The sequence below is a fragment of the Stappia sp. G46H5W genome (assembly GCF_058448995.1).
Genome location: NZ_JBZFLL010000005.1, coordinates 338,494 through 449,170, shown reverse-complemented (window position 1 = coordinate 449,170; position 110,677 = coordinate 338,494). Strand labels below are relative to the sequence as shown.

Below are 110,677 nucleotides of genomic sequence, written 5' to 3'. Positions count from 1 at the left end.
TCGGAAACGGATGCGCTGACGGGCCTGGCCAATCGCCGCGCCTTCGCGGCGCGCGCGGACCAGCTGCAGCAGCAGGCGGACACCCGTCCCTGGTGCCTGATCCTGATCGACCTCAACGACTTCAAGCCGCTCAACGACCGCTTCGGCCATCTTGCCGGCGACGGCGCGCTGAAGCATTTCGGTCAGGTCCTGGTGTCCTGCGCGCGGCCCGGCGATCTGGTGGCACGCCTTGGCGGCGACGAGTTCGCCCTGCTGCTCCCCGACACCGCCCTTGCACAGGCCGCCGCTCTGGCGCAGACGATCCGCCGCAAGGTGGCCTCCTCTCCCTTCTCACTCGGCAAGGACAGCGTACCGATGTCGGCCGCGATCGGCGTTGCAGGGTCGCAAGAGGAAACGGCGGGCCACGACCGGCTGTTCTCTCTCGCCGACGCGCGCCTTTACCAGGACAAGACGGCCTCGAAGGGCGACCAGCGCCCGCGTTCCGGGCAACTGTGGCTGCAGCTGGCCACGCAAGGCTAGAGCCATCATTCCGGTTCGTGTCGGGCGAGGCGGAGATCGCCCTGCTTCAGCATCAGATAGCGGTACATGACCGAGGAGAAATTCTGGTTGTCCGCGCCCGATGTCATCACGCCGGCGAGCAGGTCGAGATAGTCCTGCGCCCAGCGCGCGGACCATGTCGCGGTATCCTCTTCCGGCAAGGGGCCGGCCATGCGCCGCACGTCGACCCGGATCTCCGTGCCCGAGCGCAGGGCCTGCAGCCAGTAGATCGGCACCCCCAGCGCCTGGGCGACCTTCGGGACCGTATCGAGCAAGGTGCAGCGCACGCCGAACAGGGTGCCGACCGCCTCGCTCCTGAAACCGACCTTCGTGTTGGCCTCGGCGGGAAAATCGGGGATGGAGAAGACGCTCATCCCCCCTTTCAGGAATTTGACGATCCGTGCCGCAGCCAGGCGGTCTGTCATCTGAATGACCTGGTAGCGGCTGTTCAGCTCCTCGTGACGGGTCGCCGAGCTCAACAGGAACGCGGTATTCCGGAAATAGCTCTCGCGAAGAACCACGTTGCCCTGTCCCTGATGCGTTCCGACGATCAGCGTGGGAACGCGCGACCGCATGCGGTCTTCGAGCTCGGCATAGGTGTCGGTCCGCTCGAATGCCAGTTCGATCTCGGGATGCACATTGCGCAAGCCTATGACCCGCTGGACGTAGGTCGCGCGCTGCGCGCGGGCGAGCCACGCTTGCCTGTCGCCATCGCCCTTGCCCTGCAGCTGCCATGCGATCTGCCCGGCGGTCGACGGCAGTGCTGGTTCGGCCAGCCCCTGCTCCGCAGCCTCGATCAGGTCGCAGACATCCTCGCCGCTCATCGGTCGATAAAGGGGATAGGCCGGGATAGTCAGCTGGCCCAGATCGTCGTGATGGCCCAGGAAATGCCTCAAAAGCGCGATGGCATTGGAAGAACCTGGCGCGCGACCGTCCGCCCGGCTGGCGATCAGCGCGGGGAGCACCTCCGGACAGTTCATCATCCGCAAGTCGCACAGCATCCAGGATTCGAGAGTCAGGGCGCCGGAGCAGACCTGCTCGACAAGAAACGCCGCCCCGCCCTTTGTATCGCCGAGCGCGAGGAACAGGGCATAACGCAGCTTCAATCCCGCCTCATGGACAGGATGGTGCGCCAGCACGGCCTCGGTCGTCGCCAGCGCCCTGTCGAGCCGGCCCGTTTCGAATTCTGCCCGCGCCTTCAGCACCGACAGCTGGATATCGCGGGGCGACTGGCCACAGGCGCGCCCGGTGCGCTCCGCCAGCTCTGCCCACGCGCAGGTTCCCATGGCGACCTGCGCCCGCAACACGTCGAGCGTGAAGTCGGGAAACCGGCTCTCGGACTCGGCCAACAGGTGCTCGAGCCTTGCCATGACCGCCCGCGACGGCGCCGTCCCGAAGCCCCACCGCCCCGCGGCCGAGACCAGCTTCCTGACATGTTCCAGAAGCGAGGGGGCGTGCCTTGCATCCTCGATCAGGAGATCGGCGAACGCCTCGATCTCCCCGAGCGTCAGATGCAGATGAGCCAGCGCCCGCCTGACGGCTGTGTGGCCCTTCAACTCGTCGGAAAGTCCGGCGACAAAGGCTTCCGCCTCCCCGATGCGCTCGGCATTGACCAGTTCGTTCAGGACCAGTGCCGCTCCCTCCGGCGATGCCGGGTCGTCCTTCCAGAGCCCAAGCATCCTTGCATGGGCGACCTCGTGACGGCCCTCGCTGCGCAGCAGGCGGATCTCCAGCCGCTGCAGCGCCGGGGTGAGCTCGCCCCTCGCGATCTGCTCGTCCAGCCGGTTCCGCGCGCGTTCGAAGCGGCGCAGGTCGAGATCCAGCCCGATCCGCAGGTCGGCGTGTTGGTGACGCGAGGCGGACAACACCGCCTCCATATCCGTCATGTCGCCCGCCGGCCATAACGTCAGCACCTTTTGCCGGACGAGCCCCTCGTCGTCCGGCCAGCGGGCCAGCGCCTCGTCGCACAGCCGGAGCGCCGCCGTATGGTCGAGGGCGAGGCGCTCCAGCCCTATCGCCTGGAACACGGCATCGCGATTGTCGGGCGCCTCCTTCAGCGCCGCCCGCGCGGCCTCGAGCGCGGCCCGCGTCGCCCCCGTGTCGGCGAGACAGCGGGACGCCTCCACCTGCAACCTCGCCCGGTCCTGCGGCTTGAGCCCATCCGGCCTTGCCAGGATCCGCTCGACGATGGCCAGCGCCTGCAAGGGATCTGCGGCCCGGCGCAGCGCCACCGCATGGCGCAGCTCTGCCTGCCACTCGGCCGGGTGCTTTTGCGCGAGCACGGCACCGGCCCTGGCGGCCGCCGCGAAATCCTTCATCTGCGTCAGGATTTCGACCCGGGCATAGAGGGCCGGCTTGTGCGCCGGATCGACCGCGAGGATCTCCTCGGCCAGCGCCAGGCTTTGCGCATGCGCGCCGTGCCACAGCAGCGACAGGGAGAGCTCATGCTTGATCGAAAGGTGGTCCGGATGGCGCCGCAAGGCCTCGCTCAGCTGGCGAATGCTCTCCTCGACGCGCCGGCTCTGGCGCAAGGCCGCGCCCTGCTTGGCAAGCACGGCCGGATCGCCGGGAAAGCGCGCCAGCATCTGTCCGGCCGCCTCCAGCGCCGCATCGAACTCCCGCGCCTGCATGAAGGTGTCGATCCTGGCATGAAGCGCCGGCCGATGGGCAGGATCGGCCGCAAGAATCTCCTCCACCAGCGCCAGGCTTTGCGCATGCTTGCCCTGCCAGCGCAGGGACAGCGCCAGCTCGTACCTGATCGCGAGATTGTCTGGATGGCGTCCCAGGGCATCGGACAGATACCGGACGCTCTCCTCCACGCGCCGGCTCTGCCGCAGCGCGATCCCGTGCCCGATGACCGTCGCCGGGTCGTCGTGCTCCGGTCCTGTGGCCTCTGACGTGTCTGCCATGAACAACTTCTTGGTTTGGCCGCTACCGCCTTGGCATCGCGAGGCTGAGGTGCCGATGCGCGCCGGGTGTCAGGCCGCAGCCGTTTTCTCGACCAGTGTATTCTCGATCAGCACCGCATCGATCCCCGAGGTCACGAAGACCGCCAGCGCATCCTCGACCGAGTGGACGATGGGCTTGCCCATGATGTTGAAGCTCGTGTTGAGGACGACGGGAACGCCGGTCCGTTCGCCGAAGCGCCGCACCAGTGTGTGCATCCACGGCGTGCTCCGGGCAGAGACCGTCTGCAGGCGGCCGGTGCCGTCCGCATGCACCACCGCCGGCACCTGCCGGGCCTTCGCCTCATGCCAGCGCAGGGTGATCGACATGTATGGCGAGGGTTGGGCGCTCTCGAACCACTCCGCGACATCCTCCTCGCACAACACCGGAGCGAAGGGCCGATAGGGCTCGCGGCCCTTCACCAGCCGGTTGATGCGGTCTTTCATGTCGGCGGGGCGGGGATCTGCCAGTATCGACCGGTTGCCGAGCGCGCGCGGACCGAACTCCGCCCGCCCGCGCATGACGCCGACGATCTTTCCCTCGGCCAGCAGCTCCGCGACCCGGTCCTCGCTGTTTGCCGAAACATCGCTGACCCGGGCAATGCCGCGAAGGTTCTCCAGTCTGGACACTGCGTCCGGCGTTGCGGCCGATCCCAGATAGGGCGTGGCCGGCAGGACGGGCACCCGGCTCGTCTGCGCCGTGTCCATCCAGCTCAAAAGCGCCGCACCGACGGCGTTGCCGTCGTCCGCCGGCGCCGGTGGCACGAACAGGCGGTCGAACGGCATGCGCCCGGCGATCGTGCCGTTGTAGGAGGAGTTCAGCGCGCATCCGCCGCCGAGGACGAGGTTTCCGTCGGCCCCCTCAGCCACCGCCGACAGGATCTGGTCGGCAAGGGCCGCATAGGCGGCCTGCCCGCTGGCGGCAAGGTCGGCCGCGCTCATCAACGGCGCGTCCGCCGGACGGGCGAACTGCCGGATGCTGCCTGCAAGCGCGGCGAGCGCTTCCTTGTCCGCAAAGCGCAGGCGCCCCCGATCCACTTCCAGGAGCGCGACCATCGCATCGCGGATCTCGGGCCTGACCGTCCCGTAGGCCGCCAGCCCCATCACCTTCCACTCTTCCCCCAGCCGCCAGTCGAACCCGCACAGCTGCGTCAGCCAGGCATACAGCGTGCCCAGGCTCCCCGGCCCCCACGAGCGCCACCGGCGCTTGAGCACCCGACCGCGAAGATCGAACATCGAAACCGCGCCGGCCTCGCCCTCCCCGTCGACGATCAGGCAGGATGCGGTGTCGACCGGTGCGAAGGCGCTGGCCGTCACCGCGTGGCACAGGTGGTGATCGTAGCGCCGCACCTCGGGCATCTGCCGCGCGATCCCCAGCCTCAGCAGCGAGGCCCCCGCATGGGTGTTGATGCCGGCATGCAGTTCCCGCAGCCAGAGGGCATCCGTCACGGGCAGCAACTCGCCCATCAGCTCGACCGGCAGGTCCGCCTTGATCCGTTGCCAGGACGTGGCCACGGCCAGGCTGTCTGAGCCGAAATCGAAACCGACCTGGGTCAGGGCGGATTCAAGGTGCGGCACATGATCGGGCGTGATGCCCCAGGCCCGTTTGTCCTGTACGAAACGTTCCGTTGCCTCGGCGAAGAGAAGATTTCCATCGGCATCGACGATCGCCAGCGCCGGGTCATGCCCGGATGTCGAAAGCCCGAGGTGGAACAGCGCCATCAGGAACCCGCGCGCTTCAGGATGGAGCGTGCGAACTCGCCGAGCGTGTCGTGCTGGAAGATATCGGCCGGGTCCACCTCCACGTCGAAGCGATCTTCCACCTCGCCGCAGACCAGCACGGCATCGATCGACTGCAGCCCCAGATCCGCGAGCGACATCTCCATCCGGATATCGTCTACCGAGGTCTTGGTGCGCTGCGCGACCCTCTCGCGAAGAAACGAGAAAAACTGGGACTCGTCTATTTCAGTCATCTTGATGCTCTGTTCTTCTGAAAACGCACGGAAGCGTGCTGAGGGCGACGGTTTCCGACATGGGGTGGTAACGATGCGCCTGCGTAACCAGCGCCATGTCGGGAAAGGTCTGGAGGAGTGAGGGAATGGCGCGCTTGAGGACCATCACCGAAAGGGCCGCGCCGACGCAGCGATGCAGCCCCTTGCCGAACGAGACATGCCCGTTGCCGCCCGGGGTCTGCCGGTTCAGCACGCGGATGTTCAGCCGCGCCGTGTCGCCGGCCTTCATTTCCATCTCGCTGAGCGTCAGGTCGGCGCGGGCAACGCGGTAGATGAACTTCGGCCCGCTGCAACGCGCGACCAGCTCGTCGATATTCGCCTCGACCCACGCCGGATCGCCTGCCGCCGCCCGTTCCTCGTGAGGGAGCGAGAGGATCCACAGCAAGGCATTGGACAGCGTGTGGGACAGGTTGAAGCTCGCGCCGTAGAGCACCAGCACCACGGCCTTGAGATCCGCTTCGTCGAACCCGTCCGGCGCCTCGGCGACCAGCGCCTCCAGCAGCGAGGGCGGACCGTCGGAGGCGACGGGCACCTCCATCAGCGACAGCGCCTCGGCGAAGACCGCCTGGACGCGCCGCAGGTTCCGCATCGAAAGCCAGGGCTCCAGCACGTCCTGCAGGTGCGGCGCGATGGCGTCGAACCTGTGCGGGTCGCGGCAGGAGATTCCGAGAATGCGCGTCATGATGCTCTTGCGCAGCGGATCGGAATAGCCCGAGACCAGGTCCGGCGACGCCATCGCCGACAGGGCGCGCAGCGTCTCGTCCAGCGCGGTATCGACGACACCCTGCCAGAGGGGCAACTGCGCGGTGCCGAGGAAGCGCATCAGCGCCTGTTTCAGCGCTTCGTGCCGCGGCCCGTCCATGAAGAACAGCGCGTTGCGCGCGATCCTCGTCGCATCCCCCAGATCCTCGCCGCTCGCCTGCGACAGCAGCGCGAGGTGGCTTTCCATCGGCGGCGGGGCAAAGGCCTCGTTGTCCCGCAAGACCCGGTGCGCGCTGGCCATGTCCCTGATGTCGCAAAGACGCGCGCTCACCCGCCGGGACCGCTTGTCGATGTCGCACGGCAGGGCCGTCGGGGCCTGCATCATCGGCGTGACCACGAACCGGCACTCGTCGGTCTTCAGGACGATATCGGGAAAGGACCGCGCCAGGGCGGGCAAGGCGGTTTCGATCAGCATCTCGCTGAGAAACACTCCTGGACACTTGTGCGCGCCGCTGCCGAAGCTCATGTGGCTTTGGCGCGTGCCCTGGCTGGCCCGCAACCGGCTGTTGGCCGCCACGATATCGACCACGGCGGACTCGCCCTGATGATAGGGACAGCCGGCGACTTCGGTCGCCTCGCTCGCGACGCGCACCAGCGTGCGGGTGGACTGGTAGAGCCCCAGGATCTCCTGGGTCTGCCGTGCGCCCCATCCGGGCTTGCCGGCCTCGGCCCACAGATCAGCCGGACCGCTCAGCAATCCGTAAAGCGCGAAAGCCAGCGACTGGGTCGCCGAATTCGAGCCGACCAGCAGGCCGACGACGAAGTACTCCGGCTCCAGAAAGTCCGGCAGATCGCCCCGGCGGCGGCGCAGATAGCCGAGCAGGGTTTCGGGCTCCGCACCCTCGCCGTCCCCGCCCGCAGGACACGTTGCGACCAGCAGGCTCGCCGCCGTGTTCAGGGCCTTCAGCGTCGGCACCGACAGATAGGGCTCCGTCAGGCGCTGCGCGGTTTCGGCCGCGCGAAAATAGGCGTAGTCAGGCGGCAGGTCGAGGCCGAGGATCCTCGGCATGACCTTGAGAAACAGCGGGATCGTGAAATCGCGGACGAGGTCGGGATCACCCGCATGTCTCAGCTCGGTGCAGGCGCTGTCGCAGGCCTGCTCCATCAACGCCCGCCACGGCGAAAGCCCGGACTGGCTGAAGAACGGCGCGATGACCCGGCGGGTCTGCAGATGAGCCGGCCCGCTCATCGCCACCAGCGTGTTGGCCGACAGGCGTCGCAACGCATCGAGGTCGACGCCCCCGCGCCCGGCGATCTCGTCGAGATACCGGTCGATCCGCGGCAGGTCGAGGCTCCGCAGCACCGCGGCCGCCATGGCCGGCGCCTTCACGAAACTGTCGGGATCCGACCAGACGTGGCGGGTCACGCGGCGCCCCCTGCCATCTGCGCCTCGTCGAGGCAGATCGCCTGATCGTGCAGGCGGGACAGTTCGAGCGCTGCCTCTTGCCGCCTGATCTTGCCGCTGCTCGTGCGAGGAAGCGTCCCGCGCGGCAGAAAGGCGATACGTTCGAGCCGGACGCCGGTGCCGGCGGCAACCGCCTTGCGGATCCGCGCGGCAACCGTGTGGGGCTCGTCGATCGGGGCGCAGCCGGCACGCAGCTCGATCAGGAGATCCGCCCGGCCGGGCAAGGCTTGCAGACTGTCGAATGCCGCCGCTGCCGAGGCGCTGAGATCGCCATGTTCGCGCGCCGCGAGCCATTCGACCTCCGCGGCGGCCACATTGCGGCCGTTGACGATGATGAGGTCCTTCGCGCGCCCGGCAATGTAGAGCCGGTCGCCCGCAATGCCGCCCAGATCGCCCGTCCGCAACCACCGCACCCCATCGGCAGCGTCGAAGAAGCCGTCCTCGTCGTCGCCCGCCTCGCCGAGATACCGGCGGCAGACGGACGGCCCGCTCAGCCAGATCTCGCCCGTCGCCCCCTCGGGCAGCGCCCGGCCGGTCTCCGGCTCGGCGATCCGGATATGCCTGCGCGTCTCGGCGGAGAGCAGGCAGCCCTCGAACCGGGCCCACGCCTCGGGTGTCGCCGCAGCCTGCCCTGCGTCTCCCGCTTCGCCGGCCGCGAACAGCGTGCATTCCGCCATCCCGTAGCAGGCGAACACCGCATCCCTGGCAAGCCCGTTCGCCGCAAAGCGCTGGTGGAACCTGTCCAGCAAGCCGCTCGGCACCGGCTCCGCCCCGCAGAACGCCCTCTCCCACGAGCCGAGGTCGAGCCCCTCCGCCTCCTCTTCGGAGATCCGGTTCAGGCACTCGAGAAAGGCGAAGGTCGGCCCGCCGCTGATCGTGCCGCGCCACTCGGAGACCGCCTCCAGCCAGACGGCCGGCCGGCGGATCATGTCGAACGGGCTCATCTGCACCGAATGCGCGCCGGAAAGCAGCGGATAGAGGATGCAGCCCATCAGCCCCATGTCATGATAGTGCGGCAGCCAGTTGATCATCACGCTGTCGCGGTTCATGCCCCAGAGCGACTGGATCAGCCCGCAATTGTGGCGGATCTGGTCGGCCGTCACCGGCACCGCCTTGGGAAAGTGGGTCGAGCCGGACGTGTGCTGGATCACCGGGAAGGCGCAAGGCGCCGCCCAGCCGGATGCCACCTCCGGCACCGGGGCAGGATCGTCGACGGCCAGCACCGGACAGGCCGGCGCCCCGCCCTCGCCGGTCAGCTGCTGTTCCACGGCACCGCGGTTGTTCGAGGTGCACAGCACCGCTCTTGCGCCGCAGGTCCGTGCCATGCGCCCCAGCCGTCCCGGCGGATCCGAGGCGCGGGGCGGGGCGACCGGCACCAGCGTACCGCCGCCGAGCAGCGTCGCCACAAGCGCGATCAGGAACTCCTCGCCGGCCGGCAGCGCCGCCATCAGCACGTGCGGCCCCTCGCCGAGGCAGCGATCCCAGAGCGCCTGCATCTCCGTAGCACGCGCGCCCAGCTCCGCCCCGGTCATCGTGCGATACCGGCCGCGGCGCCCCAGCACGGTGATCAGCGGCGCGTCATGGCGCTGCTCGAGCGCTGACGCGATCTCGAACTGAAGGCTGGTTTCGGTCGCACGCCTGGTCATCGGGTTGCTTGATCTGGTCGTCGGTCAGGCCGGTTGCGCGATGGGTTTTTCACGGCTCAGGTGGACCTGCCGGCTGCCCTGCTGCGACAGCCGGTGCAGCGACGTGAAGGAGTTTAGAAAGATGGAGAGGGCGAACGACAGGTCCCGCGCGATCTCGGGGCGCTGGTGCGACATCTCGTTGACGGCGTCGATGACGCGGCGCGCCTGCCGGTCGCTTGCCGCCTGCCGGAAAAGCTTGAAGATTCCGAAAGCGCCCTTGCCCGGCGTCACCTTCCGGTCGCTCGCCCGCAGATGCTCCGGCGGCGGGCCGAGGATCGCGGCAAGGTGCTCGAAACGCCTGATCGCATTGTCCGGCTCGTGCAGCGCCTCGACCAGCCAGATGGCACCTTCGGCCAACTGGCGGCGCGTCATCTGCCGCGGCTCGATATTGGTCCACAGGTCGCCGCCCGGAAAGCTCGTTTCCGTCCCGTCGATGAACAGCCGGCCTTCGGCCGCCATCTGCTCGTAAAGCGGCGTGGCGATCGGCGCGACCAGCACCGACACCCGCAGGTTCACCACCGGCAGGGCCATGCCGAATTCGAACTGGCGCTCGAAACATCCCAGGTCGTCATGGTCGAAGCCGACCATCATGCCGCCGGTGACCGTCAGCCCGCCGGCGACGATCCGGCTGATCTCGGTCACGAGGTCCCGGCGCATGTTCTGGCGCTTCTTGACCTCCTTGAGCGCCTCTTCGTTGCTGGTCTCGATGCCGACGAAGATGTCGCGCACCCCCGCCTGGTTGCACAGCTCGATCAGCTCCGCATCCCGCGACAGGTCGATCGAGGCCTGGGTCGCGAACTGGACCGGCTCGCGGCCCTCGCGCCCGTTCCAGCCGGCAAGGCCCTCCAGCAGGACGCGGGACTTCTTGCGGTGGACGGTGAAGTTGTCGTCGGACAGGTTGATGCTGCGATAGCCGAGATCGTAGAGCACCTGCGCTTCGGCCAGCACGTTCTCGATCGGCTTGTGCCGCTGCACCCGGCCCAGATACTGGATCACGTCGCAGAAGCTGCATTCGAACGGGCAGCCGCGGCTGGTCTGGATCACGCCGCTGATCGCCCGGTCGTTGTTGTAGAGGTCCCAGCGCGGCACCGGCGCGCTTGCGAGATCGGCCTGACCGCACAGGTATCGCGACTGCAGGGTATCGGCCAGCAGGTCGCGGCTCAGCGCGCTCGCGACGGTCTCGAACTCGCCGATGATCAGGCTGTCCGCCTCGCCGTCGAAATCGCCGGGCGCCAGCGACACATGCGGGCCGCCCATGATCACCCGCCGCCCCATGGCGCGGAACCGGCGGGCGATCTCGATGCCGCGGGAGGCCTGGGCAACGTTCATGCTGATGGCGATGACGTCGGACGGATCGTCGAAATCGACATCCTCGGTCATCTCGTCGCACAGCCGGATGTTGAAATCGCCCTCCAGCAGCGCGGCAACGGTGGTGATCCCCGCCGATGCCATCAGGGCATAGCGCTCGTCGATGTTCAAAATCTTGTCGGCAATGAGGGCTTCGCTGCCGAAATTCGGCAATGGCGCGATAAGATATATGTCCACCGGTATTCCGATCCTTGCCGCCCCCCTCGAGTGGCAGCGCGCATTATACACAACCCGTCCGGATTTCGTTACCGGTTTCAACAGGTTTCTCGGGCCTGCCCGCCCCCCCCTTTGCACCCCTCACGAAGCGGAGAGCAGGATCACGCCCGCGATCAGCACCGCACAGCCGGCCAGCCGCCACGGGCCGACTCTTTCGCGCAGGATTACCATGCCCATCAGGGCGCCGACCATCATCGACATCTCCCGCATGGGCGCGACGAGGCTCAGCGGCGCGCCGTCGCTCAGGGCCGCGAGCACCAGGATGTAGGACGCCGGCGCCAGCAGCCCAACCCCGACCGCCGTCCACCAGTGGCCGCGCATCGCCGCCATCGCCTGGCGCGGGCGCGCCAGCACCACCGGCAGCAGCATCAGGAAGCGCAACAGGTTCGAGACCCACTCCAGCACCACCGGCGCGATGCCGAGCGATTTCACCGCCACCGCGTCGACCACCGTGTAGCCGGCTATGAACCCGCCGGTCGCCGTCCCCCAGCGCAGGCCCGCCTGGCCGCCGGGACGGGTGAAGGCGGCGATCTTTCCTTGCGTCGAGATCAGCAGGATGCCGGCAACCACCAGCACCAGGCCGACGACGCCGGTGCCGGTCGGCACCTCGCCCAGCAGCACGAAGGCCCCGAGGCTGGAGAGCATCGGCCCGGTCCCGCGCGCCACCGGATAGACGACCGACAGGTCGGCCACCTGGTAGCCGCGCTGCAGGCAGAGGCTATAGGCCAGATGGATCAGGCTGCTCAGCACGATGAAGGCGGCGCCCATCGCCGTCCAGGCGATGCCGCCCTTGGCCAGCAGATAGATCACCCAGGGCGCATAGGCGATGCAGGCGACGACGTTGTAGGCGAAGACGAAGGTCGCGCCGGCATGGGCCGCCCGTTTCGCCAGCAAGTTCCACGTGGCATGGATGAAGGATGCGAGAACGACGAGAAGCAGAGAGGCAAGCGTCACTGAGACCCCCTTGCGCGGTGCGCGGTTGATCTCGACGTCTCCTCCCCTGGGCTTTTGTCCCTTGGGTGCAGCCGGGGAACTCCCCCGGTTTCTGCAACGCTCGGTCCTGCGGCGATGTGCCCGGATCCCTAGTTGCCACTCGGTCGATGGCCCATCCTAGCCCCGGCCCGCCCGCCATCGCAACCCGGCTAAGCAGTTTGCCACCGGAAGATGCGCCCCCCTTGCGGGAAGATTCCGACTGGTTGCACCGACGGCCTCTCGTATATGAAGACGGGAAATCTTGCGAACAACTGAAGCGGGAGAGACCTATTGGGCGCGGACGGCGGACACCCAAGTGAGCCGTGCATCTGGCTCGTTCAGGGGCATGATCTCAGCGAAAATGGTCGGGCGTGGAGATCTGCCGAAAGTTTCGAGCATGGTGGCATTGAGCCTGAGCCGGTTCTGAAGTCGATGCGGCAGACAAAGGTCGGATGGTTCCTGCCGCAGGACCGCTTTCCAGCCGACAACTATCCGCGTCCCGAGCACTACCCACCGGCGCACGAACAGCCGGCACCGCAGATCTTCTCCAACGGATTCATCTTCCTGGCGGGCGAAAGCGCCGAGGTGGTGCGGCGCTTCGACATGGGCGAAGGCGCGCTCTATCCCGTGCGCCTGTGGCATCCGGACGGCAAGACGCCCATGCCGGGCGCGTTCTTCTATCTCAGCCAGGGCAACAGGAAGGACGCCTTTCTGCAGGAGCGATCCGACAAAGAGGGCATCGATGCGATGTCGCAAGGGAGATGGCGCATTGATATCGTTCATTCACGGCCGCCACTGCTATTCTTCTCGGAAAGCGCGCTCCACGGGCCGGACATCTGGTGGGACAAGTCGATTTACAAGCACTTCTTCATCAGCGACCGGTTGAAGCGCGCCCTCGATCAGCGACGCCTGTCGGAAGACTGGCACCTCACGCGCTGCCCGGTCGTCTTGGACTGAGACTGCGCCGCTCGGGCGTCGGTGCCCCCCAAAAAAACGCGCGCAAGCCCCAGTGTGGTGAATTTGACATACGCCTCAGTCAGGCAGCGCCCACAGAGCGTATGTCAAATTCGAAAACCACACTGGAAACATATGCTTGCCAGTCATCCTGTCGAATCTGAAGTTCGTACGGCGCATGCCGTGAAACTTGACGAACTTCAGATTCGGATGACTGCCAGCTTGCGCGCGCCAGTCGCCATCCCCGCCGGAAGGGCCGGCGGAAGCTGCTTACATCTTGCAGTCCTGGGCCAGGCTGTCCTTGTAGTCCGAGACGACCTTGCGCACGAAGGACGTGGCGTACTTGCCGTCGTCCCGCTTCACCACCGTCAGCATGTGGAAGTCCTGGATCGGATAGTGATTGGTGTTGAAGGAGAACTTGCCGCGCACCGAGGCGAATTCGGCCGCCTCCAGCGCCTTGCGCATGGCCTCCTTGTCGTCCGTATTGCCGCCGGTCTTCTCCAGCGCGCTGGCGATCAAGAGCGCCGCGTCATAGGACTGGGCGGCATAGGAGCCCGGCACATAGCCGTATTTCTCCTCGAAGGCAGTGACGAAGGCCTTGTTGGTCTCGTTGTCGAGATCCGGCGCCCAGGACCCGGCGGACAGGAAGCCGACAGCGGCGTCCTGCTGGCCCGGCAGCGTGGATTCGTCCGTGGTGAAGACCGAGAGGAACTTCATCTTGCCGGACAGGCCGGCCGCGTCGAATTGCTTGACCAGCCGCACGCCCATGCCGCCCGGCATGAAGGTGAACAGCGCGTCGGCGCCCGAAGTGGAGATGCGGGCGATCTCGGCCGAGAAGTCCTGATGGCCGAGCGGGGTGTAGACCTCGTCCGCCAGCGTGCCGTCAAAGCCCTGCTTGAAGCCCGCGATATTGTCCTTGCCGGCCTGGTAGTTCGGCACCATGGCGAAGACGTTCTTGAAGCCCTCCTCCGTCGCGATCATGCCGCTGACTTCGGCCGGCTGGTTGTTCTGGTAGGAGGTGACGAAGAAATACGGGTTGCAGTTGCGCCCGGCGAAGGTCGAGGGGCCGGCATTCGGGCTGATCAGGAAGGTCTCGGCCTCGACCACCGGCTTGAAGATCGCCTGCAGCATGTTCGAGAACACGGTGCCGACGACGAAGTCGACCTGCTCGCGCTCGATCAGCGAGCGCGCCTTGAGCAGCGCAACGTCCGGCTTCAGCTCGTCGTCCTCGACGACCAGGCTGATCGACTGGCCGCCGAGCTTGCCGCCGTTCTGCTCCAGCGCCAGCTGGAAGCCGTCGACGATCTGCTGGCCGAGCGCGGCCGGCGGGCCCGACAGCGTCACCACCATGCCGATCTTGATATCCTCGGCCAGCGCCGCCGAGCTCATCAAGGCGCCCAGCGCGACGCCCGCGGCAAGGCCGGTCAGTTTACGCGTCCACGTGCAAGTCATGGTCATTCCCCTCTTCTCGCCCCTTTGCCGGGGTCGATTTGCCTCTGGCGGCATCAAGGCGCCCTGCGCCCCTGCCTGCCGTATCGTCCTGCCGGCCTCCCGTCCGCCGGTCTTCTTCTGTCGTCTCTTCTCGTCTCGTGTCTTCTTGTCGGTTCTGTCTCGTGCCTCAGCCCGCCTTGCGCGCGGCAAAGCCAGCCATCTTGGCATATCCTTCGACGATTGCCTTGCGGTCCTCGTAAGACAGCACATCGTCGATATGGTCGAAGCGACGCGGGCTCAGCCGCTCCACCTCGTCGATCACGCGCTCCGGTCCGCCGCGCCGGTTGGTGCGCACCACCTCCGCCGTCTTCGGCAGCCGCTCTTCCTCGTAGCGGTACAGCGCCTCGCGCGGATGCTCGGCCGCCGCCATATGGTCGGCCAGGCACCGGGCATCGAGGATCGCCTGCGCCGCCCCGTTGGAGCCGACCGGATACATCGGGTGCGCGGCATCGCCGAGCAGCGTCACCCGGCCATGGGTCCAGCGCGGCAGCGGGTCGCGGTCCGCCATCGGATATTCGAAGATCGTGCCGCTGGCGCGCACCAGGGCCTCCACGTCGAAACCGCGAACCGTGAAGCGCCGCGCATAGGGCAGCACCCGCGACAGCGGCGCCTGGCGCGACCAGCTCTCGGGCGGCGGCGGCGACACCGAGCCGTCGGCAACGCGCACATTGACCACCCAGTTCATCAGCTGCCGGCCGTCCTTGGCCGGGGCGATAGGATAGAGCACCAGCTTGGCGCCGAGACCGCCGGCGATCGCCATGGTCTCGCCGTCCTCCCAGACCGGCCATTCGGCCGCCCCGCGCCACATCACGACGCCGGCCCAGCTCGGCGGGCCCTCGTTGGGATAGAAGCGCTTGCGCCCCATGCTGTGGATGCCGTCGGCGCAGATCAGCACCTCGCCGCGCAGCGTGCGCGAGGTCACGCCCTCGGCCGCATCGGTGAAATGCGCCGTGACGCCGGCCTCGTCCTGCACGAAGCCGGACAGCCGCAACCCGGTCAGCACCGCGTCCTTGCCCATCCGCTCGACGGCCGCGTCGTAGAGCACCTTCTGCAGCCGGCCGCGATGGATAGAAAATTGCGGGAACTTGTGGCCGGCATGCAGGCCGCGCAGCTCGCGCCACACTTCCTGGCCCTGCCGGGTCAGGTAACGCAGCTCGCGGGTCCTCAGGCCCACCTCGTCCAGCCGGTCCAGCAGTCCCAGCCCCGCCAGCTCGGCGATGGAATGCGGCAGCGTGTTGATGCCGACGCCCACCTCGCGCACCTGCGGCGCCTGCTCCACCACCGTGGCCTTGATGCCGCGCTCGTGCAGCATCAACGCGGTGGTGAGCCCGCCGATGCCTGCGCCCGCGATGAGGACGGTCATTGTCCCGCCCCGCTGTCTTCCGGCGGCAGGAAATCGATGGCATGGGCGGCGGAGACCGCGACGATCTCGGCCGGATCCGCACCCGGGCCCATGTTGTGCAGCGCCCAGAACAGGTCGTAGAGCTGCAAGGTCGGCGTCACCCAGAACAGCGTCTTGATGGTGCTTTCGGACTTGTTGAAGATCCCGTGGGGCACGCCGCGCGGCAGCTTGACGAGGTCGCCCGGCTCGCCGATCACCTCCTGCCCGTCGAGCAGGAAGGTGAAGCGCCCTTCCAGGATGTAGAGGAACTCGTCCTGGTCCGGGTGGATATGCGGCGGCACGAAAGTGCCGGGCGGCAGCGAGGCATGCCAGGAAAAGCACTCCTCGGTCATCTGCTTGGGCACGTAGGTCTGGCCCAGGATGTTCCAGCGGATCTGGTCCAGGCTCTCGCGGGACTTGACGATTCCGGGCTCCATCGCGGTCTTTCTCCGTTCTGTCTTGCGCGCCCCCGCAGCCCCCGCCGGGGAGCCGACAAAGGCGTCGGTGATCGGCGATGCCGGGTCCTTCAGGGCCTCCAGCACCGTGAAATGATTGTGCTCGCCGTCGATATGGGCGCGCGCCGGCACGTCCAGCCCGCCCCAGATGTCGGCGAGCAGCTTCGCCTGGCGGATGAATTCGGGCCGCTCGCCGCCGCCCACCCAGCAGGTCAGCGGCGCCGCCAGCCCCGGCTCGCCCAGGACGGCGCTTTCGGCCCGCGCCTCGGCAAGGTCGAGATGCAGCGTGTCGTTCATGCCCGTGTGCAGCAGCGGACGCAGGTCGTGCAGGCCGCTGATCGACAGCGTGTGCTCGATGCGATTGCGCACGCCCTTCTCCAGCGGGCTGTCGGCGCAGACCATGCGGGTGACCAGATGGCCGCCGGCCGAGTGGCCCGACAGGCGGATCGGCCCGTCGACACGCGCCGCCGCATGGGCGATCGCCCGGGCGATCTGTCCGGTGATCTGCGAGATGCGCGCCTCCGGGGTCAGCGTGTAGCTCGGCAGGCACACGGCCCAGCCGCGCGCCCGCGCCCCTTCGGCAAAGTCCGTCCAGTAGGACTTGTCGAGCCGCATCCAGTATCCGCCATGCACGAAGACGGCGAGGCCGCGCGGCGTCCCTTCCGGCCAGACGATGTCGTAGGTCTCGCGCGGATGCGCGCCATAGGCGATGTCGAGGTCGAGCCGGTGGCCGGCCGCCTGCATGGCGGCACGGTACTCGGCCGCACGCGCGGACCAGAAGCCGGGCAGCTCGTGCGAATTCGCCACATGGGCCATGTTGGCGAAGGCGTCGTCCCAGTCTCGGGCGGGGGGCAGCAGGGGCATGGGTCTCGCGTCTTGGATCTCGGGTGAAGACTGCGGCGGGCGCGGCGGCACGGCCTCGGGCGAACCGCCCGCCGCCGGGCCAATCAGCCGGGCGATAAGGCGGCGCAGCACGCCGCCCGCTTCCCGGCCCGGCGCGTCTGTGGTCACGCCAGCGGCCGGGCCTGTGATCAGGCACCCTCCGGCGGCGGCAGGAAGTCGACCTCGTGCAGGGCCGACAGGCGCACCAGCTCGGCCGGGTCCTTCACCCCGTCCAGCACGGTGAACAGCTCGTAGAGCTTGCGCGCCGGCGACACGCCGAAGACGCAACGTGCGGTCTTGCCCGAGCGGTTGAAGATGCCGTGGGCGATGCCCATCGGCATGCGCACCGTGTCGCCCGGCCCGGCACGCACCACGTCCGCGCCGAACTCGACCTCCAGGTTGCCCTCGATCAGGTAGATCCACTCGTCCTGGGTCGGATGGATGTGCGGCGGAACGAAAGTCCCGTCCGGGATCGTCGCATGCCAGATGAAGGCGTCGTCGCTCTTCAGCTTGGGCACATAGGTGTGCCCCACCACGTTCCAGGAATGTCCGTTGAGGCCGGTCTCGGCCTTTGTCACGCCAGGTTGCATCGTCGAGGCTCCGTCTGGACAGGGGTTTTTGCGTTTTTGTTCAGCCGAGCCTGCACCGGAACCGCAAAATCCCTTATCCAGAAAACGAACGCGTGTTGCGGCGAAATATTTTAGACTTGAAATATCAGAGGGAACTTGCGTTGATCATGTCCTGAGAGGCTAAAGCCCCGGGGAACGCCATGACCGCCGAACGGACACTGCCGACGAGGGAGTACTTCGCGAGCCATCCGGTGCTGCGCACCAGCGACCTCGACGAGGCCCGCCATCGGGTCGGCCAGAAATTCTGCGACCACCGGCTGGAGATCGGCAACCGCCGCTCCAACCTGTCCGTCCGCCACAATGCGGTGCGCGGGCTGAACCTGTCGGTCAACTATCTCTCCTACGGCGCCGAGGTCAGCATCGATCCGGGCCTGCTCGGCTCCTTCTATCTCTTCCACCTTCCGCTGTCGGGCCGCACTCGCGTCCAGCATCGCGGCGAGGAGATGACGGCGACGCCCCAGGCGGCGGCGATCCTCAACCCGGACCGCACCGCGCGGCTGGACTGGGGCGAGGGCTGCAGCAAGGTGCTGGTGCAGATCGACCGCACCCATCTGGAGAACGTGGCGCGCGATCTCGTCGGCGCACCGCTGCCCGGCCCCATCCGCTTCGACATGAAGGTCGACCTGACCTCGCCGCAGGGCCGACAGCTGCACCGTATGGTCACCGCCTGCGTCGAGGCGGTGGAGGGCGGCCGCCTGTTCCATCGCCCGCTCGGCGGCGGCGACCTGCGTGCCGAGCACGACCTCGCCCATGCCCTCTTGATGCTCCAGCGCAGCAACATCACCCACATCATCGAGCGCGCCGACAGCCAGGCGCGGCCCCGGGCGATCCGCCTAGCGCTCGACTACATCCACGCCAATCTCGCCGAGCCGATCACGCTGGCCGACATCGCCCGCGCCGCCGGCATCAATGTCCGCACCCTCCAGAAGGGCTTCCAGCGGGTCTTCGGCCTGTCGCCGATGCAGGTCCTGCGCAACGCCCGGCTGGACACCGCCCATTACCAGCTGCTCGCCCATCGCGACGCGCCCAGCGTCACCGAGGCGGCCTTCTCATGCGGCTTCTCCCACCTCGGCCGCTTCTCGCGCGACTACAAGGAGCGGTTCGGCCACTCTCCGAGCGATCGGCAGGGCCTGCGCACCGCCGGCAGCTGAGACCGGCCGGTTCGAGAGGCAAAAATCGAAATTTCGCGAGATTGAGACGGGATTTCGCAAAATCCTGCGCAAAATTCGAGACGGCTTCGATGCGTCCCGGCGCGGGGAGAGGCCCTGCACTGTCCCCGCCCCCACCGAAAACGCCCCGCACCAAGGAAATTGATTTTTCACGCCAGTTTGCTATCAAGCCCGGCAGGATGGCGCAGCTGTCCCCGCCGCATAGGCAGCATGGTCCCGTAGCTCAGCAGGATAGAGCATCAGATTCCTAATCTGAGGGTCACAGGTTCGAATCCTGTCGGGATCACCACCTATCCCCGCGCCGCCGTTTCGGCCGCCTGCGGGGCCAGGGCCTCGGCCGGGCCGACACGACGGGCGATCTCCAGGAAGCCCTGCAGGTAGTCGGTCGCAAGTTCTGCCCGCCGCACGCCGATATTGATGCTCTTGCCGAGCCCCTCCCGTCCGACCCCGATCCGGGCAAGGTCCAGCCCCGCCGCGCTCTCGGCCAGCAGCCAGTCCGGCAGCACCGTTACTCCCCGCCCCGCCATCACCATCTGCAAGGTCAGCTCCACGCTTTCCACCGTCACCCGCCGCCGCGGGCGATAGCCGGCCGGAATGAGAAAACGGGTAAACAGATCAAGGCGTTCGGCCGAAACCGGTACGGTCAGGAGGTCCTCGTCCAACAGGTCCGCCGGCTCGATGAAGGCGCGCCGGGCCAGCCGGTGATCGGCCCGCACCGCCAGCTTCAGCTCGTAGTCGAAGACCGGTTCGAACTCCAGGTCCGGCACGTTCACCGGATCGGGCGTCACCAGGACGTCGATCTCGTGCGCCGCCAGCGCCGCGATGCCGTCGAAGCGGAAGGCGGTGCGGATCTCGATATCCACGTCCGGCCAGGACACAAGGAACGGCCCCGTCACCCGCATCAGCCATTTTTCGCAAGGATGGCACTCCATTCCGATGCGCATCGCCCCGCGCCGGCCTTGCGCGATGTCCGCCAGAACCTGCTCGGCGTGGTCGAGCTCGGGCACCAGGCGGTCCGCCAGCCGCAGCAGATATTCCCCCGCACGGGTCAGCTGCAGGCTGCGCCCCTTTCGGTGCCAGACCTTGATTCCGTAGCGGCTTTCCAGCTTGGAGACCGCATGGCTGATCGCCGACTGGCTGAGGTTCATCCTCGCCGCCGCGGCGGTCACACTGCCCGCCCGCACGACCTCGCGGATGAAGACGAGATGTTGCCGGTCGAGCATTTATGCGAGCCCTTCATCCATGTGTGAATTATCATCATTTCTGCTCATATTCCCGATCTGCTATGCGATGGTCAACGCCCGGCGCATCCATTTTGCGTGCCGGATTTTGCCCACCAGTCAGGTTCAAGCCCTCATGTCCGACGCCGCGGCGGCCCAGCCCGCTCCTTCCGAGCACTCGTCCCTCTACCCGTACGCCCGCAGCAACGTCGTTCGCCTCGCCATCGTTCAGGCGCTGGCTGGTGCGAACTCCGTCGTGGTCTTCGCCACCGGCGCGATCGTCGGGCATACGTTGGCACCGACCCCGGCACTGGCGACGCTGCCGATCACGATTTTCGTCGTCGGTATGGCCGCCTGCACCCTGCCCTCCGGCGCCATCGCCCAGCGCTACGGCCGGCGCGCGGCCTTCCTTGCCGGTACGGTTTGCGGTGTCCTGGTCGGCCTGCTGGCAGCGCTCGCCGTCATCATCGGCTCGTTCTGGCTGTTCTGCGCGGCGACGTTCTTCGGCGGCGCCTATGCGGCGGTTGTCCTCTCCTTCCGCTTCGCCGCCGCCGATTGCGTGCCGGCCGACAAGCGGCCCCGCGCCCTGTCGCTGGTCATGGCCGGCGGTGTCTTCGCTGGCGTCATCGGCCCGCAGCTGGTCACCCACACCATGTATCTGTGGATGCCCTACATGTTCGCCGCCACCTTCCTGGCGCAGGCGGGCGTGGCAGCGCTTTCCGCACTTATCCTCGCCGGCATCCGCCTGCCCAAGCCGACCGCCGCGGAACGCGCTGGCGGCCGGCCGCTCGGCCTGATCGCCCGCCAGCCGCGCTTCATCGTGGCGGTGGCCTGCGGCGTCGTCTCCTATCTCTTGATGAACTTCCTGATGACCGCCGCCCCGCTCGCCATGCAGCTCTGCGGCCTGTCGCAGGAATCCGCCAATCTCGGCCTGCAATGGCACGTCATCGCCATGTATGCGCCGAGCTTCTTCACCGGCAGCCTGATCACCCGCTACGGCGCGACCACCATCGTCGTCACCGGCCTTGCGCTGATCGGCGCCTCGGCCGTCGTCGGGCTGACCGGCGTCGAGGTGACCCAGTTCTGGGTGACGCTTGTCCTCCTGGGCCTTGGCTGGAACTTCGGCTTCATCGGCGCCTCCGCCATGGTGCTGGAATGCCACCGGCCGGAAGAGAAGACCCGCGTCCAGTCGCTGAACGACTTCGTCGTGTTCGGCACAATGGCCTTCGGCTCGCTGCTCTCCGGCGGCCTGCTCACGGCCTATGGCTGGAGCACGGTTCTGTGGTTATCCTTCGTGCCGCTGACCCTTGCCTTCATCGCCATCGCCGTCTCGCGCAGCTTTTCCCCCGCGCGCGGCTGACCGGAAGGCAAGCCGCCTACGGACAGGAACGACGCGATGCGCATCAACGACGATCTCGACCGACCGGTAACGGTCCATTCGGCTGAGCTCGACTGGATCGCCAGTCCCGCCGCCGGCGTCGAGCGCAAGATGCTCTACCGGGTGGGCGGGGAAATCGCCCGCGCCACCTCCCTCGTGCGCTACGCGCCCGGCAGCGCCTTTCCCGCGCACACCCATGACGGCGGCGAAGAGATCCTCGTGCTGGAGGGAACCTTCCAGGACGAGCACGGCGACTATCCGGCCGGCAGCTACTTCCGCAATCCCCCGGGCACCGCGCACAGCCCCGCCTCGGCCGAAGGCTGCGTCATCTTCGTTCGGCTCTGGCAGTTTCGCGGGTCCGACACCGCCCAGATCGTCCACCGCCCCGGCGAGGGCGATCCCGCCCCGCTGCGCAAAGGGGCCGCCGCCGCCCGCCTGCTGTTTGCCGATGCGGCCGAGCGGGTTGCGATCGAGGGCTGGCTGGGCGACACGGCCGTTGCGGTCGAGAACCCGCAAGGCCTTGAGATTCTCGTCATTTCCGGAAACCTTCAGGCCGATGGCGAGCCGCTTTCCGCCGGCAGTTGGTGCCGCCTGCCGGCGGGCATCGACTTCGCGGCGACGACCGGCCCGGATGGCGCATGCCTGTGGCTGAAGCACGCCCCGCTGCAGCACCCGGACGTGCTGGCGATGCCCGGCTGAGCGGCGATACGCTCGCCCGCACGACCGATCACCGGATTGTGATCCTGCACGCCTCGCGCACCGCGCGCCATGTGCCCATACCCTTGCTCCCGCACGCGAACCGCACGGAAAATTAAGCCCCTCGGGCTAGATTCTCGCGGTTGACCCGAGAAGGAGCTCCCGGCGTTGCGCCTGTCACCTGTGACATGGGCCGAAAGGATCCTGCCCGCCGCCCTTTTCGCGCGCGTGCAGCCTGTGCTTGCCCGCTGCGAGCGTATCCTCAACGGCGAACCGGACACTTCGCGCGCCCAGCGCATGGCGCTGTCGGTGTTCGCGATCCGCGTGCTCGGCGCCGTGCTCGCCTATGTCATGCAGGTCATCCTCGCCCGGCTGATGGGCGGCCACGAATACGGAATCTACGTCGTTGTCTGGACGCTGGTCGTGGTGCTGGGCATCTTCGCACCGCTCGGCTTCTCGTCCTCGGTGCTGCGGCTGATACCCGAATACCGGGCGCAGGGACACCACGGCCGCCTCCGCGCGCTGCTTGTCGGCAGCCGGCTGGCGGGCGGCCTTGCCGCCACCGGGATCGCCCTTGCGGGCATCCTGGCCGTGTGGCTCGCCGGCGACCTGATCGCCTCCCACTACGTACTGCCGCTGGCGCTGGGCGCCGTCTGCCTGCCGCTTTTCACCATCGGCAGCATCCAGGACGGCATCGCCCGCGCCCACGACTGGCCGCTTCTGGCCATGCTTCCGACCTTCATCTGGCGCCCGCTGGCGATCCTCGCCGGCATGGCCATTGCCATCTGGGCCGGCGTTCCCGCCACTGCGACCAATGCCTGCATCATCACGATCCTCGCCACCTGGGGCGTGGCGCTGGTGCAGATGCTGGTTCTCTCCCGCTCCCTGCCGCCCGCCCCGGCAGGCCGCCTGCTGCGCGGCGACTGGACCTTTCGCGACTGGCTGCGGATCTCGCTGCCGATCCTGCTGGTGGAGGGTTTCTTCCAGCTGATCACCAGCGCCGACGTGGTGATGGTCAGCCTGTGGGAGGACCCGCATCAGGTGGCGATCTACTTCGCCGCGTCCAAGACGCCGGCGCTTGCCCATTTCGTCTATTTCGCGGTGCGCTCGGCCACCGCCCATCGCTACTCGCACCTGTATCACGGCGGCGCGCGCGCGGAGCTCGGCGCCTTCGTCGCCGACACCGCCCGCTGGACCTTCTGGCCGACGCTGGCCATGTGCGTGCTGCTGGTGCCCGTCGGCCCGCTGCTGCTGTCGCTGTTCGGTCCGGACTTCATCAGCGGCTATCCGGCCATGCTGATCCTGCTGGCCGGCGTGCTCGCCCGTGCCTGCGTCGGTCCGGCCGACGCGCTTTTGACCATGGCGGACCAGCAGGGACGCTGCGCCCGGATCTATGCCCTCGCCTTCGTCCTGAACCTTGCGCTCAACATGACCCTGATCCCGCTGCTCGGCATCAACGGCGCGGCCATCGCCACCGCCGGCGCGATGATCTTCGAGGCCTGCGCCCTGCGCCACCAGGCGCGCCGCCATCTCGGCGTCGACCCGTTTATCCTCGCCCCGCGCGCCCCGCAGGCTGCACCGTGACACGGGGTGCCCGGCCCGCCCACGTCCCGGCAGGGTTAACCAAGGCTGAACGAAGCAGCTTCAATTGTCCCCGCTCTGTGGCATCTTCTGCCTCTGAAACCGACGGTTGCCCCCGACAGGGATCGGGACCGGCAGGCCGGCGGGCAAAGGAGCCGCAATGGCAATCGCCGAAGACGACAGGGCCGACGGCACGCGCACGACGGGATCCGGCGCCGAGCAGGCAGCACGCCCATCCGCTGCACGCGCCCGCCGTCGCAAGGACCCGCGCCAGCCGGCCTCGGCGGCATCCAGGGGCCAGCACCAGGAGCGGACGATGAACGCCCTCGTCTTTCGCGCCAGCGAGGCCGAAGCCCATCTGCCGCAGTGGCGCGCGCTCGCCGAGACCACGCTGGAGCCGAACCCCTTCTTCGGGCCCGATTTCCTGCTGCCCTATCTGGCGCATATGGAAACCGGCGACGTGCGCATCCTCGCCGTGCGCGATGCCGGCGACGGCAGCTTTCTTGCCCTTGCGCCCTTTCTGCGCCGCCGCGCCGGTCTTTTCGTTCCGGTGGCCAGCGCCTGCGCCAGCGACTACGGTCCGCTCGGCACTCCCCTGCTTGCCCCCTCCGCCGACAGCGCCACCTTGTCGCTGCTGCTGGACAAGGCGGCACTGGAGTTCGGCACCCAGACCTTCCTTGTCCCCTATCTGCGCACCGACGGGCCGGTCAGCGAGCTGTTCGACGACCTCGCCCGGCAAGCGGGCTGGCGCGTGGCCCGCACCGCCAGGGCCGTGCGCGCCGGTCACTCCGCGGGGCCGGCCGGCGAAGAGCAGTTCCGCCAGATCGGAACCCGCCGCCGCAGGGAGTTGGATCGCCAGTTGCGCCGGCTGGAGGAGGCGAATGCCACGGCCCGGTTCGACAGCCTGACGGATCCCGCCAGCGTCGGGGAAGCCTTCGAGAGATTTCTGGCTCTGGAAGCCTCGGGATGGAAGGGACGGCGCGGAACCGCGCTCGCGAGCACCCCGGAGCGCGCGGCCTTTGCCCGCGCCTTCATTTCCTCGCTGGCCGCAAGGGGACAGGTGCGCATCGACACGCTGGACGCAGGGAACGCGCCGGCCGCCATGCTGGTGACGGTGCGCGACCGTGACCGGACGTTTTCCTGGAAGATCGCCTATGACGAGCAGCTTGCGCGTTTCTCGCCGGGTGCGCAGCTGACCCGCCGGGCGATGCGTCGCAATCTCGACGAAGCCGGCTTTTCCGACGCGGATTCGCTTGCCATTCCGGACCATCCGATGATCGCGCCGCTGTGGCGCGGCTCGGTGCCCTTCGCCACGCTGGTGGTCTCGAAGGGAACAGGAGGCGCCCTGCGCGGCGCGCTTGCCCGGCTCGACATCGCCGCCAATCGCCGGCTTCGCAAACTGGCGCGCGCGCTGCTGGCCAGGGTGCGCAAGGGCCGCGGCTGAACCGCGCGATCGGGAGGGAGGATTACTCCTCGGTCTCCAGGCCGCCGCGCACCGTTTCCTCGCGCAGCAGGCGGCGGATGACCTTGCCCGTCGTGGTCATCGGCAGTTCGTCCACGAAGGCGATTTCCCGAGGATATTCATGCGCCGATAGCCGCGTGCGGACATGGTCGCGGATCTCCTCCTCGAGCGCGGTGTCGGGCGCAATGCCAGAGGTGGGCACGATGAAGGCCTTGACGATCTCCGTGCGCAGCGGGTCCGGCTTGCCGACGACGGCAGCCAGCGCCACCGCCGGATGCGACAGCAGACAATCCTCGATCTCGCCCGGGCCGATGCGATAGCCGGCCGAGGTGATGATGTCGTCGTCGCGCCCGACGAAGTGGACATATCCGTCCTCGTCGACCACGCCCTGGTCGCCGGTGGTCATCCAGTCGCCGATGAACTTGCCGAGCGTTGCCTCGTCCTGCCCCCAATAGCGCAGGAACATCACCGGATCGGGCCGGCGCACGGCGATCTGCCCCTGCACGCCCGGCGCCAGGACGCTGCCGTCCTCGCCGATCACCGCCACCTCGTGACCGGGCACCGGCTTGCCGATGGCGCCCGACCGGCTGACGCCGAGGGCCGCACACGAGGCCAGGATCGCATTGCATTCGGTCTGGCCGTAGAACTCGTTGACGGTGAGGCCGAGATCCTCGCGCGCCCAGTCGTAGGTCTCCCGGCCCAGCGCCTCGCCGGCGGAGCCGACGGTGCGCAGCGCCAGATCGAAGCGCGCGCGCGGATTGGCCACCGCACGCATCATCTTCAGCGCGGTCGGCGGGATGAAGGCATTGCGCACGGCAAACCGCTCGAGCAGCGCGAAGGCCCGCTCGGGATCGAACTTCTCGAAACGATAGGAGACGACCGGCACGCCGAGCGTCAAGGCCGGCAACAGCGCGTTGAGCAACCCGCCCGCCCAGGCCCAGTCGGCCGGGGTCCAGAACAGGTCACCCGGCTGCGGCAGGAACTCATGCGCCATCTGGATGCCGGGCAGATGGCCGGCGAGCACCCGGTGGCCGTGCAGCGCGCCCTTGGGCTGGCCCGTCGTGCCGGAGGTGTAGATCATCATCGCCGGATCGTCCGGGCCGGTCTCCGCGCAATCGAAGGAAGCCGCCCCTTGCGCCACCAGCGTGTCGAAACACAGGGCGCCGGGCGCCGCGCCGTCCGTGGACACGATCACGCGCAGCATGCCGAGCTCGTCGCGGATCTCCGACAGCTTGGCAAGCCCGGCCGCATCCGTGATCACCGCCGCCGCGCCGCTGTCGGCGAGCCGGTAACGCAGCGCGTCGACACCGAACAGATTGGCGAGGGGCACCGCGACGGCGCCGAGCTTGTAGACCGCAAGATGGCTGAGAAGCGTCTGCGGCGACTGCGGCAGCAGCAATGCCACCCGCTCGCCGCGGGTGATCCCTTGTGCCTTCAGGGCATTGGCAAGCCGCGAGGACGCCTCTTCGAGCCGGCCATAGGTCCAGCGCTCGATGCTGCCGTCCTCGCGAAGATGCAGCAGGGCCTCGCGCTCGGGCGCGCGGGCGGCAAAAGCGCTGCAGGCGACATCGGCGATGTTGTAGCGCGCCGGGATCCGCCAGCGGAATCCGGAAACGAGTGCCTCGTAGCTTTCGGCGCGCTCCAGCATCGTTCAAGCCGCCTCAGGGCTGCCCGGCCGGCCCGGCAAGCACCAGCGACCAGTACACCTTGTGCCGGGACCCGGGCGCGTAGGCCGTGGCGATGCCCATGCGGGTCGCCTTGCCGTCGAGCATCACCGCATTGTGCTTGGGCGAATCGCGCCAGCCGGAAAAGGCCTCGGCGACGGTCCGGTAGCCGGCGCTGACATTCTCCACCGCATAGGTCTTTTCCTCGCCGGCGGCCGCAAGGCGCACCGCAAGGCTGTTGCCGCGCTGAAGCGAGGCCTGGATGTCCTGGGCGCGGGCCATGGCGAGGGCCTGCTTCTGCGCCACCTGCATCAAGGACGGGTCGATGGTGAGCGAGCCTGCGCCGTTGGACTGGCGATAGCTGGTGATCATCTGCTGCGCCGCGGCCGCATCGACGGATGCGTCGACCCGGGCGAGGTCCTTGTAATAGGGCGGAACGACGTTGCGCTCCGGCATGCAGGCGGCGGCAAGCAACCCGACAAGGGCGACACAGCCGATACGAAGCCGAAAGGTCATGGGAGTCTCATAGCGTCCCGCGCGGCGCGGGGCGAGGAAAAATGAAGGGCGGCGGCCGCGCGGCGCCCTTTGACCATGCTGCCCGCTCGTGCCGGCCATGGTCAGGGGCGCAAGGATAGGCCCCTCCCCTTGAGAAAGCGTTGATGGGCGAACCGCCCACGACCCCGCCGCGGAAAACCTCCCGCGGCGGAGCCTGGAAGAGCGGTTCTCGAGGGGTCAGCGTTCGCTTGCCGCCAAAACATCCTCGAACGTGCGCAGGCCCGTGGTCGGCGCGCAGACCAGCACCGCCATGTTGCCGGGCGCGTGCTGGTTCTTCCACATCTTGGTGTGGGCACGCGGGATGTCCTCCCACGGGAAGACCTCGCTCATGCACGGATCGATCCGCCGGTCGATGACCGCCTTGTTGGCCTCCGAGGCCTGCTTGAGATGGGCGAAATGCGAGCCCTGGATGCGCTTCTGCCGCATCCAGACATAGCGGGCGTCGAAGGTCAGGTTGAAGCCGGTCGTGCCGGCGCAGAACACCACCATGCCGCCGCGCTTGACCACCAGGCAGGAGACCGGGAAGGTCGCCTCGCCGGGATGCTCGAACACCATGTCGACATCGTTGCCCTTGCCGGTGACCTCCCAGATCGCCTTGCCGAAGCGCCGTGCCTCCTTCAGCCACTCGTTGTATTCAGGCGAGTTGACCTTGGGCATCTGGCCCCAGCAGTTGAAGTCCTTGCGGTTGATCACGCCCTTGGCGCCGAGCGAGAGCACGTAGTCGCGCTTGTCCTCGTCGGAGATGACGCCGATGGCATTGGCCCCGGCCGCGGCCGCCAGCTGGATGCCGAAGACGCCGAGGCCGCCCGAGGCGCCCCACACCAGCACGTTCTGGCCCGGGCGCAGCTGGTGCGGCGCGTGGCCGAACAGCATGCGGTAGGCAGTGGCCAGCGTCAGCGTGTAACAGGCCGCCTCCTCCCAGGTCAGATGCTTGGGACGCGGCATCAGCTGCTGCGACTGCACGCGGCAGAACTGCGAGAACGAGCCGTCCGGCGTCTCGTAGCCCCAGATCCGCTGGGTCGGCGAGAACATCGGGTCGCCGCCGTTGCACTCCTCGTCGTCGCCGTCGTCCTGATTGCAGTGAATGACGACCTCGTCGCCGACCTTCCAGCGCTTCACCTTGGAGCCGACCGCCCAGACGATGCCCGAGGCATCGGATCCGGCGATGTGATAGGCCTCGTCATGCACCTTGAAGACCGAGATCGGCTCGCCGAGACCGGCCCAGATGCCGTTGTAGTTGACGCCGGCCGCCATCACGAGGACCAGAACCTCGTTGCTGTCGAGCTCCCAGGTGGGAACCACTTCCAGCTTCATCGCCTCTTCCGGCGGCCCGTGCCGGTCGGGCCGGATGGTCCAAGCATACATCGACTTCGGCACATGGCCGAGCGGCGGGATCTCGCCGATCTCGTAAAGGTCCTTCACCGGGCGATCCTCCGCCTCGCGATTGTCGTTTGCCTGCTGAGCATTGCCCATATCGCGCATGTCCTCCCGTTATGTCGCCGGCAGGTGCAGCAAGGGCCGAGACCGCCGCCGCACCGCCTTTCAGGTTTTCGCCCCCCGCGTCCTCTCCGGCGTCCCGTCCGCCCGTCCGGCGGAGGCCCGGATCGTTGCCGGCGCGAGGTCGTCGACCGCCCGTCCCTTGCGGCCGATTGCTGCGACGCATCATTCCGAAAGAGGAAGATACGCCCCCCTCGCGAAACTATCGTACCAAAAACAGGCGTTCCGCTATTGGACTATTGCTTAATTGGCGCGTTTGCCCAAGAGTGTTTTTGCATCGCACCTAGAAATAGTGCGTTGCGGGCGCGGGAGGCGCGCTTGATTTCGGGAGGATGGCGCCCCGTCTCAGGACGAGGAGCTTGAGGAAAATCAGGAAGATGCCCGGTCATGCGGACCCCATTGGGCACCGCCGCGGGCACGAAGCTTGCGAGGAGTGTTTCCATGGGCGACAGAGCGACCCCCGGCACGGAACCGGCGACGAAGAGCGCGGGCGGGGCGACACCGGCCCGGCGCGACAGGCCCTGGATCTTCCGCACCTATGCCGGCCATTCGAGCGCGCAGGAGTCCAACGAGCTCTATCGCCGCAACCTCGCCAAGGGCCAGACGGGCCTGTCCGTCGCCTTCGACCTGCCGACCCAGACCGGCTACGACCCGGACCATCCGCTGGCGCGCGGCGAGGTCGGCAAGGTCGGCGTGCCGATTGCCCATCTCGGCGACATGCGGGCGCTGTTCGACCGCATCCCGCTGGAACAGATGAATACGTCGATGACGATCAACGCCACGGCTCCCTGGCTGCTGGCGCTCTACGTCGCGGCCGCCGACGAGCAGGGCGCCGACCGGGCCGAACTGGCCGGCACGACGCAGAACGACATCATCAAGGAATACCTGTCGCGCGGCACCTATGTGTTTCCGCCCGCGCCCTCGCTGCGGCTGACCCGCGACGTCATCGCCTGGACCTACGGCGCCATGCCGAAGTGGAACCCGATGAACGTGTGCTCCTACCACCTGCAGGAAGCCGGGGCGACGCCGGTGCAGGAGCTCTCCTTCGCGCTGGCGACCGCGATCGCCATTCTCGACGAGGTGAAGGCATCGGGGGCGATCCCGCCGGGCGACTTCCCGCAGGCGGTCGGCCGCATCTCCTTCTTCGTCAATGCCGGCATGCGCTTCATCACCGAGATCTGCAAGATGCGCGCCTTCGCCGAGCTGTGGGACGAGATCTGCCTGACCCGCTACGGCGTCGAAGACGAGCGCTACCGCCGCTTCCGCTACGGCGTGCAGGTCAACTCGCTCGGGCTGACCGAGCAGCAGCCGGAAAACAACGTCTACCGCATCCTCATCGAGGCGCTGGCCGTGGTGCTGTCGAAGAACGCCCGCGCCCGCGCGGTGCAGCTGCCGGCCTGGAACGAGGCGCTGGGCCTGCCGCGCCCCTTCGACCAGCAATGGTCGCTGCGCGTGCAGCAGATCCTTGCCTACGAGACCGACCTGCTGGAGTTCGAGGACATCTTCGACGGCTCCTCGGTGATCGGCGAAAGGGTCGAGGCGCTGAAGAGCGAGGCGCGCGAGGAGCTCGCCCGGATCGAGGAGATGGGCGGCGCCGTCGCGGCGGTGGAATCGAGCTACATGAAGCAGGCGCTGGTCGCCTCCAACGCCGCCCGTCTTGCCGCCATCGAGGCGGGTGAGCAGGTGGTGGTCGGCGTCAACCGTTTCACCGAAAGCGAGCCCTCGCCGCTCGCCACCGGCGAGGACGGCGGCATCCTGACCGTGCCCGAGCATGTGGAGGCGGACGCCATTGCCACGCTCAAGGCCTGGCGCGAGGCGCGCGACGAAGGTGCCGTGGCGGGCGCCATCGCCGCGCTGAAGCAGGCGGCAAGCGAGGGCACCAACATCATGGAGCCGTCGATTGCGGCGGCGAAGGCCGGCGTCACCACCGGCGAATGGGGCGCGGCACTGCGCGAGGTGTTCGGCGAATACCGGGCCCCGACCGGCGTCGGCAAGGCGGCGCGCGCCGACGCGGAGGACCTTGCCCCGGTGCGGGCAGCGGTGGAGAGCGTGTCGGCGAAGCTCGGCCGCCGGCTGAAGTTCCTGGTCGGCAAGCCCGGCCTCGACGGCCATTCCAACGGCGCGGAACAGATCGCCGTGCGCGCACGCGACTGCGGCATGGAAGTCGTCTACGAGGGCATCCGCCTGACCCCGGCGCAGATCGTCAACGCCGCGCTGGAGGAGGACGTCCACGTCATCGGCCTGTCGATCCTGTCCGGCTCGCACCTTGCCCTGGTGCGCGACGTGATGGACCGCCTGCGCGCGTCCGGCATCGACGATATCCCGGTGGTCGTCGGCGGCATCATTCCCGAGGAAGACGCCGCCAGTCTGCGGGCGATGGGCGTTGCCGCTGTCTACACGCCGAAGAACTTCCAGCTTACCGACATCATGAAGGAAGTGGTGGAGATCGTCGGCTCACGCGCGGAAGCGGCTGCGTGAAGGGATTGGGGCGAGAGGGGCTTCCTTGCCGCGTCTCGCCCTCTAAGGCCTTTCCCGGGCTTAACCGCGTTCGAGTGCGGTTGTAAACTTCCCGCCGGAGTGGCGTTGTCCGCTCGTTTCCGGGGGGAAACAGACATTGCCTTTTTATATTCGCAAATCCGTATCTGCGGGCCCGTTTCGTTTCAATTTTTCCAAGGGCGGTGTGGGTCTATCGGTGGGCGTTCGAGGCCTGCGCGTGGGCACGGGACCACGCGGTCACTACATTCATGCCGGACGGGGCGGCCTCTATTACAGATCTTCCATAAAGCCGGCCGGGACCAGCTCGGCAGAACGTAACTCGCCGCCAGCGCTCCGTCCGGACATGGCACCCGAGGCGACCGGCTCGGACGATGTCGAGATGATCGAGATCGAGTCTGCCGACGTTCTCGGAATGCGCGACGAAACGTTCGGGCACCTGCTCGACGAGATCAATCGCAAAAGCGGACAAATGAAAATGTCGTCCGCATTCTGCTGGACCGCGATAGGCGTCGCGCTCCTCGCCGGATTCGCGTCTGGAGGCGCTGGATTTCTCTTCGGACTGGCTGCAATCCCGGGCTGGATGATCGGACGCTGGCTCGATTCCTATCGCCGAAGCTCGGTCCTCTACTACGACCTCGAGGGTGATGCAGAAGTTGCTTATCGGCAATTGGTCGAGGGTTTCGATAGCCTGCAGGCGTGCAAAGGCAAATGGCACATTGAGGAAAGCGGGGCCGTTACGAGCGATGTCACGAGAAAGCGCAATGCCGGTGCGTCTCATCTGGTGAAACGGAAACCAACATCGCTTTCCTACTCGCTGCCCGATGTGATCAAGAGCAACCTGACGCCACCCGCCCTCGGCGTTGGAAAGCAGACCCTGTTCTTCATGCCGGACACCATACTAGTACAGGATGGCTCGCGCTTCGGCGCGGTCCCCTACAACGACCTGAGGGTGCACAGGAGCAACAGCCGCTTCATCGAGGATGGCGCGGTGCCCGCGGACGCCCAGGTCGTTGGCCAAACCTGGAAACACCCCAACAAAAACGGAGGACCGGATCGTCGGTTTCGGGACAACCGTCAGCTGCCGATTTGCCTTTACGAAAGCATCCAACTGCGGAGCGCGACGGGCCTCAACGAGCTCGTGGAGTTTTCGCAAGCGGGCAAGGGTTTGGGGCTCGAAAACGGATGCCGTCAACTCGCCAGGCTGCCCAGAGGTAGAACGAGCGACGCATCGCTCATTCCAGAGCCGGACGGACAGCCCACCTCACAGGAGCTGATCCAACCTCACCTGCCACCAAGAAAAAGCAAAACGGCAAGGCGCTTGATCCTTACCGCGCTTGCGCTTCTCCTCGGCCTTCCGCTTCTTGCCGCACTCATACCGGAAAGGGCAGCCATCGACACCGGCCAGGGGTCGGCAGCAACCATCGTTGTACCGGCGGCGACATCAGACACCGAACCTCCCGCGGCTACGCAAGCACCCTCCCACATCGAAAGTCAGCCTTCCGAAAACCGAGAGGCGGACGCCCCTCTTCTGGTTACCAAGACAGCCGTAAATCTGCGCGCAGGACCCAGCACCCTTACGAATATACTGATGACAGTCCCCAAGGGGGGCGTGGTCAAACGTCTTGGCCAAAGGGACGGCTGGAGCAATGTAGAGACACAGACGGGAATGACCGGCTGGATGTCCAGCGAGTTTCTTGTTGGCAATTAACTGCCCCAGCCTCAGCGCCCTTTGCCGCCCTCGCCCTGTCCGGCCGTCAGACTTATTTCTGCAGCTCGCCCTTGAGCCAGCGGCGCCACTGCGAGCGGGTACCGAAGAAGACGTTGCGGTCGACATTGCCGTTGATGCCGTCGACGCGGCCTTCCGCCGTGTACTGCCAGAACACCCAGTTCTGCCGCTTCTCGTACTTGCGGTCCGGGTGGCTTGCCACCGAGCGCAGCCAGAAATCGTAATTGTGCTTGGCATCGACCAGCCGGTCGCGGTGGAAATCGACGGAGGAGTAGATCACCGGACGCTTGCCGTAATGCGCTTCCACCCGCTCCAGGAAGTAGCGCATGTCGCGGATGACCTGTTCGCGCGGCGGCCGGTCGCGGCAGGTGCGCGAATGGGCGTTCCACTCCATGTCCAGCACCGGAGGCAGCGCGTCCGGGTCGACCGGCACGTTCTGGATGAACCAGGCAACCTGTTCCTCCACCGGCCGACAGAAATAGTAGAAGTGATAGGCGCCGCGCGGCACGCCGGCCGCCTTGGCCTGCACCCAGTTGTCCATGAACTTGGGATCGAGATAGTCGCCGCCTTCGGTCGACTTGATCCAGGCGAACTCCGTGCCGGCCCGCTTCACCCGGTGCCAGTCGATATCGCCCTGGTAGCGGGCGACGTCGATGCCATGGATGGCGAAGTCCTCCGGTGTCGGATCCGGAAAGTCGAAGGCCGCGCAGGACGCCATAAACAGGGTACAGAACAGGATCAGCACGCGCGCAATCATCGCTCTCTCTTTGGTCCAAAGCCCCCTTTCAACCGGGACCGGACATTATGGCCAAAGCGTTAAGGAAGCGCTTACCAATTGAGCGAAGCGAAAATGAGATGAGGCCAAACCTTACGGTTTGGCCTCACAAGATCGTGATCGAAACGTCCCGAAAGCCTCAGCCGAGCGGCGGGATGCGCAGCACCTGGCCCGGGTAGATTTTGTCCGGATCCGACAGCATCGGCTTGTTGGCCTCGAAGATGGCGGTGTACTTGGAGCCGTCGCCGTAAGCCTTCTTGGCAACGGCCCACAGCGTGTCGCCCTTCTCCACCGTGTGGAAGCCGGCTTCCGGCGCGCTGTCCGCGACCGCGATCTCTTCTTCGACCTTGGCGACGCCCAGCACGTTGCCGGCGGCCAGGATCAGCTTCTCGCGCGCTTCCTGCGTCGGGGCCGCGCCGGCGATCTTCACCGTGTCGCCGGACACCTCGACCTTGACGTCGCCGTCGAGACCGAGCGCGGCCACTTCCTTCTCGATGGCTGCAGCCGCATCGGCCTCCGGCTCGTCGCTGCCCCACAGGGACTTGCCCGCATCCTTCACGAAATCAAAAAAGCCCATGTGACGGCTCCCCTTTGTCCTGCCTCAGCACGGCCCGTGCCGTGCCCACTCAAACGACGCGGCATGTGCCGCGCCTTTCGACACCAGTGTCGGCCCCAGTCATTACCGCCCGCAAGCGCCAATTCATGTGACAGGCAGCACACAAATCCGCCTCGCGCGCGAAAGCCCGGCCTTGCACGCCGGGTCCGCAACTGGCAATCAGGCAGGAAGCCGTCCAGGCTCCGTCCCGTCCTGCCCAGATCCGGATCGCCCATGACCGACCGCCTGACCATCGCCACCTGGAACATCAACTCGGTGCGGCTGCGCCTGCCGATCGTCGAGAAGCTGATCCTCGACCATGCGCCGGACGTGATCTGCCTGCAGGAAACCAAGTGCGCCGACGGCAACTTCCCGCTCTCCGCCTTCCGCAAGCTCGGCTACGAGCATATCGCGATCAAGGGCCAGAAGGGCTATCACGGGGTCGCGACGATCTCCCGCCGCCCGTTCCTCGACGAAGAGCGGATCGACTACTGCACCAAGGGCGACAGCCGGCATCTTTCGACCGGCATTCCCTTTGCCGGCGACCGCTTCACGCTGCAGAACTTCTATGTGCCGGCCGGCGGCGACGAGCCGGATCCCGAGATCAACGACAAGTTCGCCCACAAGCTCGCCTTTCTCGACGAGATGGCCGACCGCTTCGCCTCGATCTCCGGCAACGCCATGATCGTCGGCGATCTCAACGTGGCGCCCTACGAACACGATGTGTGGTCGCACAAGCAGCTGCTTAAGATCGTCAGCCACACGCCCATCGAATGCGAGAAGCTGGAGGCAGTGCGCACCGCTGCGGGCCTCACCGACGTGATGCGCGCCTTCGTGCCGCTGGAGGAAAAGCTCTACACCTGGTGGAGCTACCGCGCGAAGGACTGGTCGGCCGCCGACAAGGGCCGCCGGCTCGACCATGTGTGGGCGAACCCGGCACTGGCCGGCCAGGCGGTCTCCATGCAGGTGCTGCGCGATGCCCGCGGCTGGCAGCAACCGTCCGACCACGCGCCGGTCCTGGTGCGGCTGGAGGCTTGAAGCCGCCTCCAGCCTCCTTGGCACGCCTTGCCCTTATGGGCGGATGATCACCTTGCCCTGGACCTTGCGGTCGGCAAGCTCGCGCAGCGCCCTTGCCGTTTCCTCGATCGGATAGACCGCATGCAGGTGCGGCCGGATCCGCCCCTCGCGCATCCAGGCAAGCAGCTGCTCCATGTTGTCGCGATGCGCCTCCGGCTCGCGCACGATGGCATCGCCCCAGAATACGCCGAGCACGTCGCAGCCCTTCAGCATGACCAGATTGAGCGGCAGCTTCGGGATCTGGCCGGCGGCGAAGCCGATGACCAGATAGCGGCCGCGCCAGCCGGTGGCGCGCAGCGCCGCCTCGGCAAGATCTCCGCCGACCGGGTCGTAGACCACATCGACACCGCTGCCATCGGTCAGCTGCTTAAGCCGCGTCTTCAGGTCTTCTTGCGTGTAGTTGACCAGGATGTCGGCGCCGTGGGCGCGGGCCAGCTCCAGCTTTTCCGCGCTGGAGGCGCAGGCGATCACCCGCGCGCCCATCGCCTTGGCGATCTCGACCGCGGCAAGACCGACGCCTCCCGAGGCACCTAGCACGGCCACCGTCTCGCCCGGCTCCAGCCGCGCCCGATCGCGGAAGGCATGCAGCGAGGTGCCGTAGGTGACCGAAAGACCGGCCGCCGCCTCGTCGGAGACCTCGTCGGGCAGGGCGACCAGATCGTCCTCAGTGGCGATCACCGCGCCGCGCACCGCGCCCCATCGCACATAGCCCATCACCCGGTCGCCCGGCTCGAAGGCCTCGATCCCCTCGCCCGTCTCCAGCACCCGGCCGGCAAACTCGGCGCCCGGCGAGAACGGCAGCTCGGGCCGGAACTGGTACTTGCCCTCGATGATCAGCGTGTCGAAGAAGTTGAGCGCCGCCGCGCTCACCTCCACCAGCAGTTCGCCCGGCCCGGGCGACGGCATCTCGATGTCCCGCAGGACAAGGTCCTCGGGCGCGCCGAGGCGTTCGCACAAAACGGCTTTCACACAAGTTTCCCCCAATGTTTCCCCAAGTTTCGCCTAGCACGGGATCAAGGTCCGGAAAAGCCGTGAAACTCGTCAATCTTGTCAGGGCGGCGCCCAGCCGCTATCTCCGGTCACCTGCGGTTGCTCGGCCGTTCGCGGGCACAACGACAAGGAGGTCGCAAGGACCATGCGCGGTTACTTCGCCGTCGGGGCGGAAGGCATTTCGAAGCAGATGAACCTGGGCAACCTGATGCGCTCGGCGCATGCCTTCGGGGCGAGCTTCTTCTTCACCGTCGATGCCGACAAGAGGATCCGCAAGGCTCCCGCGTCCGATACCTCCAAGAGCACCGGCCACCTGCCGCTGTTCCACTGGCCCTCGATCGAGGAAATGGACCTGCCGCAGGGCTGCCAGCTGGTCGGCGTCGAACTGACCGACGAGGCGGTCGACCTGCCGAGCTTCATGCACCCGCTGCAGGCGGCCTATATCCTCGGCCCCGAGCGCGGATCGCTCTCGCCGGAAATGCAGGCGGCCTGCCAGCACATCATCAAGATCCCGACGAAGTTCTGCCTGAACATCGCGATTGCCGGCGCCGTGGTACTCTATGACCGCCACCGGGTGCACGGGCAATATGCCGAGCGCCCGCTGACGGCCGGAGGCCCGAAGGCTCCCCGGCCGGCGCACAAGCACGGCGGGCCGATCATGCGCACGGGGCGCAAGATCCCCGGCCAGACCGGCTGAACCGAACGGAAAAAGAGGGATAGGGGCTCAGCGCCGGGCGCGCGAACGCGCCACCCGGCCGAGCGTCAGCAGCACGTCGCCGACCAGCGCCTCGGCCAGCGCCGGCGACTTGCGCGCCGCCGCCACCGCATCCGCCAGCCGCTCGCCCGCCTTGGCCAGATCGTCCCCCGACCACAGCGAGAGCTCGCGCGAAACAAGGTCCCGCCGTTTGTAGAAGATCGGCGGGCGCGCCTGCTCGACGACGCGGGCCGGCGGCACGCCGCGGTCGACCTCTGCCCTTGCGCGGGCAAGAAACTGGAAATGGCGCAGCGCCGCCGAGGCGATCATGTCCGCGCGCTGGCCGCTGGCCGACAGCCGCTCCAGCCCGTGGTCGAGCTTGCCGAGATCGCCGAGCGCAGCCGCATCGATCAACTCGTCGACGGCAAAGGCCGAGGCATCGCCGATCACCGCCTCGACATCGGCAAGGTCGATGCGCTCGCGGCCATAGGCATAAAGGCAGAGCTTGCGCACCTCGCCGCGGCTCGCCAGCCGGTCGGCGCCCAGCAGCCCCATCAGCGCCTGCCGCGCCTCGCGGCTGATCGCAAGGCCGGCCTCGCGCAATTCGCCGTCGATGACACGCTCCAGATCGCGCACCTCGTCGCCATAGCACGGGATCGCCACCGCCTTGCGGTCGCGCTCGAACTTGCCCCGAAGGCCGGTCCCCTTCTTGAGATCGCCCGCCTCGATGACCACGAGCGCGCTTTCCGCACGCTGCTCGCCGAACAGCGGGTCGACGGCCGGCGTCAGGTTCTTGCCCGCCCCGTCGCGCAGCCACACCACGCGGCGGCCACCGAACAGCGGCACCGTCGAGGCCTCGTCGATCAGCCGCGCGGGGTCCGAGACCACCTCGCCCGCATCCAGGCGGACGAGCGAAAAGGGGTCGTCGACGCCGCCGGAAGCACGCGTCACCAGCGCCTGGGCACGTTCCGACACGAGCCCGGTGTCGGGCCCGAAAACGAGGATCAGGGAGACGTCGGCCGGCGGATCGGCGATGAAACGGTCGATCTCGCCGGCCTTGAGCGCGACCATCGCGGATCAACCGCGGGACGCGAAGAAGCCGGCAAGCCGCGTCTGGATGTCGCCGGCAACCATCTTCGCCGCCCGATCCTCCGCGTCGCGCTCGGCGCGCAGGTTGGCGAAGCGCTGGCTGGAGAAGTCGAAGGACGCGGAGCCGAAGGCCCGGCCCGTGGTCACCGTGCGTCCGGTGGCGAGATCGCTCAGCACATAGGAGGCGTTGACCGTGACCGTATAGGCGGAGGGCACGTCGGCAAGCCGCTCGACGCCGACCTCGTTCAACGGCCGGTCGATCAGGATGCGCAGCCGGTAGCGCTGCTCGCCCGCCTCGCGACCCCGGCGGAAGCCGAAGATCAGCTCGTTACGCAGCACCTGGCCGACCCGATCGAGATCCTCGCTCGAGGCGGTCTCGACCGTATCGATGTCGATGGCCGCAAGCTCGGTGGCGACGGCCGGCGTCGCGCCGGCCGGTCCTCCGATGGTGCCGTAGAGCGGGCGCACCTGACAGGCGCCGGCCAACAGTGCCGCCCCCATGACGAGAACGGCCAGCGCCCGCCGGCGGGCAGGCTGCTGCGGTTGCGGATGGTCACACGACGACATTCACGATCCTCTGCGGAACCACGATGATCTTGCGGGCGGGCTTGCCGTCCAGCGCGCGCTGCACGGCATCGAGCTGCAGCGTAGCCGCTTCGACCTCCTCTTTGGAAGCCTCGCGTGAGACGATGAGATCGGCGCGCTTCTTGCCGTTGACCTGCACCGGCAGGGTGATGGTCGCCTCGACCAGCAGATCCGCCTCGATCTCCGGCCAGCCCTGCGTCGCCAGCATGCCCTCGTGGCCGAGCGCATGCCAGCACTCCTCGGCCAGATGCGGAGCCATCGGCGCCATCATCTGCACCAGGAAGCCGGCCGCCTCGCGCTGCGCAAAGCGCATGTCCTCGCCTTCGGCTCCGCCCTGCGCGGCGCGCGACAGGGTGTTGACCAGCTCGTAGATGCGGGCAACGGCACGGTTGAAGGACAGGGCCTCGATATCGGCCGAGACCGCCTGGCACGCCTTGTGGGTCGCACGGCGAAGGGCGGTCGCCGCCTCGCCGAACGCATCCGGGCGGGCCGTCTGCGGCACGCTCTCGCCGATCTCGGAGATCAGGCGCCATACACGCTGCATGAAGCGCCAAGCGCCCTGCACCCCGTCCTCGGTCCACTGCACGTCGCGCTCGGGCGGGCTGTCGGACAGCATGAACCAGCGGGCCGTATCGGCGCCGTAGGTCTCGATGATGTCGGTGGGATCGACGGTGTTCTTCTTCGACTTCGACATCTTCTCGATGGAACCGATGGCGACCTTCTCGCCGGTCTCCACCAGGAACGCCTGGCGCTCCTCGCCGTCGCCCTCGATGCGCACCTCGGCCGGCGAGACCCAGCCGCCGCCCGGCGCCTTGTAGGTCTCGTGCGTCACCATGCCTTGCGTGAACAGGCCGCGGAACGGCTCCTTCACGCTCAGATGCCCGGTCACGCTCATCGCCCTGGCGAAGAAGCGCGAATAGAGCAGGTGCAGGATCGCGTGCTCGATGCCGCCGATATACTGGTCGACCGGCAGCCACGCATCGGCGACGGCCTTGTCGGTGGGCGTCTTGGAGCGCGGATCGGTGAAGCGGGCGAAGTACCACGAGGAATCGACGAACGTGTCCATCGTGTCCGTCTCGCGCCGTGCCGGCTTGCCGCAGGTCGGGCAGGCAACGTTGCGCCAGGTCGGGTGACGGTCGAGCGGGTTGCCCGGCTTTTCGAAGTCGATGTCGTCCGGCAGCTGTACCGGCAGATCGGCGACCGGCACCGGCACCACACCGCAATCGTCGCAATGGATGACCGGGATCGGGCAGCCCCAGTAGCGCTGGCGCGAGATACCCCAGTCGCGCAGGCGGTAGTTGACCTGGCGCTGCGCCTGCGGCGCCCCGTCCAGCGTCTCCGCCTCGAGCCGCGAGGCGACCGCGTCCTTGGCATCCGCGATCGACATGCCGTCCATGAAGGCGGAATTGTAGATCGTGCCGTCGTCGGTATAGGCCTCGTCGCGGATCTCGAACGTCTCCGGATCCGCCCCGTTCGGCAGCACCACCGGGCGCACCGGCAGGTGATACTTGCGGGCGAAGTCGAGGTCGCGCTGGTCATGCGCCGGGCAGGCGAAGATCGCGCCGGTGCCGTAGTCCATCAGGATGAAGTTGGCGATGTAGACCGGCAGCGTGATCGAGGGATCGAGCGGGTGGACGACCGTCAGCCCGGTATCGATGCCGATCTTCTCGGCCGTCTCGATGGCCTCGGCGGAGGTGCCGATGCGCCGGCACTCCTCGATGAAGGCCGCGATCTTCGGATCGCCCTCGGCGAGCTTGCGCGAGATCGGATGATCCGGCGACAGGCCCATGAAGGACGCGCCGAACAGCGTGTCCGGCCGGGTGGTGAAGATCTCCAGCGCCGCATCGCCGGTCGGCGCGGGCGTCGAGAAGGCAAAGCGCACGCGCAGGCCCTCGGACCGGCCGATCCAGTTCTTCTGCATCAGGCGGACCTTTTCCGGCCAGCGGTCGAGCGTGTCGAGCGCCGACAGCAGCTCTTCCGACCAGTCGGAGATCTTGAAGAACCACTGGGTCAGCTCGCGCTGCTCGACCAAGGCGCCGGAGCGCCAGCCGCGCCCGTCGATCACCTGCTCGTTGGCCAGCACGGTCATGTCGACCGGGTCCCAGTTGACCTTGGAGTTCTTGCGATAGGCAAGACCGGCCTTCAGAAAGTCGAGGAACAGGCGCTGCTGCTGGGTGTAGTACTCGACGTCGCAGGTCGCGAACTCGCGCTCCCAGTCGAGCGACAGGCCCATGATCTTCAGCTGGCCGCGCATCGTCGCGATGTTCTGGTAGGTCCAGTCGCGCGGATGCACCTTGTTCTGCATGGCGGCGTTTTCCGCCGGCATGCCGAAGGCGTCCCAGCCCATCGGATGCAGCACGTTGAAGCCGCGCGCCCGCTTGTAGCGCGCCACGACATCGCCCATGGCGTAGTTGCGCACGTGGCCCATGTGGATGCGCCCCGACGGATAGGGGAACATCTCGAGCACGTAATACTTCGGCCGGGGATCCTCGTTGCGGGTGGCAAAAACCTTCGCCTCGTCCCAGACCTTCTGCCAGCGGCTTTCCGCTTCGCGGGCGTTGTAGCGCTCCGTCGCCATGATCTCGTGTGCTTCGCTCGTTGCAGTGAAAAGAAATGATGTGGCGCGACTGTCACCAGAAATCGCCGGCCCGGTCAACCTGCAAGGCCCGCGCCGCGCGTCCTGCCGGTCCAGGACTTGCATTCGCGCGGCGCCCGTCGCATGTCCATGACAGCAACTCGCCCGCCAAAGCACGAAGAGGCATCAAGATGTCCCCGCACGCCGCAGAACCGACCCCAACGGATGCCGCCGGACGGATCGCCGGGATCCGCGACAGGATCGCCGCCGCCGAGCATGATGGCGCGCGCGCGGAAGGTTCCGTCACGCTGATCGCCGTCAGCAAGACCTTCGACGCCGATGCCATCCGCCCGGTGATCGCCGCCGGCCATCGCGTCTTCGGTGAGAACCGCGTGCAGGAAGCCCAGGGAAAGTGGCCGGCGCTGCGCGAGGAGTTTCCCGATATCGAGCTGCACCTGATCGGGCCGCTCCAGTCGAACAAGGCGAAGGACGCGGTTGCGCTGTTCGACGTGATCCACACGCTCGACCGGGAAAAGATCGCCCGCGCGCTCGCCGCTGAGTGCGCCGAACAGCAGAGAAACCTGCGCTTCTTCATCCAGGTGAACACCGGCGAGGAACCGCAGAAGGCCGGCATCGCGCCGCGCGAGACCGACGATTTCGTCGCCTTCTGCCGGGACGAGCTGCACCTGCCGCTGCTCGGCCTGATGTGCATCCCCCCGGTCGACGACACGCCCGGCCCGCATTTCGCACTGCTGCGCAAGATCGCGGAACGCAACGGCCTTTCCGGCCTGTCGATGGGCATGTCCTCGGATTTCGAGAGCGCCGTGCGCGTCGGCGCCACCCATGTGCGCGTCGGCTCGGCGATTTTCGGCTCGCGCGACTACCCGTAAGCCGGCATGCCGCGTAGGCGGCGTTTTGCAGGGGAATGCGCCAGCTCCCTTGACTTTCGCTGGCGTTTGCGGGTATCAGCCCGTCAACTCCGAAAGAGTGACGACAGCTCGATACGCCGCCCGGGACCCGCAAAGGTATAAAGAGATCCCGGAGGTTCACACCCGACAGCGCGATGCGCCCTCGGGTGCCATACCGCTTTGCGGATCGCGCTACGTCCCGCACGGGGGACACGGAAGCGGCTCCGGCCGCCACCTCGAAAGGGTTTAAGGAGACGGCATGTTCGAAAGTCTGTCAGATCGCCTCAGTGGCATTCTCGACAAGCTGACGCGGCGCGGTGCGCTGTCGGAGGCCGATGTCTCCGAGGCGCTGCGCGAGGTCCGGCGCGCCCTGATCGAGGCTGACGTCGCGCTTCCGGTGGTCAAGTCCTTCACCGACAAGGTGCGGACCCGGGCCGTCGGCCAGGAAGTCCTCAAGTCGGTCACGCCGGGCCAGCAGGTCGTCAAGATCGTCCACGACCAGCTCGTCGAGATGCTGGGCGGTGCGGGCGAGCCGATCGACCTCAACGCAGCCGCGCCCTTCGCCATCATGATGGTCGGCCTGCAGGGCTCGGGCAAGACCACCTCGACCGCCAAGATCGCCCTGAGGCTGACGAAGAACGAGCGCCGCAAGGTGCTCATGGCCTCGCTCGACACCCGCCGCCCGGCGGCGCAGGAACAGCTGAAGGTCCTTGGCGAGCAGACCGGCATCGACACGCTGCCGATCGTCGCCGGCCAGACGCCGGTGCAGATCGCCTCGCGCGCCATGACGGCAGCGCGGCTCGGCGGCTACGACATCGTCATGCTCGACACGGCCGGCCGCACGCATATCGACGAGCCGCTGATGGTCGAGATGGCGGAGATCAAGGCGGCCGCCAATCCGCACGAGATCCTGCTCGTCGCCGACAGCCTGACCGGTCAGGACGCGGTCAACCTGGCGACCTCCTTCGACGAACGCGTCGGCATCACCGGCATCGTGCTGACCCGCATGGACGGCGACGGCCGCGGCGGCGCGGCCCTGTCCATGCGCGCGGTCACCGGCAAGCCGGTCAAGCTGGTCGGTACCGGCGAGAAGTCCGACGCGCTCGAGGAATTCCACCCGGCGCGGATCGCCGACCGCATTCTCGGCATGGGCGACATCGTGTCGCTGGTGGAGAAGGCGGCTCGCGAGCTCGACCAGGAAAAGGCGGCCAAGATGGCCGCCCGCATGCAGAAGGGCAATTTCGACCTCGAGGACCTTGCCGAGCAGCTTCGCCAGATGGAGAAGCTCGGCGGCATGTCCGGGATCATGGGCATGATGCCCGGCGTCGGAAAGATGAAGAAGCAGCTCGATGCGGCCAATATCGACGACCGCGTGATCAAGCGTCAGGTCGCGATCATCCAGTCGATGACCCCGCAGGAGCGCCGCAAGCCCGACATTCTCAAGGCCAGCCGCAAGAAGCGCATCGCCACCGGCTCCGGCGTCGACGTCGCAGACGTCAACAAGCTGCTGAAGATGCACCGGCAGATGGCCGACATGATGAAGCAGATGGGCAAGGGCAAGGGCCTGCTCGGCAAGATGATGGGCGGCATGGGCGTGCCCGGCGGCGGCATGCCGAACATCGACCCGAAGGAGCTGGAGCGCATGGCCCAGTCCGGCCAGATGCCTGGTCAGCTTCCGGGACAGATGCCGGGCCTGCCCGGCGGGCTTGGCGGTTTGGGTGGCCTGGGCGGCCTTGGCGGACTGGGCGGGGCAAAGCTGCCCGGCGGTCTCGGCGGCCTTCCCGGCCTGGGACGAGGGAAGAAGAAATGACCGACAGCGCCGAGGAAATCCTCGAGCCGGCGTCTGCCGCGATGGACGAGCTGCTGCGGCTGCGCGGCTCCATCGACAATATCGACGCCGCACTGGTTCACATGCTTGCGGAGCGCTTCAAGTGCACGCAGAAGGTCGGCCTGCTCAAGGCCACCCACAGTCTTCCGCCCGCCGATCCGGCGCGCGAGGAACGGCAGATCGCGCGACTGCGCGCGCTTGCCCGGGACGCCAATCTCGATCCCGATTTTGCGGAGAAGTTCCTGAACTTCATCGTCAAGGAAGTGATCCGTCACCATGAAGCCATTCGCCGCTGACCCCGGCGTCGCACTGAAGTACTAAAGGAGACTACCATGGCCCTGAAAATTCGCCTTGCCCGTGGCGGCGCCAAGAAGCGTCCGTTCTACCGCATCGTCGTTGCCGACGTCCGCTCGCCGCGCGACGGCCGCTTCATCGAGAAGGTCGGCCTCTACAACCCGATGCTGCCGAAGGACAATGCCGACCGCATCGTCCTCGACGTCGAGCGCATCCAGCACTGGATGAGCCACGGCGCGCTGCCGACCGACCGCGTCCTGCGCTTCCTGGATGCCGCCGGCGTGCTGAGCCGCGAAGCTCGCAGCAACCCGAAGAAGGCCGAGCCGGGCACCAAGGCCAAGGAGCGTGCCGAGGCCAAGCGCCAGGCTGCCGAGGAGGCCGCTGCGGCCGAGGCCGAGGCTGCTGCCGGCGGCGAGGAAGCTGCTGCCGAGTAATCGGCGCGCTGCCTTCTTCATGCACCTTCAGGACCCGCGTCGCATCGGCGCGGGTCCGCCGGGTCCGCGTCGTTGCGCGGATCGGCCCGGCACGGGACCGCGGTGCCCTCATGAAGGGAGCAGGTCTCGAATGACATGTATCGGGGACTGCCACCCCGCCTCCCCCGTCAGGAGCACGGCCGCGTGAGCGAGGACCGCATTCTCATTGCCCGCATCGGCGCCGCCCACGGCGTGCGCGGCGAGGTTCGCGTCAAGCCCTTCGGCGACGATCCCCTGTCCTTTTGCGATTACGGCCCGCTGGAAACCGCCGACGGCAAGCGCCGCCTGGTGGTGAAGTCCGCGCGCCTGCAGAAGGCGATGGTCGTCACCCGTTTCGAAGGCATCGACGACCGCAATGCCGCCGAGGCCCTCAACGGCCTCGACCTCTACATTCCGCGCGATGCGCTGCCGGAGCTGGATGACGAGGACGAATTCTACCACACCGACCTGCTCGGCCTCGAGGCCGTCGCGCCGGACGGGGAGACCATCGGCGAGATCGTCGCCCTGCCCGATTTCGGCGCCGGCACCCTGGTGGAGATCCGCCCGCAGGGCGCACAATCCTTCTACGTCCCCTTCACCCGCGAGGCGGTGCCGGAGATCGACCTGGCCGCCGGCAAGGTGACTATCGTCGTGCCGGAAAGCACGGAGGGCGACGAGGCTCAGGACGACGAGGAGCGGGATCCGCGCGCGGACGACGAAGCGGCCGGCTGAGCCTGCGCCGCATCCATGTCCTCGTCCCGGTCGGGAACCGGGGATCCGCCGGCAAGCGCCGCACGCACCTCAAGACGCAGCAGCAGGATCGCGGCGACGACGAGCGTCACGCCGAGCATGTTGGCGGCAATGTCCCCCAGCGAGAATTCGCGATTGGGCACCAGCGCCTGCACAAGTTCCGCCGTCAGCCCCAGCCCCGCGGCGATTCCGGCCGAAATCCGCAGGCGGCAGCAGAAGAATGCGTGGATCGACAGGGTCAGCAGGCCGAAGAACACAAGGTGCTGCAGCTTGTCCCAAGGATGGTCCATCCCGGGATTGTAGATGAAGCCCGCGACGATCCCGTAGGCGACGAGGACGCAGAGCGGCCAGACGCGCGCCGCCGACAGGTCGAGATAGTGCTGCCGCACCAGGGTGCGGACGAGTTCGGCAAGACGGACGAGCGGGCGCAGCATGAAGATCTCCGGGATCGGGCTTCCTTGCTACACGGGAAAGCCTTAAGCGGGGGTTGCGAGAGTTATCCGACGGGCCGGTGGCCTGCCGATCCAGGGAGTATGCGATGACGTTCCGGGCGTCGATCCTCAGCCTTTATCCGGAGATGTTTCCAGGCCCCCTCGGCACATCGCTTGCCGGCCGCGCGCTGGAGCGGGGCGACTGGGACTTGGAGCTCCACCAAATCCGCGACCATGCGACCGATCGCCACCGCTCCGTCGATGACACGCCGGCCGGAGGCGGCGCCGGCATGGTCCTGCGCGCCGATATCCTAGCCCTTGCCATTGATGCGGCCAGCCCTGCCGGCGACACGAGGCCGCGCCTGCTGATGAGCCCGCGCGGCCGGCCGCTCGACCAGGCGCGGGTCCGCGACCTTGCGCAAGGGCCGGGCGCGGTGATCGTCTGCGGCCGGTTCGAGGGCATCGACCAGCGGGTGATCGAGGCCCGGGGCCTCGAGGAAGTCTCGATCGGCGACTATATCCTGTCCGGCGGCGAACTGGCCGCCATGGTCCTGCTCGACGCGGTCGTCCGCCTGCTGCCCGGCGTCATGGGCAATGCCGAGAGCGGCGCCCTGGAGAGCTTCGAGACCGGCCTTCTGGAGCATCCGCACTATACCAGGCCGCGCGAGTTCGAGGGGCGCACCATCCCCGATGTCCTGACCTCCGGCGACCACGCCCGCATCGACCGCTGGCGGCGCGAGGAGGCCGAGCGGCTGACCCGCGAGCGCCGGCCCGACCTGTGGCAGCGCCTCAACGACGGCTAGGGCGCAGGTTTCTGCGCCAAACGGGCGCAAAAGGGCATGACAAACGCGGCGAGTTGCGCTAGATAGCGGCCACTCGGGCGCCTGTCGGCGCGAGCCGTGCCGATTGCCGTTTGCCTTTGCCCGCCAGGGCCGCGAAGACAGGACGCGGACGACCGGCCTCTCGCAAGCAAGGTGACTCGAACCGAATTCCGCGGCCGGATGCGTCCGGCCAGGCCAAAAACGCGGTGAATTCGCCCCTACGGCTCGACCGTCAGCGGACGCTCTGACCGACACGAACCAAAAGGTAGTGCCATGAACATCATCGAACAGCTCAACGCCGAGGAAATGGCGAAGGTCGAAGCACAGCGCAAGCTGCCGAGCTTCTCTCCCGGCGACACGATCCGCGTGAACGTGCGCGTGACGGAAGGCAACCGTACCCGTACCCAGGCGTACGAAGGCGTGTGCATCGCCCGCTCCGGCGGCGGCATCAACGAGAACTTCACCGTCCGCAAGATCTCCTACGGCGAAGGCGTGGAGCGCGTGTTTCCGATCTTCTCGCCGATGCTTGAGGGCGTCGAGGTCGTGCGTCGCGGTAAGGTCCGTCGCGCCAAGCTCTATTACCTGCGCGGCCGTCGCGGCAAGTCCGCCCGTATCGTCGAGGCGACCAACGTTCGCGCCCGTCGCCTGAACGACGAGATCAAGGCCGACCTCGCCGCCGCCAAGGCCGCGAAGGAAGCCGAGCAGCAGGCTGCCGCTGCCAGCCAGAGCGCCGAATAAGACAAAGATCCGGCGCGGCCGACCAGGCCCGCCGCTCCACACGATAGAAAAGCCCCGGCCAGATGGCCGGGGCTTTTTTCGTTTGCGCGCAAGCTCTTGCGGAAAGCCGCGCCCCTACTCGATCCGCCGCAGATGGGCGCGCACCGCAAGGCGCGAGGTCGCTGCCGTCAGCACCGTGACGAGGAAGATGATGGCCAGCACACCGAGATAGCCGCCGACCCCCACCGACACCCCGCCGAGCATGTCCATGGAGCGTGCAAGGCCCTGCAAGCCGGTGCGCTCGTCGGCCAGAAAGCCAAGGACGAGGAAGACGAGAATGGAGGCGACACCGCCGGCGAGGCCGCCCTGCAGACCCAGCAGCAGGAAATGGCGCTGGAACTCCCGGGCAACGAAACTGTCCTCCGCACCGACGAAATGCAGCACCTCGACCACATCCCGGTTGCCGGCCATGGCCGCCCGCGTCGCGAAGACCACCGACAGGACCATCGAGCCGAGCACCAGCGACAGCACGGCGATGCCACCTAGCACCACCGCATTGGCCATGGCTGCCAGGCGGCTGGTCCACAGGCTGTGATCGTCGACGCTGGCCCGGCTGACCTCGGCGCTGATCACCGCGCGCAGTCCGGCAAGATCGAAGACGGACGGTTCCGACACCTGCACCTGGATCAGGCGCGGCACCGGCAGGCTCTCCAGCTCCAGCCCAGCACCGAGCCAGGGCTGCAGCAGTTCCCGCGTTTCCTGGTCGGACAGGGCCCGCACCGCGCCGACGCCGGCCTGCGCCTTGGCCGCGGCCGTTGCCTTCTCGATCTCCCGCAACATGTCGACCCCGTCCGCCGGGCGGATCTGGATCGTCACCTCGCGCAGCAGGTCGTTGGACCAGGCGCTCGCCGCCTCGTGAATGATGGTCACCCCGCCGACCGTCAGGCAGGCGAGGAAGCTCATGATCGCGACGACCAGCGTCAGCGCACGCCCGGCAACCGCCTGCGGCGGCACGATGGGGGCGGACGGGCGCAGCTCGTCCGGGGCGCCGCGCTTGCGTGTCTTGGCGCCCGCCTTGGGGCGGCGGGACGCGGCCGGCCGGCCACTGGGCGGACGGGAGCCGCGACGGCCCTCGCCTCCCGCGCCCCCTGCCGGGCCAGCCCTTGGTGTCCTGTCGTCGTCAGTCATGGATCTGCAACCGTCCTTCGCCCAGTTCCATGCGCCGTGCGTCGACCTGGTCCATCAGCGCCAGATCGTGGGTGGCGATCACCACCGACGTGCCGAGCCGGTTCAGCTCGATGAACAGGCGCAGCAGACGCCGCGCCAGCGGCGGGTCCACGTTGCCCGTCGGCTCGTCCGCCAGCAGCAGCTCGGGCCGGGTGATCAGCGCCCGCGCGATGGCCGCGCGCTGCTTCTCGCCACCGGACAGGACCGGCGGCAGCACATGCATGCGCTCGCCCAGGCCCACCCATTTCAGCAGCTCCACCACGTCGGAGCGGTACTGGCTCTCCTCCTGGCCGATGACGCGCAGCGGCAGGGCGACATTCTCATAGGTGGTCAGATGGTCAAGCAGGCGAAAGTCCTGGAACACGATACCGATGCGCCGGCGCAGCGCCGGGATCTGGCTCTTCTTCAGCGCCGATGTGTCCTTGCCGAAGGCGCGGATCAGCCCGCGCGTCGGCGTCAGCGACAGGAACAGCAGGCGCATCAGGCTGGTCTTGCCCGCACCGGACGGACCGGTGAGGAACTGGAATGACTGCGGCCTGATCTCGAAGGTCAGGTCGCGCAGGACTTCCGGCCCCATGCCGTAGCGCAGACCGACATTTTCGAATCGGATCACGGCAACCTCTCGTTAACACGTTGGCCGGACACTATCGCTTTGGCATTAACGCTTCATTAACGATATCCGGGCGTCATGGAGGCGAAAACTCCGGTATGCGGCCGGCGGGACAAACCAATGTCTCGCCGTTTGCGGCGTGTTTACGGTCTTGGGCCGACACTGCCCGTCTTGCGTACCGGCTTCACCGGATGTCGACCATGCCTTTCCGGCCGGTATTTGTGGGCAAGACGAGGCCGCCTCCACAATGAAGATAACCTGTCCGGATTGCGCAACCGCCTATCGGGTCACACCTGCGGCCCTGGGGCCTGAAGGCCGCGACGTGAAATGCGCGCGCTGCGGCACGCGCTGGCACGCCCTCCCCACCCCGGACACCGCCTCCATCGAGACCGAACTCCCGGACCGCGCCGAGGCGGAAGCCGAGGAGAGCCAGGCCGCGCGCGCCAGGGCGCCCGCCATGGCCGAAGCCGGGGATGCGGACGGCGACGATCTTGCCGATGACTGGGAAGCCGCCCTGGCCGGCGACGACGACCCGGCGGAGGACACCGCCGGGGACGATGCTTCCATCGAAAGCGAGGGCGGAGACGAGAGCGAGGACGAGGGCGAGGACACCGACGGCGGCAAGGACGTCTTCGCCTCCATGTTCGATGCCGACGAGGCGGCGGACGAGGATGCGGGACAGGAGCTGGCGTCCAGCCTGCCGATGACCACCGATGCCGGAGCGGGCGACGACGCGGAAGCTGCCGCCGCCAAGACGGTCGACATCGAGAGCCTAGCCCGCAAGCCGAAGATCCACGTCAAGCCGCGCTCCAGCGAGCCGATCCTGCGTCGGATCCTGTCCGCAGCCGGCCGGCAGGCGCGCCGCGTGCGCCCGCGCCGGGTGGTCGGCATGCTGCTGTTCTGCGGCGCCATCGCCCTGGGCGCGCTGGCCGTCACCTTCCGCACGCCCATCGTGGCGCGGATGCCCGACCTTGCAGGCCTGTTCCAGCTCGCCGGGCTTGATGTCAACCTGCGCGGCCTCGAGTTCCGCGACCTGCGCACCTTCCGCGAAATGGAGGACGGCTCGATCGTCCTGGTGATCGAGGGCACGATCGCCAATATCGAGAAGCAGCCGATGCCGGTTCCCGCCATCCGCCTGGCCCTGCGCAGCGAGGATGCCCAGGAAATCTACGCCTGGACCATGGAACCGCGCTTGCGCCGGCTCGATGTCGGTGGCACGACGCGGTTTCGCACCCGCCTGTCGGCTCCGCCCGACCTGGCGGCGGACATTCAGGTGCGCTTCGTGGAGCGCAAACAACGGCAGGCCAGGCTGAAATGAGTGAAAGCGTCGACATCCGCACCCTCTACGACGAGGCGGCCATTGCCGCCCGGGTCGAGGAAATCGCCCGCGAGATCGCGGCGTCCCGCCCCGAGGGACTTCTGGTCGTCGCGGTGCTGAAGGGCAGCTTCATGTTCGTTGCCGACCTCGTGCGCGCGATGCACCGGGCAGGCCTTGCCCCGGAGATGGAGTTTATCCATTTGTCCAGTTACGGCGCGGGAACGGAGTCAAGGGAAATCCGCGTTTTGCGCGATGTGGAGAGCGATGTCGCCGGTCGGGATGTGATTCTCGTGGATGACATACTGGAAAGCGGTCGCACACTGGCTTTTGCACGAGACCGACTCATCGAGCGCGGCGCAGGCTCAGTGCGCATCGCCGCCTTGCTCGACAAGCCGATGCGCCGCAAAACCGCCATTTCTGCGGATTATGTCGGGTTCGAGTGTCCCGACAAGTTCGTGGTCGGTTACGGGATGGACATGGGGCACAAGTGGCGCCAGCTCCCGTTCATCGGTCACGTGGTCCAGGACGCCCAGGCCTAGCACGCCGCTGCTTGAAGAACGGAGAGGGACATGGCTCGCATTCTGATCGCCGAAGACGACGACGCCGTTCGCAGCTTCGTCAAGCGCGCGTTGGAGCTGGATGGCCATGCCGTGGTCGCCCAGGAGGACGGCGCGGCAGCCGCCGAGACGCTGGCGAAGGAAAAGGGCGCGTTCGACCTGATCCTGTCGGATATCAAGATGCCCGTGATGGACGGCATCGCCTTCGCCCTGATCGCGGCGCGCGACCATCCTGAGATCCCGATCCTGCTGATGACGGGCTTTGCCGACCAGCGCGAGCGCGCCAACGGGCTCGACGCGCTGATCCACGACGTGGTGACCAAGCCCTTCTCGCTCGCCGAGATCCGCCGTGCGGTCAGCGATGCCCTGCTCGGCATCTGCCGCGAGGAAACCCGCCGCTACGCGTAACCGCGTGGCGGCGCACTGCCGGCCTGTCTCTTCCCCGATATCGATAGCATGACATGCAACGGGCCCGCGCTTGTCCCGCGCGAGCCCGATAGCCGTGTTCGTGCGCGCGCCGGGCGCCGCATCGATCAGTAGCGGCGCAGCAGCCGCTCCAGATAGTCGAGCTCCAGCATCGGCCGGCTGGGATCGGAGAACCGCCGGCGCAGCTCCTCCAGGATGCGGCGCGCGCGCTGCACGTCGATCTCGTCCGGCACCCGCACCCGGTCGCCGAAATCCGGCCCTTCCGTGCGGCGCGGCCGGCCGAGCGGATCCTCGTCCATCGGGCCGCCCTGACGGCCCGCCATGCCCGGCCCTTCGCCCTGGCCCTGCCCCTGACCGAACATCTGCTCCGCCATGCCCTGCGCGCCCCGGCGCAGCGCGTCGAGCGCGTTGCCCTGCTGGCCGACGGCATCGCCCGGCTGGCCCTGGCCGAGGCTGTCGCGGGCATTGCCCATCTCCTCGCCGGCCCGGCCGAGGTCCTCGTTCGACGGCATGCCGTTGCGCGCCATCTTGTCGAGCAGCTGCTGCAGCCGCTCGCCCAGCTCGCCCTGCCCTTCCTGCAGCTGCCGCAAGGCTTCCGCCAGCTCCTCGGGCGTCATCTGCCCCTGCTGGCCTTGCTGGCCCTGCTGACCTCGTTGTCCCTGCTCGCCCTGCTGCTGCTGGCCCTGGTCGAACCGGTTGGTCTGATCCATCAGCTCCTGCTGGCGCTGGATCATCTGGCCGAGCTCGTTGAGGGCCTGCATCATCTCCTGGGTCATGCCGTTCGGCATCTGCTGCGGGCGGCCCGCCTGCAGGTTCTCCAGCATCCGCTGCATCTGGGCGAGAAGCTCTCGGGCGGCATCGCGGGACCCATTGCGCGACAGTTCCTCGATCCGCGACAGCATCTCGTCGAGATCCTGCGGCCGCAGGTTCTGCGCATTCGGGTCCATCTGCTGCATGGCCTGCGGGTTCTGCCGCATCTGTTCGGCCAGGGCCTGCATGTATTCGTTCAGCGCCTGCCGCAGCTCTTCGGTCAGCCGGGCGATTTCCTCGTCCGAGGCGCCCTCCTCCAATGCCCGGCGCAAGGCCTCCTGCGCATCGCGCAAGGCGCGCTCGGCCACCGACAGGTCGCCGTCCTCGATGTTCAGCGCCAGTTCCCACAGGAGGTCGACCACGACCCGCAGCTCGTCGTCGCTTTCCGCTGCGACCAGCTCGGCCCGGGCGAACCGCATGCCGAGATAGGTTCGCACCTTCTCGCCGAACACCTCCGGGGCCAGCAACAGCCCGTCCAGCGCATCGAGCACGCGCACCTGGGCATTGGCATCGAGCGCCAGATCCCGGCGCTGCTCGACAATGGCCCGCGCCAGCGACTTGGCGAAACGGCGCTGCGGCAGGGTGAAGCGATGCGGCTCCGAATAACCGGTCTGGCCGGCATGGTCGCTGGCGCTGAGCACCAGCGCCACCTCGGATCCCGCCCAGGGATGGCTGGTCAGGTCGCGGATCGTTTCGCCCGTGCCGGTGCGCCGCTCGCCGGCGGCCAGCGACAGGGGAAAGCTCGGCGCCTCGACCAGGGGGCGGATTTCCGCGCCGCTATCCTGGTTGAGACGCTGCGCCGGGCGGATGTCGGCCTTCGCGGAGACGATGCCGTAATCGTCCTGCATCAGATAGGTCAGCTTGAGCGCGCCGCTGAGCTGCTCCTCGGGATCGTCGAGCAGGCGGATGGTCGGCGCCTCGTCCGGCTCCACCGCAATCTGCCAGGCATGCAGCACCGTGTCGCCGTCGCGGATCTCCAGCGCCGCGGACGCCTCCAGCCGGCTGCGCAGCCCCTCGCCCGTGGTGTTTGCGGCAACGCGCGGCGTCGCCGCACCGCCTTCGCCGTCCGCCGCAGGCGGCGCGGCCAGATCCACGGTTTCCTCGGGCGAGACCAGCAGCACGGAAAGCGCGTCGACGCCCTGCGCCCGGACGATCACTTCGCTGCCTTCCGGCACGCTGATCGCCTTGCCGGGCTCGCGCAGCTCCGCCGTCGCCCCGGTCAGGAACACCGGCGCGCGGCCCGTATAGACCGGCGGCGTGATCCAGGCATCGATCCGGGCCGGAACCGCAGCGACCTGGGGCCCTGCGCCCGCGACGGGCGACAGGCGCGACAGATGGCTGCCTTCGGCCGCGAAATACCCCACCACCAGCAGCATCACCGCCAGCACGCGCAAGGCAAAGGGATCGCGGCGAAACGCCTGCGGGCTCGGCAGGTCGGTGCGCACGCTGGCAAGCGCCACGCTCGCGCGCCGGCGGTGTACGTCCCAAAGTGCTCTGGTTTCGGGAGAGTCTCCGCCACCGTCGAACAACCGGTCATCGAGCGCGGCCAGCGGGCGATGGCTCAGCCCGGACACGCGCTCGATGCGCGACAGCGCCTCTGCCCGGCCGGGCAGGCGCAGACGGGCAAGCGGAAGAGCCTCCCGCACAGCCGCCGCGAGGAAGCCGAGCGCGGCGATGACCGACAGCCAGGTCGGCAGCAGCGACCACAGGCCGAGCCAGGACAGTCCGACATAGAGGGCAAGGACGATCAGGACGGATTGCAGGAGCGGCCAGGCCTGCTCCCAAAGAAGTGATAGGCGCGTTTGCAGGATCGCGCGTTCCAGACGCGCGCGCGCGGCGGGAACATCGCCGTCCGGCCGGGAAGCATCACCCCCGGCGCCCTGCCCGGAGCCGGCAGGTTTCCTCGCGTCTGTCACTGTCTGCCTCCGCGGCCCGACCCGTGGGTCACAAGCCCCCCTCGATCAGGAAGGGTGGGGCGTTTTGCCCGCTTTGGCAAGGCCGGGCCGGACAAAGGTGCCGACCCGCCCTCTTCCCTTGCGCAGGCTATCGCCCCGGCTCTCAGTCCTCGTCGAGCCAGGACGGCAGCCGGTCGAGGCCCAGCAGCTCCTCGTAGGTCGGGCGCGGACGCACCACCGCGTGGCGGTCGCCCTTCACCAGAACTTCGGGAACCAGCAGGCGGCTGTTGTAGGTGCAGGCCTGCACGGCGCCATAGGCACCAGCCGAATGCACGGCAAGCAGGTCGCCCGGCTCGACCGCCGGCATGTCGCGGTCATGGCCGAGATAATCGCCGGTCTCGCAGACCGGGCCCACCACGTCCGCCTTGATCCGCGGATGGTCGGGCGCCTGGCGCACCACCGGCCGGATCTCGTGATAGGCTTCGTAGAGCGTCGGGCGGATCAGGTCGTTCATCGCCGCATCGACGATGACGAAGGTCTTCGCCGCGCCCTCCTTCACATAGACGACCCGGGTGACGAGGATGCCCGCATTGCCGGCGATCATCCGGCCCGGCTCGAAGATCACCTTGCAGTCGAGATGCTCGACATGCCGGCGCACCACCTGGGCATAGGCCTCCGGATGCGGGGGCGGCTCGTTGTTGTCGTGATAGGGGATGCCGAGACCGCCGCCGAGATCGACGTGATCGATCGTATGGCCGTCGGCACGCAGGTCCCCGATCAGCCCGCCGAGCCGCGAGAAGGCCGCGTCGAACGGCTCCAGATCGGTGATCTGCGAGCCGATATGCATGTCGATGCCGGAGACCTCGATGCCCGGCAGCGCCGCGGCATGGGCATAGACCTCGCGGGCCCGCCCCCAGGGAATGCCGAACTTGTTCTCGGCCTTTCCGGTTGCGATCTTGGCATGGGTGCGGGCATCGACGTCCGGGTTGATGCGGATCGAGACGCGGGCGGTCTTGCCCTTCTCCACCGCCACCTGCGACAGCTGCGCCAGTTCAGGCTCGCTCTCGACATTGAAGCACAGGATGTCTTCGTCGAGTGCGTAGGCCTGTTCCTGCGCGGTCTTGCCGACGCCGGAGAACATGATGCGCTCGCCGGGGACGCCCGCCGCGCGCGCGCGCCGCAATTCGCCTTCCGACACCACATCCATGCCCGCGCCGAGCCGCGCCAGCGTCGACAGCACGGCCTGGTTGGAATTCGCCTTCATCGCGTAGCAGACGAGCGTCGGAATGCCGGCAAAGGCTTCCTTGAACACCTTGTAGTGTCGCTCAAGCGTCGCGGTGGAATAGCAGTAGAACGGGGTTCCGACCTCGGCGGCGATCGTCTCCAGCGGGACGTCCTCGGCGAAGAGCCGGTCATCGACATAGTGGAAGTGGTGCAAGGCCGTATCCTGACCGTGGATGCGGGCGGGAGAGCCGCCCCTTCAGCCGGCGGAAAACCGCGACGGCTCAGATGATGCTGTCGAGAACGAAGGGCCGGTCCGGTTTCGACGGTGCGGGAGCGGCGGCGGGAGCCGGCTCGCCCGGTGCGGCAAACGCCGGATCGACGTCGCCCGGGCGGTCGAGCGCACCCCGGCGACCGCATCCGGCAAGCGTCAGCGCCAGCACGGCCACGATCAGCACGCCGCCATTCAGGACCCGAGACATGCCAGCTTTCGCCATTGTGAGCGCCGCTCCTCTAGAAGGCCGTTCGAAGCGGGCCGGCATGGCCGGCCCTTGCCGTTTCCTCGCATGCGGCGGCGTTTGCCGCAAGTCCCCCGGCCGCCTCTGGCGGCGGCAAGTCTCCAGCCCCGCCCTGACGGCGAGGGCAGCGCGCGTCAGCGCCGCGCCGCCTCGCGCTCCAGCGCCTTCAGCCAGCGCTTGGCCTGCTTGCGGACATTGGCCGGGGCCGTGCCGCCATAGCTGGTGCGCGAGCGCACCGACTTGTCGACCGACAGCACGGTGAAGATGTCCTCGGTGATGCGCGGCTCGATCGCCTGCAGGTCTTCCAGCGGCAGCCGGTGCAGCTGCACCCCGCGCTCCACGGCAAGGCCGACGGCGCGCCCGGTGACGTGATGCGCCTCGCGGAACGGCATGCCGATCACCCGCACCAGCCAGTCGGCCAGATCCGTGGCGGTGGAATAGCCCGAACCGGCGGCGGCCTTCATGGTCTTGGTGTTGGCGGTCAGGTCGCGGACCATGCCGGTCATCGCGGCCAGCGCCAGCGACAGGCTCGGCAGGCCGTCGAAGGCCTGTTCCTTGTCTTCCTGCATGTCCTTCGAATAGGCCAGCGGCAGGCCCTTCATCATCACCAGAAGCGCCGTCAGCGAGCCGTAGATGCGGCCCGTCTTGGCGCGCACCAGTTCGGCCGCGTCCGGGTTCTTCTTCTGCGGCATGATCGAGGAGCCGGTCGAGAAGCGGTCAGACAGCGTGACGAAGGCGAACTGCGCCGAGCACCAGATCACGATTTCCTCGGCCAGCCGCGACAGGTGCATGGCGCAGATCGAGGCAGCACCCAGCGCCTCGATGATGAAGTCGCGGTCGGACACCGCGTCGAGCGAGTTGGCCGTCGGCCGGTCGAACCCGAGCGCGGCCGCCGTCATCTCCCGGTCGATCGGGAAGGACGTGCCGGCCAGCGCCGCCGAGCCGAGCGGGCACTCGTTCATCCGCTTGCGGGCATCGCGCATGCGCGAGCGATCGCGGGCGAACATCTCCACATAGGCCATCAGGTGGTGGCCGAAGGTCACCGGCTGGGCCGACTGCAGGTGGGTGAAGCCCGGCATCACGTCGCCGGCATGGGCGAGCGCGCGCTCGCTGAGCGCCTGCAGCAGGTCGGTCAGCTGCTCGTCGAGCGTGTCGAGCGTGTCGCGCACCCAGATGCGGAAGTCGGTGGCGACCTGGTCGTTGCGCGAGCGTGCGGTGTGCAGGCGGCCGGCGGTCGGGCCGATCAGCTCGGCCAGACGCGCCTCGATGTTCATGTGGATGTCTTCGAGCGCGCGGGAAAAGGCGAAATCGCCCGCCTCGATCTCTGACTTGATCGTGTCTAGACCGTGAGCGATCTTCTCGGCATCGTCGGCGGCGACAATTTCGCGCGCCGCAAGCATGCGGACATGAGCCTTCGAACCCTCTATATCCTGCCGGTAGAGCTTGCGATCGTAGTCGATGGAGGCGTTGATCTCCTCCATGATGGCGTCCGGCCCATCCGAGAACCGGCCTCCCCACATGCGATTGCTCATGAACGTGCCTTTCTGGCGCCCCTAAGGAACGGGTAATGGATCGATGACCAACGGAACCAGGCCTCCCCGGCGCACGCTCCTCGTCGGGATCGCCGCCGTGGCCCTGATGGCAGGACTGGCGGGGATATACGTGATCGGCGGGGCGGATGGCAACCAGCAGCAGGCCGGCTCCTGCAGCGCTGCCGCAACGCTTGCCGCCGAGATCGCCCCGCTCGCCCGCGGAGAGGTGGCCGCCTTCCTGCCGGCGAAGGCCCCCTCGCAGCTTTCGGAGCTTGCCTTCAGCAACGATGCCGGCGCGCCGCTCACCCTTGCCGATTTCCGCGACAAGGTGGTCCTGGTCAATCTCTGGGCCACCTGGTGCGCGCCGTGCCGCAAGGAAATGCCGGCGCTCGACCAGTTGCAGGCGGAGCTCGGCAGCGACGATTTCGAGGTGGTCGCCGTCAGCGTCGACCAGACCGGCGAGGAAAAGCCCCGCGCCTTCCTGAAGGAAATCGGCGTTTCCAATCTCGCCTTCTATGCCGACCCCACCATGAAGATCTTCCAGGACGTCAGGGCGCGCGGCCGGGCGCCCGGCCTGCCGACCACCCTGCTGGTCGACGGCAAGGGCTGCGAGATCGGCGCGCTGATGGGGCCGGCCGAATGGGCATCGGAAGATGCCAAGGCGCTGGTGCGCGCGGCCATCGAGGCGCAGCGCAAGACCGCTCCGGCTGGGGCTGGCAGCTGAAGGGCCGGCACTGAGGGCGACACAACGACAAAAGCGCCGGGCGGATGCGTCCGGCGCTTTGCGTTTCTGGGCAGCCTTGAGGGCAATCAGGCGGTGATGTCGACCTTGCCGCCCACACCGGCCGGCGTCGGGGCCTTGGCCACGGCGGCAGCGTAGTCGGCGTTCTGCTCCAGCATGGCTGCAAGAGCGGCCGTGGCGTCGGCATTCTGCTTCATGAAGGTCGCGGCAAGCTGGTTCTGCGTCTGCGCCTGCGACATGCCCGCCATGGCGGCGGCAACACTGGACATGGAAGCCTCCTGGTTCGAGCCTTCCCCATCCCTCGCATGGCCAGCATTAACGACAGGTTAACCCGAGCAACCTGCGCGGGTACCCACCTTCCTCAGCGGGTGGGAACCGGCACGTCGCCGCGATAGTCGTAGAAGCCGCGCTGGGTCTTGCGGCCCAGCCAGCCCGCCTCGACATACTTCACCAGCAGCGGGCACGGGCGATACTTGGTATCGGCGAGGCCCTCGTAGAGCACCTGCATGATCGACAGGCAGGTGTCGAGGCCGATGAAGTCGGCCAGCTGCAGCGGGCCCATCGGATGGTTGGCGCCGAGCCTCATCGCCGTGTCGATGGCCTCCACCGAGCCGACGCCCTCGTAGAGCGTGTAGATCGCCTCGTTGATCATCGGCAGCAGGATGCGGTTGACCATGAACGCCGGGAAGTCCTCCGCGACGGCGATGGTCTTGCCGAGCTTGCGGGTGAACTCGCGCGCCGCCTCGAAGGTCTCGTCCTCCGTGGCAATGCCGCGCACCAGCTCCACCAGCTCCATCAGGGGAACCGGGTTCATGAAGTGGATGCCGATGAAGCGCTCCGGCCGGTCGGTGGTCGCCGCCAGGCGGGTGATCGAGATCGACGAGGTGTTGGTGGCGAGGATCGCCTCCGGCTTCAGCAGCGGACACAGCTGGCTGAAGATCTTGCGCTTGATCTGCTCGTTCTCGACGGCGGACTCGATGACGAGGTCGACATCGCCGAGCTCGTCCATGCTCTCGGCCGGCACGATGCGCGACAGGGCGGCGGTGCGCTCCTCCTCGCTCAGCTGGCCCTTGGAGACCTGACGGGCCATGTTGCCGTTGATCGAGGCGAGGCCGGACTGGATCCGATCCCGGGAAATGTCGTTGAGCTGCACGTCAAAGCCGGCCACGGCGCAGACATGGGCGATGCCGCTGCCCATCTGGCCCGAGCCGATCACGCCGACTTTCTTGATCTCGACCACCATCGTCCGTTCCGATTTCGTTTCGGTGCTGCCGTGTCGGCGCACGCCGGGAAAAGTGAGGGGCTATTCATGGCAACTTCGCGAGCCCGCCGCAAGGACCCCCCGCGCTTTTTCGCAAGGGGTTTACGGCCCGCCGCAAGGCACCGCCCGCAAAGGGGAAGGGCCCGCGCATGGCGGGCCCTTCGAAAGGGTCGGGCGCACGCCGCAGCGCGCGCGCCGCGTCTCAGCCCTTGGCGGCTTCGACGGCAGCCTTGAACTGCGGCAGGACCTCGAACAGGTCCGCGACGAGGCCATAGTCGGCGACCTGGAAGATCGGCGCTTCCTCGTCCTTGTTGATCGCCACGATCACCTTGCTGTCCTTCATGCCGGCAAGATGCTGGATGGCGCCCGAGATGCCGCAGGCGATGTAGAGGTCCGGCGCCACGACCTTGCCGGTCTGGCCGACCTGCCAGTCGTTCGGCGCGTAGCCCGCATCGACCGCCGCGCGCGAGGCACCGACAGCGGCGCCCAGGGCATCGGCGACCGGCAACATCACCTCCTCGAACTTCTCCTTGGAGCCGAGCGCGCGGCCGCCGGAGATGATCACCTTGGCCGAGGTCAGCTCCGGGCGGTCGGACTTCGACAGCTCCTGGCCGACGAAGGTCGAGAGATCGGACTGCGTCGCCGAGATGTCCTCGATCGAGGCCGAGCCGGTCTCCTCGGCGGCGGCGAAGCTCGCCGTCCGCACGGTCACGACCTTCTTGGCATCGTTCGACTTCACCGTCTGGATGGCGTTGCCGGCATAGATCGGGCGCTCGAAGGTCGACCCGTCGATCACGCCGGTCACGTCGGACAACTGCATCACGTCGAGCAGCGCGGCAACGCGCGGCAGGATGTTCTTGCCGTTGGCGGTGGCCGGCGCGACGATCGCGTCATAGCCCTCGGCCAGCGACACGATCAGTTCCGACATCGGCTCGGCCAGCTGCTGGGCAAGGCCGTCGCCGTCGGCGAGCAGCACCTTGGCGGCGCCCGCGATCTTGGCGGCCTGCTCGGCGGCAGCGCGTGCGCCCTTGCCGGCGACCAGCACATGCACGTCGCCGCCCATGGCGGCAGCGGCGGTCATCGCCTTGTGGGTGGCGTCGTTCACGGCGTTGTTGCTGTGTTCGGCAACAAGAAGGATGGTCATCGTCAGTGTCTCCCTGTCGGTCCGATCAAAGCACGCCGGCTTCGTTCTTGAGCTTGGAAACAAGCTCGGCAACGTCGGCCACCTTGACGCCGGCCTGGCGTGCCGGCGGCTCGACGGTCTTCAGCACCTCGAGGCGCGGAGCCACGTCGACGCCGTAGTCCTCCGGGGACTTCTCGTCGATCGGCTTCTTCTTCGCCTTCATGATGTTCGGCAGCGAGGCGTAGCGCGGCTCGTTGAGGCGCAGGTCCGTCGTGACGATGGCGGGCAGCTTCAGCTTGACGGTCTGCAGGCCGCCGTCGACCTCGCGGGTCACGTCGACCGTGCCCTCGCCCAGATCCACCTTCGAGGCGAAGGTGCCCTGGCTCCAGCCGAGCAGCGCGGCGAGCATCTGTCCGGTCTGGTTGCAATCGTCGTCGATCGCCTGCTTGCCCAGGATCACCAGGCCCGGCTGCTCGTCCTCGACCACCTTCTTCAGGATCTTGGCCACGGCCAGCGGCTCGGTTGTGGCGTCGGTCTTGACCAGGATGCCGCGGTCGGCGCCCATGGCGAGGCCCGTGCGCAGCGTCTCCTGCGCCTGCTGCGGACCGACCGAGACCACGATGATCTCCTCGGCCTTGCCGGCCTCGCGCAGACGGATCGCCTCCTCGACGGCAATCTCGTCGAACGGGTTCATCGACATCTTCACGTTGGCAAGGTCGACACCCGAGCCGTCCGCCTTCACGCGCACCTTGACGTTGTAGTCGATCACCCGCTTCACGGGCACAAGGATTTTCATGGGTTTTTCAACCTCCCGCTCACGCGACCGCAAGATTCCGCCGCCGGTCGCCTTTCGTATCCGCAACGTCTCAGGACACCCGGGAACCGCAGCTTTCCGCAGGTTCCTTTCGTCGGGCCGGGACCGTACTGACGCGCTTGATGGCTGTCAACGCCACGTAAGGGAAGCGGACTGCCGCAAAACCGGCATGCCTGCCTCGCGCGCCCCGGCTACAATCCCCCGTTACAATCCCCTGTCGAACAACGGCACGCCGCGCCGGCGCATCGGCACGACCAGCAAGGCCCCGGCGAGCGCGCCGGCGACATGAGCCCACCAGGCCACCTGGTGATCGCCGAAGCCGAAGGCCATCACCACCTGAAACAGGATCCACGCGCCCAGCACCCAGGAGGCCGGCAGGCGCAGCGGCAGCCGGCCGAAGGCCAGCACCCAGACCCGCACCCTGGGATGCAGCACCAGATAGGCGCCGATGACCCCGGCCACCGCGCCCGAGGCGCCGATCAGCGGCACCACCGATCCCGGCTCGGTCAGCGCATGGCCGTAGCCAGCCGCCGCCGCGCACAGCAGATAGAAGACCAGGAAGCGGAGGTGGCCCATCGCGTCCTCGACATTGTCGCCGAAGACCCAGAGGAACAGCATGTTGCCGCCCAGATGCATCCAGCTGCCATGCAGGAAGGCGTAGGTGACCAGCGCCGCCGGCTCGGGAAACACCGCCAGATGCGGGGCGAGGTCGCGCGCGTCGAACAGCACCGCCGGGATCAGCCCGTAGGACAGGCTCGAGGCCTGCATCGCCGGATCGGACAGCCCGCCCTGCTGGACCAGGACGAAGATCGCCACATTGGCGATGATCAGTCCCCATGTGACAAATTGCCGCCGCACATGCACGAGCGGCTTGTGGTCGTAGAGCGGAATGAACATGGGGCGAGGCGTCCTGTTGTCTGGGGCAGCTTTCCGGCGGACAGGGCCCCGCGTCAAGTGCGGCGAGAATGCCCGGGGGCCGTGACCCTAGCGGTTCTGTCCCGGCACCCACAGCACGTCGGCCGCGCCCTTGTCGTTCGCCCAGCGCGCGGCAACGAAGAAGAAGTCGGACAGCCGGTTCATGTAGACCAGCGCCGGCCGGCTGACGGTCTCGCGCGAAGCCAGCTCCGTCATCAGCCGCTCGGCGCGGCGCGACACGGTGCGGGCGAAATGCAGCTGCGCCGCCGCCGGCGAACCGCCCGGCAGCACGAAGGAGCGCAGCGGCGACAGGTCCGCGTTGAACCGGTCGATGGCCGCCTCGATGGCCGAGACCTGCGCATCGGTGACGCGCAGCGGCGGATAGGCCGGCGGCTCGTCGCTCTCGGGCGTCGCAAGGTCCGCCCCCAGATCGAAGAGATCGTTCTGGATCCGCGCCAGCACGGCATCGAGTTCGGGATGGGCCGCGGCCGTCGCCTGGCGCGCCAGCCCGACCACCGCGTTCGTCTCGTCGACCGTGCCGTAGGCCTCGACCCTGAGATCGTGCTTCGGCCGCCGTTCGCCGGAGGCCAGAGCCGTGGTGCCGGCATCGCCCGTCTTCGTGTAGATCTTGTTCAGCACCACCATGGCATGTCCTTCTCCGCAATCGGTGTCATCTTGCGCGCCTTACGGCCGCGTGCCCGTCAGATAGAGCACCGCCATCACGATGACCACGGCGAGAAACTGCAGCCCGACGCGCCAGCGCATCAGCATCTGCGAACGCGACGAGGGTCCCCCGCGCATCATGTTCCACAAGCCCAGCAGCAGCACGACCGCCACCGCCCCGACGGCGAAGGGGATCGACATGCGCAGGAAGTCGGCCATGGGAAGTCCTTTCTCAGCGACGGCCGCGGCTCATGCCGGCCGGCCCTATTCCTCGGATCGCGCCGCCCGCGACAGCACCCAGTCGAGCCCGCGGGTCGGCAGAATTCGTTTCAGTCCGGCCATCACGGTGGTCGGTATCGTGACCCGGTAGCGCGGGCGTGGGCGCGGCGCTTCCACCGCATGGACCACGTGCTTGACCACCGCGCGCGCCGGCAGCTTGAAGGGTGACGGCTCGCCCGCCCGCATGCGGGCAAGGCGCCGTTCGTAGATCGTCCGGTGAGGTGATACGGCCGTGCCCTCCTCGCCGATCACCGCCGCGAAATTTGCCATCGCATTCTCGGTGAAGCGGGTGGCGATCGGGCCGGGCTCGATCAGCGAGACATGGATGCCGGTGCCCGCGAGCTCCAGGCGCAGCGTGTCGCTATAGCCTTCCAGCGCGAACTTGGAGGCGTTGTATGCCCCGCGATAGGGCATGCCAATGAAGCCGAGGATCGACGAGCACTGCACGATACGTCCGTGCCCCTGCCGGCGCATATGCGGCACGACGGCCCGCGTCAGCGTGTGCCAGCCGAAGAAATTCGCCTCGAACAGCCCGCGCAGCGCATCGGAGGGCATGTCCTCCAGGGCGCCGGGAATGGCATAGGCCCCGTTGTTGAACAGCGCGTCGAGCCGGCCGGAGGTGCGTTCGAACAGCTCTGCCGCACCGGCGACGATGCTCGCCTCGTCCTGATAGTCGAGACGAAAGCTCTCGAAGCCCTCCGCGCGCAGCCGGTCGACCTCCTCCTGCCGCCGCGCGGTCGCGAAGACGCGCCAGTCGCGGCCGCGCAGCGTATGGGCCGCAGCGGCGCCGATCCCTGAGGAACAGCCGGTGATCAGGATGATGCGTTGCGGCCGGACATGTTCGGCTGCCTGTGACCCGGCCATCTATCCGGTCTTCTCCCGTGCCCCTGCAGCCCGTCCCGATACCGTCAGATCGCCTCGCCGACCAGGAGCCGCGGCGAAGGGCCTTCCAGTCCCGCCGCCTGGCGAATGAAGAACCGCTTCAGCGAGGGCATGCGGTCCACGAGGCCGAGGCCCACGTCGCGCACCGCGCGCACGACATCCATATCGTTCGAAAAGAGCCGGTTCAAGACGTCGGTCACCACCCCCATGCGGAACGTGTCGAACCGCCGCCAGCGCTCGTAGCGCTCCAGCACGTCGAGGGCGCCGATATCCTCGCCGAGCCGCCGTGCCTCCACCAGCACCTCGGCCAGCGCCGCAACGTCCTTGAACCCGAGATTGAGGCCCTGGCCGGCGATCGGATGGATGCCGTGGGCGGCATCGCCCGCCAGCGCCAGCCGGGGCTGCACGAAGGAGCGCGCCAGCGTCAGGCCGAGCGGGAAGGCATGGCGCGGGCCGGCCAGTTCCAGCTTGCCGAGATGGTGGCCGAAGCGGCGCTCCAGCTCCAGTTCGAAGGTGAAGTCGTCGCCCTTCACCAGCCGCTCCGCATCGTCGCGCCGCTCGGTCCACACCAGCGACGAACGATTGCCGGTCAGCGGCAGGATGGCAAAGGGCCCGGAGGGCAGGAAATGCTCTTCGGCGCGGCCCTCATGCGGCCGCTCGTGGGCGACGGTGGTGACGATGCCCGACTGGTCGTATTCCCAGCGCACCGTGCCGATACCGGCAAGCTCCCGCAACTTCGAACGCACGCCGTCGGCGGCGACCAGCAGCTTCGCCTTGCGCACCCCGCCCGAGGCAAGGCGGATCTCCACCTCCGACGGCCCGCTGGTGAAGCCCGAGACCGCGTCCGGCGCGATCAGCTCCACGCCGAGCTCCTCGGCCCGGTCGGCGAGCACCGCCACCATGCGCCCGTTCGGCACCATGTGGGCGAAGGGCTCGCCCGGCTCCACCTCGCCGTCGAAGGTCAGGAACACCGGACGCACCGCATCGCGCAGGCGCGAATCGGTGACGATCATCTCCATCATCGGCTGGGCATGCGGCGCGATCTGCGACCATACGCCGAGCCGCTCCAGCATGCGGCTTGCCGCCGCCGCGACGGCCGAGGCGCGCGGATCCTTCTCCAGCGCCTCGCGCGGACGCATGTCGACCACGGCAACGCGGAGGCCGGGATCGGCCTGCTTCAGCGCCACCGCCAGCGAGAGGCCGACGTAGCCTCCGCCGCCGACCAGAACGTCGAGCTCGTCCATCTGGATGCCCATCCTGTCGCTCCCGTGTTCCTTGCGACCCATGAGGCAGGTGCCCCTGGGTCAGTCTTGACATTGCCGCCCCGCGCCCCGAAGGCTCTCGCACTCTTTCCGTTCATGCGAACAGGTGCCGGATGCGCTCAGCCGTCGACGACCTCCTCTCGATACTCGATCTCGAGCCGCTGGAACACAATCTCTTCCGCGGCATGAGCCCGCAGGTCGGCTGGCAGCGCGTCTTCGGCGGCCAGGTGATCGGCCAGGCGCTGGTCGCCGCCTCGCGCACCGTTCCGCAGGAGCGCAGCGTCCACTCGCTGCACGGCTATTTCCTGCGCCCCGGCGATCCGGCCGTGCCGATCATCTACGAGGTCGACCGCATTCGCGACGGCGGCAGCTTCACCACCCGCCGGGTCGTCGCCATCCAGCACGGCAAGCCGATCTTCTCCGTCGCCGCCTCGTTCCAGACCTTCGAGGAGGGCCTCGACCACCAGGCGACCATGCCCGACGTGCCGATGCCCGAGGACCTGCCCGGCGAGGCCGAGCTGAAGGAAAAGTTCCTCGCCCACGCGCCCGAGGCGGTGCGCCGCTACTGGGAGCGCGACCGGCCGATCGAGCTGCGCCCGGTCGACATGACCCACTATTTCAGCCGCAGCAAGCTGACGCCCTCGCAGAATGTCTGGGTCCGCGCCAGCGCCGCCCTGCCGGACGACCCGCGCATCCATTCCTGCGTGCTCGCCTATGCCTCGGACATGACGCTGCTCGACACGTCGCTCTTCGCCCACGGCACCAGCGTGTTCGATCCCAAGCTCCAGGTGGCGAGCCTCGACCACGCCATGTGGTTCCATCGCCCCTTCCGCGCCGACGAATGGCTGCTCTATGCGGAAGACAGCCCCTCGGCCTCGGGCGGGCGCGGCTTCACCCGCGGCTCGCTCTTTTCCCGCGACGGCCAGCTGGTCGCCTCCGTGGCGCAGGAAGGCCTGATCCGCGTGCGCCGGGAACGGCCTCAGAACTCGCAGGCGGACTGATCAGCGGAAGCTGCCGCTGAACCCGCGGATCGCCAGCGGATTGTCGGACAGCGCCGCCGCGTCGGGCGTGTCCGTCGCCGGCGTTCCGGTGAAAGCGTCGAACAGCTTGCGCACGAAGGCTTCCGGCAGGTCGCGGGTGATGAACACCAGCCGGCTGCGCCGGTCCGCATCCGGCCAGGCCGGCAGCGTTGCCGGCGGGTGAAACACGTGCTGCACCCCGTGCAGCACCACCGGCCGGTCCGGGTCCTCGGCGATCTGCACCACCCCCTTCATCCGCAGCAGTTTCGGCCCATGCGCCGAGCGCAAGAGGTCGAGGAACATCTCCAGCGCCGCCGCCGGGATCGGCCGGTCGGTCGACAGCGAGAAGGCGCGGATCGAATCGCCGTGGCGGTTCACGTCATGGGAATGGTCGTGATCATGATGGCCGTGGTCGTGATCGTGATCGTGATCGCGCCCATGGTGGTGATGTCCGTGGGAATGGCCATGGCCGTCGCGATAGGCTTCCTCGTTGAGCCAGCGCGCCACATCCGCCGTCTTGGTCGCCGGATCGTAGAGCCCGGTGCCGATCAGCCGGTCGGCGCTGGCCTCGCCGTTTGCCGCAATGATCACCGGCGCCGCCGGGTTGAGCCGGGCGATGCGCCGGCGCAGCGGGCTCTCCGGATCGAGGGCGGCCGCACCTTCCGCAAGATCGGTCTTGGTCAGCACGATGCGGTCGGCGACCGCCACCTGCTTCACCGCCTCTTCCTGGGTATCGAGCGTCGCCAGGCCGTTGACCGCGTCGACCAGGGTCACCACCCCGTCGAGCTGGTAGCGCATCACCAGATAGGGATGCTGCATCACCGTGTGCAGTACCGGGGCCGGGTCGGCGAGCCCCGTCGTCTCGATCACCACCCGCGACAGCCGCTCGGTGCGGCCGTTGTCGAGCCGCCGCAGCAGGTTTTCCAGCGTGGTCACCAGATCGCCGCGAATGGTGCAGCAGAGGCACCCGGAGGACAGCTCGACGATGCCTTCCTCGCCGCCTTCGACGAACAGGTGGTCGAGGCCGACCTCGCCGAACTCGTTGATGATCACCGCCGCGTCCGCGAGTGCGGGATCCTTCAGCAGCGCGTTGAGCAGCGTCGTCTTGCCGGCGCCGAGAAAGCCGGTGATCACGGTCATCGGTATCGGCGGCTTCGGCCCGCGCGGGCGCTTGCCGGTCTGGTCGGTCTCGGTCACGTCACAGTCCTCTCGCGGGCGCCGCCTTGCGGACGGCGCACCAGGCTACGGGCGGGGATTCGGGGAGGGGCGCGGCAGGATCACCAGCGGCTGGCCGCGAAAGATCGCGCCCGGCTTTGCCTCTCCCGTCGGCGCCTGCGTCGTGGCTGCGGGCAGCAGGGCCGGCGAACCCGTGCCCATGACGGCGACGGGCTTTTCCTTCGGCATCGGCACATCGGCGAGCGTCGCGATCTTCGCTTCCGAGGCCGGCGCCCGACCCTTCGGCACGCCGAGCCCGACCTGCACCGCCTGGTCGACACGGGACCGCGGGCCGATGATCTCGTCCATCACCTTGCCCCAGTCGGTCTTGCCGTCGTCGCGGGTCGGCACGTCGTCATCGTCGGCCGAGACCACCTGCTGCGGCGCCTGACCGACGATCGGCCGGCGCACGCCGTTGGTCGCCGGGTCGAGCTGGGCATAGGACAGGGCCGTGGTGCCGCGCAGGCCGCCGGTGCCGTAGGTGGCCAGCAGTTCCTCCGCCGTCGGCTTGGTGTTGCGCTTGCAGTAGCCGTCGGCCGGCGGGCCGCCGGCGATGCCGGTCATGGTGTCGATATTGCGCCCGGAGCGCTGGCGAAAGCCCGCCTCGACCAGCACCCGTGCCTTGGCCGCGCGTTCCACGCCCGAGGCCGCGCCCAGCACCACCGCCAGCACGGTGCGTCCGCGGCGCGTCGCCGAGACCACAACATTCAGCCCGGAATTGCAGATATAGCCGGTCTTCATGCCGCTCGCGCCGGGCACCCGCGCCAGGAATTCGCGGTTGGCCGAGCGCAGCGTCTTCTTGCCGACCTTGATCGCCGGCAAGCCGTAATAGTCGTGGTACTGCGGGAACTCGCGCCACAGCGCCCGCGCCAGGACGGCGAGATCGCGCGCGGAGGACACCTGGCGATTGTCCGGCAGGCCGTGCGGATTGACGAAACGGGTCGCGGTCATGCCGAGCCGGCGCGCCTCGGCGTTCATCATCTCGATGAAGGCGGGCTCGGAGCCGGCGAGCGATTCCCCGACCGCCACGGCGATGTCGTTCGCCGACTTGACGATCAGCATCTTCAGCGCGCTGTCGAGCGTCAGCTGCGTACCGGGCTTGAAGCCCATCTTGCTCGGCGGCTGCGCATGGGCATTGGCGCTGATCGCCACCGCGCTTTCCAGCGTCGCGCGTCCCTCGCGCACCGCCTTGAAGGCGAGATAGGCGGTCATCAGCTTGGTGATCGAGGCGGGGTACCACTGGCGCAGCGCGTCCCTGTGGTCGAGAACCGCCCCCGTCTCCGCGTCGATGACGATCCAGGCGGCGACATCCGCCCTGGCGGTGTCCCCGGCCTGCAGCAAGCCCGCAACGGCAAGGCTGGCAGCGACCGCAAGGCCGCGCAGGCGCCTGCCCAGATGGCGTCCGGTAAAGTCCAGCACGTCTGAATGCCTCCGCATGTCCGGCCGCCGCGGCGATCCTGCGGCGATTGCGGACCGTCCCGGGTGGGAACGTCGGTCCGCCGATGCTCCCCCTATCTAACCGATCCTGAGGGCAGAATGCAAAGCGCGCTCGCAGGTGCACACGCCCGCCGCCAGCCTGCCCATGAAGACGGCAATTGCCCAACTTTGCGGCAATTGGGTGACCTGCGGGCCCGGCCGACGTCGCGCCTTCCCGGCGGCGACCGACTGGCCCCGCTCTTGCTAAGGTGGAGGAAGCAAAGGGGGACGCCCGTCGTTCTCGCCCCAGCCGATCCGGTACAAGTCCCGGATTCCCATCAGCATTCGATCAAGACCGGACACCGGAATGACCGTTGAACCCGCCGCCCCGGCAACACCGATCCCCGCGATGCAGCGGGTGCGCGGGCATGCGCATGTGTCCTTTGCCCGGCAAGGCGAGACCACCCGGCTGAAGGAGCTCGGCCAGAGCGGCTCCGCCAAGATCCGCCTGCCGAAGACCCACGGCACCCCGCCGGTCGCCGTGTTCCTCAACACCGCCGGCGGCCTGACCGGCGGCGACCGGATCGAGTTCGACGCCACCGCCGGCCCCGGCGCCCATGCGGTGCTGACCACCCAGGCGGCCGAGCGCGTCTATCGCAGCATCGACGGCGCGGCCGAGGTGGCGAGCGCCCTGCGCGCGGAAGAGGGTGCGGTGCTGGAATGGCTGCCGCAGGAAACCATCCTGTTCGACCGGGCCGCCCTGCAGCGCTCGCTCACCGTGGATCTTGCGCCCGGTGCCCGGCTTCTGGCGATCGAGAGCCTCGTGCTCGGGCGCGAGGCGATGGGCGAGGACGTGCATGCCCTCGGCTTCCGCGACCGCTGGCGCATCCGCCGCGAGGGCCGTCTGGTCTTCGCCGACGAGGCGCGCATCCAGGGCGATGCCACCGACATTCTCTCCGGTTCGGCGACCGCCGCCGGCAGCCGCGCCTTCGCCACCCTGGTCGATTGCCGCGAGGGCGTCTCCGGCCTGCTGGACCGCGCCCGCGAGGTGATGAGCCCGCTGCTCGGCGAGCGGCTGCGCGGTGGCGTCAGCGCCCTTCCAGACCTTCTTGTCTTCCGCTTCCTCGCCGACAGCGGCCAGGACCTGCGCGCCGGCCTGGTTTCCTTCCTGGAGACCTGGCGCGGGGCGCGCCTGCCGCGCACATGGTATTGCTGAGCGAGCGGACGACGCAGATGAGGACCGAGCAATGAAACTGACCCCGCGGGAAAAGGACAAGCTGCTGATCGCCATGGCGGCGGAGGTTGCCCGCAAGCGGCTCGCCCGCGGCGTGCTGCTCAACTATCCCGAGGCCGTGGCCCTGATCACCGACTTCGTGGTCGAAGGGGCCCGAGACGGGCGCAGCGTCGCCGACCTTATGAGCGCCGGCGGCCAGGTGCTGACCCGCGACCAGGTGATGCCCGGCATCGCCGAGATGATCCACGACGTCCAGGTCGAGGCGACCTTTCCCGACGGCACCAAGCTCGTCACCGTCCACCAGCCGATCCGCTGAAGGAGCCCCAGATGATTCCGGGTGAACTGCTGCCCGCCGAGGGCGATATCGAGCTGAATGCCGGCCGCCGCATGCTGGAGATCGAGGTCGCCAACACCGGCGACCGTCCGGTCCAGGTCGGCTCCCACTATCATTTCGCCGAGACCAACCCGGCGCTCGCCTTCGACCGGGCGGCGGCGCGCGGCCACCGGCTCGACATTCCCGCCGGCACGGCGATCCGTTTCGAGCCGGGACAAAAGCGCAAGGTCACCCTCATTCCCTATGTGGGGGATCGCACTGTCTACGGTTTCAATGGCAAGGTGATGGGCACGCTCTGACCAACCAAGGGAGTCTCCTCGTGACCCGTATTGCCATCCTCACCACCTCCGCCGCCCTGCTCGCCCTGTGGCTGCCGGCCGCCCCCGCTGCCGCCCAGCAGGATCCGGACATCGACTGCGAGAACGCCGTCGTCCAGATGGAGCTCACTTACTGCGCCGAAAAGGAGTGGCAGGCCGCCGATGCCAGGCTCAACACCGCCTATTCGGCGGCGATGAAGTCGATGCGCGAGATGGACGCGAACCTGACCGCCGACCTCAAGGGCGCGGCCGAGGCGCTGAAGGAGGCCCAGCGTGCCTGGATCCCCTATCGCGACAAGGCCTGCGCCGCTGCCGGCTTCCTCGCCCGCGGCGGCTCGATGGAGCCGATGCTCATCTATTCGTGCCTTGCCGACATGACCAAGCAACGCACCACGGAACTGGAACAGCTGGCCGAGGGTCTGGGAAACTGATCCCAGTCCCGGTCGCCGCCGCGCAACGGAGACGCCGATGCCCTTCAAGATCAGCCGCGCCGCCTATGCGGACATGTTCGGACCGACCACCGGCGACCGGCTCCGCCTTGCCGACACCGATCTCGTCATCGAGATCGAGAAGGACTTCACCATCTACGGCGAGGAAGTGAAGTTCGGCGGCGGCAAGGTCATCCGCGACGGCATGGGCCAGTCCCAGCGCACGCGAGCGCAAGGGGCCGTCGACACGGTCATCACCAACGCGGTGATCATCGATCATACCGGCATCTACAAGGCCGATATCGGCCTGACCGGCGGGCGCATCTCCGGCATCGGCAAGGCCGGCAACCCGGACATCCAGCCCGGCGTCGACATCGTCATCGGCCCGGGCACCGAGGCCATCGCCGGCGAGGGCAAGATCGTCACCGCCGGCGCCCTCGACATGCATATCCACTTCATCTGCCCGCAGCAGATCGACGAGGCGCTGATGTCGGGCGTCACCACCATGCTGGGCGGCGGCACCGGCCCGGCGACCGGCACCAACGCCACCACCTGCACGCCCGGCCCCTGGCATATGGAGCGCATGCTGCAGGCGGCCGAGGCCTTCCCGATGAACCTCGCCTTCGCCGGCAAGGGCAATGCCGCGCTGCCGGCGGCGCTGGAGGAACAGATCCTGGCCGGCGCCTGCGCGCTGAAGCTGCACGAGGACTGGGGCACCACGCCCGCGGCCATCGACTGCTGCCTTGCCGTGGCGGACGCCTACGACATCCAGGTGATGATCCACACCGACACGCTCAACGAGAGCGGCTTCGTGGAAAACACCACCGCCGCCTTCAAGGGCCGCACCATCCACGCCTTCCACACGGAAGGTGCCGGCGGCGGCCATGCGCCGGACATCATCAAGCTGTGCGGCGAGGCGAACGTCATCCCCTCCTCCACCAACCCGACGCGGCCCTACACGGTCAACACCATCGACGAGCATCTCGACATGCTGATGGTGTGCCACCACCTCGACAGCTCGATCCCCGAGGACGTCGCTTTCGCCGAAAGCCGGATCCGCAAGGAGACCATCGCGGCGGAGGACATCCTGCACGACATGGGCGCCTTCTCGATCATCGCCTCCGACAGCCAGGCCATGGGCCGGGTCGGCGAGGTGATCATCCGCACCTTCCAGACCGCCCACAAGATGAAGGTCCAGCGCGGCCGTCTGGCCGGCGAGAGCGGCGAGAACGACAACCTGCGCGTCCGCCGCTACATCGCCAAGGTCACGATCAACCCGGCCATCGCCCACGGCATTTCGCAGCATGTCGGTTCGGTCGAGGTCGGCAAGCTGGCCGACCTGGTGCTGTGGGATCCCGCCTTCTTCGGCGTCAAGCCAGACCTGGTGCTCAAGCTCGGCACCATCGCCGCCGCACCGATGGGCGATCCCAATGCCTCGATCCCGACGCCGCAACCCGTCCACTACCGGCCGATGTTCGGCGCCTATGGCCGCTCGATGACCGCCTCCAGCGTCACCTTCGTCTCGCAGGCCGCCTACGACGACGGCATCAAGGAGCGGCTCGGCCTCGACCGGCTGGTGCTGCCCGTCTCCAACACCCGCTCAGGGATATCCAAGGCCTCGATGGTGCTGAACGACGCCACCCCGGTGATCGAGGTCGACCCGGAGACCTACGAGGTGCGCGCCGACGGCGAGCTGCTGACCTGCGAACCGGCGGAGGTCCTGCCGATGGCCCAGCGCTATTTCCTGTTCTAGGGTCGGAAGCGGAGGAACCGTTACCGACCGGAGGATTTCTGCATGTACACGCTGATCGGCTATCCGCGCACCCGCGCCATGCGCGTCCTGTGGATGCTGGAGGAACTGGGCGAGCCCTACGACTACATCCCGGCGGCGCCGCACGCCGCGGAGGTCAATGCGCTCAACCCGACCGGCAAGGTGCCGGTGTTCAAGGACGGCGACACCGCGCTCACCGATTCCGTCGCCATCTGCCAGTATCTCGCCGACAAGCACGGTCAGCTGACCTATCCCGCCGGCACGCTCGAGCGGGCGCGCCAGGACGGGGTAACACAGTTCACCGTCGACGTGCTGGAAGGTGCGCTGTGGACGGCCGCCAAGAACAGCTTCATCCACCCGGAAGAGCTGCGCGTGCCGGAGGTCAAGCGCGTGTGCGCGGCCGAATTCGCCGAAGGCCTGCGCCATCTCGAGCACCTTCTGGGCGAAGGCCCCTTCGTCATGGGGGCGAAGTTCACCGTGCCCGACATCCTGATCGCCCACTGCGCCAACTGGGCGAAGCTGGCGAAATTCGACCTGCCGGAGAGCGGACCCGTCGCCGATTATCTCGAGCGGGTCTGGTCGCGTCCCGCGCTTGCCGCCGCAATGAAACGAGGAGCCGAGGCCATCGCATGATCCGTGTGCAGGAAATCCTCGCCGCCGGCAGCTGGGAAGGCGCGCCGGCCGACAGCGTCGTGCTCGACCGGGAAGACCGGCACCGCCGCCGCGCGGTGCTGGATTGCGCCGGCGGCACGCAGGTGCTGCTCGACCTGCCGCGCGCGGTGCAGCTGCATCACGGCGATGCGCTCCTGCTGGAGGACGGCCGCATCGTCGCGATCCTCGCCGCCGGCGAGGATCTCGTCGACATCGAGGCGGAGACGGCCGACGACCTGCTGCGCATCGCCTGGCATCTCGGCAACCGCCACCTGCCGACCCAGCTCCTGCCCGGTGCCCTGCGCATCCGCCGCGACCACGTGATCGAGGACATGGTGGCCAGGCTCGGCGGCAAGATCACGCCGCTCGTCGCCCCGTTCGACCCGGAAGGCGGCGCCTACGGCCACGGCACGGTCGAGGGGCACGACCATGCCCACTCCCATCACGGGCATTCGCATTCCCGCGCCTCTTCGCACTCCCATCAGGCCGGCCACCACCATCATCATGGCCATTCTCACGCCCATTCCCACTCGCACACGCATGCGCACTCCCATGACGGCACAGCTGCGGATGGCTCCTGAAACCGGCGCCGGCCCCGGCAGCTCTGCCGCGGTCTCCGGCGCGGGGCTGCATGTCCTGCTCGCCTGGATGTCGCCATCCTTCCCCGTCGGCGCCTATACCTACAGCCACGGGCTGGAATGGGCAGTCGAGGAGGGCACCGTGCGCGATGCGGCAACGCTGCAGGCCTGGGTGACCGGGGTCCTGCGCCACGGTGCCGGCTGGAGCGATACCCTTCTCCTCGCGCAAGGCATGCGGGTAGCGACCCTCGGCGACGAGGCGGCGTTCCGCGAACTGCTCGACCTTTCGCTTGCCCTGCAGCCGAGCTCGGAGCGCCGGCTGGAGGCGACCGCCCAGGGCGACGCCTTCATCGCAGCCGTCGTCGGTGCCTGGCCGCCGCCCAGCGACACGGCGGCAACACGCCTCTTCGCCCGCCTGACCCGGGGCGAGGCAGCTCTTGCGCGCGGCAGCTGGACCTATGCACTGGCGCTAGCAGCTTCCGCCGCCGCCTGGGGCCTGCCGGCCGGGCCGACCGCCACCGCCTTCCTGCACGCCTTTGCCGCCAACCTCGTCTCGGCGGCGGTGCGCGCCGTGCCGCTCGGCCAGACCGACGGCCAGCGGGTCGTCAACGGGCTGGGCGAAGAAATCACCTCCCTCGCCACCGCCGCGCTGGAGGCCCCGCTCGACGAGATCGGCGGCTGTGCGTTCGCCGCCGACATCGCCTCCATGAAACACGAGACCCAGTACACCCGGCTCTTCCGCTCCTGATGAGCGGCGGCCGCGACGGCTTTTTCGAAGGAGATCACCCATGCCCTCCCCCAACGGCCCCCTGCGCATCGGCATCGGCGGCCCCGTCGGTTCCGGCAAGACGGCGCTGATGGACGCCCTGTGCAAGCGGCTGCGCGATACCTACGACATCGCCGCCATCACCAACGACATCTACACCCGCGAGGACGCCGAGTTCCTGACCCGCTCCGGCGCGCTGGCGCCCGAGCGCATCCGCGGCGTGGAGACCGGCGGCTGTCCGCACACGGCGATCCGCGAGGATGCCTCGATCAACCTTGCCGCCGTCGCCGAGCTGGAGGCCGCCTTTCCCACGCTCGACCTGATCCTGATCGAGTCCGGCGGCGACAACCTCGCGGCTACCTTCTCGCCGGAGCTCGCCGACCTGACGATCTACGTCATCGACGTGTCGGCCGGCGACAAGATCCCGCGCAAGGGCGGGCCGGGCATCACCCGTTCGGACCTTCTCGTCATCAACAAGACGGATCTCGCCCCGCTGGTCGGTGCCTCGCTGGAGGTGATGGACCGGGACTCCCGCCTGATGCGCAAGGAGCGGCCCTTCGTCTTCACCAATGTCAAGGACGGCAAGGGCGTCGACGACGTGCTCGACTTCATCGTCGCGCGCGGCGGACTGGCGGCCTCGGCGGTCGCCTGAGGCACCGGCTCAGCCGGCGGCGAGCCTTGGCGCCATCGACTGGCGCAGCCGCTTGCCGAGCGCTTCCAGCCCATGGTCGCGGATGCCGATCTGCATCAGGTGGTCGACCGTGTTCAGCACGTAGTCGGGATTGGCGCCGGACTGGCCGACGGCACCGCTCACCAGTTCCAGCTGGCGTTCGGTCGACAGCACGCCGGCATATTGCGGGTGGGTCCGGTCGGCCACATAGGTCAGCGCCGTGACCTGCCGGTCGGAGCGCCCTTCCAGCCGCACCCGGCGATGGGCCTCCAGATAGACCATGGTCGCCTGCTCGCGCTCGCGCAAATAGGCGATCACCTCCTCCCGCCGGCTGGCGGCCACGCGAAAGGCCATGCCCCGGCAAGCCCCGCCCCTGTCGAGGCCGAGCACCAGGCCGGGCCGCGTCTCGGTGCCGCGATGGACCCAGGAATAGATGCAGAGCGAGCGATGGGCGCCGTGCAGCACGCCCTGCACCGCCTCCTCATACTCGAAGCCCGGCCGCCACATCAGCGACCCGTAACCGAATACCCAAAGATCCTGCATCGCTCGCATCCGGCCTCGTGTCGTTCCGTCCGGGTCAGAGGACCTAACAATCCTCATCGCCGCTGGCAACAGTGCCGAACGGCCTTGAATCCGCCTCCGGCCCGTGCTTTCAGGCATGACGGCGCCCGCTCGGGGCGCAAAACCGCAGGACAGCCGACCATGACCGACGACACGCCCCGTTCCCCGCTGATCCCAGGCAAGCCCCCGCGCAAACCCGGGTCGAAGCGCGGCTACATCCTGCTGGCGACGCTGGTGGTTCTGGTGATCGCCCTGTGGAGCGGCTACTGGACTGTTGCCCGCGGCATGGTCTCGGACCTGTTCACCACCATGCGCCTTGCGGCAAAGGCGGAAGGCGGCGAGATCGCCTGCACCGACCAGGACCTCGGCGGCTTCCCCTTCCGCTTCGAGCTGTCGTGCAAGCCGCTCGCCGTGACGGGCCTTGGCGGCGAACGCGCCAGCTTCGAGGGCTTTCGCGCCGTCGCCCTCGCCTACAATCCCTGGCATGTGATCGTCGAGGCCGACAGTCCGGCCGCCGTGGAAACGGACCGCCTGGTTCCCGGCCTCAAGGCCGCCTGGACCACCGCCCGCGCCAGCCTGCGCCTCGGCAACAGCGACCTCGACCGCGGCGACATCGAGATCGTCTCTCCGGTCTTCAGCCTTGCCGACGACAGCCTTTCGGCCTCCGCCGTGCTTGCCAACCTGCATCTGCGCAAGTCGCCGGACGTCGCGGGCGCCGCCGATGCCGCCCTGCGGCTCGACGAGCTCGCCCTGCCGGGAACGGCCGCACCCGTCGATGTTCTGGCCAATGTCGGGCTTGCCGGCGGCGCGGCGCTGCTTTCCCCGCACGGTGCCGACGTGATCGCCCTGCTGAAAAACGAAGGCGCGCTCACCGTGCGCGAACTGCGCCTTGCCTCGGGCGGGGTCACCCTGTCGGCCAATGGCAGCCTCTGGCTGGACGAGGCCGGACGGCTCAACGGCACGCTGCCGCTCACCGTCGCCGGGGCCGCCGGCCTGCCGCCGCTGCTCGCCCCGTTCTTCCCGCAAGGCTCCAACGTGCCGACCAGCCTTGCCGGGGCGCTCGCCGCCTTCGGTCAGCCGACGACGCTCGACGGAGAGCCGGCGGTCGCCGTGCCGCTCGCCTTTGCCGAAGGCACCGCGCGCGTCGGCTTCATTCCCGTCGGCACGCTCCCGCCGCTGCGCTGAGGCTGCGGCGGGCGCTCTTCAGGAAAGACCGGCGGCGGCTTCAGTTGCCGCCGCGGTCGATGGCGAGGATATAGCCCTTCCAGTCCGCCGGCTCGGCGATCTGGTCGTAGAGCGTCACGGCCGGGACATTCTTGCCCGGCACGATCCAGCGCAGCTCGTACCAGCCGCGCCGCGCGCCCTCGCCCACCAGCCACTCGATCATCCGCCGCGCCAGCCCGTTGTTGCGGGCGTCCGGATGCACGTAGATCTCGTCCAGCTGGCCGGTGCGCAGGCCGGAAATGATCTCCGGCAGGTCGAAATAGATGGCAAAGCCGACCAGCCGGCCCTCGAACTCGGCGCCGATCACTTCCGCCGTCCGGTCGCCGAGGATGCGCTCGGCGTAATACTGGTCGGGCCGGCGCGGCGCGCCGCGCTTCAGCGCCTGCGCGTATTCGGCGATCAGCGGGGCCAGCGCCGGCGCGTCTTCCGGGCCGAGCTTCTTGATGGCGATGGTGCTCATGAACACTCCGAGACAATTCAGGACTTGCCGGACGATACCGGACCGGGCCGCCACCTTGCCCCGAATGGCGCGGCGATTTCAACTGCCTGATGCGCCGCTTGGTAACACCTCGTACGCGCACGATTGACGCGGTCGCAACCGGCTGCGAATAGTCAACGACCTGCCGTATTCCATCCGGAACCGACCCGATGTCCGAGATCAGCCCCGCAGCCACCGTCCGCCTGCGTGCCACCCTTGTCGGCCTCACCGCCGTCCTGATGTGGTCGACCCTCGGCCTGTTCGGCGCCGCCTCGGGCAAGGTGCCGCCCTTCCTGCTCAACGCCCTGTGCTTCGGCCTGTCCGGCATTGCCGCGACGCTCTGGCTCGGCCTGACCGGCCGCCTTGCGCGGATGCGCCAGCCTGTCGGGGTCCTCGCCTTCGGCACGCTCGGCCTCTTCGGCTTCCACTTCTTCTACTTCACCGCCATCCGCAACGCCCCGCCGGTCGATGCCAACCTCATCAACTACACCTGGCCGCTGCTGATCGTCGTCTTCTCGGCGCTGCTGCCGGGCGAGCGACTGAAGCCCCATCACGTCCTCGGCACGATGCTGGGGCTGGCGGGCGCCGCGCTGCTCGTCACCGGCGGCAAGGGGCTGACGCTCGACCCCGCCCATGCGCCGGGCTATCTCGCCGCCTGCGCCTCGGCCCTGTTCTGGTCCAGCTATTCGGTGCTTTCGCGCCGTCTCGGCAAAGTGCCAACGGAAGCGGTCGCCGGCTTCTGCCTCGGCACCTCGGCCCTGTCGCTCGCCGCCCATCTCGCCTTCGAGACCACCGTCTGGCCGGCGAGCGCCGGCGAATGGGGCGCGGTGCTGGCGCTTGCCGCCTTTCCCGTCGGCCTTGCCTTCTTCGTCTGGGACATCGGCGTCAAGCATGGCGACATCCAGGTGCTGGGCGCCGGCGCCTATGCCGCGCCGGTCCTGTCCACCCTGCTGCTGATCGCCTTCGGCTTCGGCTCCTTCACCATGGTGGTAGCGCTGGCCTGCGGCCTCGTCACCATCGGCGCGATGGTCGCGGCAAAGGACATGATCTTCCGCGCTCCGACGAAAAGACGACTGGCCGAGACAGAGCCGAACGCCTAGACGAGAGGCTCAGTTCGGACACTTTCAGCAGACGAGGCCCCGATGACCGCACCTGCCACGATCCGCCCCCGCCGCAGCGTCCTCTACATGCCCGGCTCCAACGCCCGCGCGCTGGACAAGGCGCGCAGCCTCGATGTCGACGCGCTGATCCTGGACCTGGAAGACGCGGTCGCGCCGCACGCCAAGGAGACCGGCCGCGAGCAGATCCGCGAGGCGCTGGCACAGGGCGGCTACGGCCACCGCGAGGTGGTGATCCGCATCAACGGCCTTTCGACACCCTGGGGCGCCGCCGATCTCGACATGGCGATCGCCGCCCGGCCGGATGCGATCCTGCTGCCCAAGGTGTCCTCGCCGGCCGATCTGGAGCGCGTCGCGCACAAGCTCAATGCGGCGCGCGTGCCGGCCAGCGTCCGCCTCTGGGCGATGATGGAAACGCCGCTCGCCATGCTGAACGCCGCCGCCATCGCCGCCTCCGCCGCCAATCCCGAGACGCGTCTTTCCTGCTTCGTCATGGGCACCAACGATCTTGCCAAGGAAACCCGGGCAGCCCTGGTGCCGGGCCGCGCGCCGATGCGGCCCTGGCTGATGACCTGCGTCGCCGCCGCCAGAGCCTATGGCATCGACATCGTCGACGGCGTCTACAACACGCTCGACGACGAGGACGGGTTTGCCGCCGAATGCCGCGAGGGCGCGGAGATGGGCATGGACGGCAAGACGCTGATCCACCCGAAGCAGATCGCTCCCTGCAACGCCGCCTTCACTCCGGCCGAGGCCGACATCGCCTGGGCGCGCCGCATCATCGCCGAGTTCGAAAAGCCGGAAAACGCATCGAAGGGTGCGATCCAGGTCGAGGGCCGCATGGTCGAGCGGCTTCACGCCGAAATGGGCGCCCGCCTCGTCGCCATTGCCGACGCCATCGCCTCGCGCAACTCGTGAACATCCCCCTGAAACGGACGAGATCCATGAAACTCTATCGCTTCATCACCGGACCCGACGACAGCGCCTTCTGCCACCGGGTCACCGCCGCCCTCAACAAGGGCTGGCAGCTCCAGGGCTCGCCGCAGCTGTCCTTCGACGCCGTGCGCGGCGTGACGATCTGCGGCCAGGCCGTGGTCAAGGAGGTCGAGGGCGTCGACTACCAGCCGGACATGAAGCTCGGCGACTACTGAGCGTCGTCCTTGCGAGAGGCGGGCTCGCCCGCCTCCTCCAGCGTGTGGCGCTGGATCAGCGGCAGTTGGGACAGGGTGAAGGCGATGGTGATCGGCATCACGCCGAACACCTTGAACGACACCCAGAAGTCGGTGGAGAAGAACCGCCAGACCACCTCGTTGACGATGGCCAGGAAGAAGAAGAACACGCCCCAGCGGAAGGTCAGCTTGCGCCAGCCCTCGTCATCGAGCCGGAACACGCTGTCGAAGACGTAGCCGAGCAGCGACTTTCCGAACAGCAGACCGCCGAGCAGCACCGAGCCGAACAACATGTTGACGATGGTCGGCTTGAGCTTGATGAACAGCTCGTCGTGCAGCCACAGGGTCAGCGCGCCGAAGACCAGCACCACGACGCCGGAGACGACCGGCATCACCGGCAGGCGCCGCGTCAGCACATAGGACACGGCCAGCGACACGGTGATCGCCACCATGAACACGGCGGTGGCGAGAAAGATCGGATCGCCCAGCGCTGCAAGCCCCGGAAAGCGCTCGTAGAGCACTTCGCCGCGCGCGTTGGCGAGGAAGAACAGGCCCAGCGGACCCAGTTCGAGCACCAGCTTGAGGAGCGGCGACAGCTCCTTGCGATCCGGTGCGTTGGGTCCGTGCTCGAATTCCATCAGTGCTCCGTATGCTTTCCGGCAATGGCGGAGGCGAAATCCTCCGCGGTAAACGGCTCGAGATCGTCGATGCCCTCGCCGACGCCGATGAAATGCACCGGCAGCGCATGCTTGGCGGCAATGGCAACGAGAATGCCGCCGCGCGCGGTTCCGTCGAGCTTGGTCATCACCAGGCCGGTGACGCCGGCGACGCGGCCGAAGATCTCGACCTGGTTCATGGCGTTCTGACCGGTGGTCGCATCCAGCGTCAGCAGCACGCTGTGCGGGGCGGAGGGATCGTGCTTGCGGATCACCCGCACCACCTTCTCCAGCTCCGCCATCAGCTCGGCGCGGTTCTGCAGCCGTCCGGCCGTGTCGATCAGCAGCACGTCGCTGCCGGCATCGCGCGCCGCCTGCATGGCGTCGAACACGAGACCGGCCGCATCCGCGCCGGTGTCGCGGGCAACGACTGGCGCGCCGGTACGCGCGCCCCAGATCTTCAGCTGCTCCACCGCCGCTGCGCGGAACGTGTCGCCGGCCGCCAGCATCACCTTGCGCCCCTCGGCCGAAAGTTTCGCCGACAGCTTGCCGATGGTCGTGGTCTTGCCGGTGCCGTTGACGCCGACCACCAGCACCACATGCGGCTTGTGGTCGGTGTCGAGCACGAGCGGCTGCGCCACAGGCGCCAGAACCTTGGTCACTTCCTCGGCCAGGATCCGGCGCACCTCGTCCGGCGAGATCTGCTTGTTGAAGCGCCCCTCGGAAATGCGCTCGGTGATCGCCATCGCCGTCTCGACGCCGAGATCGGCCTGGATCAGGAGGTCTTCCAGCTCTTCCAGCGTCGCCGCGTCGAGCTTGCGCTTGGTGAAGAGCGAGGAAATGCCGCCGGTCAGCGAGGCGGAGGAGCGCGACAGGCCCGCCGTCAGCCGCGACAGCCAGGAACGGCGCGGCGCATCTTCGGATGCCGGCTCCCCGAGGGGGTCGGCAACAGGTGCTTCGACGGGCGCCTCGACCGGCTCTTCGGCGGGCGCATCGGCCAAGGCCTCTGCCGCGGGGACATCCGACGCCGTGGCCTCTGCCCCCGGCTCTTCCGAGGGCGTCAGGGCCGGCTCGGCAACGCGGTCCTCGGCCGGCACAACCTCTGCGACCTCGGGCGTCTCGGGAGCTGCCGTCTCTTCGCTGGCCGGCGCGTGGCCGGCCGGTTCGACTTGCGGCGCGCCGCTGTCTGGAGCCTGAGTTTCCGGTGCGCTCGTCTCGGGTGTCGTCTCTTGCGTCGTCTCGGGCGTTTCCGGCGTCTCGGGACGCGCCGGGGCCTGCCGTCCCCCGAACAGACGTCCGAGGAATCCGCGTTTTTGCTCGCTCATGCCGTCATGCCGCCTGTCGACCGGTGGTTACGCCCAGTAGATGCCGCCCGGTATGCCCGGCAATGCGCAGCGTGACAAGGTCGCCCGCCCCCTTGCCGGCCGCGGCCTCGGGCGAGAACTCCACCTGGGTGAACTGTTCGCTGCGTCCAAGGCCCTCGCGCTCGATCAGGACCTGCCGCTCGCGTCCCTGCTCGGCTTCCAGATGAGCGAGCAGCGCCGCCTCGCCCTTTTCGCGCAGCCGCGCGGCGCGCTCCTTCACCACCTGGCGGGGCAGCTGCGGCATGCGTGCCGCCGGCGTGCCCTTGCGCGGCGAGAAGGGGAAGACATGCAGATGCGTCAGGCCGCAATCGTCGACGATGGCGAGCGAATTGGCGAACATCGCCTCGGTCTCGGTCGGGAAACCGGCGATGATGTCAGCGCCGAACACCACGTCCGGGCGCAGCCGGCGCACCTCCTCGCAAAAGCCGATCGTGTCGGCGCGCAGGTGCCGCCGCTTCATCCGCTTGAGGATCATGTCGTCGCCGGCCTGCAGCGACAGGTGCAGATGCGGCATCAGCCGTTCTTCCTCGGCGATGGCTCGCATCAGGGCCGGGTCCGCCTCGATGGAATCGATGGAGGACAGCCGCAGCCGCTCCAGCCCCGGCACCAGCTTGAGAATCTTGGCGACGAGATCGCCGAGCTTCGGCGCGCCCGGAAGGTCCGAACCGTAGCTGGTGATGTCGACGCCGGTCAGCACCACTTCCCGGTAGCCGTTCTCGTTGAGCCGGGCGATCTGGTCGACCACGACGCCCATCGGCACCGAGCGGGAATTGCCGCGCCCGAACGGGATGATGCAGAAGGTGCAGCGATGGTCGCAGCCGTTCTGCACCTGGACGAAGGCTCGGGCGCGGCCCTCCAGCCCGTCGATCAGGTGCTCGGCCGTCTCGCGCACGCTCATGATGTCGTTGACGCGGATCTTCTCGCTGTCGTCGATGCCGAACTGCGCGACACGTCCGTAGGAAGCGCGCTCCAGCTTCTCCGAATTGCCGAGGACGAGGTCCACCTCCTCCATGCCGGCGAAGGTGTCCGCCTCGGTCTGCGCGGCGCAGCCGGTGACGATGATGCGCGCGCCCGGGTTGTCGCGCCGCGCCTTGCGGATCGACTGGCGCGCCTGGCGCACGGCTTCCGCCGTCACCGCGCAGGTGTTGATCAGGATGGCGTCCTTGAGGCCGGCGGCCTCCGCCTCGCGCTTCATCACCTCGGATTCGTAGGCGTTGAGGCGGCAGCCGAATGTGACGACGTCGATGCTCACCGGACCACCTCGAGGATCGGCCGGTCGCCGGGAGCGGTCTTCTCGAAGGTCAGTGTCTCCGGGTCCAGCAGCCCCTCGAACTCCACCTCGGTGTCGCCGGTCATCAGGATGTGATCGTCGCTCTCGCGCCACTCGATGTCGAGCGGCCCGCCCGGCAGGTGCACACGCACCTTGCGGCCCGTGCGCCGGTCGCGCGCGGCGGCAACGCCGACGGCGCAGGCCGCCGTGCCGCAAGCTTCGGTCAGCCCGACGCCGCGCTCCCACACCCGCACCTCGACCTCCTCGTCCGACAGGACATGGGCGAGCGAGATGTTCGCCCGCTCCGGGAACATCGGATGGTTTTCCAGCATCGGCCCGATGCGCGAAAGGTCGTAGGCGTCGAGGTCGCGCACCCAGAAGATCGCATGCGGATTGCCGACATTGACCACCGAGGGCGTGTGCAGGATCGGCGCATCGATCGGCCCGATCTGCAGCTCGATAGCCCGCGTGTCGTGGAATTCCTCGGCCAGCGGGATCTCGTTCCAGGCAAAGCGCGGGCGGCCCATGTCCACCGTGACGCGGCGCGCATCGTCCGTTGCGGAGGCCTTCAGCAGCCCGGCATTGGTCTCGATGGTCGCCGCCTCGCTGTCCTTCTCCTCCATCAGGAGCCGGCCGATGCAGCGCGTGGCGTTGCCGCAGGCATCCACCTCGCTGCCGTCTCGGTTGTGGATGCGCATGAAGGCATCCGCCCCGCCGGGGCTGCGTTCCACCGTGATCATCTGGTCGAAGCCGATGCCGCCGTCCCGCGCGCCGATCCGGCGGATCGCGTCCGGATCGAGGCGCACGGGGGCCTCACGGGCATCCCAGACAACGAAATCGTTGCCCAGCCCGTTCATCTTCAGAAAGGGAATCCTGCGCTCGCTCATCGCGAAAATCGTCCATCTCGCCGCCCGCCGCCTGTCACGCGGGGCTGGCTGTCTGCGGCGCGCCCTCCGATATCGACGGCGGCGCGACCGGCCGTTTCCCGACTATATGGCGGAAAAGGGCGCGCGGTTCCAGTGTTCGCGTGTTTTGCCGCGCTGACAGGCCGCAGAAAGCCGGGACGGGACGCCAGCGCGTCCGGGCGAACCTGCCGCCCGGACGCGCTCCTTCAGCGCTTGGCACCCTCGCGGATGAAGGTGCCCTTCTGCAGCTCGGTCACCGCCTGGATCAGCTCCTGGCGGGTGTTCATGACGATGGGCCCGTGCCAGGCCACCGGCTCGCGGATCGGCGCGCCGGAGACCAGCAGGAAGCGGATGCCGTTCGGCCCGGCGGTCACGGTCACCTCGTCGCCGGTGCCGAAGCGCACCAGGGTGCGGTCGCCGCTCTCGTCGCGCACGTGCACCTCCTCGCCGTCGACCTCCTTCTCCAGCAGCACGCCGAAGGGCTGCGAGGCGTCGCGGAACGTGCCCGACCCCTCGAAGATATAGGCGAAGGCCTTGCGGTAGGTGTCGACCTTGAAGCGCTTGGTGCGCCCGGCCGGCACGAAGATATCGGCGTAGCTGGGGTCCGCGGCGATGCCGTCGACCGGGCCGCGCTTGCCCCAGAACTCGCCGCAGATGACGCGCACATGGGTGCCGTCGTCGTCGGTGATTTCCGGGATCTCGGTCGAGGGCACGTCCTGGTAGCGCGGGCTCGTCATCTTCAGCGAGGACGGCAGGTTGGCCCACAGCTGGAAGCCGTGCATCCGCCCCTTGGCGTCGCCCTTCGGCATCTCCTGGTGCATGATGCCGCTGCCGGCGGTCATCCACTGGATGTCGCCCGCGCCGAGCGTGCCCTGGTTGCCGAGGCTGTCGCCGTGGTCGACGGTGCCGGCCAGCACATAGGTGATGGTCTCGATGCCGCGATGCGGGTGCCAGGGAAAGCCGGCCTTGTAGTCCTGCGGCCGTTCGTTGCGGAAATCGTCGAACAGCAGGAACGGATCCAGCGCTGTCGGATCGCCGAAGCCGAAGGCGCGGTGCAGCTTGACGCCGGCACCTTCCAGCGTCGGCTTCGCCGTTTCCAGATGGGTCACGGGTCTGACGGACATGGGATCTTGCCTTTCTCCCGCCGACAACGGGGCGGGCTGCCGCGCGCTGTCTCGCGCGCCGTTCCGCCAAAGATAGGCGCCCTGCCCCGCCGCACCAAGGCGCGCCGGCTGGACGCAGTGTTCAACGGATGCCGAACAATCGCACCCCGACGTTCAGCCGACCTCGATGGCGGCGCCCGGCCCGCAGGCCGCCAGCAGCAGCTCCATGTCCGCCCGCGCCACCGCCACGCAGCCTTCGGTCGGCGTGTAGCCGGGCCGGGCCAGGTGGAAGAAGATGGCGCTGCCGAGCCCGGGCACCGAAGGCTGCAGGTTGCAGTCGAGAACGACGACGATGTCGTAGAGCGGATCGTCCCGCCACAGCACCTCATGCGAGGCGGCAAAGGGCAGCGGCACCAGCGTGTTGTAGCGCGGGTGGCCGGGCGCATCGCACCAGCCGGCGCGCGGCAGCGGCGCAACCGGCAGGGCCGAGCGCGGCCGCACGCCCCGGTCGGGACGGTAATAGACCTGCAGCAGTTCGAAGCGTCCTGCCGGCGTTGCCCCGTCGCCCTCGCGCTTGAACCGGGAAATCCCGCCGCGCCCGATCGCACACGGCGCCGTGAAGGAGCCGAGCTGCAGCACGCCGCGCGTCGCCCGAGGCGAAAGCGCCCGGACTTTCAGGGTTTCCCCCCCCTTTTCCGGGCAAGGCAGGGCCGGCCGGCGGCGCGGTGCGACAAGGTCCAGCGTCATGGCGGCGGCGTCCTCACCCCGGTCTCAAGGTTGCGTGAGCAAGATTTGTTGGCGCAAGGCGGGCTTTGCGTCAATGCGCCCTCGCGCAATCGTGTCCGCTTGCTTATGTCAGGAAAACCGGTTCAGATTCCACAGCATGCTCATCGGCCAGGAAAGGACACGACCATGCCCGCACGCAAAATCCTCATCGTCGACGACGACGACGATCTTCGCGAGGCGCTGGTCGAGCAGCTGTCGCTCTACGACGAGTTCGAGACCCAGGAGGCGCCGAACGCCGCCACGGGCATCAAGCTCGCTGAGGAAGGCCACACCGACCTTCTCCTGATGGATGTCGGCCTGCCGGATATCGACGGCCGCGAGGCGGTGAAGCTGCTGCGCAAGAAGGGCTTCAAGGCGCCGATCATCATGCTGACCGGCCACGACACGGACAGCGACACGATCCTGGGGCTCGAGGCTGGCGCCAACGACTACGTCGCCAAGCCGTTCAAGTTCGCCGTGCTGCTCGCCCGCCTCCGGGCGCATCTGCGCAGCCACGAGCAGAGCGAGGACGCGGTCTTCACCATCGGCCGCTATTCCTTCCGCCCGGCGCAGAAGCTGATGACCGACGAGACCGGCGCCAAGATCCGCCTGACGGAGAAGGAAACCTCGATCCTGAAGTTCCTCTACCGGGCGGGCGAGAAGCCGGTGACCCGCGATGTGCTGCTGACCAAGGTCTGGGGCTACAATTCGGGCGTCACCACTCACACGCTCGAGACCCACATCTACCGCCTGCGGCAGAAGGTCGAGCGCGACCCGTCCAATGCCGAGCTGCTGGTGACCGAGGCCGGCGGCTACAAGCTGGTTCCCTGATCTTCCACGCTCCCCCGCCCCTGCCGGCATCGCGCCCGGCGGGGCGAACTGTCCACCGGCAGTGCGGCCTCGGGCCCGTTCAGGCGGTTTCCGGGCTTGTGCAAATCGCCGGCTTCGGCGTAATGCTCAAGGCATGAGTCTCGTCCGGGATATGGAATTGTTGCGCCAGGTGCCCTTGCTCGCCGAGTTCCCGGAGGAGCAGATGCGCCTGCTCGCCTTCTCGGCCGAGAACGTCTCCTATCGCGATGGCGAGGTGCTGTTCATCGCCGGCGAGCGCGCCGATGCCGGGCTGGTGGTCGCCAGCGGCGAGGTGCTGCTGGAAGGCGGCGACGAGGAGCGCAAGGAGCTCGGCACCTTCGGCCCCGGCAGCCTGATCGGCGAAACCGCACTCTTGGTCGAAACGCGCCGCCCGGCCCGGGCCGTCGCCGTCGGTCCGACCGAGGTGATCCGCATCCGCCGGGCGCTGTTCAAGCGCATGCTGCAGGAATTCCCAGACATCGCCAGCCGCCTGTTCGAATCGCGGGTCAACCGGTTCCGAGCGACCGCCGGAGCGCTTGCCCGTGTCGGCACCGTGCTGGAGCAGCTGGAGCGCGAGCACACGGCGCTGCGCGAGTCCCGCCGCCGCGCCGGCCCGCAGGACGACGACAGCGGCGAGAGCTGAGGGGGCCGCAAGCCGGGCGATGTTCCCGGCTCGGGCTGCCTTGAGGTCCGTCCCGGACCCCGGTCATTCGACGTTCCGCCTCACTTGACGTTCAGCGTCACCGGGATGTTGCCCCGCGTTGCGTGCGAATAGGGGCACACCACATGCGCCTTTTCCACCAGCGCCTGCGCATCCGCCTTGTCGAGGCCCGGCACGGTGATGTTCAGCGTCACCGCGATGCCGAAGCCGGTACCGTCGTCGCGCGGGCCGATGCCCACATCCGCAGCAACCTGCGTCTCTTCCGACAGCTTCAGCTTCTGCTGGCCGGCGACGAACTTCATCGCGCCGAGGAAGCAGGCCGAATAGCCGGCTGCGAACATCTGTTCCGGATTGGTGCCGGCACCGCCGTCGCCGCCGAGTTCCTTCGGCGTCGACAGGGTCACCTCCAGGCGGCCGTCGTCGGACTTGGCATTGCCAGTGCGCCCGCCGGTGGCGGAAGCGTGAGCGGTGTAGAGAATGGCCATGTCGATCTCCTTTGCGTGTGTGTTGGTGCGTCACGGAGTGTGGCTCGTTGCCGACCCCTATATAGGCGCAAATTAAATCGCGCACAATATAATTGTGTGCGATTTAATTTTGCCATCCGATCCTCCGCACAGGCTTGTTCGAAAAAATGGCGGAAATCTGCCGCTTGGAAGGATCAGCCGCGTTCCGCGGCACCCTGAGCGACCGCCTGCCGCGCCCAGGAACCGAGCCTCAGGACCAGCGGTATGGCGGCAATTGCCAGCATCACGGCGAAGACCCACCAGGCCGGGCGGATCGAGTAGCGGAAGTCGAGATTGGCGGCGAGCACCCGCTCGGCCGGCACGCCGGTCGCCAGCGCGTACCACAGATATTCGATGCCGGCGGTGGCAAGACCGGCGAAGACCGCGATCCCCGCCAGCACCAACGGCGAGGTCAGCCGCAAGCCGAGCTTGTGAGCGATGCGGCAGGCGAAAAGCGCCAGGAGGAAGCCGGCCATCAGCACCGCCTCGGTCACGTCCGCCTTCGATTGCAGGAAGAAATGGACCGTCGCCAGCACGGCGATGGGATAGGTCAGCCGGTGCAGCCGGTGCCAGGTCGGCCCCATCCGCCGGATCGCCCCGTCGGTCGAGGTCGCGGCAAGCACCATCAGGCCGACAAGCGCGGCGAACCCGATGGTGAGATAAACCCGCAGCACGATCTCGCTCGCCACCTTGGCAAGGTCGAAGGACTGGTCGACGACATAAAGGGTGAGATGCGTCAGCGCATATCCCGCCGCCGCAAGGCCGAGCATGCGGCGGATGCCGATCAGCCGTCCCCATCCCGACACCCGCCGCAGCGGGCTCACCAGCAGCGACAGCAGCAGGAAGCGGATCGCCCAGTCGCCGGTCCCGTGCAGCACTTCCGTGACCGGCTTGGCACCGAGCGTGCCGGCAAGAAGCCCATAGGCGAGATGAGCGCCCGGCGCCAGGATCGCCAGGAACACCGCAAGCCCCAGCGGCGAGAACCGCCCGTTGCGCTCGCGCCACGGGATATAGGCCCGATAGGCCGGGGTCCTGGTTCCGGATGCCTGCATCTGTCCACTCACTCGGTCTGTCCCTCCAGCGCCGCCGTTATCGGACACATAGTCCCTTGCAGGGTGCAGGTCGCGGCACGCCTGTTCAAGCCTTGGTGAAGCCGCCGTGCACCGCCGTGAGGAAAAGCCCCGTTTGCGCCGGCGGGCGGACCTCCAAGGGGAAGGCGCGACCCAGCCTCCCCTCTGTCGTCACCCCGGCCAAGCGAACCCCACCCGCAGGATGTCATCCCGGTTTCGGCGCAGCCGAAGACCGGGATCCAGTAACCCCGAACGGTTCGAGTGAGGCTCTGGCGCTGCCGGCGGAATGCCAGTGGCGGCTGCCTTCGCGCGATCGCCAGCCCCGGCGGATACTGGACGCCTGCCTGCGCAGGCGTGACAGCCCGAGAAAGTGGCAAGAACCCCGCATCCCCTCTGTCGTCACCCCGGACGAGCGTCGCGAGATCCGGGGCCCATTCGTTCCCAGAGCGGTGGCCGGGGCCCACATCAGCGCTCCAGAACACCACCCCAAAACAAAAAGGGCCGGCGCATGCGCCGGCCCTTGTCTCATGAAAAACAATCCGCCTCAGATCCAGGGGCGCTCGCCGTCGACCTTGGTCTCGAAGGCGCCGATCGACGGGGCCTTTTCCATCGTCAGGCCGATGTCGTCGAGACCGTTGAGCAGGCAGTGCTTGCGGAACGGGTCGATGTCGAAGCTGACGGAACCGCCGTCCGGGCCGCGGATTTCCTGGGCTTCCAGATCGATCGTCAGCGTCGCGTTGGAGCCGCGCTTGGCGTCGTCCATCAGCTTGTCGAGGTCTTCCTGGCTGACCACGATCGGCAGGATGCCGTTCTTGAAGCAGTTATTGTAGAAAATGTCGGCGAAGCTGGTGGAGATCACGCAGCGGATGCCGAAGTCGAGCAGCGCCCACGGCGCGTGTTCGCGGCTCGAGCCGCAGCCGAAATTGTCGCCGGCGACCAGGATCTGCGCCTTGCGATAGGCCGGCTGGTTCAGCACGAAATCCGGGTTCTCGGCGCCGTCGTCCAGCGTCCGCATCTCGTGGAACAGCGCGGTGCCGAGGCCGGTGCGCTTGATCGTCTTGAGGAACTGCTTCGGGATGATCATGTCCGTGTCGATGTTGATGATCGGCAGCGGCGCGGCGACCCCGGTCAGCGTGGTGAATTTCTCCATGGGCGTTTCTCCTGCGAAAACGGACGCGATCAGGCGGCGAGGCTCGTGGCGGCGTCGACACCGAGCATCAGGTTGAGATTCTGCACGGCGGCGCCCGAAGCGCCCTTTCCGAGATTGTCGTAGACGGCCATCAGCACCACCTGGGCCCGCGCATCGTTGGCGAAGACATGCAGGCGCATGCGGTTGGTGCCGTTGAAGGTCTCCGGATCGAGGTCCGGCGCCTTGTCGGAGCCGCTGAGCGGCGCGACATCGACGAAGGAACCCTGCAGCGCGCCGTAATGGGCCTCCAGCGCGCCGTGGATCTCGGCCGCGCTCGGCGCCTTGGCGAGCAGGTCGAGGCGCAGCGGCACCGCCGTCACCATGCCTTGCGCGAAATTGCCGACCGCCGGCACGAAGATCGGCGTTCCGGCAAGCCCGGCAAAGCGCGTCATCTCCGGCAGGTGCTTGTGGTTGAGGCTGAGCGCATACGGCAGGAAGGCCGGCTTGGCGGCTCCTTCAGCCTCGTAGGCCTCGATCATCTGCCGCCCGCCGCCGGAATAGCCGGAGATGGCGTTGACCGTCACCGGATAGTCGGCCGGCAGCAGTCCGCCATCGATCAGCGGCCGCAGGCAGGCGATCACGCCTTGCGGATAGCAGCCCGGATTGGCGACGCGCTTGGAGGCGGCGATCGCCGCGCCCTGCCCGGCCGTCATCTCGGCAAAGCCGTAGTCCCAGCCCTCGGCCACCCGGTGCGCCGTCGAGGCATCGATCACCCGCGTGGTGTCGTTCTCGATCAGCGCCACGCTCTCGCGCGCCGCATCGTCCGGCAGGCACAGGATGGTGACGTCGCAGGCGTTCAGCAGCTCGGCGCGCGCGCTAAGGTCCTTGCGCCGCTCCGGCGCGATGGAAAGGAGTTCCAGGTCGCGGCGACGGGCAAGGCGCTCGCGGATCTGCAGACCCGTGGTGCCGGCTTCGCCGTCGATGAACACTTTCGCGACCATGGCTTGTCTCCGTGAAAAGAAAGACCCTGCCGGCGGGCGAAAACGGATCCGCCTGCCGGCACGGGCTTGCGTTCTACACCAGGGCGGTGCCCCTTGTCATGTGGCAGGGCTCATGTCGGCGCATTCCCGCGCGCCGTCGTCTTCAAGCCTTGGCCGGCTGGCGCGCCATCGCGTGATATTCGGGGTTGGGCCGCATGTCGGTCGCCGCCGCCACCCGGTTCGACATGTTGAAGAAGGCCGCCACCGCCGCGATGTCCCAGATGTCCCGGTCGGAAAAGCCCGCATCGCGCAGGGCCTGGCGGTCGGCCTCCAGGATCTCGGCCGGCCGCTCGGTCAGCTTCACCGAAAAATCGAGCATCGCCCGGTGGCGCGGCGACAGTTCGGCGACCCGGTAGTTCATCACCATCAGCTCGCCCAGTTCCGGATCGCCGGACAGTTGCCGCACCGCCGCCCCGTGCGCCGTCAGGCAGTAGAAGCAGCTGTTCACCGACGACACCGCCACGGCGATCATCTCGCGCTCCAGCTTGCTGAGGCCGCTGTCGGCCAGCATCAGGTCGTTGTACATCTGGGTGAAGGCGGAGAGCTTCGCCTCGTTGAACGCATAGGCGGAGAGCACGTTCGGCACCATGCCGAGCTTCTCGCGGCACTTGTCGAAATAGGCGCGCGTCGCCTCGCTGAGCTCGCTCTCGTCCTCGATCGCCAGCGCGATCGGCCGGTCCGTTGCGTTCATGTCATGCTCCTCCCTTAAGTCTTGCCGAGATGTCGGTCCGCCTCTCCCCGAATTCGGACACCTTTGACCGATAGCGGTGAATCCGGTTCGGGAAAGGATTCCCTCGCGCTCCTACTCGCTCTAGCATGCCGTGCTACCGGCGGCGACCGCGGGATGCACCCCGCGCCAGCCATGTCCGGTGCAAACACGAGAACCGGGCGCGATCGAACCAGAACCGATCAACATGACCCGGATGGTGGGGGACCAATGCCCGAAGCACGTGAGCAAGCAAAAGCCCGACTGATCGATACGGTGGTCGCGGCGCTCGAGCCCGAGATAGGGGAGTTCGCGCGCGACCTGTTCGCCCGCGGCGCGGCGGAGGATGTCATCAGCTACCCCGCGGCGGATCTCGTCGCCATCGCCCGCACTGCCTGGGCCGAGATGGCGAGCCATCCGCTCGGCACGCATCGCATTCACATCTACAACCCCGCCTCCGCCGGCGAGGGCAGCCGCGCCGACGAGATCACCGTCGTCGAGATCGTCAACGACAACATGCCGTTCCTCGTCGATTCGGTGATGGGCGAGCTGCAGGCGAGCGGCTTCGAGGCGCGCCTGGTGCTGCACCCGATCCTCACCGTCGAGCGCGACGCGGAAGGCCGGCTCCTGGCCTGCCACGGCACGACAAAGGCCAGGGCCGAGGGCGCCCGCCGCGAGAGCGTCATCCACATCCATGTCGGGCGGATCGATGCCAGCATCGAGCGCGAGCAGCTCGCCGAGCGGCTCGACGCGGTGATGAAGGACGTGCGCGCCGCCGTCACCGACTGGAAGCCGATGCGCGACCGCCTCGCCGACGCCATCGCCACCTACAAGAACACCCCGCCGCCGGTGCCGGTCGACGAGCTCGCCGAGGCGATCCAGTTCCTGGAATGGCTCGCCGCCGACAACTTCACCCTGCTCGGCATGCGCGAATACTATTTCGAGGGCGGCGTCGCGGAAGGGGAGCTGTCGCACCGCCGCGGCTCGGGCCTCGGCCTGCTCGCCGATCCGGACGTGCGCGTCCTGCGCCGCGGCTCGGAATTCGTCGTCATCACGCCGGAGATCCGCGAATTCCTGATGAAGCCGGAGCCGCTGATCGTCTCCAAGGCCAACGTCAAGAGCCGGGTCCACCGCCGGGTCCACATGGACTATGTCGGCGTCAAGCTGTTCGACGACAATGGCGAGCTCGCCGGCGAATTGCGCATCGTCGGCCTGCTCACCGCCACCGCCTATACGCTGTCCACCGGCAGCATTCCCTTCCTGCGCCGCAAGGTCGACAGCGTGCTGGCGCGGGCCGGCTACGATCCCGAGAGCCATTCGGGCCGCGCGCTGACCAACGTGCTGGAGAGCTATCCGCGCGACGAGCTGTTCCAGATCGACCCGGACCTGCTCTACGATTTCACCCTCGCGATCCTGCAGCTCGACGAGCGCCCGCGCATCCGCGTGCTCGCCCGCCGCGACCGCTTCGACCGGTTCGTGTCGATCCTGTGCTACGTGCCGCGCGACCGCTACACGACCGAGGTGCGCCTGAAGATCGGTGCCTATCTGGCCAAGGTCTATGACGGCCGCCTGTCGGCCTGGTACGTCACCTATCCCGAAGGCCCGCTCGCCCGCGTCCACTTCATCGTCGGGCGCGACCGCGGCGAGACGCCCGACCCCTCCCAGGAAGAAATGGAACAGGCGGTCTCCGGCATCGTGCGCACCTGGGCCGACGGCTTCCGCGAGGCGCTGCGCGCCGCCTATGGCGGCAACAAGGCGCTGGAGCGGGCGACCCGCTATGCCGACGCCTTCCAGGCCGGCTACCGCGAGATCTACGGCGGCGAGACGGCGCTGGAGGACATCCGCATCGTCGAGAAGCTGGACGAGGCGTCCGACACCGCGCTCGCCTTCTCCCGCCGCGCGCAGGACGCGCCCAACCGCGTCGTCCTCAAGGTCTATCACCACCTGGTGCCGATCCCGCTGTCGGCCCGCGTGCCGATCCTGGAGAATATCGGCTTCAAGGTGATCAACGAGCGCACCTACCGCATCACCCCGGCCGACCGGCCGCTCGCCTATCTGCACGAGCTGTCGCTGGAGCCGGCGGGCGGGGGCGACATCGACCTCACCGACGACCTGCGCGGCCGGCTGGAGGCGATCTTCCTGGCGATCTGGCGCGGCCAGGCGGAATCCGACGGCTACAACGCATTGGTGCTCACCGCCGGGCTCGCCTGGCGCGACATCGCCATGCTGCGCGCGCTCTCGCGCTACCTGCGCCAGGCCGGCATCCGCTATTCCGAGGACTACATGTGGCGGACGCTGAACCGCTACAGCGATGTGGCCGCCCGGCTGGTGGAGCTGTTCCACCTGCGCTTCGATCCCGATCTCGACGGCGCCGACCGCTCGCTGGGCGCGGCCCGGGTCGAGCAGGAGATCACCGACGCGCTCGACAAGGTCGACAGCCTCGACGACGACCGCATCCTGCGCCGCTTCGGCAATGTCATCGCCGCGATGCTGCGCACCAACTTCTTCCAGCTCGACGCCCACGGCCAGCCGAAGCCGACCTTCGCCTTCAAGCTGGATCCGCAGCGCATCGAGGAGCTGCCGCTGCCGCGGCCCTTCCGCGAGATCTTCGTCTACAGCCCGCGGGTCGAGGGCGTGCACCTGCGCTTCGGCAAGGTGGCGCGCGGCGGCCTGCGCTGGTCCGACCGGGCGCAGGACTTCCGCACCGAAGTGCTGGGCCTCGTCAAGGCGCAGCAGGTGAAGAACGCGGTGATCGTGCCGGTCGGCGCCAAGGGCGGCTTCGTGCCCAAGCTGCTCCCCGAGGGCGGCAGCCGCGACGAGGTCTTCGCCGAGGGCACCAAGGCCTACAAGATCTTCATCTCCTCGCTGCTCGACGTCACCGACAACCTGTCCGGCGACAAGGTCTGGGCGCCCGAGCGCGTCGTGCGCCACGACGAGGACGACCCCTATCTGGTCGTCGCCGCCGACAAGGGCACCGCGACCTTCTCCGACACCGCCAACGGCATCTCGGAGAGCCGCAACTTCTGGCTCGGCGACGCCTTCGCCTCCGGCGGCTCGGCCGGCTACGACCACAAGAAGATGGCGATCACCGCGCGCGGCGCCTGGGAGGCGGTCAAGCGGCACTTCCGCGAGATGAACCGCGACATCCAGAGCGAGCCCTTCACCGTGGCCGGCGTCGGCGACATGTCGGGCGACGTCTTCGGCAACGGCATGCTGCTGTCGAAGCAGATTCGCCTGGTCGCCGCCTTCGACCATCGCGACATCTTCCTCGATCCCGATCCGGACGCGGCCGTGAGCTGGGAGGAGCGCAAGCGCGTCTTCGACCTCGGCCGGTCCTCGTGGAACGACTACAACACCGCCCTGATCTCGGAAGGCGGCGGCGTCTTCTCGCGCCAGGCCAAGTCGATCCCCCTGTCGCCGCAGGCGCAGGACATGCTCGGCCTCGCCAAGGCCAAGGCGACGCCCCAGGAGGTGATGAACGCCATCCTGAAGATGAAGGTCGACCTGCTGTGGTTCGGCGGCATCGGCACCTATATCCGCTCCGCCGAGGAAAGCGACGCGGATGTCGGCGACCGGGCCAACGACGCGATCCGCGTCACCGCCGGCCAGGTCGGGGCAAAGGTCATCGGCGAGGGTGCCAATCTCGGCATGACCCAGCTCGCCCGCATCGCCTTCAACCGGCGCGGCGGCCGCAGCAACTCCGACGCCATCGACAACTCCGCCGGCGTCAACTCCTCCGACATGGAGGTGAACATCAAGATCGCGCTCGGGGCCGCCGTGCGGGCCAACCGCCTGTCGGTCGCCGACCGCAACGTGCTGCTTGCGGCGATGACCGACGAGGTCGCCGACCTGGTGCTGCGCAACAACTACCTGCAGACGCTGGCGATCAGCCTGACGGAAGCGCGCGGCATGGAGGACTTCGGCTATCAGCGGCGGATGATGCGCCAGCTCGAGCAGGCCGGCCTGCTCGACCGGACCGTCGAGCAGCTGCCCGACGAGGCCGCCCTCGACGAGCTCGCCGCCAGCGAGGCGGGCCTGACCCGTGCCGAGATCGGCGTGCTGCTCGCCTATGCCAAGATCACCCTGTTCGACCGGCTGCTCGACAGCTCGGTGCCGGACGACAGCTATCTCGCCCGCGAGCTCTTCCGCTACTTCCCGCCCGAAATGCAGGAAGCCTATGCGGCGGAGATCGAAGGGCACCGGCTGCGGCGCGAGATCATCTCCACGATGCTCGCCAACTCGATGATCAACCGCGGCGGGCCGACCTTCCTCACCCGCATCGCCGACCAGACCGGGGCCGATCCGGCGCAGATCGCCCAGGCCTTCGCCGCCGTGCGCGATGCCTACGGCCTCACCACCCTCAACGGCGAGATCGACGCGCTCGACACCGTGATCGACGGGCAGATCCAGCTCGGCCTGTACCGCGCGGTGCAGGACCTGGTGCTCGAACAGACCGTCTGGTTCCTGCGCAACGTCTCCTTCGAGGGCGGGCTGCAGTCCATCGTCACCCGCTTTGGCAGCGGCATCGACACGCTGGCGCCGGTGCTGGCCAGCGTGGTGCAGCCGACCCTCAAGGCGGAGATCGAGGCGGAGACCGAGCGCCTGTGCACTGCCGGCGTTCCCGATCCGCTGGCCGCCCGCATCGCCCGCCTGCCGGTCGAGGCCGAGCTGCCGGACATCGTGCTGATCGCCGAACAGACGGGGCGCGACCTCACCGATGTCGCCGAGGTGTTCTTCCGCGTCGCCGGCCATTTCCGGCTCGGCGCCATGGAGGCCAAGGCGCGGGGCCTGAAGATCTCGGACTACTATGACGGTCTGGCGCTCGACCGGGCACGAGCAACGCTTGCCGGTGCCCATCGCGACGTCACCGGCGAGGCGCTGGCCGCCGGCGGCTTCGATGCCTGGCTTGCCGCCAACGAGGGGCGCGTCGCGCGCACCGCGCGCGCGGCCGGCGAGATCATCGAGGGTGATCTCTCCGTGTCGAAGTTCTCCGTCGCCGCCGGCCTGCTCGCAGAGCTCGCCGGATGACGACACCCGGCGCCGGACATGCCCCGGGTGATATGACACAGACCGCAAACGACAAGGGAGCGCCCGCAGCTGCGGGCGCTCCCGCTCCAGGGCAAGCCGGCCTGTTGCCGCCGCGCCGCGGCGCGGTCATGAGCTGGCTGTTCTTCGACTGGGCGGCCCAGCCCTTCTTCACGCTGGTCACCACCTTCGTCTTCGCCCCCTATTTCGCCTCCGCGCTGGCGGCAACGCCGGCTGAGGGCCAAGCGCTGTGGGGCTATGCCACCGCCGCCGCCGGCCTGTCGATCGCCCTGCTGGCGCCCGTGCTCGGCGCCATCGCCGACCGCACCGGCGCCCGCAAGCCGTGGATCGCCGCCTTCTCGCTGCCGCTGCTGGTCGGTTCCACCGCCCTGTGGTTCGCAGTGCCGGGCGAGCCCTGGACCATCGCCATTGCGCTCGCCGGTTTTGCCGTTGCAACGCTTGGCGTCGAGTTCGCCACCGTCTTCACCAATGCCATGATGCCGGATCTGGTGCCCCGTGCCCGGCTCGGCCGCCTGTCGGGCAATGGCTGGGCGCTCGGCTATGCCGGCGGCCTCGTCTCGCTGGTCATCGCCCTCGGACTGATGGCGTCGAACCCGCAGACCGGGCTGACCATGCTCGGGCTCGAGCCGATCTTCGGCCTCGACCCGGCAACGCGCGCCGGCGACCGCGCCTCTGGCCCGTTCTCGGCGATCTGGTATCTCGTCTTCGTGCTGCCGCTGTTCCTCCTGGTGCCGGACGTGCCGCGCCGTCCCGTTGCGCTCGGCACCGCCGTGCGCCAGGGGCTCGCCGATCTTGCCGCCACCTTGCGCGAGGCGCGCTCCGACCGCCGCATGCTGCTCTTTCTCGCCGCCAACATGATCTACAAGGACGGGCTGGTCGCGCTCTTCGCCTTCGGCGGCATCTATGCCGCCGGCGTGCTCGGCTGGTCCTCCATCGAGATCGGCACCTTCGGCATCCTGCTGACCATCACCGGCACGCTCGGCGCGGTGATCGGCGGACGGCTCGACGACCGGCTCGGGCCCAAGCCCGTAATATCGGGCGCCCTTTTCGTGCTGATCCTGTGCGGCCTCGGGCTGGTCTCGGTCGACCGCGACACGGTGTTCTTCATCATTGAGGCAAGCCCGGCCCAGCCGGGTGCCGGCCTTTTCTCCAGCCTGCCGGAACAGGTCTTCCTGGTGCTCGGCGGTGTGCTGGGTGCGGCCGCCGGTCCCCTGCAGGCCGCCTCGCGCACGCTCCTGGTGCATGTCTCGCCGCCCGGCGCGATGACCCGCTATTTCGGTCTCTTCGCGCTCTCGGGAAAGGTCACGAGCTTTCTCGCGCCGCTTCTGGTCGGCCTCGTCACCGCTGCCACCGCCAGCCAGGCGGCCGGCATGGCGGTGATCCTGGTGTTCTTCGCCGCCGGCCTTGCGCTGCTTGCGCGGGTCGGCGGCCGGCCCGCCTGATCCCCCAAAAGAAAACGGGCGGGGTTTCCCCCGCCCGCTCAAAAATCCACTCGACCTTGCGACGCGTCAGGCGCTCTGCTTGGTCGCCGCACGCTCCGCGCGCTTGCGGTCATGCGGATCGAGCAGCGCCTTGCGCAGGCGGATGGTCTTCGGCGTCACCTCGACCAGCTCGTCGTCGTTGATGTAGGAGAGCGCCGCTTCCAGCGACAGGCGGATCGGCGTCGTCAGGCGCACCGCCTCGTCCTTGCCGGCCGCGCGCACGTTGGTGAGCTGCTTGCCCTTCAGCACGTTGACCTCGAGGTCGTTGCCGCGCGTGTGCTCGCCGATCAGCATGCCGCGATAGACCTTGACGCCCGGATCGATCAGCATCGGGCCGCGGTCTTCCAGGTTGAACAGCGCATAGGCCACCGCCTCGCCGTCGCCGTTGGAGATCAGCACGCCGGTATGACGGCCGGCGATCTCGCCCTTGTACGGCGCGTAGTCGTGGAACAGGCGGTTGAAGATCGCCGTGCCGCGCGTGTCCGACAGCAGTTCCGACTGGTAGCCGATCAGGCCGCGGGTCGGGGCGTGGAACACCAGCCGGGTGCGGCCGGCGCCCGACGGGCGCATTTCCAGCAGGTCGGCCTTGCGCTCCGACAGCTTCTGCACGACGACGCCGGAATGCTCCTCGTCGACGTCGATGATGACTTCCTCGATCGGCTCCAGCCGCTCGCCGTTCTCGCCGGTGCGGAACACCACGCGCGGACGGCCGACGCACAGCTCGAAGCCCTCGCGGCGCATGTTCTCGATCAGGATCGCCAGCTGCAGCTCGCCGCGGCCCGAGACGATGAAGGCATCGGCCTCGGTGCTGTCCTCGATCTTCAGCGCGACGTTGCCCTCGGCCTCGTCCATCAGCCGCTTGCGGATGACGCGCGACTGCACCTTGTCGCCTTCCGTGCCGGCCAGCGGGCCGTCATTGACGCGGAAGGTCATCGACAGGGTCGGCGGATCGATCGGCTGGGCCGGCAGCGCCTCGGTATATTCCGGCGCGCAGATCGTGTCGGAAACGGTCGCCTCGCTGAGGCCCGAGATCGAGATGATGTCGCCGGCGACGCCCTTTTCGATCGGCTGGCGCTCCAGGCCGCGGAAGGCCAGCACCTTGGAGATGCGGCCGGTCTCGACCAGCTTGTTGTCGCGCGACAGCGCCTTGACCGCCATGTTCGGCACCGCCTCGCCCGAGACGATGCGCCCGGTCAGGATACGGCCGAGGAACGGGTTGGACTGCACCGTCGTCGCCAGCATGCGGAAGGCACCCGGCTCGGCCTTCGGCGGCTGGATATGGGCACGCACCAGGTCGAACAGCGGATCCATGGAGTCCTTCGGACCCTCCGGCTCGGTCGCCATCCAGCCCTGCTTGGCCGAACCGTAGAGCACGGGGAAGTCCAGCTGCTCCTCGTTGGCGTCGAGCGCGGCGAACAGGTCGAACACCTCGTCCAGCACCTCTTCGGCGCGCTGGTCCGGCTTGTCGATCTTGTTGATCGCGACGATCGGACGAAGGCCGAGCTTCAAGGCCTTGCCGAGCACGAACTTGGTCTGCGGCATCGGCCCTTCGGCCGCGTCGACCAGCAGAACCACGCCGTCGACCATGTGCAGGATACGCTCGACCTCGCCGCCGAAATCGGCGTGGCCCGGCGTGTCGACGATGTTGATGCGGGTGTCGCCGTGGGTCAGCGACGTGACCTTGGCGAGAATGGTGATGCCACGCTCCCGCTCAAGGTCGTTGGAATCCATCATCCGCTCTTCCGTGCGCTGATTGTCGCGGAAGGCGCCCGACTGCTTCAGCAGCACGTCGATCAGGGTGGTCTTGCCATGATCGACGTGCGCGATGATGGCGATGTTGCGCAAGTCCATGTTCGGGCTGCTCCGGAAATGACAACGCGGGCCCACCGGGACCCGCGGATTTTCGCGCCCTCTATAACCGCAGACCCCGATTCTTGCAACGCAGCATTACGCAGGGCCTCCTTGACAGATCCTCGGGACGGGCGCATTTGATAAGGAAACCATACTATCTGGAAAGCTTATGGAACCCGATCTTCCGACCCGGCCGATCGGCTTTCTCGTCGGTGACACCGCACGGCTGTTGCGTCGCCGCTTCGAAAAGGCCCTGGCTGAAGCCGATACCGGCCTGACCGCCGGCGAGGCCCGCACCCTCGCCTTCGTCGAGCACTATCCCGACCAGCGCCAGGGTGCGCTGGCCGAGCGTTTCGGCGTCGAACCGATGACCATGTGCGGTTTTCTCGACCGGCTGGAAAATGCCGGCCTGGTCTCGCGCCGCCCCGACCCGTCCGACCGGCGGGCCAAGCTCGTCGCCCTCACCCCGGCCGCCGAGCCCGTGCTCGACCGCATCCATGCCGAGGCGATCTCGATCCGCCGTTCCGCCCTTGCCGGCATGAGCCGCGAGGAGGTGGACACCGTCTACGCCCTGCTGGAGCGCATGCACGCCAACCTTCAGGCGCAGCACGATCCTCCCGCCGGCACGCCTCCCGGCACTGCCGCCGAACCTGCCCTTCTGGACACATCCGACACCCTTTGACGACCCAACCGGAGCGCTTATGAGCAGCACCGCCTCTTCCACCGTTTCCGACGCGATCGACGGCCTCCCGCCGTTCGACCCCGCCCTTGCCCCCGGCGCGCCGCGCTCGCAGACCCGGCGCCCGCCCCCGCCCGAGGGCGGCCCGATCATGAGCGAGATGCGCACCTCGCTGCTGGGCGCCGCGCTCGTCGCCATCGGCCCGATCACCATGGCCCTCTACACGCCGGCCATGCCCGTGCTGGCCGAGGCCTTCGGCACCTCCCAGTCGATGATCAAGCTGACGCTGACCGCCTATTTCGCCGGCTTCGCGCTGACCCAGCTGGTCTGCGGCCCGCTGACCGATGCCTTCGGCCGCCGGCCGGTGACCATGGCCTTCCTGCTGCTCTATCTCGCCTCCACGGTCGTCGCGACCTTCGCCCCCACCATCGAGTGGATGATCGTCGCCCGCACCCTGCAGGGCATCGGCGCCTCGGTCGGCGTCGCCGTCTCGCGCGCCATCGTCCGCGATCAGTTCACCGGCCAGACCTCGGCCCGCATCATGAACACCATCGCCATGATGCTGGCGATCGGCCCGGCGCTCGCCCCCACCATCGGCGGCGTCACGCTGGAACTGTTCGGCTGGCGCGAGATCTTCTGGGCCATGCTGATCTACGGCGTCGTGCTGATCATTGTGACGCAGATCTGCTTCCGCGAGACCAATCCCTATATCGACCGCGCCAACCTGCGCCCGCGGGTGCTGCTGCACAATTACGCGACGCTGCTGCGCGACCCGCGCTACATGCAGCCCAGCATGCTGGTCGGCTTCGGCATCGGCACCATCTACACCCTCGCCTCGGTGCTGCCCTTCGTCCTGATCGACCATGTCGGCCTGACGCCCAGCCAGTTCGGCTTCGGCATGATGATCCAGTCCGGCTCGTTCATCTCCGGCACCATCGTCACCGGCATCGCCATGCGCCGGGTCGATGCCATGCGCCTGCTGCCCTTCGGCATGACCGGCATGGTCGTCGCCGCCTCCGCCCTGCTCGCCTCGCTGACCCTGATGCCGCCGACCTTCCTCGGGGTGATGCTGCCGGTCGGCCTCTTCGCCTTCTCGCTGGCAACGTCCCTGCCCTCGGTCACCAGCGCCGCGCTGCAGGGTTTCCCGCGCATGGCGGGCGCGGCCTCCGCGCTGATGGGCTTCCTGCAGTTCGGCGCCGGCCTGCTCGGCAGCCTGATCATCGCCGCCCTCGGCAATCCGCTGCTCGGCATCATCCTGGTGCCGCCGGCGATGCTGTTCATCGCGGTCACCTCCTACCTGCTGCTCGGCCGGGTCAATGCCCGCCGGGCCGCCCCCCTCGGCGAAGGCTGAAATCCCTCGCCACCTTCACGCGATTGGGCCTTGACGCGGCCGGACGAACGGCGCAAGACCGCCACGGATACGGTTGCGCCGCCCGGGATCCTGCCCGGACGGCACGCCTGGGACGGCCCGCGATGTTCGGGCAGCCATTCCTCCGGGTCGGGTCATCGAGGTCGGGACATCCCGCTGGCCTTTCGACCAGACCGGGACACCAGGCCGGGGCAGACGCATGACACCACACCACGGGGACGCACCCCCTTCGCCGGCCCCCCTTTCGCCGGCCCCGGATGCACGGCCGCCGCGCCTTCTGCGCCATAGCCACGGCGTTCTGTCGCTCGAGCGGCCGAAGGTGATGGGCATCCTCAACATCACCCCGGACTCCTTCTCCGACGGCGGCCGCTTTCTCGCCCGCGACGACGCGCTCTCCAGCGCCCGGCGGATGATCGCCCACGGCGTCGACGTGATCGATGTCGGCGCCGAAAGCACCCGCCCGAATGCCGAGCCGGTCCCGGCCGACGAGGAATGGCGGCGCCTTGCGCCCGTGCTTGCCGAGGTGATCGCCCTCGGCGCGCCGGTCTCCATCGACACCTACAAGGCCGACATCGCCGAAAAGGCCTGCGCCCTCGGCGCCGTCATCGTCAACGATGTCTGGGGCCTGCAGAAGGATCCGGCGATGGCCGAGACGGTCGCCGCCAGCGGCGCCGCGGTGATCATGATGCACAACCGCGAGCGCGCGGATCCGGACATCGACATCCTCGCCGACATCGACCGCTCCTTCGAGCGCTCCATGGAGCTTGCCGCCCGCGCCGGCATCCCGGCGGAGCGGCAGATGCTGGATCCGGGCATCGGCTTCGGCAAGACCCAGGACCAGAGCTACCAGGTGGTCAACCGGCTGGAGCACTTCTCCCGCCACGGCTTGCCGCTGCTGGTCGGCGCCTCGCGCAAGCGCCTGATCGGCGCGGTGCTGGACGTCGACACGGAGGACCGGCTCTACGGCTCCCTCGCCCTGCACACCATCGCCTTCATCAAGGGCGCGGCCATGGTCCGCGTCCACAATGTCCAGCCGCATGTCGATGCCGCCCGCATCGCCCATGCCACCATGAGCGAGCACGTGGGATGAGCACCGCACAGAGAAAGACCCTGGTGCGCGCCGCGCTCGGCCTGGGGTCCAATGTCGGCGACACGCTGGCCAATCTCGAAGGAGCGCTCGCCGCGCTTGCGGCCACGCCCGGCATCGTCGTCGTCGCCCGCTCCTCCGACTACCGCACCCCGCCCTGGGGCCCGGTGCCGCAGGACGACTACCGCAATGCCTGCACGGTGATCGAGACCCGGCTGTCGCCGCGCGACCTGCTCGACCGCTGCCTGGAGGTCGAGCGCAGCCTCGGCCGCGTCCGCGACATCCGCTGGGGGCCGCGCGTCATCGATATCGACGTGCTGATTTACGGCGAGGAGCGGATCGAGGAGGACGGCCTGACCATCCCGCATCCGCGCATGGGCGAACGCGCCTTCGTGCTGGTGCCGCTGGCCGAGATCTGGCCGGACGCGCCGGTCGGGGACGGGCGCACGGCCCGCCAGGCGCTGGCCACCTGCCCGGGCCGCGACGAGATCCGCCCTATTCGAGACTGATCCCGGCCGCAACCGGTCCCATACACGGGAAACCGCCCGGAAACCCCGCTTATCGCTTGGCGTCGCGGCCGAAGTTTGGCGCGTCGGTCTCCTGGCCCGCCTCGACGATCGAGCGGCGGATGCCGCGCGTGCGGGTGAACAGCTCGAACAGCGCCTCGCCGTCGCCCCAGCGCACTGCCCGCTGCAGCGCCGACAGATCCTCGGAAAAGCGCGACAGCATCTCCAGGATCGCGTCCTTGTTGTGCAGGCACACGTCGCGCCACATGGTCGGGTCTGAGGCCGCGAGCCGCGTGAAGTCGCGGAAGCCCGAGGCGGAATACTTGATCACCTCGGACTTGGTCACCGTCTCCAGGTCGTCGGCGGTGCCGACGATGTTGTAGGCGATGATGTGCGGCACATGCGAAACGATGGCCAGCACCAGGTCGTGATGCTCGGCATCCATCGTGTCGACCATCGAGCCGCAGGCCCGCCAGAAGGCGGACAGCCGCTCCAGCGCCGCCGGATCGGTGTCCGGCCCCGGCGTCAGGATGCACCAGCGATTGCGGAACAGCTCGGCAAAGCCCGCATCCGGGCCCGAATGCTCGGTGCCGGCGATCGGGTGGCCGGGGATGAAATGCACACCCTTCGGCAGATGGGGCGCCATCTGGCGCACCACCGAAGCCTTGGTCGAGCCCACATCGGTGACGATGGCGCCGGGCGAAAGCGCCGGGGCGATCCACTTCGCCACCGCCTCGCTCGCGCCTACCGGGACGCACAGGATGACGAGATCGGCACCGTTCACCGCCTCGGCGGCATCCAGGTGATAGCTGTCGCCCAGTCCCAGTTCCTCGGCCCGGCGCAGCGTCTGCTCCGAACGGGTGGAAATGACGATCTCCTCGGCCAGCCCCTCGCGCCGCGCGGCATGCGCGATGGAGGAACCGATGAGGCCGATGCCGATCAGGGCAAGGCGGCGGAATTTCGGATCTGACATGAAACGGCCTGACAAACTGGCAGCGTCCGCGCGCCGTGGCGCGGACGCCGTCGCCGCCGCGCCTCAGCGCCCGGCGAGGAATTCCTTCAGCACCGAGACGACCTCGCGGTTGGCCTCCTCGTTGCCGATCGACATGCGCAGCGCGTTGGGCAGCCCATAGGCCCCCACGGCCCGCAACACGCATCCGCGCGCGCTCAGATAGGCGTCGGCCTCCGCCGCGGTGCGGCCCGGCTCCTCGGGGAAGTGGATCAGCACGAAGTTGCCGACGCTCGGCGTGACCTCAAGGCCCAGCGCCGCCACTTCCTGGCTCACCCATTCCAGCCACTTGTCGTTATGCGCGACGGCGGTCTCCAGGAACGCCCGGTCGCGCACGGCGGCGATGCCGGCGGCCTGCGAGGCGGCGGAGACGTTGAACGGTCCGCGCACCCGGTTCAGCGCGTCGATCACATGCGCCGGGCCGTAGCCCCAGCCGATGCGCAGCGCCGCAAGGCCGTAGATCTTGGAGAAGGTGCGCGTCATCAGCACGTTGTCGGCCGTTGCCGCCAGCTCGACGCCCGCCTCGTAGTCGTTGCGGCGCACATATTCGGCATAGGCCGCGTCCAGCACCAGCAGCACGGTAGGCGGCAGGCCGGCATGCAGGCGGCGGATCTCGTCGAACGGCAGGTAGGTGCCGGTCGGATTGTTCGGATTGGCGAGGAACACGACCTTGGTGCGCGGCGTCACCCGCGCCAGCAGCGCGTCCACATCCGTGGTCAGGTTCTGCTCCGGGGCGACGACCGGCGTGCCGCCGGCGGCCAGGATCGCGATCTTGTAGACCAGGAAGCCGTACTCGCTGTAGAGGCCCTCGTCGCCCGGCCCGATATAGGCACGGGCCACCAGCTCCAGGATCTCGTCCGAGCCGTTGCCGCAGATCATCCGCTCCGGGTTGAGGCCGTAGACGTCGGCGATCGCCTCGCGCAGGCCCGTCGAACCGCCGTCCGGATAGAGCTCAAGATGGCCGGCGCAGGCGCTGTACGCCTCCACGGCGCGCGGGCTCGGGCCCAGCGGCGTCTCGTTGGAGGACAGCTTGTGGAGCTTCGCACCGCCGGTCGACTTGGTCCGGCCGGGCACATACGGAGCGATCTCCATGATGCCGGGGCGCGGCTCGGGACGGGACGGGGAACGGGGATCGGCATTCGTCAGCATGGCCGAAATTTCCTGGCTGCAGCGGTCATGGCCGGCATGTGCCGGCCCGGCGGAGAGTGACGGCCGACACGCATGCCGGCCTTGCGGAAAGACGGCCGGCACCCGCGGAAAACGGGGCGCCGGCCAGCGCATACTCATAGGCAACAGGCCTGTCGAAAGCAAAAGAAAACATTGACGTTGCCCGGACGGGCTCCTACGTCTGCTGGTCCCTGCGACCCGGCCCCTTTCGAGGGGAAAACCGGCCGTCGCGAGAGAGTTTGACCCCAGGCGGTGCCGGAAGGCCGTGCTACCGCCGCCAGGAGGATGTCCGGCACAGATGAGCAAGGACACGACCGCCGAGGAGAGCCCGCCCGATCAGAGCCCACGGGAGCTGCGGGCCGCGCCGGCCAGCGAGGCCGACACCCCGTCGAGCCGCGTCGAGAAGTTCGGCGGCGACAAGGCGCTGCGGCTCGATTCCGGCACCGTGCTCGATCCCTGGCAGATCGCCTACGAGACCTACGGCACGCTGAACGAGGACCGCAGCAACGCGATCCTCGTCTGCCACGCCCTGACCGGCGACCAGTATGTCGCCTCGCCCAATCCGCTGACCGGCAAGCCCGGCTGGTGGTCGCTGCTCGTCGGCCCGGGCAAGCCGGTCGACACCGACCGCTTCTTCGTCATCTGCGCCAATGTGCTCGGCGGCTGTCTCGGCACCACGGGACCGGCCTCCACCAACCCGGCGACCGGCCGGCGCTGGGGCCTCGACCTGCCGCTGGTGACGATCCGCGACATGGTCCGCGCGCAGGCCGTGCTGCTCGACCATCTCGGCATCGAGACGCTGTTTTCCGTGGTCGGCGGCTCCATGGGCGGCATGCAGGTGCTGCAATGGGCGGTGAGCTATCCCGAGCGGGTGTTCTCCGCCGTGCCCATCGCCGCCGCCGCCCGCCATTCCTCGCAGAACATCGCCTTCCACGAGGTCGGCCGCCAGGCGGTGATGGCCGATCCCAACTGGTGCGGCGGGCGCTATTTCGAGCGCGGCGTGCGTCCCTCCAAGGGGCTCGCGGTGGCGCGCATGGCCGCCCACATCACCTATCTCTCGGACCCGGCGCTGCACCGCAAGTTCGGCCGCAACCTGCAGGACCGCGAGGCGATCACCTTCGGCTTCGACGCCGATTTCCAGATCGAGAGCTACCTGCGCCACCAGGGCATGACCTTCGTCGACCGGTTCGACCCCAACTCCTATCTCTATGTCACCCGGGCGATGGACTATTTCGACCTGGCCGCCGATTTCGGAGGTTCGCTGCCGCGCGCCTTCCTGCATTCGCCGACCCGGTTCTGCGTCATGTCCTTCACCTCCGACTGGCTGTTCCCAACGGCCGAGAGCAAGGCGGTGGTCAAGGCGCTGAACGCGGCCGCCGCCAACGTCTCATTCGTCGAGGTGGAGAGCGACCGCGGCCATGACGCCTTCCTGCTCGACGAGCCGGAAATGTTCCGCACCGTGCTCGGTTTCCTGACCGGCGCGGCGCATGCCCGCGGGATCGCCCCGCCGGCGGGAGGTGCCGCATGAGCGTGACGACCATCACCACACCCGAGGCCGCGGTGGACGCGCCGCCCGTGCCGACGACCGCGCCGCAGGCCGCCGCCCAGCCGGGCAGCGCGCGCGGCGATCACCGCCTCGTCGCCGATCTGGTCATGCCCGGCTCGCGGGTTCTCGACATCGGCTGCGGCGAAGGCGAGCTGCTCGATCTGCTGATCCGCGAGAAACAGGTGGACGGGCGGGGGCTGGAGCTGTCCCAGGCCGGCGTCAACGCCTGCGTCGCCCGCGGCCTGTCCGTCGTCCAGGGCGATGCCGACCGCGACCTGTCGGACTATCCGGACGACGCCTTCGACTTCGTCATCCTCAGCCAGACCCTGCAGGCGACCTACGCGCCGCGCCGGGTGCTTGAGGAGCTGCTGCGCATCGGCTCCAACGTCATCGTATCCTTCCCGAATTTCGGCTTCTGGCGCAACCGCCTGCAGCTTCTGTTCGGCGGCCGCATGCCGGTGACCGACTACCTGCCCTATTCCTGGTACGACACGCCGAACATCCACTTCTGCACCATCCGCGACTTCGTGCTCCTGTGCCAGGAGGCCGATGCCCGGATCGTCAAGTCGATGGCGCTGGATGCGGGCGGACGGCCGGTCGGCTTCACCGCGCCCTGGTGGGTCTGGAACCTGATCGGCGAACAGGCCCTGTTCCTGCTGAAGCGCTCGTAGGTCGTGAACTCATAATTGTGCCGGAAACGGCGTCCGGTCGGGCAAAGATATGCCAGGAGGATCGCGAGGGCCGGGGCAGGTCCCCCGGCCGAGCGGTCCGACGCCGCAGATCGCAGCTCGACCGACGCCCTTCGGGTATGCCGGAACCCGCCGGCAACAGCGTCGCAAACCCTTGAAAACATGATGGTTTGCTGCGGTCTTGCTTCTTGTATCCGATCGGGTTCGGGCATACCGTTTCTCGTCAGAATTATGAGTTCACGACCTAAGACCGGATCGCCTCAGGCCGGAACCGGTGCTCCCGTTCATGCCGGGCGCCGCCCCTTCGGGCACGAAGACCGGGCGCAGCGCCTTCATCAGCCGCGTCTCGCCGCCGGCCGGCGCGCCGCGGAAAATCTGCTTCTCCGCCTCGATCACCAGCAGTCCGGCAAAGGCCGGCCACAGCCGGCGTCCGACCCGGTCCCAGGCCGGCGCGCTGCGCAGCACCAGCCGCGAGCGGGTCGGCGGCAGGCACAGCGCCTCGTCGCTTCCCGAGGGGCGGAACTGGCAGGCCCGCAGCAGGTCCTCGATCTGTCCCCGCGAGAACGGCCGCCCGTAGCCGAACGGGGATATCTCCGAGCGCGCCCACAATCCCCGCCGGTTGGCGACGACGACGATCATCCGCCCGCCCGGCACCAGCACCCGCCAGATCTCGCGCAACAGCGCTTCCGCGTCGCCGCAATGATCGAGGCAGTGGACCACCAGCGCATTGTCGAAGACGTGATCGGGAAACGGCAGCTCGGTCTCGTCGACCAGCGTCGCCGAGTTGCGCCCGCCGCGCGGCCAGGCGACCACGCCTTGCGCCGCCGGCATCGCGGCGATGCACCGCTCCGCCTCTTCCAGATAGGGCCGCATGTACGGAGCGGCGTAGCCGACCCCGAGCAGGGCGCGCCCTTTCAGGTCGGGCCAGCGGGCGCGGATCCGCGCACCGACCAGCACCCGCATCATGCGGCCAAGCGGCAGGTCGTAGAAAGTTCTCTGGTGCTGAACGTCGAGATACATGCTGACCCGCCTGAGGCAGACCCCGGCGGGGCGTGCGGGCTGATTGAACCCGTTGCGGCGTTTGGATGCAACAACGCAACTTTTCGGCAGATTGAGACGGAATTTCGCAAAATCCGTCTCAATCTCTCAAATAGCCATCATCGCTTTGTAACTAAAGGATTATTTTCCGGAAAACCCGTCGAAATCGGCGGCCGGGGCGCCCGGCCCCGCCCTTTCGATCAGCCGCAGCAGGGCCCGGCGCAGCGTCTCCGTTTCCCCCTCGCCGATTGCCTCGACAAGCCGCGCCTGATGTGCCCTGGCGTCGAGGATAAGCTCGTCAACATGCGCTTCGCCTGCCGGCGTCAGCCGTACCCAGACACGGCGCCGGTCTTCCGCGTCCGTCTGCCGCTCGACCAGCCCCTTGGCGACCAGCTTGTCCACGGTCTTGGAGATCGCCGGCTGGTTGGCAAGGCAGCTCTTCGCCAGTTCGCCGACGGTCAGCCC

Annotated in this window: 102 protein-coding genes, 1 tRNA gene and 3 pseudogenes (2 of these 106 running past the window's edge); 48 read left to right on the top strand and 58 right to left on the bottom strand. The window is 68.1% G+C overall.

What is annotated here, in order from left to right; translation table 11 throughout:
* Positions 1-519, top strand: the 3' portion of a protein-coding gene (locus ACVJ6E_RS17710) for a GGDEF domain-containing protein (protein ID WP_120270094.1). Its footprint begins 654 nt before the window's first position; 519 of the gene's 1,173 nt are visible here — the last part of the coding sequence; the start codon falls outside the window, past its left edge; the stop codon is at positions 517-519.
* A 5-nt stretch (positions 520-524) separates the two neighbouring features.
* Here the strand turns inward: ACVJ6E_RS17710 and ACVJ6E_RS17705 are convergent, their stop codons facing one another.
* From ACVJ6E_RS17705 to ACVJ6E_RS17675, 7 genes are all read right to left on the bottom strand, one after another.
* Positions 525-3,446 (bottom strand): tetratricopeptide repeat protein, encoded by a 2,922-nt coding sequence (locus tag ACVJ6E_RS17705; RefSeq protein ID WP_120270093.1) that lies wholly within the window; start codon positions 3,444-3,446, stop codon positions 525-527.
* A 69-nt stretch (positions 3,447-3,515) separates the two neighbouring features.
* Positions 3,516-5,204: a carbamoyltransferase C-terminal domain-containing protein gene (locus ACVJ6E_RS17700; RefSeq protein WP_120270092.1), complete on the bottom strand. Its 1,689-nt coding sequence runs from the start codon at positions 5,202-5,204 to the stop codon at positions 3,516-3,518.
* The gene (locus ACVJ6E_RS17695; protein ID WP_120270091.1) at positions 5,204-5,455 is read right to left on the bottom strand and encodes an acyl carrier protein; all 252 of its coding nucleotides are present in this window, start codon (positions 5,453-5,455) and stop codon (positions 5,204-5,206) included. The genes ACVJ6E_RS17700 and ACVJ6E_RS17695 overlap by 1 nt, the downstream gene beginning before the upstream one ends.
* The gene (locus tag ACVJ6E_RS17690) at positions 5,448-7,622 is read right to left on the bottom strand and encodes a cytochrome P450 (protein WP_120270090.1); all 2,175 of its coding nucleotides are present in this window, start codon (positions 7,620-7,622) and stop codon (positions 5,448-5,450) included. Before ACVJ6E_RS17690 ends, ACVJ6E_RS17695 begins: the two co-directional genes overlap by 8 nt.
* Entirely contained in the window at positions 7,619-9,307 is a 1,689-nt protein-coding gene (locus ACVJ6E_RS17685; RefSeq protein WP_120270089.1) for an AMP-binding protein, read from the bottom strand. Before ACVJ6E_RS17685 ends, ACVJ6E_RS17690 begins: the two co-directional genes overlap by 4 nt.
* A gap of 24 nt (positions 9,308-9,331) precedes the next feature.
* The gene (locus ACVJ6E_RS17680; RefSeq protein ID WP_120270088.1) at positions 9,332-10,891 is read right to left on the bottom strand and encodes a B12-binding domain-containing radical SAM protein; all 1,560 of its coding nucleotides are present in this window, start codon (positions 10,889-10,891) and stop codon (positions 9,332-9,334) included.
* Between the two features lie 120 nt (positions 10,892-11,011).
* A complete protein-coding gene (locus tag ACVJ6E_RS17675) occupies positions 11,012-11,884 on the bottom strand; it encodes a DMT family transporter (RefSeq protein WP_120270087.1) in 873 nt (290 codons plus the stop codon).
* A gap of 309 nt (positions 11,885-12,193) precedes the next feature.
* On the opposite strand from ACVJ6E_RS17675, the gene ACVJ6E_RS17670 reads away from it, so the two are divergent.
* Positions 12,194-12,859 carry a hypothetical protein gene (locus tag ACVJ6E_RS17670; RefSeq protein WP_147421898.1) on the top strand — a complete coding sequence of 222 codons (666 nt, stop codon included), beginning with the start codon at positions 12,194-12,196 and terminating at the stop codon, positions 12,857-12,859.
* 267 nt (positions 12,860-13,126) lie between these two features.
* On the opposite strand, the gene ACVJ6E_RS17665 is transcribed toward ACVJ6E_RS17670, so the two are convergent.
* The 5 genes and pseudogenes from ACVJ6E_RS17665 to ACVJ6E_RS17645 all read right to left on the bottom strand — a co-directional run bounded on the left by ACVJ6E_RS17665 (position 13,127) and on the right by ACVJ6E_RS17645 (position 17,655).
* Positions 13,127-14,314, bottom strand: coding sequence for an ABC transporter substrate-binding protein (locus tag ACVJ6E_RS17665; protein ID WP_491676496.1), 1,188 nt, complete (start codon positions 14,312-14,314; stop codon positions 13,127-13,129).
* Positions 14,315-14,474: 160 nt separating this feature from the next.
* A complete protein-coding gene (locus ACVJ6E_RS17660) occupies positions 14,475-15,710 on the bottom strand; it encodes a flavin-dependent oxidoreductase (RefSeq protein WP_120270085.1) in 1,236 nt (411 codons plus the stop codon).
* Entirely contained in the window at positions 15,707-16,165 is a 459-nt protein-coding gene (locus tag ACVJ6E_RS17655) for a cupin domain-containing protein (RefSeq protein ID WP_097174463.1), read from the bottom strand. The genes ACVJ6E_RS17660 and ACVJ6E_RS17655 overlap by 4 nt, the downstream gene beginning before the upstream one ends.
* 51 nt (positions 16,166-16,216) lie before the next feature.
* Positions 16,217-17,047, bottom strand: a pseudogene (locus ACVJ6E_RS17650) (hormone-sensitive lipase); the annotation flags it as partial.
* Between the two features lie 167 nt (positions 17,048-17,214).
* Complete coding sequence (locus tag ACVJ6E_RS17645; RefSeq protein WP_120270084.1) at positions 17,215-17,655, bottom strand: cupin domain-containing protein; 441 nt, start codon at positions 17,653-17,655, stop codon at positions 17,215-17,217.
* 179 nt (positions 17,656-17,834) lie between these two features.
* Between ACVJ6E_RS17645 and ACVJ6E_RS17640 the strand changes: the two genes are divergently transcribed.
* Both ACVJ6E_RS17640 and ACVJ6E_RS17635 read left to right on the top strand, forming a co-directional pair.
* Positions 17,835-18,845 carry an AraC family transcriptional regulator gene (locus tag ACVJ6E_RS17640; protein ID WP_120270083.1) on the top strand — a complete coding sequence of 337 codons (1,011 nt, stop codon included), beginning with the start codon at positions 17,835-17,837 and terminating at the stop codon, positions 18,843-18,845.
* A 230-nt stretch (positions 18,846-19,075) separates the two neighbouring features.
* A tRNA-Arg gene (locus ACVJ6E_RS17635) sits at positions 19,076-19,152 on the top strand.
* Between the two features lies 1 nt (position 19,153).
* On the opposite strand, the gene ACVJ6E_RS17630 is transcribed toward ACVJ6E_RS17635, so the two are convergent.
* The gene (locus ACVJ6E_RS17630; protein ID WP_120270082.1) at positions 19,154-20,086 is read right to left on the bottom strand and encodes a LysR family transcriptional regulator; all 933 of its coding nucleotides are present in this window, start codon (positions 20,084-20,086) and stop codon (positions 19,154-19,156) included.
* Positions 20,087-20,219: 133 nt separating this feature from the next.
* On the opposite strand from ACVJ6E_RS17630, the gene ACVJ6E_RS17625 reads away from it, so the two are divergent.
* The 4 genes from ACVJ6E_RS17625 to ACVJ6E_RS17610 all read left to right on the top strand — a co-directional run bounded on the left by ACVJ6E_RS17625 (position 20,220) and on the right by ACVJ6E_RS17610 (position 25,182).
* Positions 20,220-21,443, top strand: a complete 1,224-nt coding sequence (locus ACVJ6E_RS17625; protein WP_120270081.1) for an MFS transporter — start codon at positions 20,220-20,222, stop codon at positions 21,441-21,443.
* Between the two features lie 36 nt (positions 21,444-21,479).
* Positions 21,480-22,160: a cupin domain-containing protein gene (locus ACVJ6E_RS17620; RefSeq protein ID WP_120270080.1), complete on the top strand. Its 681-nt coding sequence runs from the start codon at positions 21,480-21,482 to the stop codon at positions 22,158-22,160.
* 165 nt (positions 22,161-22,325) lie between these two features.
* Complete coding sequence (locus tag ACVJ6E_RS17615; RefSeq protein ID WP_120270079.1) at positions 22,326-23,741, top strand: lipopolysaccharide biosynthesis protein; 1,416 nt, start codon at positions 22,326-22,328, stop codon at positions 23,739-23,741.
* Positions 23,742-23,898: 157 nt separating this feature from the next.
* Positions 23,899-25,182, top strand: coding sequence for a GNAT family N-acetyltransferase (locus ACVJ6E_RS17610; protein ID WP_120270078.1), 1,284 nt, complete (start codon positions 23,899-23,901; stop codon positions 25,180-25,182).
* Positions 25,183-25,204: 22 nt separating this feature from the next.
* Here ACVJ6E_RS17610 and ACVJ6E_RS17605 read toward each other — a convergent pair whose 3' ends face one another.
* The 3 genes from ACVJ6E_RS17605 to ccrA form a co-directional block, all read right to left on the bottom strand.
* The gene (locus ACVJ6E_RS17605) at positions 25,205-26,848 is read right to left on the bottom strand and encodes an acyl-CoA synthetase (protein ID WP_120270077.1); all 1,644 of its coding nucleotides are present in this window, start codon (positions 26,846-26,848) and stop codon (positions 25,205-25,207) included.
* A gap of 13 nt (positions 26,849-26,861) precedes the next feature.
* A complete protein-coding gene (locus ACVJ6E_RS17600; RefSeq protein ID WP_208996828.1) occupies positions 26,862-27,380 on the bottom strand; it encodes a CAP domain-containing protein in 519 nt (172 codons plus the stop codon).
* 216 nt (positions 27,381-27,596) lie between these two features.
* Positions 27,597-28,892 (bottom strand): crotonyl-CoA carboxylase/reductase, encoded by a 1,296-nt coding sequence (gene ccrA, locus ACVJ6E_RS17595; RefSeq protein ID WP_120270076.1) that lies wholly within the window; start codon positions 28,890-28,892, stop codon positions 27,597-27,599.
* A gap of 465 nt (positions 28,893-29,357) precedes the next feature.
* Here ccrA and ACVJ6E_RS17590 point away from each other — a divergent pair, with 465 nt between their 5' ends.
* The 3 genes and pseudogenes from ACVJ6E_RS17590 to ACVJ6E_RS17580 all read left to right on the top strand — a co-directional run bounded on the left by ACVJ6E_RS17590 (position 29,358) and on the right by ACVJ6E_RS17580 (position 33,120).
* On the top strand, positions 29,358-31,394 hold the full coding sequence (locus tag ACVJ6E_RS17590) for a protein meaA (protein WP_120270075.1): 2,037 nt from the start codon (positions 29,358-29,360) through the stop codon (positions 31,392-31,394).
* Between the two features lie 136 nt (positions 31,395-31,530).
* Positions 31,531-31,677, top strand: a pseudogene (locus ACVJ6E_RS17585) (DUF4236 domain-containing protein); the annotation flags it as partial.
* 114 nt (positions 31,678-31,791) lie between these two features.
* A complete protein-coding gene (locus ACVJ6E_RS17580; RefSeq protein ID WP_491676505.1) occupies positions 31,792-33,120 on the top strand; it encodes an SH3 domain-containing protein in 1,329 nt (442 codons plus the stop codon).
* 52 nt (positions 33,121-33,172) lie between these two features.
* Here the strand turns inward: ACVJ6E_RS17580 and ACVJ6E_RS17575 are convergent, their stop codons facing one another.
* On the bottom strand, positions 33,173-33,895 hold the full coding sequence (locus ACVJ6E_RS17575) for a glycoside hydrolase family 25 protein (protein WP_120270073.1): 723 nt from the start codon (positions 33,893-33,895) through the stop codon (positions 33,173-33,175).
* A gap of 157 nt (positions 33,896-34,052) precedes the next feature.
* Positions 34,053-34,490, bottom strand: a complete 438-nt coding sequence (gene lysM, locus ACVJ6E_RS17570; RefSeq protein ID WP_120270072.1) for a peptidoglycan-binding protein LysM — start codon at positions 34,488-34,490, stop codon at positions 34,053-34,055.
* Positions 34,491-34,742: 252 nt separating this feature from the next.
* Here lysM and ACVJ6E_RS17565 point away from each other — a divergent pair, with 252 nt between their 5' ends.
* Positions 34,743-35,546 carry an exodeoxyribonuclease III gene (locus tag ACVJ6E_RS17565; RefSeq protein ID WP_120270071.1) on the top strand — a complete coding sequence of 268 codons (804 nt, stop codon included), beginning with the start codon at positions 34,743-34,745 and terminating at the stop codon, positions 35,544-35,546.
* Positions 35,547-35,579: 33 nt separating this feature from the next.
* Here ACVJ6E_RS17565 and ACVJ6E_RS17560 read toward each other — a convergent pair whose 3' ends face one another.
* Positions 35,580-36,554 (bottom strand): NADPH:quinone oxidoreductase family protein, encoded by a 975-nt coding sequence (locus ACVJ6E_RS17560; RefSeq protein ID WP_120270070.1) that lies wholly within the window; start codon positions 36,552-36,554, stop codon positions 35,580-35,582.
* A gap of 166 nt (positions 36,555-36,720) precedes the next feature.
* Here ACVJ6E_RS17560 and ACVJ6E_RS17555 point away from each other — a divergent pair, with 166 nt between their 5' ends.
* Positions 36,721-37,272, top strand: a complete 552-nt coding sequence (locus ACVJ6E_RS17555; RefSeq protein ID WP_120270069.1) for an RNA methyltransferase — start codon at positions 36,721-36,723, stop codon at positions 37,270-37,272.
* A gap of 27 nt (positions 37,273-37,299) precedes the next feature.
* Here the strand turns inward: ACVJ6E_RS17555 and holA are convergent, their stop codons facing one another.
* From holA to leuS, 3 genes are read right to left on the bottom strand one after another with little or no spacing between them, the layout of a single operon-like run.
* The gene (gene holA / locus ACVJ6E_RS17550; RefSeq protein ID WP_120270068.1) at positions 37,300-38,340 is read right to left on the bottom strand and encodes a DNA polymerase III subunit delta; all 1,041 of its coding nucleotides are present in this window, start codon (positions 38,338-38,340) and stop codon (positions 37,300-37,302) included.
* 6 nt (positions 38,341-38,346) lie between these two features.
* A complete protein-coding gene (lptE, locus tag ACVJ6E_RS17545; protein WP_120270067.1) occupies positions 38,347-38,925 on the bottom strand; it encodes an LPS assembly lipoprotein LptE in 579 nt (192 codons plus the stop codon).
* Complete coding sequence (gene leuS, locus ACVJ6E_RS17540; RefSeq protein ID WP_120270066.1) at positions 38,912-41,521, bottom strand: leucine--tRNA ligase; 2,610 nt, start codon at positions 41,519-41,521, stop codon at positions 38,912-38,914. The genes lptE and leuS overlap by 14 nt, the downstream gene beginning before the upstream one ends.
* A 188-nt stretch (positions 41,522-41,709) precedes the next feature.
* Here leuS and ACVJ6E_RS17535 point away from each other — a divergent pair, with 188 nt between their 5' ends.
* The 5 genes from ACVJ6E_RS17535 (at position 41,710) to rimM (ending at position 45,732) form a co-directional block, all read left to right on the top strand.
* On the top strand, positions 41,710-42,408 hold the full coding sequence (locus ACVJ6E_RS17535) for a YggS family pyridoxal phosphate-dependent enzyme (RefSeq protein ID WP_120270065.1): 699 nt from the start codon (positions 41,710-41,712) through the stop codon (positions 42,406-42,408).
* A gap of 277 nt (positions 42,409-42,685) precedes the next feature.
* A complete protein-coding gene (gene ffh / locus ACVJ6E_RS17530; RefSeq protein WP_120270064.1) occupies positions 42,686-44,236 on the top strand; it encodes a signal recognition particle protein in 1,551 nt (516 codons plus the stop codon).
* Positions 44,233-44,550, top strand: a complete 318-nt coding sequence (locus tag ACVJ6E_RS17525) for a chorismate mutase (RefSeq protein ID WP_083202341.1) — start codon at positions 44,233-44,235, stop codon at positions 44,548-44,550. The genes ffh and ACVJ6E_RS17525 overlap by 4 nt, the downstream gene beginning before the upstream one ends.
* 36 nt (positions 44,551-44,586) lie before the next feature.
* Complete coding sequence (gene rpsP / locus ACVJ6E_RS17520; RefSeq protein ID WP_067224266.1) at positions 44,587-44,982, top strand: 30S ribosomal protein S16; 396 nt, start codon at positions 44,587-44,589, stop codon at positions 44,980-44,982.
* 183 nt (positions 44,983-45,165) lie between these two features.
* Positions 45,166-45,732 (top strand): ribosome maturation factor RimM, encoded by a 567-nt coding sequence (gene rimM, locus ACVJ6E_RS17515; RefSeq protein WP_491676495.1) that lies wholly within the window; start codon positions 45,166-45,168, stop codon positions 45,730-45,732.
* Here rimM and ACVJ6E_RS17510 read toward each other — a convergent pair.
* On the bottom strand, positions 45,681-46,184 hold the full coding sequence (locus tag ACVJ6E_RS17510; RefSeq protein ID WP_120270062.1) for a VanZ family protein: 504 nt from the start codon (positions 46,182-46,184) through the stop codon (positions 45,681-45,683). The two genes, rimM and ACVJ6E_RS17510, sit on opposite strands and share 52 nt — an antisense overlap.
* Positions 46,185-46,288: 104 nt before the next feature.
* Between ACVJ6E_RS17510 and trmD the strand changes: the two genes are divergently transcribed.
* Complete coding sequence (gene trmD, locus ACVJ6E_RS17505) at positions 46,289-46,984, top strand: tRNA (guanosine(37)-N1)-methyltransferase TrmD (RefSeq protein WP_120270061.1); 696 nt, start codon at positions 46,289-46,291, stop codon at positions 46,982-46,984.
* A gap of 291 nt (positions 46,985-47,275) precedes the next feature.
* The gene (rplS, locus tag ACVJ6E_RS17500) at positions 47,276-47,740 is read left to right on the top strand and encodes a 50S ribosomal protein L19 (RefSeq protein ID WP_067224274.1); all 465 of its coding nucleotides are present in this window, start codon (positions 47,276-47,278) and stop codon (positions 47,738-47,740) included.
* A 114-nt stretch (positions 47,741-47,854) separates the two neighbouring features.
* Here rplS and ACVJ6E_RS17495 read toward each other — a convergent pair whose 3' ends face one another.
* Both ACVJ6E_RS17495 and ftsE read right to left on the bottom strand, forming a co-directional pair.
* Positions 47,855-48,907, bottom strand: coding sequence for a cell division protein FtsX (locus ACVJ6E_RS17495; RefSeq protein WP_120270060.1), 1,053 nt, complete (start codon positions 48,905-48,907; stop codon positions 47,855-47,857).
* Positions 48,900-49,559: a cell division ATP-binding protein FtsE gene (gene ftsE / locus ACVJ6E_RS17490; protein WP_120270059.1), complete on the bottom strand. Its 660-nt coding sequence runs from the start codon at positions 49,557-49,559 to the stop codon at positions 48,900-48,902. The genes ACVJ6E_RS17495 and ftsE overlap by 8 nt, the downstream gene beginning before the upstream one ends.
* A 244-nt stretch (positions 49,560-49,803) precedes the next feature.
* On the opposite strand from ftsE, the gene ACVJ6E_RS17485 reads away from it, so the two are divergent.
* From ACVJ6E_RS17485 to ACVJ6E_RS17475, 3 genes are read left to right on the top strand one after another with little or no spacing between them, the layout of a single operon-like run.
* A complete protein-coding gene (locus ACVJ6E_RS17485) occupies positions 49,804-50,874 on the top strand; it encodes an MJ0042-type zinc finger domain-containing protein (protein WP_120270058.1) in 1,071 nt (356 codons plus the stop codon).
* Entirely contained in the window at positions 50,871-51,413 is a 543-nt protein-coding gene (hpt, locus tag ACVJ6E_RS17480; protein ID WP_120270057.1) for a hypoxanthine phosphoribosyltransferase, read from the top strand. Before ACVJ6E_RS17485 ends, hpt begins: the two co-directional genes overlap by 4 nt.
* A 30-nt stretch (positions 51,414-51,443) precedes the next feature.
* Positions 51,444-51,839 carry a response regulator gene (locus ACVJ6E_RS17475; protein ID WP_067224282.1) on the top strand — a complete coding sequence of 132 codons (396 nt, stop codon included), beginning with the start codon at positions 51,444-51,446 and terminating at the stop codon, positions 51,837-51,839.
* Between the two features lie 125 nt (positions 51,840-51,964).
* Here ACVJ6E_RS17475 and ACVJ6E_RS17470 read toward each other — a convergent pair whose 3' ends face one another.
* The 4 genes from ACVJ6E_RS17470 to argH form a co-directional block, all read right to left on the bottom strand.
* A complete protein-coding gene (locus ACVJ6E_RS17470) occupies positions 51,965-54,583 on the bottom strand; it encodes a TIGR02302 family protein (RefSeq protein ID WP_120270056.1) in 2,619 nt (872 codons plus the stop codon).
* Between the two features lie 142 nt (positions 54,584-54,725).
* Complete coding sequence (gene lysA, locus ACVJ6E_RS17465; protein ID WP_120270055.1) at positions 54,726-56,000, bottom strand: diaminopimelate decarboxylase; 1,275 nt, start codon at positions 55,998-56,000, stop codon at positions 54,726-54,728.
* 67 nt (positions 56,001-56,067) lie between these two features.
* On the bottom strand, positions 56,068-56,280 hold the full coding sequence (gene lptM, locus ACVJ6E_RS17460; RefSeq protein WP_158592735.1) for an LPS translocon maturation chaperone LptM: 213 nt from the start codon (positions 56,278-56,280) through the stop codon (positions 56,068-56,070).
* Between the two features lie 155 nt (positions 56,281-56,435).
* The gene (gene argH, locus ACVJ6E_RS17455; protein WP_067338127.1) at positions 56,436-57,833 is read right to left on the bottom strand and encodes an argininosuccinate lyase; all 1,398 of its coding nucleotides are present in this window, start codon (positions 57,831-57,833) and stop codon (positions 56,436-56,438) included.
* 43 nt (positions 57,834-57,876) lie between these two features.
* Between argH and tlpA the strand changes: the two genes are divergently transcribed.
* Positions 57,877-58,557, top strand: a complete 681-nt coding sequence (gene tlpA / locus ACVJ6E_RS17450; protein ID WP_120270053.1) for a thiol:disulfide interchange protein TlpA — start codon at positions 57,877-57,879, stop codon at positions 58,555-58,557.
* A gap of 86 nt (positions 58,558-58,643) precedes the next feature.
* Here tlpA and ACVJ6E_RS17445 read toward each other — a convergent pair whose 3' ends face one another.
* The 9 genes from ACVJ6E_RS17445 to ACVJ6E_RS17405 all read right to left on the bottom strand — a co-directional run bounded on the left by ACVJ6E_RS17445 (position 58,644) and on the right by ACVJ6E_RS17405 (position 65,768).
* The gene (locus ACVJ6E_RS17445) at positions 58,644-58,844 is read right to left on the bottom strand and encodes a putative motility protein (RefSeq protein ID WP_120270052.1); all 201 of its coding nucleotides are present in this window, start codon (positions 58,842-58,844) and stop codon (positions 58,644-58,646) included.
* Positions 58,845-58,936: 92 nt separating this feature from the next.
* The gene (locus ACVJ6E_RS17440) at positions 58,937-59,818 is read right to left on the bottom strand and encodes a 3-hydroxybutyryl-CoA dehydrogenase (RefSeq protein ID WP_120270051.1); all 882 of its coding nucleotides are present in this window, start codon (positions 59,816-59,818) and stop codon (positions 58,937-58,939) included.
* Positions 59,819-60,038: 220 nt separating this feature from the next.
* Entirely contained in the window at positions 60,039-60,980 is a 942-nt protein-coding gene (locus ACVJ6E_RS17435; protein ID WP_120270050.1) for an electron transfer flavoprotein subunit alpha/FixB family protein, read from the bottom strand.
* Between the two features lie 25 nt (positions 60,981-61,005).
* Positions 61,006-61,755: an electron transfer flavoprotein subunit beta/FixA family protein gene (locus ACVJ6E_RS17430; protein ID WP_067224298.1), complete on the bottom strand. Its 750-nt coding sequence runs from the start codon at positions 61,753-61,755 to the stop codon at positions 61,006-61,008.
* Between the two features lie 222 nt (positions 61,756-61,977).
* On the bottom strand, positions 61,978-62,670 hold the full coding sequence (locus ACVJ6E_RS17425; protein WP_120270049.1) for a rhomboid family intramembrane serine protease: 693 nt from the start codon (positions 62,668-62,670) through the stop codon (positions 61,978-61,980).
* An 87-nt stretch (positions 62,671-62,757) separates the two neighbouring features.
* Positions 62,758-63,333, bottom strand: coding sequence for a cob(I)yrinic acid a,c-diamide adenosyltransferase (locus ACVJ6E_RS17420; protein WP_120270048.1), 576 nt, complete (start codon positions 63,331-63,333; stop codon positions 62,758-62,760).
* 39 nt (positions 63,334-63,372) lie between these two features.
* Positions 63,373-63,570, bottom strand: coding sequence for a twin transmembrane helix small protein (locus ACVJ6E_RS17415; RefSeq protein ID WP_067224303.1), 198 nt, complete (start codon positions 63,568-63,570; stop codon positions 63,373-63,375).
* A gap of 45 nt (positions 63,571-63,615) precedes the next feature.
* Positions 63,616-64,494, bottom strand: coding sequence for an SDR family NAD(P)-dependent oxidoreductase (locus tag ACVJ6E_RS17410; RefSeq protein WP_120270047.1), 879 nt, complete (start codon positions 64,492-64,494; stop codon positions 63,616-63,618).
* 44 nt (positions 64,495-64,538) lie between these two features.
* Positions 64,539-65,768, bottom strand: coding sequence for a ubiquinone biosynthesis hydroxylase (locus ACVJ6E_RS17405; protein WP_120270046.1), 1,230 nt, complete (start codon positions 65,766-65,768; stop codon positions 64,539-64,541).
* 119 nt (positions 65,769-65,887) lie between these two features.
* Between ACVJ6E_RS17405 and tesB the strand changes: the two genes are divergently transcribed.
* Positions 65,888-66,775: an acyl-CoA thioesterase II gene (tesB, locus tag ACVJ6E_RS17400; protein ID WP_120270045.1), complete on the top strand. Its 888-nt coding sequence runs from the start codon at positions 65,888-65,890 to the stop codon at positions 66,773-66,775.
* On the opposite strand, the gene ACVJ6E_RS17395 is transcribed toward tesB, so the two are convergent.
* On the bottom strand, positions 66,776-67,933 hold the full coding sequence (locus ACVJ6E_RS17395; RefSeq protein ID WP_120270228.1) for a CobW family GTP-binding protein: 1,158 nt from the start codon (positions 67,931-67,933) through the stop codon (positions 66,776-66,778).
* 102 nt (positions 67,934-68,035) lie between these two features.
* Positions 68,036-69,445: a D-alanyl-D-alanine carboxypeptidase family protein gene (locus ACVJ6E_RS17390; protein WP_120270044.1), complete on the bottom strand. Its 1,410-nt coding sequence runs from the start codon at positions 69,443-69,445 to the stop codon at positions 68,036-68,038.
* Positions 69,446-69,791: 346 nt separating this feature from the next.
* Here ACVJ6E_RS17390 and ACVJ6E_RS17385 point away from each other — a divergent pair, with 346 nt between their 5' ends.
* From ACVJ6E_RS17385 to ureG, 9 genes are read left to right on the top strand one after another with little or no spacing between them, the layout of a single operon-like run.
* On the top strand, positions 69,792-70,640 hold the full coding sequence (locus ACVJ6E_RS17385; RefSeq protein WP_120270043.1) for an urease accessory protein UreD: 849 nt from the start codon (positions 69,792-69,794) through the stop codon (positions 70,638-70,640).
* A gap of 31 nt (positions 70,641-70,671) precedes the next feature.
* Positions 70,672-70,974 carry an urease subunit gamma gene (locus ACVJ6E_RS17380; protein WP_120270042.1) on the top strand — a complete coding sequence of 101 codons (303 nt, stop codon included), beginning with the start codon at positions 70,672-70,674 and terminating at the stop codon, positions 70,972-70,974.
* 11 nt (positions 70,975-70,985) lie between these two features.
* Positions 70,986-71,291: an urease subunit beta gene (locus tag ACVJ6E_RS17375; protein ID WP_120270041.1), complete on the top strand. Its 306-nt coding sequence runs from the start codon at positions 70,986-70,988 to the stop codon at positions 71,289-71,291.
* Positions 71,292-71,311: 20 nt separating this feature from the next.
* Positions 71,312-71,740 (top strand): lysozyme inhibitor LprI family protein, encoded by a 429-nt coding sequence (locus ACVJ6E_RS17370; protein WP_371811434.1) that lies wholly within the window; start codon positions 71,312-71,314, stop codon positions 71,738-71,740.
* Between the two features lie 37 nt (positions 71,741-71,777).
* Positions 71,778-73,490, top strand: coding sequence for an urease subunit alpha (gene ureC / locus ACVJ6E_RS17365; protein WP_120270040.1), 1,713 nt, complete (start codon positions 71,778-71,780; stop codon positions 73,488-73,490).
* 42 nt (positions 73,491-73,532) lie between these two features.
* Positions 73,533-74,141, top strand: a complete 609-nt coding sequence (locus ACVJ6E_RS17360) for a glutathione S-transferase family protein (protein WP_120270039.1) — start codon at positions 73,533-73,535, stop codon at positions 74,139-74,141.
* On the top strand, positions 74,138-74,740 hold the full coding sequence (locus ACVJ6E_RS17355; RefSeq protein WP_120270038.1) for an urease accessory protein UreE: 603 nt from the start codon (positions 74,138-74,140) through the stop codon (positions 74,738-74,740). The genes ACVJ6E_RS17360 and ACVJ6E_RS17355 overlap by 4 nt, the downstream gene beginning before the upstream one ends.
* Positions 74,730-75,485, top strand: coding sequence for an urease accessory protein UreF (locus ACVJ6E_RS17350; protein WP_120270037.1), 756 nt, complete (start codon positions 74,730-74,732; stop codon positions 75,483-75,485). The genes ACVJ6E_RS17355 and ACVJ6E_RS17350 overlap by 11 nt, the downstream gene beginning before the upstream one ends.
* A gap of 40 nt (positions 75,486-75,525) precedes the next feature.
* Complete coding sequence (ureG, locus tag ACVJ6E_RS17345; RefSeq protein ID WP_120270036.1) at positions 75,526-76,155, top strand: urease accessory protein UreG; 630 nt, start codon at positions 75,526-75,528, stop codon at positions 76,153-76,155.
* A gap of 9 nt (positions 76,156-76,164) precedes the next feature.
* Here ureG and ACVJ6E_RS17340 read toward each other — a convergent pair whose 3' ends face one another.
* Positions 76,165-76,716, bottom strand: coding sequence for a gamma-glutamylcyclotransferase (locus ACVJ6E_RS17340; protein ID WP_120270226.1), 552 nt, complete (start codon positions 76,714-76,716; stop codon positions 76,165-76,167).
* A gap of 159 nt (positions 76,717-76,875) precedes the next feature.
* On the opposite strand from ACVJ6E_RS17340, the gene ACVJ6E_RS17335 reads away from it, so the two are divergent.
* The gene (locus tag ACVJ6E_RS17335; RefSeq protein ID WP_158592734.1) at positions 76,876-77,919 is read left to right on the top strand and encodes a DUF2125 domain-containing protein; all 1,044 of its coding nucleotides are present in this window, start codon (positions 76,876-76,878) and stop codon (positions 77,917-77,919) included.
* A gap of 40 nt (positions 77,920-77,959) precedes the next feature.
* Here the strand turns inward: ACVJ6E_RS17335 and ACVJ6E_RS17330 are convergent, their stop codons facing one another.
* On the bottom strand, positions 77,960-78,418 hold the full coding sequence (locus ACVJ6E_RS17330) for a GNAT family N-acetyltransferase (protein ID WP_067224787.1): 459 nt from the start codon (positions 78,416-78,418) through the stop codon (positions 77,960-77,962).
* Positions 78,419-78,606: 188 nt separating this feature from the next.
* Between ACVJ6E_RS17330 and yddG the strand changes: the two genes are divergently transcribed.
* From yddG to ACVJ6E_RS17315, 3 genes are read left to right on the top strand one after another with little or no spacing between them, the layout of a single operon-like run.
* Positions 78,607-79,536 carry an aromatic amino acid exporter YddG gene (yddG, locus tag ACVJ6E_RS17325; protein WP_120270034.1) on the top strand — a complete coding sequence of 310 codons (930 nt, stop codon included), beginning with the start codon at positions 78,607-78,609 and terminating at the stop codon, positions 79,534-79,536.
* 42 nt (positions 79,537-79,578) lie between these two features.
* The gene (locus ACVJ6E_RS17320; RefSeq protein WP_208996826.1) at positions 79,579-80,472 is read left to right on the top strand and encodes an HpcH/HpaI aldolase/citrate lyase family protein; all 894 of its coding nucleotides are present in this window, start codon (positions 79,579-79,581) and stop codon (positions 80,470-80,472) included.
* A gap of 26 nt (positions 80,473-80,498) precedes the next feature.
* Complete coding sequence (locus ACVJ6E_RS17315) at positions 80,499-80,705, top strand: DUF1737 domain-containing protein (RefSeq protein WP_067338160.1); 207 nt, start codon at positions 80,499-80,501, stop codon at positions 80,703-80,705.
* On the opposite strand, the gene ACVJ6E_RS17310 is transcribed toward ACVJ6E_RS17315, so the two are convergent.
* From ACVJ6E_RS17310 to ACVJ6E_RS17285, 6 genes are all read right to left on the bottom strand, one after another.
* Entirely contained in the window at positions 80,699-81,361 is a 663-nt protein-coding gene (locus ACVJ6E_RS17310; RefSeq protein WP_120270033.1) for a septation protein A, read from the bottom strand. The two genes, ACVJ6E_RS17315 and ACVJ6E_RS17310, sit on opposite strands and share 7 nt — an antisense overlap.
* Positions 81,361-82,704, bottom strand: a complete 1,344-nt coding sequence (gene ftsY / locus ACVJ6E_RS17305) for a signal recognition particle-docking protein FtsY (RefSeq protein ID WP_120270032.1) — start codon at positions 82,702-82,704, stop codon at positions 81,361-81,363. The genes ACVJ6E_RS17310 and ftsY overlap by 1 nt, the downstream gene beginning before the upstream one ends.
* Before the next feature lie 4 nt (positions 82,705-82,708).
* Positions 82,709-83,995 carry a tRNA (N(6)-L-threonylcarbamoyladenosine(37)-C(2))-methylthiotransferase MtaB gene (gene mtaB, locus ACVJ6E_RS17300; protein WP_120270031.1) on the bottom strand — a complete coding sequence of 429 codons (1,287 nt, stop codon included), beginning with the start codon at positions 83,993-83,995 and terminating at the stop codon, positions 82,709-82,711.
* Entirely contained in the window at positions 83,992-84,900 is a 909-nt protein-coding gene (gene dapF / locus ACVJ6E_RS17295) for a diaminopimelate epimerase (protein WP_120270030.1), read from the bottom strand. Before dapF ends, mtaB begins: the two co-directional genes overlap by 4 nt.
* Positions 84,901-85,124: 224 nt before the next feature.
* Positions 85,125-86,042 carry a pirin family protein gene (locus tag ACVJ6E_RS17290; protein WP_120270029.1) on the bottom strand — a complete coding sequence of 306 codons (918 nt, stop codon included), beginning with the start codon at positions 86,040-86,042 and terminating at the stop codon, positions 85,125-85,127.
* A 153-nt stretch (positions 86,043-86,195) separates the two neighbouring features.
* Positions 86,196-86,768, bottom strand: coding sequence for a L,D-transpeptidase family protein (locus ACVJ6E_RS17285; protein ID WP_120270028.1), 573 nt, complete (start codon positions 86,766-86,768; stop codon positions 86,196-86,198).
* A 165-nt stretch (positions 86,769-86,933) separates the two neighbouring features.
* On the opposite strand from ACVJ6E_RS17285, the gene ACVJ6E_RS17280 reads away from it, so the two are divergent.
* Entirely contained in the window at positions 86,934-87,617 is a 684-nt protein-coding gene (locus tag ACVJ6E_RS17280; protein WP_067224339.1) for a response regulator transcription factor, read from the top strand.
* A 151-nt stretch (positions 87,618-87,768) separates the two neighbouring features.
* Positions 87,769-88,278 carry a cyclic nucleotide-binding domain-containing protein gene (locus tag ACVJ6E_RS17275; protein WP_209006268.1) on the top strand — a complete coding sequence of 170 codons (510 nt, stop codon included), beginning with the start codon at positions 87,769-87,771 and terminating at the stop codon, positions 88,276-88,278.
* A gap of 80 nt (positions 88,279-88,358) precedes the next feature.
* Here the strand turns inward: ACVJ6E_RS17275 and ACVJ6E_RS17270 are convergent, their stop codons facing one another.
* The 5 genes from ACVJ6E_RS17270 to ACVJ6E_RS17250 all read right to left on the bottom strand — a co-directional run bounded on the left by ACVJ6E_RS17270 (position 88,359) and on the right by ACVJ6E_RS17250 (position 92,729).
* Positions 88,359-88,781, bottom strand: coding sequence for an organic hydroperoxide resistance protein (locus ACVJ6E_RS17270; protein WP_120270026.1), 423 nt, complete (start codon positions 88,779-88,781; stop codon positions 88,359-88,361).
* Between the two features lie 173 nt (positions 88,782-88,954).
* Positions 88,955-89,863: a protein-methionine-sulfoxide reductase heme-binding subunit MsrQ gene (gene msrQ, locus ACVJ6E_RS17265; RefSeq protein ID WP_491676494.1), complete on the bottom strand. Its 909-nt coding sequence runs from the start codon at positions 89,861-89,863 to the stop codon at positions 88,955-88,957.
* Between the two features lie 550 nt (positions 89,864-90,413).
* Positions 90,414-91,019: a 3-isopropylmalate dehydratase small subunit gene (gene leuD, locus ACVJ6E_RS17260; protein WP_120270024.1), complete on the bottom strand. Its 606-nt coding sequence runs from the start codon at positions 91,017-91,019 to the stop codon at positions 90,414-90,416.
* Positions 91,020-91,048: 29 nt separating this feature from the next.
* Positions 91,049-91,999, bottom strand: a complete 951-nt coding sequence (gene argC / locus ACVJ6E_RS17255) for an N-acetyl-gamma-glutamyl-phosphate reductase (RefSeq protein ID WP_120270023.1) — start codon at positions 91,997-91,999, stop codon at positions 91,049-91,051.
* A 142-nt stretch (positions 92,000-92,141) separates the two neighbouring features.
* Positions 92,142-92,729, bottom strand: a complete 588-nt coding sequence (locus ACVJ6E_RS17250; protein WP_120270022.1) for a peroxidase-related enzyme — start codon at positions 92,727-92,729, stop codon at positions 92,142-92,144.
* A 246-nt stretch (positions 92,730-92,975) separates the two neighbouring features.
* Between ACVJ6E_RS17250 and ACVJ6E_RS17245 the strand changes: the two genes are divergently transcribed.
* A complete protein-coding gene (locus ACVJ6E_RS17245) occupies positions 92,976-97,772 on the top strand; it encodes an NAD-glutamate dehydrogenase (RefSeq protein WP_120270021.1) in 4,797 nt (1,598 codons plus the stop codon).
* Between the two features lie 128 nt (positions 97,773-97,900).
* Positions 97,901-99,232: an MFS transporter gene (locus ACVJ6E_RS17240; protein WP_491676493.1), complete on the top strand. Its 1,332-nt coding sequence runs from the start codon at positions 97,901-97,903 to the stop codon at positions 99,230-99,232.
* A 66-nt stretch (positions 99,233-99,298) separates the two neighbouring features.
* Here ACVJ6E_RS17240 and typA read toward each other — a convergent pair whose 3' ends face one another.
* Entirely contained in the window at positions 99,299-101,122 is a 1,824-nt protein-coding gene (gene typA, locus ACVJ6E_RS17235) for a translational GTPase TypA (protein ID WP_120270019.1), read from the bottom strand.
* Between the two features lie 169 nt (positions 101,123-101,291).
* Here typA and ACVJ6E_RS17230 point away from each other — a divergent pair, with 169 nt between their 5' ends.
* The 4 genes from ACVJ6E_RS17230 (at position 101,292) to folK (ending at position 104,766) form a co-directional block, all read left to right on the top strand.
* A complete protein-coding gene (locus ACVJ6E_RS17230) occupies positions 101,292-101,804 on the top strand; it encodes a MarR family winged helix-turn-helix transcriptional regulator (protein ID WP_120270018.1) in 513 nt (170 codons plus the stop codon).
* A 19-nt stretch (positions 101,805-101,823) separates the two neighbouring features.
* Positions 101,824-103,152 (top strand): multidrug effflux MFS transporter, encoded by a 1,329-nt coding sequence (locus tag ACVJ6E_RS17225; protein WP_208996822.1) that lies wholly within the window; start codon positions 101,824-101,826, stop codon positions 103,150-103,152.
* A 217-nt stretch (positions 103,153-103,369) separates the two neighbouring features.
* Positions 103,370-104,260 carry a dihydropteroate synthase gene (gene folP, locus ACVJ6E_RS17220; RefSeq protein ID WP_120270017.1) on the top strand — a complete coding sequence of 297 codons (891 nt, stop codon included), beginning with the start codon at positions 103,370-103,372 and terminating at the stop codon, positions 104,258-104,260.
* On the top strand, positions 104,257-104,766 hold the full coding sequence (gene folK / locus ACVJ6E_RS17215; protein WP_067224358.1) for a 2-amino-4-hydroxy-6-hydroxymethyldihydropteridine diphosphokinase: 510 nt from the start codon (positions 104,257-104,259) through the stop codon (positions 104,764-104,766). Before folP ends, folK begins: the two co-directional genes overlap by 4 nt.
* A 49-nt stretch (positions 104,767-104,815) precedes the next feature.
* Here folK and ACVJ6E_RS17210 read toward each other — a convergent pair.
* A pseudogene (locus ACVJ6E_RS17210) lies at positions 104,816-105,772 on the bottom strand (prephenate/arogenate dehydrogenase family protein); the annotation flags it as partial.
* Positions 105,773-105,799: 27 nt separating this feature from the next.
* Positions 105,800-106,921 (bottom strand): histidinol-phosphate transaminase, encoded by a 1,122-nt coding sequence (hisC, locus tag ACVJ6E_RS17205; protein ID WP_120270015.1) that lies wholly within the window; start codon positions 106,919-106,921, stop codon positions 105,800-105,802.
* A 316-nt stretch (positions 106,922-107,237) separates the two neighbouring features.
* On the opposite strand from hisC, the gene metX reads away from it, so the two are divergent.
* Together metX and metW are read left to right on the top strand one after the other, a co-directional pair.
* Positions 107,238-108,467 (top strand): homoserine O-acetyltransferase MetX, encoded by a 1,230-nt coding sequence (gene metX / locus ACVJ6E_RS17200; RefSeq protein ID WP_067224364.1) that lies wholly within the window; start codon positions 107,238-107,240, stop codon positions 108,465-108,467.
* The gene (gene metW, locus ACVJ6E_RS17195; RefSeq protein WP_120270014.1) at positions 108,464-109,156 is read left to right on the top strand and encodes a methionine biosynthesis protein MetW; all 693 of its coding nucleotides are present in this window, start codon (positions 108,464-108,466) and stop codon (positions 109,154-109,156) included. Before metX ends, metW begins: the two co-directional genes overlap by 4 nt.
* Positions 109,157-109,411: 255 nt before the next feature.
* On the opposite strand, the gene ACVJ6E_RS17190 is transcribed toward metW, so the two are convergent.
* A complete protein-coding gene (locus tag ACVJ6E_RS17190; protein ID WP_120270013.1) occupies positions 109,412-110,194 on the bottom strand; it encodes a class I SAM-dependent methyltransferase in 783 nt (260 codons plus the stop codon).
* Positions 110,195-110,353: 159 nt separating this feature from the next.
* On the bottom strand, positions 110,354-110,677 hold the 3' portion of the coding sequence (locus ACVJ6E_RS17185; protein ID WP_158592733.1) for a MarR family winged helix-turn-helix transcriptional regulator. 216 nt of this gene lie beyond the right edge of the window; only the last 324 of its 540 coding nucleotides appear in the window; the start codon falls outside the window, past its right edge; the stop codon is at positions 110,354-110,356.

What these genes read in the sequence shown, in the direction of transcription:
- ACVJ6E_RS17705 (WP_120270093.1), bottom strand. Translation starts at nt 3,446, where the DNA reads ATGGCAGACACGTCAGAGGCCACAGGACCGGAGCACGACGACCCGGCG.
- ACVJ6E_RS17700 (WP_120270092.1), bottom strand. Translation starts at nt 5,204, where the DNA reads ATGGCGCTGTTCCACCTCGGGCTTTCGACATCCGGGCATGACCCGGCG.
- ACVJ6E_RS17695 (WP_120270091.1), bottom strand. Translation starts at nt 5,455, where the DNA reads ATGACTGAAATAGACGAGTCCCAGTTTTTCTCGTTTCTTCGCGAGAGG.
- ACVJ6E_RS17685 (WP_120270089.1), bottom strand. Translation starts at nt 9,307, where the DNA reads ATGACCAGGCGTGCGACCGAAACCAGCCTTCAGTTCGAGATCGCGTCA.
- ACVJ6E_RS17665 (WP_491676496.1), bottom strand. Translation starts at nt 14,314, where the DNA reads ATGACCATGACTTGCACGTGGACGCGTAAACTGACCGGCCTTGCCGCG.
- ACVJ6E_RS17660 (WP_120270085.1), bottom strand. Translation starts at nt 15,710, where the DNA reads ATGACCGTCCTCATCGCGGGCGCAGGCATCGGCGGGCTCACCACCGCG.
- ACVJ6E_RS17655 (WP_097174463.1), bottom strand. Translation starts at nt 16,165, where the DNA reads ATGGAGCCCGGAATCGTCAAGTCCCGCGAGAGCCTGGACCAGATCCGC.
- ACVJ6E_RS17645 (WP_120270084.1), bottom strand. Translation starts at nt 17,655, where the DNA reads ATGCAACCTGGCGTGACAAAGGCCGAGACCGGCCTCAACGGACATTCC.
- ACVJ6E_RS17640 (WP_120270083.1), top strand. Translation starts at nt 17,835, where the DNA reads ATGACCGCCGAACGGACACTGCCGACGAGGGAGTACTTCGCGAGCCAT.
- ACVJ6E_RS17630 (WP_120270082.1), bottom strand. Translation starts at nt 20,086, where the DNA reads ATGCTCGACCGGCAACATCTCGTCTTCATCCGCGAGGTCGTGCGGGCG.
- ACVJ6E_RS17625 (WP_120270081.1), top strand. Translation starts at nt 20,220, where the DNA reads ATGTCCGACGCCGCGGCGGCCCAGCCCGCTCCTTCCGAGCACTCGTCC.
- ACVJ6E_RS17620 (WP_120270080.1), top strand. Translation starts at nt 21,480, where the DNA reads ATGCGCATCAACGACGATCTCGACCGACCGGTAACGGTCCATTCGGCT.
- ACVJ6E_RS17610 (WP_120270078.1), top strand. Translation starts at nt 23,899, where the DNA reads ATGGCAATCGCCGAAGACGACAGGGCCGACGGCACGCGCACGACGGGA.
- ACVJ6E_RS17605 (WP_120270077.1), bottom strand. Translation starts at nt 26,848, where the DNA reads ATGCTGGAGCGCGCCGAAAGCTACGAGGCACTCGTTTCCGGATTCCGC.
- ACVJ6E_RS17600 (WP_208996828.1), bottom strand. Translation starts at nt 27,380, where the DNA reads ATGACCTTTCGGCTTCGTATCGGCTGTGTCGCCCTTGTCGGGTTGCTT.
- ccrA (WP_120270076.1), bottom strand. Translation starts at nt 28,892, where the DNA reads ATGGGCAATGCTCAGCAGGCAAACGACAATCGCGAGGCGGAGGATCGC.
- ACVJ6E_RS17590 (WP_120270075.1), top strand. Translation starts at nt 29,358, where the DNA reads ATGGGCGACAGAGCGACCCCCGGCACGGAACCGGCGACGAAGAGCGCG.
- ACVJ6E_RS17580 (WP_491676505.1), top strand. Translation starts at nt 31,792, where the DNA reads ATGATCGAGATCGAGTCTGCCGACGTTCTCGGAATGCGCGACGAAACG.
- ACVJ6E_RS17575 (WP_120270073.1), bottom strand. Translation starts at nt 33,895, where the DNA reads ATGATTGCGCGCGTGCTGATCCTGTTCTGTACCCTGTTTATGGCGTCC.
- lysM (WP_120270072.1), bottom strand. Translation starts at nt 34,490, where the DNA reads ATGGGCTTTTTTGATTTCGTGAAGGATGCGGGCAAGTCCCTGTGGGGC.
- ACVJ6E_RS17565 (WP_120270071.1), top strand. Translation starts at nt 34,743, where the DNA reads ATGACCGACCGCCTGACCATCGCCACCTGGAACATCAACTCGGTGCGG.
- ACVJ6E_RS17555 (WP_120270069.1), top strand. Translation starts at nt 36,721, where the DNA reads ATGCGCGGTTACTTCGCCGTCGGGGCGGAAGGCATTTCGAAGCAGATG.
- holA (WP_120270068.1), bottom strand. Translation starts at nt 38,340, where the DNA reads ATGGTCGCGCTCAAGGCCGGCGAGATCGACCGTTTCATCGCCGATCCG.
- lptE (WP_120270067.1), bottom strand. Translation starts at nt 38,925, where the DNA reads ATGTCGTCGTGTGACCATCCGCAACCGCAGCAGCCTGCCCGCCGGCGG.
- leuS (WP_120270066.1), bottom strand. Translation starts at nt 41,521, where the DNA reads ATGGCGACGGAGCGCTACAACGCCCGCGAAGCGGAAAGCCGCTGGCAG.
- ACVJ6E_RS17535 (WP_120270065.1), top strand. Translation starts at nt 41,710, where the DNA reads ATGTCCCCGCACGCCGCAGAACCGACCCCAACGGATGCCGCCGGACGG.
- ffh (WP_120270064.1), top strand. Translation starts at nt 42,686, where the DNA reads ATGTTCGAAAGTCTGTCAGATCGCCTCAGTGGCATTCTCGACAAGCTG.
- ACVJ6E_RS17525 (WP_083202341.1), top strand. Translation starts at nt 44,233, where the DNA reads ATGACCGACAGCGCCGAGGAAATCCTCGAGCCGGCGTCTGCCGCGATG.
- rpsP (WP_067224266.1), top strand. Translation starts at nt 44,587, where the DNA reads ATGGCCCTGAAAATTCGCCTTGCCCGTGGCGGCGCCAAGAAGCGTCCG.
- ACVJ6E_RS17510 (WP_120270062.1), bottom strand. Translation starts at nt 46,184, where the DNA reads ATGCTGCGCCCGCTCGTCCGTCTTGCCGAACTCGTCCGCACCCTGGTG.
- trmD (WP_120270061.1), top strand. Translation starts at nt 46,289, where the DNA reads ATGACGTTCCGGGCGTCGATCCTCAGCCTTTATCCGGAGATGTTTCCA.
- rplS (WP_067224274.1), top strand. Translation starts at nt 47,276, where the DNA reads ATGAACATCATCGAACAGCTCAACGCCGAGGAAATGGCGAAGGTCGAA.
- ACVJ6E_RS17495 (WP_120270060.1), bottom strand. Translation starts at nt 48,907, where the DNA reads ATGACTGACGACGACAGGACACCAAGGGCTGGCCCGGCAGGGGGCGCG.
- ACVJ6E_RS17485 (WP_120270058.1), top strand. Translation starts at nt 49,804, where the DNA reads ATGAAGATAACCTGTCCGGATTGCGCAACCGCCTATCGGGTCACACCT.
- hpt (WP_120270057.1), top strand. Translation starts at nt 50,871, where the DNA reads ATGAGTGAAAGCGTCGACATCCGCACCCTCTACGACGAGGCGGCCATT.
- ACVJ6E_RS17475 (WP_067224282.1), top strand. Translation starts at nt 51,444, where the DNA reads ATGGCTCGCATTCTGATCGCCGAAGACGACGACGCCGTTCGCAGCTTC.
- lptM (WP_158592735.1), bottom strand. Translation starts at nt 56,280, where the DNA reads ATGGCGAAAGCTGGCATGTCTCGGGTCCTGAATGGCGGCGTGCTGATC.
- argH (WP_067338127.1), bottom strand. Translation starts at nt 57,833, where the DNA reads ATGAGCAATCGCATGTGGGGAGGCCGGTTCTCGGATGGGCCGGACGCC.
- tlpA (WP_120270053.1), top strand. Translation starts at nt 57,877, where the DNA reads ATGACCAACGGAACCAGGCCTCCCCGGCGCACGCTCCTCGTCGGGATC.
- ACVJ6E_RS17445 (WP_120270052.1), bottom strand. Translation starts at nt 58,844, where the DNA reads ATGTCCAGTGTTGCCGCCGCCATGGCGGGCATGTCGCAGGCGCAGACG.
- ACVJ6E_RS17440 (WP_120270051.1), bottom strand. Translation starts at nt 59,818, where the DNA reads ATGGTGGTCGAGATCAAGAAAGTCGGCGTGATCGGCTCGGGCCAGATG.
- ACVJ6E_RS17435 (WP_120270050.1), bottom strand. Translation starts at nt 60,980, where the DNA reads ATGACCATCCTTCTTGTTGCCGAACACAGCAACAACGCCGTGAACGAC.
- ACVJ6E_RS17430 (WP_067224298.1), bottom strand. Translation starts at nt 61,755, where the DNA reads ATGAAAATCCTTGTGCCCGTGAAGCGGGTGATCGACTACAACGTCAAG.
- ACVJ6E_RS17425 (WP_120270049.1), bottom strand. Translation starts at nt 62,670, where the DNA reads ATGTTCATTCCGCTCTACGACCACAAGCCGCTCGTGCATGTGCGGCGG.
- ACVJ6E_RS17420 (WP_120270048.1), bottom strand. Translation starts at nt 63,333, where the DNA reads ATGGTGGTGCTGAACAAGATCTACACGAAGACGGGCGATGCCGGCACC.
- ACVJ6E_RS17415 (WP_067224303.1), bottom strand. Translation starts at nt 63,570, where the DNA reads ATGGCCGACTTCCTGCGCATGTCGATCCCCTTCGCCGTCGGGGCGGTG.
- ACVJ6E_RS17410 (WP_120270047.1), bottom strand. Translation starts at nt 64,494, where the DNA reads ATGGCCGGGTCACAGGCAGCCGAACATGTCCGGCCGCAACGCATCATC.
- ACVJ6E_RS17405 (WP_120270046.1), bottom strand. Translation starts at nt 65,768, where the DNA reads ATGGGCATCCAGATGGACGAGCTCGACGTTCTGGTCGGCGGCGGAGGC.
- tesB (WP_120270045.1), top strand. Translation starts at nt 65,888, where the DNA reads ATGCGCTCAGCCGTCGACGACCTCCTCTCGATACTCGATCTCGAGCCG.
- ACVJ6E_RS17395 (WP_120270228.1), bottom strand. Translation starts at nt 67,933, where the DNA reads ATGACCGTGATCACCGGCTTTCTCGGCGCCGGCAAGACGACGCTGCTC.
- ACVJ6E_RS17390 (WP_120270044.1), bottom strand. Translation starts at nt 69,445, where the DNA reads ATGCGGAGGCATTCAGACGTGCTGGACTTTACCGGACGCCATCTGGGC.
- ACVJ6E_RS17385 (WP_120270043.1), top strand. Translation starts at nt 69,792, where the DNA reads ATGACCGTTGAACCCGCCGCCCCGGCAACACCGATCCCCGCGATGCAG.
- ACVJ6E_RS17380 (WP_120270042.1), top strand. Translation starts at nt 70,672, where the DNA reads ATGAAACTGACCCCGCGGGAAAAGGACAAGCTGCTGATCGCCATGGCG.
- ACVJ6E_RS17375 (WP_120270041.1), top strand. Translation starts at nt 70,986, where the DNA reads ATGATTCCGGGTGAACTGCTGCCCGCCGAGGGCGATATCGAGCTGAAT.
- ureC (WP_120270040.1), top strand. Translation starts at nt 71,778, where the DNA reads ATGCCCTTCAAGATCAGCCGCGCCGCCTATGCGGACATGTTCGGACCG.
- ACVJ6E_RS17360 (WP_120270039.1), top strand. Translation starts at nt 73,533, where the DNA reads ATGTACACGCTGATCGGCTATCCGCGCACCCGCGCCATGCGCGTCCTG.
- ACVJ6E_RS17355 (WP_120270038.1), top strand. Translation starts at nt 74,138, where the DNA reads ATGATCCGTGTGCAGGAAATCCTCGCCGCCGGCAGCTGGGAAGGCGCG.
- ACVJ6E_RS17350 (WP_120270037.1), top strand. Translation starts at nt 74,730, where the DNA reads ATGGCTCCTGAAACCGGCGCCGGCCCCGGCAGCTCTGCCGCGGTCTCC.
- ureG (WP_120270036.1), top strand. Translation starts at nt 75,526, where the DNA reads ATGCCCTCCCCCAACGGCCCCCTGCGCATCGGCATCGGCGGCCCCGTC.
- ACVJ6E_RS17340 (WP_120270226.1), bottom strand. Translation starts at nt 76,716, where the DNA reads ATGCAGGATCTTTGGGTATTCGGTTACGGGTCGCTGATGTGGCGGCCG.
- ACVJ6E_RS17335 (WP_158592734.1), top strand. Translation starts at nt 76,876, where the DNA reads ATGACCGACGACACGCCCCGTTCCCCGCTGATCCCAGGCAAGCCCCCG.
- ACVJ6E_RS17330 (WP_067224787.1), bottom strand. Translation starts at nt 78,418, where the DNA reads ATGAGCACCATCGCCATCAAGAAGCTCGGCCCGGAAGACGCGCCGGCG.
- yddG (WP_120270034.1), top strand. Translation starts at nt 78,607, where the DNA reads ATGTCCGAGATCAGCCCCGCAGCCACCGTCCGCCTGCGTGCCACCCTT.
- ACVJ6E_RS17320 (WP_208996826.1), top strand. Translation starts at nt 79,579, where the DNA reads ATGACCGCACCTGCCACGATCCGCCCCCGCCGCAGCGTCCTCTACATG.
- ACVJ6E_RS17315 (WP_067338160.1), top strand. Translation starts at nt 80,499, where the DNA reads ATGAAACTCTATCGCTTCATCACCGGACCCGACGACAGCGCCTTCTGC.
- ACVJ6E_RS17310 (WP_120270033.1), bottom strand. Translation starts at nt 81,361, where the DNA reads ATGGAATTCGAGCACGGACCCAACGCACCGGATCGCAAGGAGCTGTCG.
- ftsY (WP_120270032.1), bottom strand. Translation starts at nt 82,704, where the DNA reads ATGAGCGAGCAAAAACGCGGATTCCTCGGACGTCTGTTCGGGGGACGG.
- dapF (WP_120270030.1), bottom strand. Translation starts at nt 84,900, where the DNA reads ATGAGCGAGCGCAGGATTCCCTTTCTGAAGATGAACGGGCTGGGCAAC.
- ACVJ6E_RS17290 (WP_120270029.1), bottom strand. Translation starts at nt 86,042, where the DNA reads ATGTCCGTCAGACCCGTGACCCATCTGGAAACGGCGAAGCCGACGCTG.
- ACVJ6E_RS17285 (WP_120270028.1), bottom strand. Translation starts at nt 86,768, where the DNA reads ATGACGCTGGACCTTGTCGCACCGCGCCGCCGGCCGGCCCTGCCTTGC.
- ACVJ6E_RS17280 (WP_067224339.1), top strand. Translation starts at nt 86,934, where the DNA reads ATGCCCGCACGCAAAATCCTCATCGTCGACGACGACGACGATCTTCGC.
- ACVJ6E_RS17275 (WP_209006268.1), top strand. Translation starts at nt 87,769, where the DNA reads ATGGAATTGTTGCGCCAGGTGCCCTTGCTCGCCGAGTTCCCGGAGGAG.
- ACVJ6E_RS17270 (WP_120270026.1), bottom strand. Translation starts at nt 88,781, where the DNA reads ATGGCCATTCTCTACACCGCTCACGCTTCCGCCACCGGCGGGCGCACT.
- leuD (WP_120270024.1), bottom strand. Translation starts at nt 91,019, where the DNA reads ATGGAGAAATTCACCACGCTGACCGGGGTCGCCGCGCCGCTGCCGATC.
- argC (WP_120270023.1), bottom strand. Translation starts at nt 91,999, where the DNA reads ATGGTCGCGAAAGTGTTCATCGACGGCGAAGCCGGCACCACGGGTCTG.
- ACVJ6E_RS17250 (WP_120270022.1), bottom strand. Translation starts at nt 92,729, where the DNA reads ATGAACGCAACGGACCGGCCGATCGCGCTGGCGATCGAGGACGAGAGC.
- ACVJ6E_RS17245 (WP_120270021.1), top strand. Translation starts at nt 92,976, where the DNA reads ATGCCCGAAGCACGTGAGCAAGCAAAAGCCCGACTGATCGATACGGTG.
- ACVJ6E_RS17240 (WP_491676493.1), top strand. Translation starts at nt 97,901, where the DNA reads ATGAGCTGGCTGTTCTTCGACTGGGCGGCCCAGCCCTTCTTCACGCTG.
- typA (WP_120270019.1), bottom strand. Translation starts at nt 101,122, where the DNA reads ATGGACTTGCGCAACATCGCCATCATCGCGCACGTCGATCATGGCAAG.
- ACVJ6E_RS17230 (WP_120270018.1), top strand. Translation starts at nt 101,292, where the DNA reads ATGGAACCCGATCTTCCGACCCGGCCGATCGGCTTTCTCGTCGGTGAC.
- ACVJ6E_RS17225 (WP_208996822.1), top strand. Translation starts at nt 101,824, where the DNA reads ATGAGCAGCACCGCCTCTTCCACCGTTTCCGACGCGATCGACGGCCTC.
- folP (WP_120270017.1), top strand. Translation starts at nt 103,370, where the DNA reads ATGACACCACACCACGGGGACGCACCCCCTTCGCCGGCCCCCCTTTCG.
- folK (WP_067224358.1), top strand. Translation starts at nt 104,257, where the DNA reads ATGAGCACCGCACAGAGAAAGACCCTGGTGCGCGCCGCGCTCGGCCTG.
- hisC (WP_120270015.1), bottom strand. Translation starts at nt 106,921, where the DNA reads ATGCTGACGAATGCCGATCCCCGTTCCCCGTCCCGTCCCGAGCCGCGC.
- metX (WP_067224364.1), top strand. Translation starts at nt 107,238, where the DNA reads ATGAGCAAGGACACGACCGCCGAGGAGAGCCCGCCCGATCAGAGCCCA.
- metW (WP_120270014.1), top strand. Translation starts at nt 108,464, where the DNA reads ATGAGCGTGACGACCATCACCACACCCGAGGCCGCGGTGGACGCGCCG.
- ACVJ6E_RS17190 (WP_120270013.1), bottom strand. Translation starts at nt 110,194, where the DNA reads ATGTATCTCGACGTTCAGCACCAGAGAACTTTCTACGACCTGCCGCTT.